At 70.9% G+C, this 115,343-nt stretch carries 81 protein-coding genes and 7 pseudogenes (2 of these 88 cut by a window edge); 51 read left to right on the plus strand and 37 right to left on the minus strand.

Going from position 1 to position 115,343, the window contains the following annotated elements; genetic code table 11:
• Positions 1-355, plus strand: partial view of a TIGR03842 family LLM class F420-dependent oxidoreductase gene (locus V4Y04_RS31370; protein ID WP_332431741.1) — the end only. It extends 668 nt beyond the left edge of the window; only the last 355 of its 1,023 coding nucleotides appear in the window; the start codon falls outside the window, past its left edge; it ends in the stop codon at positions 353-355.
• A 74-nt stretch (positions 356-429) separates the two neighbouring features.
• Here V4Y04_RS31370 and V4Y04_RS31375 read toward each other — a convergent pair whose 3' ends face one another.
• Complete coding sequence (locus tag V4Y04_RS31375; protein WP_332431742.1) at positions 430-1,095, minus strand: hypothetical protein; 666 nt, start codon at positions 1,093-1,095, stop codon at positions 430-432.
• Positions 1,096-1,902: 807 nt separating this feature from the next.
• Positions 1,903-3,372, minus strand: coding sequence for an eCIS core domain-containing protein (locus V4Y04_RS31380; protein ID WP_332431743.1), 1,470 nt, complete (start codon positions 3,370-3,372; stop codon positions 1,903-1,905).
• Positions 3,373-3,585: 213 nt separating this feature from the next.
• Here V4Y04_RS31380 and V4Y04_RS31385 point away from each other — a divergent pair, with 213 nt between their 5' ends.
• Complete coding sequence (locus tag V4Y04_RS31385) at positions 3,586-4,245, plus strand: DUF6431 domain-containing protein (RefSeq protein ID WP_332433053.1); 660 nt, start codon at positions 3,586-3,588, stop codon at positions 4,243-4,245.
• On the opposite strand, the gene V4Y04_RS31390 is transcribed toward V4Y04_RS31385, so the two are convergent.
• Entirely contained in the window at positions 4,240-5,247 is a 1,008-nt protein-coding gene (locus tag V4Y04_RS31390; RefSeq protein WP_332431744.1) for an IS3 family transposase, read from the minus strand. The genes V4Y04_RS31385 and V4Y04_RS31390 overlap by 6 nt on opposite strands.
• Positions 5,248-5,440: 193 nt before the next feature.
• On the opposite strand from V4Y04_RS31390, the gene V4Y04_RS31395 reads away from it, so the two are divergent.
• Positions 5,441-7,102, plus strand: coding sequence for an IS1182 family transposase (locus V4Y04_RS31395; RefSeq protein WP_332431124.1), 1,662 nt, complete (start codon positions 5,441-5,443; stop codon positions 7,100-7,102).
• Between the two features lie 29 nt (positions 7,103-7,131).
• Here the strand turns inward: V4Y04_RS31395 and V4Y04_RS31400 are convergent, their stop codons facing one another.
• The 3 genes and pseudogenes from V4Y04_RS31400 to V4Y04_RS31410 all read right to left on the minus strand — a co-directional run bounded on the left by V4Y04_RS31400 (position 7,132) and on the right by V4Y04_RS31410 (position 8,726).
• The gene (locus tag V4Y04_RS31400) at positions 7,132-7,494 is read right to left on the minus strand and encodes a hypothetical protein (protein WP_332431745.1); all 363 of its coding nucleotides are present in this window, start codon (positions 7,492-7,494) and stop codon (positions 7,132-7,134) included.
• 63 nt (positions 7,495-7,557) lie between these two features.
• Positions 7,558-7,764 (minus strand): annotated as a pseudogene (locus V4Y04_RS31405) (lipoate--protein ligase family protein); the annotation flags it as partial.
• 146 nt (positions 7,765-7,910) lie between these two features.
• Positions 7,911-8,726 carry an SAM-dependent methyltransferase gene (locus V4Y04_RS31410; protein WP_332431746.1) on the minus strand — a complete coding sequence of 272 codons (816 nt, stop codon included), beginning with the start codon at positions 8,724-8,726 and terminating at the stop codon, positions 7,911-7,913.
• Between the two features lie 445 nt (positions 8,727-9,171).
• On the opposite strand from V4Y04_RS31410, the gene V4Y04_RS31420 reads away from it, so the two are divergent.
• The 3 genes from V4Y04_RS31420 to V4Y04_RS31430 all read left to right on the plus strand — a co-directional run bounded on the left by V4Y04_RS31420 (position 9,172) and on the right by V4Y04_RS31430 (position 12,231).
• Positions 9,172-10,128 carry a GlxA family transcriptional regulator gene (locus tag V4Y04_RS31420; RefSeq protein WP_332431747.1) on the plus strand — a complete coding sequence of 319 codons (957 nt, stop codon included), beginning with the start codon at positions 9,172-9,174 and terminating at the stop codon, positions 10,126-10,128.
• A gap of 96 nt (positions 10,129-10,224) precedes the next feature.
• Positions 10,225-11,223, plus strand: a complete 999-nt coding sequence (gene gap, locus V4Y04_RS31425) for a type I glyceraldehyde-3-phosphate dehydrogenase (RefSeq protein WP_332431748.1) — start codon at positions 10,225-10,227, stop codon at positions 11,221-11,223.
• 525 nt (positions 11,224-11,748) lie between these two features.
• Positions 11,749-12,231, plus strand: coding sequence for a PaaI family thioesterase (locus V4Y04_RS31430; RefSeq protein WP_443080110.1), 483 nt, complete (start codon positions 11,749-11,751; stop codon positions 12,229-12,231).
• A gap of 35 nt (positions 12,232-12,266) precedes the next feature.
• Here the strand turns inward: V4Y04_RS31430 and aztA are convergent, their stop codons facing one another.
• Complete coding sequence (gene aztA / locus V4Y04_RS31435; RefSeq protein WP_332431750.1) at positions 12,267-13,007, minus strand: zinc ABC transporter ATP-binding protein AztA; 741 nt, start codon at positions 13,005-13,007, stop codon at positions 12,267-12,269.
• Positions 13,008-13,021: 14 nt separating this feature from the next.
• Between aztA and aztB the strand changes: the two genes are divergently transcribed.
• From aztB to aztD, 4 genes are all read left to right on the plus strand, one after another.
• Complete coding sequence (aztB, locus tag V4Y04_RS31440) at positions 13,022-13,879, plus strand: zinc ABC transporter permease AztB (protein WP_332431751.1); 858 nt, start codon at positions 13,022-13,024, stop codon at positions 13,877-13,879.
• Positions 13,880-13,961: 82 nt separating this feature from the next.
• Entirely contained in the window at positions 13,962-15,233 is a 1,272-nt protein-coding gene (locus V4Y04_RS31445; protein ID WP_443080111.1) for a hypothetical protein, read from the plus strand.
• Entirely contained in the window at positions 15,230-16,201 is a 972-nt protein-coding gene (aztC, locus tag V4Y04_RS31450; protein WP_332431753.1) for a zinc ABC transporter substrate-binding protein AztC, read from the plus strand. Before V4Y04_RS31445 ends, aztC begins: the two co-directional genes overlap by 4 nt.
• A gap of 75 nt (positions 16,202-16,276) precedes the next feature.
• A complete protein-coding gene (aztD, locus tag V4Y04_RS31455; RefSeq protein WP_332431754.1) occupies positions 16,277-17,497 on the plus strand; it encodes a zinc metallochaperone AztD in 1,221 nt (406 codons plus the stop codon).
• An 87-nt stretch (positions 17,498-17,584) separates the two neighbouring features.
• On the opposite strand, the gene V4Y04_RS31460 is transcribed toward aztD, so the two are convergent.
• The gene (locus V4Y04_RS31460) at positions 17,585-17,827 is read right to left on the minus strand and encodes a DUF6411 family protein (protein WP_332431755.1); all 243 of its coding nucleotides are present in this window, start codon (positions 17,825-17,827) and stop codon (positions 17,585-17,587) included.
• A gap of 301 nt (positions 17,828-18,128) precedes the next feature.
• Between V4Y04_RS31460 and V4Y04_RS31465 the strand changes: the two genes are divergently transcribed.
• The 4 genes from V4Y04_RS31465 (at position 18,129) to V4Y04_RS31480 (ending at position 29,515) form a co-directional block, all read left to right on the plus strand.
• A complete protein-coding gene (locus V4Y04_RS31465; protein ID WP_332433054.1) occupies positions 18,129-19,265 on the plus strand; it encodes a phospholipase D-like domain-containing protein in 1,137 nt (378 codons plus the stop codon).
• A gap of 196 nt (positions 19,266-19,461) precedes the next feature.
• Positions 19,462-20,760 (plus strand): serine/threonine-protein kinase, encoded by a 1,299-nt coding sequence (locus tag V4Y04_RS31470; RefSeq protein WP_332431756.1) that lies wholly within the window; start codon positions 19,462-19,464, stop codon positions 20,758-20,760.
• Between the two features lie 207 nt (positions 20,761-20,967).
• The gene (locus tag V4Y04_RS31475) at positions 20,968-23,937 is read left to right on the plus strand and encodes an SNF2-related protein (RefSeq protein ID WP_332431757.1); all 2,970 of its coding nucleotides are present in this window, start codon (positions 20,968-20,970) and stop codon (positions 23,935-23,937) included.
• Position 23,938: 1 nt separating this feature from the next.
• Complete coding sequence (locus V4Y04_RS31480; protein WP_332431758.1) at positions 23,939-29,515, plus strand: class I SAM-dependent DNA methyltransferase; 5,577 nt, start codon at positions 23,939-23,941, stop codon at positions 29,513-29,515.
• 71 nt (positions 29,516-29,586) lie between these two features.
• Here V4Y04_RS31480 and V4Y04_RS31485 read toward each other — a convergent pair whose 3' ends face one another.
• Positions 29,587-29,832 (minus strand): DUF397 domain-containing protein, encoded by a 246-nt coding sequence (locus tag V4Y04_RS31485; RefSeq protein ID WP_332431759.1) that lies wholly within the window; start codon positions 29,830-29,832, stop codon positions 29,587-29,589.
• Complete coding sequence (locus V4Y04_RS31490) at positions 29,829-30,692, minus strand: helix-turn-helix domain-containing protein (protein WP_332431760.1); 864 nt, start codon at positions 30,690-30,692, stop codon at positions 29,829-29,831. The genes V4Y04_RS31485 and V4Y04_RS31490 overlap by 4 nt, the downstream gene beginning before the upstream one ends.
• 157 nt (positions 30,693-30,849) lie before the next feature.
• On the opposite strand from V4Y04_RS31490, the gene V4Y04_RS31495 reads away from it, so the two are divergent.
• Positions 30,850-31,341, plus strand: coding sequence for an ATP-binding protein (locus tag V4Y04_RS31495; protein ID WP_443080112.1), 492 nt, complete (start codon positions 30,850-30,852; stop codon positions 31,339-31,341).
• 625 nt (positions 31,342-31,966) lie between these two features.
• Complete coding sequence (locus V4Y04_RS31500) at positions 31,967-32,575, plus strand: hypothetical protein (protein WP_332431762.1); 609 nt, start codon at positions 31,967-31,969, stop codon at positions 32,573-32,575.
• 13 nt (positions 32,576-32,588) lie between these two features.
• On the opposite strand, the gene V4Y04_RS31505 is transcribed toward V4Y04_RS31500, so the two are convergent.
• From V4Y04_RS31505 to V4Y04_RS31515, 3 genes are all read right to left on the minus strand, one after another.
• Positions 32,589-34,031: an NF041680 family putative transposase gene (locus V4Y04_RS31505; protein WP_332433055.1), complete on the minus strand. Its 1,443-nt coding sequence runs from the start codon at positions 34,029-34,031 to the stop codon at positions 32,589-32,591.
• Between the two features lie 630 nt (positions 34,032-34,661).
• Positions 34,662-35,159, minus strand: a complete 498-nt coding sequence (locus V4Y04_RS31510; RefSeq protein WP_332431763.1) for a hypothetical protein — start codon at positions 35,157-35,159, stop codon at positions 34,662-34,664.
• Between the two features lie 133 nt (positions 35,160-35,292).
• Positions 35,293-36,144, minus strand: coding sequence for an IS5 family transposase (locus V4Y04_RS31515; protein WP_332431764.1), 852 nt, complete (start codon positions 36,142-36,144; stop codon positions 35,293-35,295).
• A 707-nt stretch (positions 36,145-36,851) separates the two neighbouring features.
• Here V4Y04_RS31515 and V4Y04_RS31520 point away from each other — a divergent pair.
• From V4Y04_RS31520 to V4Y04_RS31600, 17 genes and pseudogenes are all read left to right on the plus strand, one after another.
• A complete protein-coding gene (locus V4Y04_RS31520) occupies positions 36,852-38,135 on the plus strand; it encodes a DUF262 domain-containing protein (RefSeq protein WP_332431765.1) in 1,284 nt (427 codons plus the stop codon).
• Positions 38,132-39,322, plus strand: coding sequence for an AAA family ATPase (locus tag V4Y04_RS31525; protein ID WP_332431766.1), 1,191 nt, complete (start codon positions 38,132-38,134; stop codon positions 39,320-39,322). The genes V4Y04_RS31520 and V4Y04_RS31525 overlap by 4 nt, the downstream gene beginning before the upstream one ends.
• A 94-nt stretch (positions 39,323-39,416) precedes the next feature.
• Complete coding sequence (locus V4Y04_RS31530) at positions 39,417-40,361, plus strand: hypothetical protein (protein ID WP_332431767.1); 945 nt, start codon at positions 39,417-39,419, stop codon at positions 40,359-40,361.
• A gap of 218 nt (positions 40,362-40,579) precedes the next feature.
• Positions 40,580-47,440, plus strand: a complete 6,861-nt coding sequence (locus tag V4Y04_RS31535; protein WP_332431768.1) for a DEAD/DEAH box helicase — start codon at positions 40,580-40,582, stop codon at positions 47,438-47,440.
• Positions 47,437-49,824 (plus strand): UvrD-helicase domain-containing protein, encoded by a 2,388-nt coding sequence (locus V4Y04_RS31540; RefSeq protein WP_332431769.1) that lies wholly within the window; start codon positions 47,437-47,439, stop codon positions 49,822-49,824. Before V4Y04_RS31535 ends, V4Y04_RS31540 begins: the two co-directional genes overlap by 4 nt.
• A 184-nt stretch (positions 49,825-50,008) precedes the next feature.
• Positions 50,009-51,868, plus strand: coding sequence for a gamma-glutamyltransferase family protein (locus V4Y04_RS31545; protein WP_332431770.1), 1,860 nt, complete (start codon positions 50,009-50,011; stop codon positions 51,866-51,868).
• A gap of 101 nt (positions 51,869-51,969) precedes the next feature.
• Positions 51,970-52,815, plus strand: a complete 846-nt coding sequence (locus V4Y04_RS31550) for an inositol monophosphatase family protein (RefSeq protein ID WP_332431771.1) — start codon at positions 51,970-51,972, stop codon at positions 52,813-52,815.
• A 522-nt stretch (positions 52,816-53,337) separates the two neighbouring features.
• A complete protein-coding gene (locus V4Y04_RS31555) occupies positions 53,338-54,747 on the plus strand; it encodes a phytoene desaturase family protein (protein ID WP_332433056.1) in 1,410 nt (469 codons plus the stop codon).
• Between the two features lie 91 nt (positions 54,748-54,838).
• Positions 54,839-55,207 carry a VOC family protein gene (locus V4Y04_RS31560; RefSeq protein ID WP_332431772.1) on the plus strand — a complete coding sequence of 123 codons (369 nt, stop codon included), beginning with the start codon at positions 54,839-54,841 and terminating at the stop codon, positions 55,205-55,207.
• 267 nt (positions 55,208-55,474) lie between these two features.
• Positions 55,475-56,542 (plus strand): GMC family oxidoreductase N-terminal domain-containing protein, encoded by a 1,068-nt coding sequence (locus V4Y04_RS31565; protein WP_332431773.1) that lies wholly within the window; start codon positions 55,475-55,477, stop codon positions 56,540-56,542.
• Positions 56,543-56,590: 48 nt separating this feature from the next.
• Positions 56,591-56,839: a GMC oxidoreductase gene (locus V4Y04_RS31570; RefSeq protein ID WP_332431774.1), complete on the plus strand. Its 249-nt coding sequence runs from the start codon at positions 56,591-56,593 to the stop codon at positions 56,837-56,839.
• Positions 56,840-56,895: 56 nt separating this feature from the next.
• Positions 56,896-57,231, plus strand: a pseudogene (locus V4Y04_RS31575) (MFS transporter); the annotation flags it as partial.
• Between the two features lie 61 nt (positions 57,232-57,292).
• Positions 57,293-58,555: an IS701 family transposase gene (locus V4Y04_RS31580; RefSeq protein ID WP_332430515.1), complete on the plus strand. Its 1,263-nt coding sequence runs from the start codon at positions 57,293-57,295 to the stop codon at positions 58,553-58,555.
• A gap of 121 nt (positions 58,556-58,676) precedes the next feature.
• Positions 58,677-59,486, plus strand: a pseudogene (locus V4Y04_RS31585) (MFS transporter); the annotation flags it as partial.
• A 48-nt stretch (positions 59,487-59,534) separates the two neighbouring features.
• On the plus strand, positions 59,535-61,298 hold the full coding sequence (locus V4Y04_RS31590; protein ID WP_332431775.1) for a beta-galactosidase: 1,764 nt from the start codon (positions 59,535-59,537) through the stop codon (positions 61,296-61,298).
• Position 61,299: 1 nt separating this feature from the next.
• Complete coding sequence (locus tag V4Y04_RS31595; protein WP_332431776.1) at positions 61,300-63,684, plus strand: beta-galactosidase; 2,385 nt, start codon at positions 61,300-61,302, stop codon at positions 63,682-63,684.
• A 122-nt stretch (positions 63,685-63,806) separates the two neighbouring features.
• On the plus strand, positions 63,807-64,871 hold the full coding sequence (locus V4Y04_RS31600; RefSeq protein ID WP_332431777.1) for a LacI family DNA-binding transcriptional regulator: 1,065 nt from the start codon (positions 63,807-63,809) through the stop codon (positions 64,869-64,871).
• A gap of 242 nt (positions 64,872-65,113) precedes the next feature.
• On the opposite strand, the gene V4Y04_RS31605 is transcribed toward V4Y04_RS31600, so the two are convergent.
• On the minus strand, positions 65,114-65,779 hold the full coding sequence (locus V4Y04_RS31605; RefSeq protein WP_332431778.1) for a ScbR family autoregulator-binding transcription factor: 666 nt from the start codon (positions 65,777-65,779) through the stop codon (positions 65,114-65,116).
• 530 nt (positions 65,780-66,309) lie between these two features.
• Between V4Y04_RS31605 and V4Y04_RS31610 the strand changes: the two genes are divergently transcribed.
• On the plus strand, positions 66,310-67,083 hold the full coding sequence (locus tag V4Y04_RS31610) for an HAD family hydrolase (protein WP_332431779.1): 774 nt from the start codon (positions 66,310-66,312) through the stop codon (positions 67,081-67,083).
• Positions 67,084-67,222: 139 nt separating this feature from the next.
• On the opposite strand, the gene V4Y04_RS31615 is transcribed toward V4Y04_RS31610, so the two are convergent.
• Positions 67,223-68,674 (minus strand): PucR family transcriptional regulator, encoded by a 1,452-nt coding sequence (locus V4Y04_RS31615; RefSeq protein WP_332431780.1) that lies wholly within the window; start codon positions 68,672-68,674, stop codon positions 67,223-67,225.
• Between the two features lie 101 nt (positions 68,675-68,775).
• On the opposite strand from V4Y04_RS31615, the gene V4Y04_RS31620 reads away from it, so the two are divergent.
• The 4 genes and pseudogenes from V4Y04_RS31620 to V4Y04_RS31635 all read left to right on the plus strand — a co-directional run.
• Positions 68,776-70,314 (plus strand): purine-cytosine permease family protein, encoded by a 1,539-nt coding sequence (locus V4Y04_RS31620; protein ID WP_332431781.1) that lies wholly within the window; start codon positions 68,776-68,778, stop codon positions 70,312-70,314.
• A gap of 495 nt (positions 70,315-70,809) precedes the next feature.
• Entirely contained in the window at positions 70,810-74,790 is a 3,981-nt protein-coding gene (locus V4Y04_RS31625) for a glycoside hydrolase family 2 TIM barrel-domain containing protein (RefSeq protein WP_332431782.1), read from the plus strand.
• Between the two features lie 226 nt (positions 74,791-75,016).
• The gene (locus V4Y04_RS31630) at positions 75,017-76,573 is read left to right on the plus strand and encodes an AlkA N-terminal domain-containing protein (RefSeq protein ID WP_332431783.1); all 1,557 of its coding nucleotides are present in this window, start codon (positions 75,017-75,019) and stop codon (positions 76,571-76,573) included.
• A gap of 70 nt (positions 76,574-76,643) precedes the next feature.
• Positions 76,644-77,153 (plus strand): annotated as a pseudogene (locus V4Y04_RS31635) (methylated-DNA--[protein]-cysteine S-methyltransferase); the annotation flags it as partial.
• Positions 77,154-77,184: 31 nt separating this feature from the next.
• Here the strand turns inward: V4Y04_RS31635 and V4Y04_RS31640 are convergent.
• The 3 genes and pseudogenes from V4Y04_RS31640 to V4Y04_RS31650 all read right to left on the minus strand — a co-directional run bounded on the left by V4Y04_RS31640 (position 77,185) and on the right by V4Y04_RS31650 (position 79,631).
• The gene (locus V4Y04_RS31640) at positions 77,185-78,033 is read right to left on the minus strand and encodes an MHYT domain-containing protein (protein ID WP_332431784.1); all 849 of its coding nucleotides are present in this window, start codon (positions 78,031-78,033) and stop codon (positions 77,185-77,187) included.
• Between the two features lie 219 nt (positions 78,034-78,252).
• Positions 78,253-78,609, minus strand: a pseudogene (locus tag V4Y04_RS31645) (NUDIX domain-containing protein); the annotation flags it as partial.
• Positions 78,610-78,905: 296 nt separating this feature from the next.
• The gene (locus V4Y04_RS31650) at positions 78,906-79,631 is read right to left on the minus strand and encodes a YqeB family protein (protein WP_332431785.1); all 726 of its coding nucleotides are present in this window, start codon (positions 79,629-79,631) and stop codon (positions 78,906-78,908) included.
• A 105-nt stretch (positions 79,632-79,736) separates the two neighbouring features.
• Here V4Y04_RS31650 and V4Y04_RS31655 point away from each other — a divergent pair, with 105 nt between their 5' ends.
• On the plus strand, positions 79,737-80,363 hold the full coding sequence (locus V4Y04_RS31655) for a TetR/AcrR family transcriptional regulator (protein WP_332431786.1): 627 nt from the start codon (positions 79,737-79,739) through the stop codon (positions 80,361-80,363).
• A 174-nt stretch (positions 80,364-80,537) separates the two neighbouring features.
• Here the strand turns inward: V4Y04_RS31655 and V4Y04_RS31660 are convergent, their stop codons facing one another.
• The 5 genes and pseudogenes from V4Y04_RS31660 to V4Y04_RS31680 form a co-directional block, all read right to left on the minus strand.
• Positions 80,538-80,954 (minus strand): hypothetical protein, encoded by a 417-nt coding sequence (locus tag V4Y04_RS31660; RefSeq protein ID WP_332431787.1) that lies wholly within the window; start codon positions 80,952-80,954, stop codon positions 80,538-80,540.
• Positions 80,954-83,311 (minus strand): hypothetical protein, encoded by a 2,358-nt coding sequence (locus V4Y04_RS31665; protein WP_332431788.1) that lies wholly within the window; start codon positions 83,309-83,311, stop codon positions 80,954-80,956. Before V4Y04_RS31665 ends, V4Y04_RS31660 begins: the two co-directional genes overlap by 1 nt.
• Entirely contained in the window at positions 83,308-85,080 is a 1,773-nt protein-coding gene (locus V4Y04_RS31670; protein ID WP_332431789.1) for a hypothetical protein, read from the minus strand. The genes V4Y04_RS31665 and V4Y04_RS31670 overlap by 4 nt, the downstream gene beginning before the upstream one ends.
• Before the next feature lie 182 nt (positions 85,081-85,262).
• On the minus strand, positions 85,263-86,723 hold the full coding sequence (locus V4Y04_RS31675) for a site-specific integrase (protein WP_332431790.1): 1,461 nt from the start codon (positions 86,721-86,723) through the stop codon (positions 85,263-85,265).
• A gap of 102 nt (positions 86,724-86,825) precedes the next feature.
• Positions 86,826-86,978: pseudogene (locus V4Y04_RS31680) on the minus strand (NUDIX hydrolase); the annotation flags it as partial.
• A 344-nt stretch (positions 86,979-87,322) separates the two neighbouring features.
• Here V4Y04_RS31680 and V4Y04_RS31685 point away from each other — a divergent pair.
• Positions 87,323-88,510, plus strand: coding sequence for a glycerate kinase (locus tag V4Y04_RS31685; RefSeq protein WP_443080113.1), 1,188 nt, complete (start codon positions 87,323-87,325; stop codon positions 88,508-88,510).
• A 778-nt stretch (positions 88,511-89,288) separates the two neighbouring features.
• On the opposite strand, the gene pssA is transcribed toward V4Y04_RS31685, so the two are convergent.
• From pssA to V4Y04_RS31730, 9 genes are all read right to left on the minus strand, one after another.
• Positions 89,289-90,104, minus strand: coding sequence for a CDP-diacylglycerol--serine O-phosphatidyltransferase (gene pssA, locus V4Y04_RS31690; protein WP_332433058.1), 816 nt, complete (start codon positions 90,102-90,104; stop codon positions 89,289-89,291).
• 25 nt (positions 90,105-90,129) lie between these two features.
• Positions 90,130-90,786 carry a phosphatidylserine decarboxylase gene (locus tag V4Y04_RS31695; RefSeq protein WP_055607660.1) on the minus strand — a complete coding sequence of 219 codons (657 nt, stop codon included), beginning with the start codon at positions 90,784-90,786 and terminating at the stop codon, positions 90,130-90,132.
• A 170-nt stretch (positions 90,787-90,956) separates the two neighbouring features.
• Positions 90,957-92,162 (minus strand): acyl-CoA dehydrogenase family protein, encoded by a 1,206-nt coding sequence (locus tag V4Y04_RS31700; RefSeq protein WP_332431792.1) that lies wholly within the window; start codon positions 92,160-92,162, stop codon positions 90,957-90,959.
• Between the two features lie 3 nt (positions 92,163-92,165).
• Entirely contained in the window at positions 92,166-92,687 is a 522-nt protein-coding gene (locus tag V4Y04_RS31705) for a MaoC family dehydratase (protein ID WP_332433059.1), read from the minus strand.
• 5 nt (positions 92,688-92,692) lie between these two features.
• Positions 92,693-93,667: an HpcH/HpaI aldolase/citrate lyase family protein gene (locus tag V4Y04_RS31710; protein ID WP_332431793.1), complete on the minus strand. Its 975-nt coding sequence runs from the start codon at positions 93,665-93,667 to the stop codon at positions 92,693-92,695.
• The gene (locus tag V4Y04_RS31715) at positions 93,664-95,715 is read right to left on the minus strand and encodes a protein meaA (protein ID WP_332431794.1); all 2,052 of its coding nucleotides are present in this window, start codon (positions 95,713-95,715) and stop codon (positions 93,664-93,666) included. The genes V4Y04_RS31710 and V4Y04_RS31715 overlap by 4 nt, the downstream gene beginning before the upstream one ends.
• A 10-nt stretch (positions 95,716-95,725) precedes the next feature.
• Positions 95,726-97,063: a crotonyl-CoA carboxylase/reductase gene (gene ccrA / locus V4Y04_RS31720; RefSeq protein WP_332433060.1), complete on the minus strand. Its 1,338-nt coding sequence runs from the start codon at positions 97,061-97,063 to the stop codon at positions 95,726-95,728.
• Between the two features lie 475 nt (positions 97,064-97,538).
• Entirely contained in the window at positions 97,539-98,351 is an 813-nt protein-coding gene (locus V4Y04_RS31725) for a TetR family transcriptional regulator (RefSeq protein WP_332431795.1), read from the minus strand.
• Between the two features lie 169 nt (positions 98,352-98,520).
• Positions 98,521-100,335 (minus strand): 3-hydroxyacyl-CoA dehydrogenase family protein, encoded by a 1,815-nt coding sequence (locus V4Y04_RS31730; protein WP_332431796.1) that lies wholly within the window; start codon positions 100,333-100,335, stop codon positions 98,521-98,523.
• 387 nt (positions 100,336-100,722) lie between these two features.
• On the opposite strand from V4Y04_RS31730, the gene V4Y04_RS31735 reads away from it, so the two are divergent.
• Positions 100,723-101,331 (plus strand): adenylosuccinate lyase, encoded by a 609-nt coding sequence (locus tag V4Y04_RS31735; RefSeq protein WP_332431797.1) that lies wholly within the window; start codon positions 100,723-100,725, stop codon positions 101,329-101,331.
• Positions 101,332-101,363: 32 nt separating this feature from the next.
• Here the strand turns inward: V4Y04_RS31735 and V4Y04_RS31740 are convergent, their stop codons facing one another.
• Together V4Y04_RS31740 and V4Y04_RS31745 are read right to left on the minus strand one after the other, a co-directional pair.
• Positions 101,364-101,876 carry a GNAT family N-acetyltransferase gene (locus tag V4Y04_RS31740; protein WP_332433061.1) on the minus strand — a complete coding sequence of 171 codons (513 nt, stop codon included), beginning with the start codon at positions 101,874-101,876 and terminating at the stop codon, positions 101,364-101,366.
• Between the two features lie 174 nt (positions 101,877-102,050).
• A complete protein-coding gene (locus V4Y04_RS31745) occupies positions 102,051-103,628 on the minus strand; it encodes an alpha/beta hydrolase (RefSeq protein ID WP_332431798.1) in 1,578 nt (525 codons plus the stop codon).
• Between the two features lie 722 nt (positions 103,629-104,350).
• On the opposite strand from V4Y04_RS31745, the gene V4Y04_RS31750 reads away from it, so the two are divergent.
• Positions 104,351-104,794 carry an SRPBCC family protein gene (locus tag V4Y04_RS31750; protein WP_332431799.1) on the plus strand — a complete coding sequence of 148 codons (444 nt, stop codon included), beginning with the start codon at positions 104,351-104,353 and terminating at the stop codon, positions 104,792-104,794.
• 19 nt (positions 104,795-104,813) lie between these two features.
• Here V4Y04_RS31750 and V4Y04_RS31755 read toward each other — a convergent pair.
• Positions 104,814-105,083: pseudogene (locus V4Y04_RS31755) on the minus strand (IS200/IS605 family accessory protein TnpB-related protein); the annotation flags it as partial.
• Between the two features lie 178 nt (positions 105,084-105,261).
• On the opposite strand from V4Y04_RS31755, the gene V4Y04_RS31760 reads away from it, so the two are divergent.
• The 5 genes from V4Y04_RS31760 to V4Y04_RS31780 are packed head-to-tail and all read left to right on the plus strand — an operon-like array spanning position 105,262 to position 110,967.
• A complete protein-coding gene (locus V4Y04_RS31760) occupies positions 105,262-106,095 on the plus strand; it encodes a M55 family metallopeptidase (RefSeq protein WP_332431800.1) in 834 nt (277 codons plus the stop codon).
• On the plus strand, positions 106,088-107,392 hold the full coding sequence (locus tag V4Y04_RS31765; protein WP_332431801.1) for a M20/M25/M40 family metallo-hydrolase: 1,305 nt from the start codon (positions 106,088-106,090) through the stop codon (positions 107,390-107,392). The genes V4Y04_RS31760 and V4Y04_RS31765 overlap by 8 nt, the downstream gene beginning before the upstream one ends.
• A gap of 4 nt (positions 107,393-107,396) precedes the next feature.
• Positions 107,397-109,379 (plus strand): dipeptidyl-peptidase 5, encoded by a 1,983-nt coding sequence (locus V4Y04_RS31770; RefSeq protein ID WP_332431802.1) that lies wholly within the window; start codon positions 107,397-107,399, stop codon positions 109,377-109,379.
• Positions 109,376-110,344 (plus strand): S66 peptidase family protein, encoded by a 969-nt coding sequence (locus V4Y04_RS31775; protein WP_332431803.1) that lies wholly within the window; start codon positions 109,376-109,378, stop codon positions 110,342-110,344. The genes V4Y04_RS31770 and V4Y04_RS31775 overlap by 4 nt, the downstream gene beginning before the upstream one ends.
• A gap of 38 nt (positions 110,345-110,382) precedes the next feature.
• Complete coding sequence (locus V4Y04_RS31780) at positions 110,383-110,967, plus strand: GNAT family N-acetyltransferase (protein ID WP_332431804.1); 585 nt, start codon at positions 110,383-110,385, stop codon at positions 110,965-110,967.
• A gap of 132 nt (positions 110,968-111,099) precedes the next feature.
• Here the strand turns inward: V4Y04_RS31780 and V4Y04_RS31785 are convergent, their stop codons facing one another.
• On the minus strand, positions 111,100-111,450 hold the full coding sequence (locus tag V4Y04_RS31785) for a VOC family protein (protein ID WP_332431805.1): 351 nt from the start codon (positions 111,448-111,450) through the stop codon (positions 111,100-111,102).
• A gap of 60 nt (positions 111,451-111,510) precedes the next feature.
• Here V4Y04_RS31785 and V4Y04_RS31790 point away from each other — a divergent pair, with 60 nt between their 5' ends.
• Positions 111,511-111,975, plus strand: a complete 465-nt coding sequence (locus V4Y04_RS31790; RefSeq protein WP_332431806.1) for a phage holin family protein — start codon at positions 111,511-111,513, stop codon at positions 111,973-111,975.
• A 102-nt stretch (positions 111,976-112,077) separates the two neighbouring features.
• On the opposite strand, the gene V4Y04_RS37890 is transcribed toward V4Y04_RS31790, so the two are convergent.
• Positions 112,078-112,236, minus strand: coding sequence for a hypothetical protein (locus V4Y04_RS37890; RefSeq protein ID WP_443080114.1), 159 nt, complete (start codon positions 112,234-112,236; stop codon positions 112,078-112,080).
• Positions 112,237-112,582: 346 nt separating this feature from the next.
• Between V4Y04_RS37890 and V4Y04_RS31800 the strand changes: the two genes are divergently transcribed.
• The 3 genes in view from V4Y04_RS31800 to ligD are tightly spaced (each overlapping or abutting the next) and all read left to right on the plus strand, a layout consistent with a single transcriptional unit that may run on beyond the window.
• Positions 112,583-112,723: a hypothetical protein gene (locus V4Y04_RS31800; RefSeq protein ID WP_332433163.1), complete on the plus strand. Its 141-nt coding sequence runs from the start codon at positions 112,583-112,585 to the stop codon at positions 112,721-112,723.
• On the plus strand, positions 112,710-114,557 hold the full coding sequence (locus V4Y04_RS31805) for a transketolase (RefSeq protein ID WP_332431807.1): 1,848 nt from the start codon (positions 112,710-112,712) through the stop codon (positions 114,555-114,557). Before V4Y04_RS31800 ends, V4Y04_RS31805 begins: the two co-directional genes overlap by 14 nt.
• On the plus strand, positions 114,554-115,343 hold the 5' portion of the coding sequence (gene ligD, locus V4Y04_RS31810) for a non-homologous end-joining DNA ligase (RefSeq protein WP_332431808.1). It continues 200 nt past the right edge of the window; only the first 790 of its 990 coding nucleotides appear in the window; its start codon is at positions 114,554-114,556; its stop codon lies off the right edge, out of view. Before V4Y04_RS31805 ends, ligD begins: the two co-directional genes overlap by 4 nt.

A 115,343-nucleotide genomic window follows, 5' to 3' on the forward strand; every position in this document is an offset into this window, starting at 1 on the left:
GCGTGAGCAGTGCCGCTGGTTCGGCGGGATGGTCGGCAACCACGTCGCCGACCTGGTGGCCCGGTACGGCGCCGACAGCAGCGTCGTACCGCACGAACTGACCGACTACATCGCCTCCCGCCAGGACTACGACTACGCCCACCACGGCCGCAGCGGCAACCCCGACACCGCGTTCGTGCCCGACCGGATCGTCGACCGGTTCTGCCTGATCGGCACGGCGGAACAGCACGTCGGGAAACTGAAGGCGCTCCGCGCGCTGGGCGTCGACCAGTTCGCCGTCTACGACATGCACGACGCCCCGGAGACCGTGATCGACGTGTACGGGACGCACGTGATCCCGGCGCTCAACGGCTGACCCCCGCGCCCCGGAGGCCGGTGGCCCGGCCGCCGAGATGCACCCCCTGCCCCGGTCCGTCGTCCCCGCCGGACTCAGCCCTTGCCCGCCAGCAGGGCCGCCACCGCTTCCTTGGCGGCCTTGATGGCGCCCTTGTTGATCTCGTCCGTGGAGGGGGCCTTCTTCGACTCGAAGTCGCTGCCGTTGTACGTCACGACCACCAGCGCGTTGGAGGCGCGGACCACCACCACGCCCTCCCGGGTCTGCTGCTTGTCCTCGGTGCTGAGGTCCACGACCGAGTACGCGGCGTCACCGAGCCCGGGGACCGGGCCCCCGCCGCTCCTGTCCTTCAGCCGCCCCTGGTACGACTTCTCGGCCGCGTCGTCCGACTGCAGGACCTCGAAGGACACGTCGAGCCAGCGGTACTCGTAGCCGTCGAGCGCGTTCCACGAACAGGTCCGGCGCAGCTCGGAGTCGGTGGACTTGATCTCCTTGCCGGCCGCCTTCGCCCCCGGCACAAGGGACTTGACGGTCTTCTCGGCGACGCTGCCGCAGGGTACGGGAGCGGCGGTGTACGTCTTCGGCGCGGCCGTCGTCGACGGGGCGGAGGCGGACTGCGACGCCGTCGTCTCCGGCGGCTTCTTCTCGGCGGCCTGCGGCTCGGAGGAGGACCCGGACGACAGCGCCCAGCCCGCCGCGGCGAGGACGACCACCGGCGACAGACGCGCGGTCAGGGCTATCGGCAGAGGAAAGGAACGCACGGCGCACTTCTCGTGGGGGTCGGTGCGGAAGGGTGCCCGCACTGCGGACGGGACGCCAGTCTCACACGCTTCCCGGTGGGGCGGAAGTGCGAACTCGCTCCGTAGGCGCGGGGTGACAGGGGAGTGTCACGAGGGGGTGGTGCTTTGTCGTACTTCCCCTGGGTTCAGGTGATTTGAGGCGTCGTGGTGGCGTCACGGCGCCGGCCGACGGGTGGGAGTGGGGCGGGCCGCCGGCCGGGTCACCCGACGGGTCAGGGCATGCGGGCGGTCCACTGAGGGGTCGTGAACTTGTTCCGCGCGTCCGCCAGCGGAGCCGAGGTGGGGGTCCGGGCCAGTTGGTCCAGTGCGGTGGGCATGAGGGAAGATGCAGGGGCAGGCACGGACTCACCAAGTGTTCATGGGACTTCGACACTCACATGATCACCGAGACCGTGCCTGCGCTGCGTTCACCCCTGCCCGAACCGGGACGTCCACCCCACCACCGGACCAACCCGACGTTCCGGACGGAGCGCGATCATGCAGCGGACCCTGGCCGAGCTGGGGCTTTGGCGAAACGATCGGGAGAGGTACGGCTGCTCGCCGGTCGAATGCCGCAGGTGGCTCCACCCGCCGTATCCAAGATCGGCTGGGTGGTCGCCACCGGAGGGTGCAGAACGAGCGGAAGGATCACGTACCACTTGCGATCCGCAGGTCTGCGCTGGTGAGGCAGCCCCTCCAAAGGAGCTGCACCCCTCCCACTTCCTCGGCCTTGCAGCCGCCCTGGCCCACTACAAGAAACTCACCAAAATCGCTACATGAGACATCCTCTTACGCTCGCGTTTTCGGCGCGTGCGGCAGCAAGTCCGCCTTGTAGGTGGCCGTCACATCCTTCACGTCCTTCAGGAACATCTGGAAGAGAAGGTGACCTGGGCCCCCGGCCCAGCTTCCGTCCTTCTGCTCCGTCGCTTTACCCGGATTGACGCTGAAATAACCGTGCTGCTCTGCTTTTATTCCTATGTAGCCGCCGAGGTTCCCTTCATTGCCGCTGCCAGTCGAATGGAGGGTATCAGTCTTATTCGGTGAATAAGCCTTGTGCATGGCGGTCGTTGCGTCTCCCTGGGGTGCCAGCGCAGCGTATTCCGGGGAGAAAAGAAACTTATGAGCTCCGGGCTTGAGTTCGAACTCAAGCATCCGGCCGGCCTTTATGTACTCATGAGCTTGTCTCAGGTCACCCAGGTGACTTCCGGTCGGAATGATCCCCGTCCCTTCTGCCGCACGCCACCCCTTGGCGTCTCCCTTGGGATTCTCTCTGATCCAGGCTTCACTGGCAGCGCGGCTGTCGACGCCCCCGGTCTTCCCGGCCCATGCCAGAACCGCATCCGCCTCTTTGTCGTCCATCGCTCGGTAGAGTTTCAGTACCCTGGAACCGGATTCGCTTTTCAATTGCTCCAGAAGTCCATTGGCGACACCGCCGACTATGTGGTCCAGCCTTCGTGCCGTCCCCTTCGGTAGCGTCTTCTTCAGCGTCTTCTGGGCGTTCTTCACCGCGAGCTTTCCTCCGGCTTGCTCCTCCCAATACCCCTGACCCAGCATTTTGCTGGGATCATCCATTTTGCTGGGATCATCAGGATATTCGATGCGCTGCAGGAAAGGCGTATTCGGCGGCATGGGAGAAGTCGCCCCGCGACGCTGCACGCCGAGCGTGGCCTCGGGCCGGCCCGACATGACACGGTGCGCGTTGGCTTCGGCTTCCCGCTCGAAGCGGTCGGACGGGTCGCTCACGCGTAGGCCCGAGCCGTTGTCCGTGCCCGCGACCGGCCCCTGACGCTGCTGGATCACGTGGGTCAGCTCGTGGGCGAGGGTGTGCTTGTCGCCTTCGCCGTCGCCGATGACGACATGGCTGCCCGAGGTGTAGGCGCGGGCCCCGACTTCGGCGGCAGAGGCTTTGGCGGCACTGTCGTTGTGGATACGGACGTCGGAGAAGTCCGCATCGAACCGGGATTCCATGTCGGTGCGGGTAGCGTCGTCCAAAGGGCGCCCGGGGGCGCGAAGCACATCGTGGACTGCGGAGCGCTGCTCGGCTTGCTGATGACCGCAGCCAGCACCATGCTGGTGCTGCTCCGGCTGAGCCCAGGCGTGGCCGGCCTGGCGGAGCATCTGAACAACGGCCGCATTGCCCGCGGAGCTCTGGAGAGCCAGGGGACCGGCAGGAATGCCGCCACCCGGCGCAGAGGTTCTGGCGGCAGCGCGAGCAGGCTTCTTGCCGTCGGGGGTCTGGGCCTGTTCGTTGACGTGCATCGGGTCCTCTCGTGGTCGCCACGCTGGCGCCAAGATCGTCCTGGGGCAGTGTGTCGGCTGGTCAACTCCGCTGGGGTGAAGGCCCCTTGGAGTGTGGGGATGACACAGGGGCTCATGCGCATTGAGAGCTTATCCTCGATCTTCCGTACGCCCAGTGGTGGGCGACTCTTTGCGCGAGCACGAGGACGGGGGTTGGCGACACTCGCGGTGTGCATGAGTGTTGATCTTGTTGGGGAGTGTGATCTCTGTTGGTGTGCGACGACACCGTGTGCACGGGCGGAGAGGGCGTACGTGCTCATTGGCGATACCGATGTCGTTCGGGTTGAACAGCAGCTGCGTCGGGGCGGGTTGGCCTGCCCGTCGTGCGGGGCCGGTCTGACGCCGTGGGGTCATGGGCGGCCGCGGGAAGTACGCGGTGATCTCGGTGCTCGGCTGTTTCTGCGGCCTCGCCGGACGCGCTGCTCGGGCTGCAGGGTCACGCATGTGCTGCTGGCGGAGCTGGTGGTGCCGCAGCGGATGGACGCGACCGAGGTGATCGGCGCCGGGCTGGAGATAGCGGCCCTGGGCATGGGCCACCGCGCGATCGCCGCCCCTCTGGGCCGGGTGGACGGGACGGTCTGCGGCTGGCTGCGCCGTTTCCGGCTGCGGGCGGAGGAGGTGCGTCGGCACTTCACGGTGGTCCTGGTGGCCGTGGCCGACGATCCGGTAATGCCGGATGCGGCGGGCTCGCCTCTGTCGGATGCCGTCTCGACGGTTGCGGCCGCCCATCGGGCGGCCTCGACGAGGTGGCCGGACATGCACACGGTGTCGCGCTGGGAGTTCGCCGGCCGGGCGGAAGATTTCAAGTCCAGTGAGACGGTCGTGATGCTATGAGGTTTGTGGTGCGGGTTCGCGGCGCTTGGACGGGTCGTTGATCCAGGCGGTCTGGGGTATCTCGGGTGGTCGGGGGCGGCGGCCGAAGCGTTCGGGGTGGCGGGCGTATGCCTCGGCGAGGGTGACCGCGCGCTGGTCGCGGACCTCCTCGGCGGTCCCGAAGTGGACGGAGGCGGGTGTGTGCCAGCCGATGCCCGAGTGCCGGTGCTCGTGGTTGTAGTACGCGATGAAGGCGTCGAACCATTCGCGGGCGTGGGCCAGCGAGTCGAACCGTTCGGGATAGTCCGACATGTACTTCGTGGTCTTGAACTGGGCCTCGCTGTAGGGGTTGTCGTTGGAGACCTTCGGCCGCGAGTGCGACCTTGTCACCCCGAGGTCGATCAGCAGCTGGGAGACCTTCTTGCTCGTCATCGAGGTGCCGCGGTCGGCGTGCACGGTCTCGGGCACGATCCCGTTGCGGACGATGGTCTCGCGGATCAACTCCTCGGCCCGTTCGGCCGATTCAGCGGCCTCGACGGTGTGGCCGACGATGTAGCGGCTGAAGATGTCGATGATGACGTAGGCGTGATACCAGATGCCCTTTGCCGGTCCGGCCGCCTTGGTGATGTCCCAGGTGAACACCTGCGACGGGGCGGTGGCCACCAGTTCGGGCACCGCCTGGGCGGGGTGGGTGGCCTGTCTTCGGCGCTCGCCGGACTGGCTCTTCTCGCGCAGGATCCGGTACATCGTGGAGACCGAGCAGTGGTAGCGCCCGGCATCCAGCTCGCGGGCCCAGATCTGCGCGGGCGCCAGTTCGGCGTACTCGTCGCTGTTCATCAACTCCATTACCGCAGACCGTTCTTCGGCCGTCAGGGCCGAGGGCTGGACCTGCGGCTTGCGGGGTCGGCGTGGTGGCGCCGGACGCAGCCGGCGGTAGTGGGTGGCCCGCGAGCGGCCGGTCAGCCGGCACGCCGCAGTCACACCCAGCACGCCCTCGACGCCGGTGAACGCGTCATCGGCCACCGGGGTGACGGCAGCGTTCAGTCCGCGCCCTCGGAGATCATTTCCAAGCTTGACTCTGTCGGGGATCTTGGAGTTTCGCGGTGCGGCAGCGTGGTCAACGGGCATGCTCGGGTAGTTCCGGTTACCGATGCAGCTGTCGAGGTGCCCGTTGTCCCTCCGTCCCCGTTCCGGTGAGCAAGTCCCGCCTCTGACCGTGCAGATCGCGCGGGCGAGCAACCCGGACGGCACGACGGCAATATGGGTGCGGGACCGCCTCGACGGGCTGTGGCGCGACGAGGACTTCGCCGACTGGTACCCGCGTGACGGGCGTCCGGGCCTCTCGCCCGCTCAACTGGCCACTGTCTGCGTGCTGCAGTTCCTGCTCGGCCTGTCGGACCGGCAGGCTGCCGAGGCGGTGCGCTGCCGCATCGACTTCAAGTACGCGATGGCCATGGAGCTGGACGACTCCGGCTTCCACCACAGCGTGCTGGCCGACTTCCGCGACCGCCTCACCGAAGGCGACCGAGCTGACCACCTCCTCGACCTCGTACTTGCCCGTCTCAAGGAGTCCGGCCTGGTGCGCGAGCGCACCACACAGCGCACCGACTCCACCCACGTCCTGGCCGCGGTGCGCGACCTGACCCGCCTGGAACTGATCACCGAGGCGGTACGCGCCGCACTGGAAGAAGTCGCCGGCACCTCTCCTCACCTGCTGGACGAACTGGTCGACGAGGACTGGGCACGCCGCTACGGCCGACCGGTCCGCCTGGGCAAGAACCCCACCAAGCCCCAGACCAGGATCCTCGCCACCGGAAACGACGCCGTCCGGCTCCTGGAACACCTCTACCAGCACGGTTCAGACCGCACATCCGGCCCCCGTGTCCAGGCCCTGCGCCAGATCATGGTGCAGAACTACCACCGCGACACCGCAGGCCGCCTGCGCTGGCGCACCGCCGAGACGGAAGGCGGGCCCGGACTGCCGCCCTCATCCCAGGCGATCGTCTCTCCCTACGACACCTCGGCCCGCTACGCACGCCACGGACACATCATCAGCTGGAAGGGGTTCTCCGCTCACCTGACCGAGACCTGCGCCCCCGACGGCCCCAACGTGATCACGGACGTGGCCACCACTGCGGCCACCACGCACGACAGTAAAGTCTTGCCCGGCATCCACACCCGCCTGCACCGCCGCGGCCTGCTGCCCGCCGAGCACTTGGTCGACAGCGGCTACACCTCCCTGGTCCACCTGGACCAGGCCACCCGACAACATCAGGTCACCGTCACCGGACCGCTGCCCGGCAACCCCACCCGCCAGCACCGCCGAGGCGAGGGCTTCGGCCGGGACGACTTCCACATCGACTACGACCGCCGGCAAGTCACCTGCCCCCAGGGCCAGGTCAGCCAGGGCTGGCACGGCCCCTACCCGACCTCCTCACCCACCGCGGCCCCGCTGATCGTGGCGAAGTTCGCCAAGAGCCAGTGCCACCCTTGCCCCGTCCGCGCCCGGTGCACCAGCTCGCGCGACGGCTCACGGAACGTCGGCTTTCCGCCGCGCAAGCTCCGTGACCTCCAAGTCCGCGTCCGGGACGAGCAGCAGACGCCTGAATGGAAGACCCGCTACGCGGTCCGCTCCGGAGTAGAGGGCACGGTCAACGAGTTCGCCCACGGTCACGGCATGCGCCGCTGCCGCTACCGCGGCCAAGAGAAAGCCCACGTCCAGCACGTCCTGACTGCCATCGCCGTCAACATCGAGCGCCTCAGCAGACTGCCACCGACCACGCAAGCGCCCCCGTCCCGCCAGCCGACCGCCTTCCAAAACTACCTCGACCAGCACAAAATCCCCCGGCCGAAGTCCTGGCGAAAACTCGGCAGTTAACCCCGGAAGTTCCAAGATCCCCGACAGAGTCAAGCCAAGAGCGCGGAAGCTTTTCCCATAACCTCCAGCGCGGCCTTGTTCCGCGCCAGTTCCTTCTCCAGACGCTCCACCTGGCGGCGCAGTTTCTCGTTCTCCGCCTCGGCGGCGGACTTCTTCGGCCTCGCCGGGCCGGTACGCTGGTCGACCAGCTTCTCCAGAGCCCCGGCATCCCGCGCTGCCCGCCACTCCTTCACATGCGAGTGGTACAGCCGCTCGCGGCGCAGGACCGCGCCCTTCTCGTTCTGCGGGGCGGCGTCGTACTCGGCCACGATCCGCAGCTTGTACTCCGGGCTGAAAGTGCGGCGCTTCGGCCGGGGAGCCGGGTCGGATCCGGCGGACTTGCTGCTGGTCATGAGGGGGTGGTTCTCCTGTCGTGCCCTCTCAGGCTAACCCGCCGAAGCGGGACGTCTCACCCAAGGCTGACAGAGAGGGATCCGGGCGGCGAGCCCGGCCGCGTCCAGGTCCGCCGGGGCGCCGTTCAGGGCGTGGTTCACGGCGTCCAGCGCCTCGTCCGGTTCGAGGAAGAAATCACCCGCGACCCGCGTGTTCCGCAGTACGCCGTCCGTCACCTCGACGTCCACGACGACCAGCTTGCCGCCGGGGACCTTGTACTCACCGTGCACCGTCTCCGCCTTTCGTCCCGTCGCACGGGATCAACACCGGAGGCGGTCGCGGTGTTCCCGCCGGCTCGCACGCGGGCGAGCCGGCGGGAACACGCGGAGTCGGGTCCGGGCCACGGGGCAGGGGGCGCCCGTGCCCCGTCAGGACGTCACGGCTTGCGGGCGAGGCCGCCGTGCTCGGCGATGATCCGCGCGTCGGGTGCGTCGGCGTCCGGACGCCACTGGGTGACCGAGACGACGCCGGGCTCCAGCAGTTCCAGGCCGTCGAAGAACGAGGTGATCTCCTCGACGCTGCGCAGGTTGTACGGGACGGCACCGCTCTTGTTGTAGCCGTCCTGGGCCTGCTCGAACCCCGGGTCGAAGCCCCGGGAACCGTCGTTGATGGACAGGTAGCTGCCGGACGGCAGCGCGTCCATCAGCCGTTTCACGATGGAGCGCGCCTCGTCGTGGTCGGCGATGTGGCCCAGGATGTTGCTGAGGATGAGGGCGGTGGGGCGGGAGAAGTCCAGTGTCGCGGTGGCGGCGGCCAGGACGCGCTCCGGGTCCAGCACGTTGGAGTCGACGTAGGCGGTCGCCCCCTCGGGGGTGGAGTAGAGCAGGGCGCGGGCGTGCGCCAGGATCATCGGGTCGTTGTCGACGTAGACGATCCTGCTCTCCGGGGCGATGCGCTGGGCGACCTCGTGGGTGTTGTCGGCGGTCGGCAGGCCCGTCCCGATGTCCAGGAACTGCCGGATGCCGGCCTCGGCGGCCAGATAGGTGATGTTGCGCTGCAGGAAGGCCCGGCTGCTGCGGGCGATGGTCACGATGCCGGGGAAGACATCGGTGTACGCGTCGCCGGCCTCCTCGTCGACCGGGTAGTTGTCCTTGCCGCCCAGCCAGTAGTTCCAGATCCGGGCCGAATGCGGCACCGAGGTGTCGATCTTCTGGTGTGCGGCGGTTCCGGGCGTCGTCGCGGGGTCGCTCATGGGTACGGTCCGTCTCTCAGCCGAGGCAGGCGTGTTCAGCCAGCGGGGGTGTTGCCCCACAACTTACGTCCCAACAGTGTTGTTCCGCACTTCAGTTCGTCACTCTTTCGGGGCGTGGATGGATCTCGGTTGACGCCGTCGGTGGCCACCGGACGGTGCGTGGCCGACCGCGCACCGTCCAGCGGTCGTCACGTGGTGCTTGCCGCGCTTTCCGGCAGGGATGCCGCGGCGTCCTCACCGGGCTTCTGCGGGTGTACGCAGTGCCACCGGTGCCCGTCAGGCGTGTCGGTCACCGTGGGGAAGGCGGTGGCGCACACGTCGTCCGCCTTCCAGCAGCGGGGGCGGAACGGGCGGTTCAGGATCGGAGACGCGCTCACACGTCGGCCCCAGTGGGGCAGTGTCTGCAGCCATAAATCGACATCGCGCCCCACGTAGTCTCTTTCCCATGCCAGCCTCCCGCCCGCATCGCGTCGCCGTCCTCGTACTCGAGGGTGCGAAGCCGCTCGATGTCGGAATTCCCGCCCAGGTCTTCACGACCCGCGCGAGCATGCCGTACGAGGTACGGGTGTGCGGGGCGACACCCGGTCTCGTGACCGGCGGCGACGGCCTGTCGTACTACGTCGCCCACGGCCTCGACGCGCTTGCGTGGGCCGACATCGTCTTCGTCCCCGGCTACCGGTTCCCGGACCGCGACGACCCGCCGCAGGCCGTCGTCGACGCACTGATCGCCGCCCACGCCCGGGGCGCGCGGCTCGCCGCCATCTCGACGGGCGCCTTCGCGCTCGCCGCCACGGGCCTGCTCGACAACAGGCGCGCCACGACGCACTGGCACTACACGCGGGCACTCGTGGTCAGGCATCCGCTCGTCCAGGTCGACGAGAACGTGCTGTTCGTCGACGAGGGCAGCGTGCTCACCTCGGCCGGCGCGGCCTCCGGCATCGACCTGTGCCTGCACATCCTGCGCGGCGACCTCGGAGTGGCCGCGTCCAACCACGCGGCCCGCCGCCTGGTCGCGGCCCCCTACCGCAGCGGCGGCCAGGCCCAGTACGTGCCGCGCAGCGTCCCCGAGCCGCTCGGCGAGCGCTTCGGCGCCACCCGCGAGTGGGCGCTGCACCGGCTCGGCGAGCCCCTCACCCTCGACATACTGGCGCGGCAGGCCGGGGTCTCGCCGCGCACGTTCTCCCGGCGCTTCGTCGAGGAGACCGGCTACACGCCGATGCAGTGGGTGATGCGCGCCCGCGTCGACCTGGCCCGCGAACTGCTCGAGCGGTCGCAGCGCAGCGTCGAACAGATCGCCGCCGACGTCGGCCTCGGCACCGGCGCGAACCTGCGCCTGCACTTCCAGCGCGTCCTCGGCACCACACCGAGCGAGTACCGGCGCACCTTCACCCGGGGCGCATAACACCGTGGCGGGATCCTTTCGAACGATGGCGATCTCGCCACTGTCGGCGGCGCGAGCCGCGGGCGAGCCTGGTGGTGAAGGGAAGGGACACCACTCATGACTCGCATCGCCATCAACGGATTCGGCCGCATCGGACGCAATGTGCTGCGCGCACTGCTCGAACGCGACAGCACCCTCGAGGTCGTCGCCGTCAACGACCTGACGGAGCCCGCCACGCTCGCCCGGCTGCTCGCCTACGACAGCACGGCCGGCCGGCTCGGGCGTCCGGTGACCGTCGACGGGGACGCCCTCGTCGTCGACGGCCGTCGGATCACGGTGCTGGCCGAGCGCGAACCCGCGCAGCTGCCGTGGGCCGAACTCGGCGTCGACATCGTCCTGGAAGCCACCGGCCGCTTCACCTCGGCCAAGGCCGCCCGCGCCCACCTCGACGCGGGCGCGAAGAAGGTGCTCGTCGGTGCGCCGTCGGACGGTGCCGACGTCACGCTCGCGTTCGGGGTCAACACCGACGCCTACGACCCGGCCGTGCACACGATCGTCTCGAACGCCTCCTGCACCACCAACGCGCTCGCGCCGCTGGCAGCGGTCCTCGACGAACTCGCCGGCATCGAGCACGGGTTCATGACGACGGTGCACGCCTACACGCAGGAGCAGAACCTGCAGGACGGTCCGCACCGCGACGCCCGTCGCGCCCGGGCCGCCGGTGTCAACATCGTGCCGACCACGACCGGTGCCGCCAAGGCGATCGGCCTGGTGCTGCCGAACCTCGACGGCAAGCTGTCGGGCGACTCGATCCGCGTACCGGTGCCAGTGGGTTCGATCGTCGAACTCAACACGACCGTCGCCCGCGACGTGACGCGCGACGACGTGCTGGCGGCATACCGCGCCGCGGCGGAGGGGCCGCTCGCCGGTATCCTCGAGTACTCGGACGACCCGCTCGTATCGTCCGACATCACGGGCAATCCCGCCTCGTCGATCTTCGACTCGGCCCTCACCCGCGTCAGCGGCCGCCACATCAAGGTGGTCGCGTGGTACGACAACGAGTGGGGCTTCTCGAACCGCGTGATCGACACGCTCGAGCTCCTCGCCACCCGCTGACCGGACGCCGAAGCGGTACCCCACACCTCCAGCGACCGCTCCGACACTTCCCTTGAGCGCTCCGGTCGGCGAGTCGGGCCGACCGGAGCGCTCAAGGCGCAGAAGTGGGTCCGCCCGACCTTTGGAGGGTGCTGGAGTGCCACGGCCGCCGGCTTCTCCTCCGCGCGGAACTCCACGCGACGAAGCCCCCACTCCTGCTGGTGACGGCCGAGTGAGGATCGCGCGGACGCAGCGGCCCCCCACGGGGGTGAGGGCCGCCTGCGCGGGGGGAGAGGGGGACACCCACCCCGCTGATGTGGATCACCGTGCCCCCGCCCCCCCGCCCCCCTGCCCCGTGCCGGCCCGTGCCTCGGGGCCGCTCTCGCGCGTCCGCCGACGTTGTCGCTCCCGTGCCCCGGGCGGGTGCCGTCGGACGAGTCGCACCGTCCCCCCGCGGGCGGGTGCGACGATCGTCGTCGGAGAGGTTCCCGCTGGGGGGAAGTCGTGCCTGCCGACGGCCCGACCCCATCCCGTACGCCGGTCGTGATGTCCGTCGAAGGAGAGCATGTGGAAGACCCGACGCAGCAGGAGGAACAGGCGAGCGCCGAGGTGCGGGAACGTGTCCGGGACAGCTTCGACCGCCAGGGGCTGATGGCCCACCTCGGCGCGCGGATCACCCGCATCGGACCCGGCCGCGTGCACATCGAGCTCCCGCGCCGGCCCGAAGTGACCCAACAGCACGGCTACTTCCACGCCGGCGCCACCAGTGCCGTCGCGGACAGCGCAGGCGGCTATGCCGCCTTGACGCTGTTTCCCGAGCACACCGAAGTGCTCACCGTCGAGTACAAGATCAACCTCCTCGCACCCGCCGTCGGCAGCCGCATCGAGGCGATCGGGACGGTCCTGAATTCCGGCCGCACCCTGACCGTGTGCCGGCTGGAGGTGTTCGGCGTCCAGGACGACGGTGAAAGGAAACTCGTCGCCAACGGGCAGCAGACACTGATCCGCGTGGACCGACCCGAGGCGTGAGCCCGCAGGAGTAGTCCGCGCGGCTGTCGCAGGTCTCACACCGGTTGCCACAGGTGGGCGAGTGCCGTCGGGGTGAGGAGCCGGTCCGGTGGCCCCTGGCCGGCCAGGCGGCCGTCGCGGAGCAGCAGGCAGGTGTCCGCCGCGCGGGCCGCGTCCAGGTCGTGTGTGGCGTGGACGAGGGTCACCCCGTCGGCGACCAGTTCCGTCAGCAGCGCCGCCGTGCGTTCCCTGCCCTCGGGGTCGAGGCCGGTGGCCGGCTCGTCCAGCAGGAGCAGGTCCGACTCCTGGGCGAGGCCCTGTGCCATGAGCGTGCGTTGCCTCTGTCCGCCGGAGAGCTCGCCGAGTTGACGTGCGGCGAGCGCCGTGATGCCGAGGCGCTCCATGGCCTCGTCCACCACCGTCCGGTCGCGCCGCGTGAGCCGGCGCCATGGTCCCCGCTCGCCCCAGCGCCCCATCTCCACGGTCTGGCGGACCGTCAGGGGAAGCGTGTCACCGACGGTCCCGCGCTGCGGGACGAACGCAGGCGGCCGGGCTCCCTCGTGCCGGACCTCGCCCGCGGTGGGGCGGATCACGCCGGCCAGGACCCCGAGCAGCGTGGACTTCCCGCTGCCGTTCGGGCCGATCAGCGCTGTCACGGCCAACGCCGGTATCTCGCCGTTGAGTTGTTCGAGTACGGGGCGGCCGGGATGGCCCGCGGAGAGTCCGGTGAAGCGGACGCGGGGCGGCATCGGGTCCCCGGTGTCAGAGGCAGGGGTTTTATTGAACATGATTGTCATTGTAATGTGCTCGCATGGACTGGTTGACGGGCCCTTTCGAGGTGACCTTTGTGCAAAGGGCCCTGTGGGGCGGGATGTTGGTGTCGGCGATCTGCGCCCTGGCGGGCACCTGGGTGGTGCTGAGGGGTATGGCCTTCCTCGGTGACGCCATGTCGCACGGACTGCTGCCCGGCGTCGCGCTCGCCGCGCTTCTGGGCGGCAACCTGCTGGTGGGAGCGCTGCTGAGCGCGGCCGTGATGACGGCCGGGGTCACCGCCCTCGGGCGTACCCCGCGGCTGTCCCAGGACACCGGGATCGGCCTGCTCTTCGTCGGGATGCTCTCGCTCGGCGTCATCGTCGTCTCGCGCTCGCAGTCCTTCGCGGTCGACCTGACCGGGTTCCTCTTCGGTGACGTCCTCGCCGTCCGGGAACAGGACCTGGTGCTGCTGGGCGCGGCCCTGCTGCTGGCGCTGACCGTCTCGGTCCTCGGCCACCGGGCCTTCCTCGCCCTGGCGTTCGACCCGCGCAAGGCCCGCACCCTCGGTCTGCGTCCGCGCCTCGCCCACGCCGTCCTGCTGGGCCTGCTGGCACTGGCCATCGTCGCCTCCTTCCACATCGTGGGGACACTGCTGGTCCTGGGCCTGCTCATCGCCCCGCCGGCGGCCGCGCTGCCGTGGGCGCGCAGCGTGCGGGCGGTGATGGCGATCGCGGCGCTGCTCGGCGCGGCCGCCACCTTCCTCGGTCTGCTGCTCTCCTGGCACCTGAGCACCGCCGCCGGCGCGACCGTCTCGGCCCTCGCGGTGGCCCTGTTCTTCCTCTCCCACCTGGCATCGGGCGTCCGCCACCGCCGCCGCGAGCGCCGGAAGGCCGGCCGCGCCGTGGCGACGGCCTGACGGGATCCGACCGAAGAGGCCCGGCCCGAGAACCCGACCTCGATCCACGACCTGATCCAGAAACCTGATGGAGGCGATCCCCTTGCCCGTCCGAGGAAACGTCACTGCCGGGGCGTGCGCGCTCCTGGCCCTCGCGCTGCTCGCCACGGGCTGCGCGGGCGGCCGGGACGACGCCGGCTCCGCCCCGCCGGCGAGCCCGTCGACCGCCGCCACCCCGCACGGATACGTCGAAGGGGCGCTGGAGGAGGCCGAGGAGCAGTCCAGGCTGCTCCTCAACGACCCGAGGACCGGAGACACCCGCGTCCTCGACCTGATCACCGGAGAGTCGCAGGAGGTCCCCCGGGCGCCGGACACCTCGGCCCTCACCACGGACGGCCGGTTCGGCTACCTCCACGGCGCGGACGGCACGCGCGTCCTCGACACCGGTGCCTGGACGGTGGACCACGGCGACCACGCGCACTACTACCGCGCGGCGATACGCGAGGTGGGCCGCCTCCCCGACGGCTCCGGCACCGAGGCTCCTGGCACCTCCGGCACGCGCGTCCGCGGCGACGCCGCGGTGACCGTCGTGACCCACGGCGACGGACGGGCCGAGATCCACCGCCGGGCCGACCTGGAGGCAGGGGACCTCGGCACTCCCCGCCCCCTGCCCGGGACGCACACGGGTGCCGTCGTGCCGTACGCGGAGCACCTGCTGACCCTCATCGACGACGCGAAGGGCACTCCGAGGACCGCGGTGTACGACCGCGAGGGCGAGCGCGTCCCGGCACCGGACGCCGTGTGCGAGGAACCGCGGGGCGACGCCGTCACCCGGCGGGGAGTCGTCCTCGGCTGCGCCGACGGTGCCCTGCTGATCCGCGCGGACGACGGCACGTTCACCGCCGAGAGGATCCCGTACGGCACGCAGGTCCCGGCGGGGGAACGGGCCACGCACTTCCGCCACCGGGCCGGCGGCGACACGCTCACGGCGCCGGCCGGAGACCGGGCGGTATGGGTCCTGGACGTCACCGAACGCACCTGGACACGGGTGGAGACCGGCCCCACAGTCACCGCAAACACCGCGGGCGAGGGCTCGCCCCTGCTCGTCCTTCGCACCGACGGGACCCTGCACGGCTACGACATCGACACCGGGGAGCAGGTGTCCCGGACGAAGACGCTGCTGAAGGACATCCCCGGCACCGGACCGGACGCGACGGCGCCCCGGCCCGTCATCGAGGTCGACCGCAGCCGCGCCTACCTCAACGACCCGGCGGGCAGGCGCGTGTACGAGATCGACCACAACGACGGCCTGCGCGTCGCGCGCACCTTCGACCTCGGCATCGAGCCGGCCCTGATGGTGGAGACCGGCCGATGACGACGACGCCACCGAAGCGCGCCGTGCTGCGGCCGCGACTGCGCCGCCTGCTCCTCACCCTGGTCGCCTTCACCCTCGCCGGCACCGGCACCGCCTGCGCGCCCGGCGACGACCGGCCGCGGGTCGTGGTGACAACGAACATCCTCGGAGACATCACCCGGGAGATCGTCGGTGGCGAGGCCGACGTCACGGTGCTGATGAAACCGAACGCGGACCCGCACTCCTTCGGCCTGTCGGCCGTGCAGGCCGCCGAGTTGGAGCGGGCCGACCTGGTGATCGCCAACGGGCTGGGTCTGGAGGAGAACGTACTGCGGCACGTGGAGGCCGCCCGGGAGTCCGGGACCGCCACGCTCGAGGTCGGCAGGGCGGTGGACCCGCTCGTCTTCCGGGCGCCCGCCGACGGAGGCCCCGAGGCGGAGGCCGGACAGCCCGACCCGCACTTCTGGACCGACCCCGACCGGGTCCGCACGGCCGCCCGCCTCATCGCCGACCGGGTCGTCGAGCACGTGGACGGTGTGGACGAGAAGGCGGTCCGCGCCCACGCCGACCGCTACGACGGACGACTCGCCGACCTGACCACCTGGATGGAACGCTCCTTCGACCGCATACCCGAGCAGCGGCGCGCCCTGGTGACCAACCACCACGTCTTCGGCTATCTCGCCGAACGCTTCGGCTTCCGGACGGTCGGCGCGGTCGTCCCGAGCGGGACGACGCTGGCCTCACCCAGTTCCTCGGACCTGCGCTCGCTCACCGGCGCCATGCGCGAGGCCGGGGTACGGACCGTCTTCGCGGACTCCTCCCGGCCCACCCGGCTGGCCGAGGTCCTGCGCACGGAACTGGGCGGCCGGGTACGGGTCGTCGCGCTGTACTCCGAGTCCCTGACCGAGCGGGGCGGGGGCGCCGGCACCTATCTGCAGATGATGCGCGCCAACACCACCGCCATGACGGACGGCCTGACCGGCGACTGAACCCCGGGCGCCGGCCCTCATTTTCGAACACCCCTCCCGAAGCCGCACCCGCGCGGCAGAAAAGGAACACGCACAGTGAACAAGTCGATACGCGACAGAGCCTTCACCGGCACGGCCCTCGCCCTGGCGGTCTCCGCCGTCCTGACCGCCTGCGGAGGAGGCGACACCTCCTCGTCCGACGCGAAGACGCAGAGGGCGGCGAAGGCGGCGAAGGGTTCTCCGGGCGCCGAGGCCGCCGCGGTCGAGGAGCCGCTGGTCGCCACCTTCGACGGCGGCCTGTACATCCTGGACGGCAAGACCCTGAAGCTCGCCGAAACGATCGAGCTGCCCGGCTTCAACCGCGTCAACCCCGCCGGCGACGACGCCCACGTCTTCGTCTCCACCGACTCCGGCTTCCGGGTCCTCGACGCCGCGCGGCGGAATTTCACCGACATCACGTACGAGGGAGCCAAGCCGGGACACGTCGTACGGCACGCCGGCAGGACCGTCCTGTTCACCGACGGCACCGGCGAGGTCAACGTCCTCGACGCCGCCGACCTCGCCGGCGGCGAGAAGCCCGAGGGCCGCACCCACACCTCCGCCGAACCCCACCACGGCGTCGCCATCGAACTGAGCAACGGCGAACTCCTCACCACCGTGGGCACCGAGGAGAAGCGCACCGGTGCCCTCGTCCTCGACGGGAACGACAAGGAGATCGCGCGCAACGAGAACTGCCCCGGAGTCCACGGCGAGGCCGCCGCCCGGGGCGAGGCCGTCGCCGTCGGCTGCGAGGACGGCATCCTGATCTACCAGGACGGCGAGTTCACCAAGATCGACGCCCCCGACGACTACGGCCGCATCGGCAACCAGGCCGGCAGCGACGCCTCCCCGGTCCTCCTGGGCGACTACAAGACGGACCCGGACGCCGAGTTGGAGCGCCCGACGCGCGTGTCCCTGATCGATACCGAAACGGCGAAGCTGCGCCTGGTCGACCTCGGCACCAGCTACTCCTTCCGCTCACTGGGCCGCGGACCCCACGGCGAGGCCCTCGTCCTCGGCACGGACGGCGCTCTGCGCGTCATCGACCCGGAGACGGGCGAGATCGAGAAGGAGATTCCCGTGGTGGGTAAGTGGCAGGAGCCGCTCGACTGGCAGCAGCCCAGGCCCACCCTCTTCGTCCGCGACCACACCGCGTACGTCTCCGAGCCGGGCACGCGTGAACTGCACGCCGTGGACATCGAATCGGGGGAGAAGGTCACGTCCGTGACCCTGCCGAAGAGCACCAACGAACTCTCCGGCGTCGTCGCGGGCCACTGACGCCCGCGGGCGCCCGCCCCGGCCGCGAAGGCCGGGGCGGGCGCCCGTACACGTCGACGCCGACCCGGGGCGAGAGGACCGCCGGGTTCAGAAGGGCAGGCGGCCGCGCGTGCGGCGACCGGCGGAACCACTGCGCCCCACGGCCTTCGAGCTGCTGCGGAACGGCTTGCTGAACAGGCGTCCCAGGGGCCCGGGGGCCTTTCCTCCCGCGCGGGAGCCGAAGCCCAGGGCGCGCTGGGTGCCGCGTTCGGGCCCGCGGGACAGGCGGGGCAGGAGGAACGCCAGGACGGCGAGAACGACACAGAGTGCGACAATTCCGACGATGACCACGATTACCTCCAAGGACTGTGACGTAGCTGTCGTTTGCCCTCACCGGCGGGGGACATACGTGCTCCCGGGGCCCGCTCGGCGAGTGGAAGGCCGACCCGGTGACCGCCTCCCGGAGGCGTGCCGCCCGCCGCCGTCGCCCTGCTGCACCGACCTCCGCCGGACGAGGACGGGCAGTACGGAGCTTCCTCGTGTGCCGGCCGGAGAACGGATGAGCCCCGAAGACGTGTCACAGCACACCCTGCCCGCCCCGATTCCAGCCTCGGCCTCCGTCGACAGGCCCGCAGGTGAACGCGCGCTGCGGATGCGCCGCAGGCTGGAGCGGCTGATCGGAATCGCCGCGACGGAAGGAAACGCCCTGGTCGCCCTGCGCAACGGCGACGAGATCTTCCCCAGGATGCTGGAGAGCGTGCGGTCCGCCGAGCACACGGTGGACATGATGACGTTCGTGTACTGGAAGGGCGACATCGCCTGCCAGTTCGCCCGGGCCCTGGCGGAGCGGGCCCGCGCCGGCGTGCGGGTCCGGCTGCTCCTGGACGGGTTCGGCAGCCGCACGATCGAGAAGGACCTGCTGGAGCACATGCGCGAAGCCGGTGTGCGCGTGGCCTGGTTCCGGCAGCCGGTGGCGCTCTCGCCGCTCAAGCAGAACCATCGCTGCCACCGCAAGGCGCTGCTCGTGGACGAGCGCGTGGCGTTCACCGGCGGGGTGGGCATCGCCGAGGAATGGTGCGGCGACGCACGCGACGAGCACGAGTGGCGCGACACGCACGTCGAGGTGCGGGGTCCGGCGGTGGACGGGATCGCCGCGGCGTTCGCACAGAACTGGGCCGAGTGCTGCGGCGAACTCTTCGACGCCCGTGACCGGTTCACCGAACACCGGCCTCAGGGCGACGCGGTGGTGCAGGTGGTGCGCGGTTCGGCCGGCTTCGGCTGGCAGGACATGCAGACCCTGATCCAGGTGATGATCGAGTCGGCCGAGGAGCGGTTCCGGCTCACGACCGCCTACTTCGCGCCGGACGCCTACTTCATCGGGCTTCTGTGCGACGCGTCGCGGCGCGGTGTGGAGGTGGAGATCCTGTTGCCCGGCCCGTACACCGACAAACGGGTCTGCCAACTGGCCGGACAGCATTTCTACGAGGACCTGCTGGCCTGCGGCGTGAAGATCCACCAGTACCAGCCGACGATGATGCACGCGAAGATCATCACCGTGGACGCGACGGCCGCGCTCATCGGGTCGACCAACTTCAACCGCCGTTCCCTCGAGCACGACGAGGAGATCATGCTGGCCGTCCTCGACGAGGAGTTCACCGCCACCCTCGACGCCCATTTCGACGAGGACGTGGCGGTCAGCGAGCCGATCCGGGAAGGACGGTGGAGGAGGCGATCGCTGCTGCAGCGGGCGCGCGAGAAGGCCGTCCTGCCCGTACGACGGTTCCTGTGACGTCGGCGGGAGGAACCGATGAACAGCGCGAGGACTTCGGGCTTCGGCATGCCGCATAAGCGGCCTGGCGGACCCTGTGGACTCCAGCGCCGGCGGCCGGCCGGTCGCTTAGACTTCCGCTGCGCGTCCGGTGCGTTCCCGACCGAAGCGGGAGCAGTCGGCCGGCCGAGCGGGAACAAGGGGGAAGAGCGCGGCCATGGAGCCACTGAAGGACGACGACCCGGTGAGCATCGGCGGCTACCGGTTGCTGTGCCGGCTCGGTTCGGGCGGCATGGGGCAGGTGTATCTCGGTGAGTCGCCCGCCGGGCTCCAGGTCGCGGTCAAGGTCATCAAGCCGTCGGTGCTCGACGAGGACGGCCGGGCCCGGTTCCTGCTCGAAGTGGACAGTCTCAAGACGGTGTACGGGCCCTTCGTCGCCCCCTTCGTCTCGGCCGATGCCCAGGCCGAACGGCCTTGGCTCGCCGTCGAGTTCGTGCCGGGGCCGGATCTGCTGACCTTCGTCGCGGAGCACGGCGTGCTGCCGCTCGTCGAGACGGCCAGCCTGGGGGCCCTGCTGGCCGAGGGGCTCGGCACGGTGCACGAGGCCGGACTGCTGCACCGGGACCTCAAGCCGCAGAACATCCTGCTCTCCGCGTACGGACCCAAGGTGATCGACTTCGGTCTGGCCGTGCTCGCGGAACGACGCTCCACCCTGACCGCCACCGGCGTCGTGGTCGGCTCGGTGCTGTGCATGCCGCCCGAGCAGGCGCGGGGCGAACACCGACTGGACCGGTCCGCCGACGTGTACGCGCTGGGGGCCGTCCTGCTGTACGCCGCGACCGGTCACTTCCCCTACGGCGGGAACAGCTGGCAGGCCGTGGCCCTGAACATCGAGGATCCGCAGGTGGCGCCGGACCTCTCCGGGCTCCCGGCGGAGCTGGCGTCGCTGATCAACGGGATGCTGGCGCTCGATCCCGCCGAGCGGCCGACCCTGGACCAGGTCACGGGCCGGCTCGTGGAGGTTCTCGCAGGTCAGGGTGTGAGCGCGGGGCAGGCCAAGCGCCGGCTCACGGAGCGGACCCCCGTCATCGAGGTGCCCGAGGCGTCGTTCCCGCCCGTGGCGGAGGAGCGTGCGGAGGGTCGGCCCGGTTACACACCGACCGTCGTCGATGTGGCGGCGCGCGAGGACGACACGGGCGAGGAGGTGTCGGGGTACGAGCGTGACCTCCCCGGCGGCACCGGTCCGGGCGACGAGGAGGAAGCCCTCGAAGGCGGGGCGGGGGAGCGGGGTTCCGGTGGTCCGCACGGCTTCGGTCCCGGCGACGCCGACCGCTTCGAACCCGCTCCCGGGGGCGGTCCCGGGTCCGGCGGGGCGGCCGGGCGCGGTCGGCCGTCCGAGCCGCCGCCCGCCGCGGAGCCCCGTACGGGCGGTGCGCGTCCCGGTGTCCGTCTCTCCGCGCCGTTGCGGATCGCCGAGCGGCTGCGGGCCGCGTACGCGAGCGACGCCCGTTTCTGACGACCGGCACCGACCGGGGAGGAGCGGCGAACTCCTCTCCACGGACAGTGACCGCCCCGTGTGAGGCGGGTGCGTCGCGTGAAACACTTGCGGCGCCGGGCCGGCGACGCGTGCGGTGCGCCGCGGCCGGCCGACGGCAGGACCCGGCGGCGGCAGAACCCGGGCGACGACAGAATCCGGGACGGCAGGACCCAGGAAGGACAACCGGTGGCACAGCAGGGGGAGACCCGGTATCCGCCAGGCGCCCAGATTCTCGTACGGGACGAGGAGTGGCTGGTCAGGACCGCGGTCAGGGCGGGGCATCCCGACGACGGCGAGCGGATCGAGGCGATAGGCGTCTCGGAGTTCGTCCGCGACGAGGAGGCCGTCTTCTTCAGCGGCATCGACCGGGTCGATCTCCTCGATCCGGAGAAGACGCGTCTGGTGAGTGACACGTCGTCCTACTTCCGCCGTGCCCGTCTCTTCCTCGAAGCGGTGCTGCGCAGGACTCCGCTGCCGCAGTCGGAGCGCGGTCTCGCCCTGGCGGACCGCTTCCTGCTGGACCCGCTGCCCTACCAGCAGCGCCCGGCGGAGCTGGCGCTCTCGCTGCGCAATCTGCGTCCGCGCATCCTGATCGCCGATGTCGTCGGCCTCGGCAAGACGCTGGAGATCGGGCTCACCCTGGCCGAGCTGATCCGGCGCGGCAGGGGCGAGCGCATCCTCGTCGTCACCCCGCAGAGCGTGCTCGAACAGTTCCAGCACGAGCTGTGGACCCGTTTCGCGATCCCCCTGGTACGGCTCGACTCGCTGGGCATCCAGCGCATCCAGCGGGAGATCCCGGCCGGACGCAACCCGTTCACGCACTACAAGCGCGTGATCATCTCCGTCGACACCCTCAAGAACATCGGCCAGTACCGGCACCACCTGGAGCGTATCCAGTGGGACGCCGTGGTCATCGACGAGAGTCACAACCTCATCAACCAGGGCAGCCAGCGCCGCGCCCTCGCCGAGACCCTGGCCCCGCGCACGGACGCGCTGCTGCTGGCGAGCGCCACCCCGCACAACGGCGACAAGCGCTCCTTCGCCGACCTGATCAGCCTGCTCGACCCGGCCGCCATCGCCGACGCGGACCACTACGACCCGGCCGAGGATCTCGGCCACCTGTTCATCAGACGGACGAAGATCAGTCCCGAGGTCCGCAACGGCATCGGCGCCGAGTGGGCGGACCGCGGGCCCACCCGTTCGCTGCACTGCGCCGCGAACGAGGCAGAGGAACGGATCTTCGCGGAGCTCACCGAGCACTGGCTGCCCGCCCCGCCCGCCTCCGCCGAGTTCGGGACGGCGGACCGGGACCGTACGTCGGTGGCCACGGACCCCCTCTTCGCGTACAACCTGCTGAAGACCTTCCTGTCCTCGCACAAGGCGCTCGCCGAGACCGTCGCCCGGCGCATCACCGCCCTGGACAAGAAGGTGCGGGACGCCGAGAAGGAGGGCAGGCGCCCCGACCCGGCGATCGGCCCCGAGCAGCGGGCCCTGGTCCGGCTCCGTGAGCTGACCGCCTCCATGGGCGACGGCACCGGGCCGGGCGACTCGACCAAGCTGGACGCGCTCGTCGAGCAGTTGAAGGAGATCGGTGTCGGCCCGCGCAGCGGCACCCGTGTGGTCGTCTTCTCCGAGCGGGTCGACACCTTGAAGTGGCTGGCCCGCGTCGTGCCCGCCCGGCTGGGCTTCCGGGCCGACCGGGACGGCGCCGTCAAGGCCGTACGCGTCATGCACGGCGGGCTCAGCGAGGAGGAGCAGCGGCTGTGCCGGGAGGCGTTCGGCCTGGCCGGTGACCCGGTGCGGCTGCTGTTCACCGGTGACGTCGCCTCCGAGGGCGTCAACCTGCACCGCCAGTGCCACCACCTCATCCACTACGACATCCCCTGGTCGCTGATCCGCATCGAGCAGCGCAACGGCCGCATCGACCGGTACGGGCAGCGGTACGAGCCGCAGTTCCGGGCGCTGATCCTCACCTCCGCCGTGCCCGGCGCGAAGGACGACCGGACCGTCGCCGAGAAGCTGCTGACCCGTGAGGAGGAGGCCCACAAGCTGAACGGCACCGCCGAGGCGGAGACCGGCTACTACCGGGCCGACGAGGAGGAGCGGCGGCTCATCAAGGAGCTGGTCGAGGGCGGCACGGTCGAGGACTTCCTCGACGCGGCGCCCGCCGCCGGGGACACCGACCTCGCCGACCTCTTCGGCCAGGTCGACACGATCACCGAGGAGGAGCCGCCGCGGCGCGCGGAGGTCCCCTCCCTGTTCGGCGGGGACCTGCCGGCGTTCGTCGACACCGCGCTCGCCGAGCTGTTCGAGGACCGGGCCGAGGACGTCCTCGGCCTGTCCCGCGCCGAGGACGCCCAGCGCCGCCGCTCCCTGTCGCTCTCCCCGGAGAAGGCACCCGACCTGCTGCGCCGCCTCAAGGCCCTGCCCCCCTCCTACCTGAAGGAGCAGGGGGTGGCCGAGCGCATGATCCTCACCTTCGACCGCGACCTGGCGCAGGACAAGCTGACCGAGGCCCGGGAGGCCACGGACACCATGTGGCCGACCGTGTCGTTCCTCAGCGACATCCACCCGGTGGTGGAGTGGCTCACCGACAAGGTGCTCGTGCAGTTCGGCCGGCAGGAAGCCCCCGTCATCACCTCCCCGTACGTCACCGAGCCCACCTTCCTCATCCAGGGCATCTGCTCCAACGCCCTCGGCCGGCCCACCGTCGTACGGTGGATGGCCGTCCCGGCGGAGCCCGGCGGACCGGTCCGGCCCATGACCGAGGCCCTCGCCGAAGCGCGGGTGGGCCCCGACCTCGCCCGTACCGGCGAGCCCCGCGACCTCGCCCGCCTCCAGGAGCTGGTCCCGGCGGCGGTGGCGACCGCCCGCGAGTACCTGGAGAAGTACAAGGACGAGTGGGCCGAGCAGATCAGCGGCCCGCTGGCCGAGTACCGCGAGCGCCTCACGCACTGGCGGGCGGACTCCCTGCCCGGCGCGACCGCCCGCAAGGAGAAGCAGATCGAGGCCACCGCCGACGAACAGGCCCACCTTCTCGACCAGTTGAGCACCTCCGGCCGGCCCCTGCTGAGGGTGCTGGCCGTCCTGGACAAGCCCGCGCCCGAAGACGGCTTCGGCGGCGCCACCGAACCGGCCGACCCGGCGGAGGACTGACGTGACCTACGACTCCCTCGTCAACCACGGCGACTACCTCTCGGCGCACTACCTAGCCGAGGTGCTGCCCAAGGACCTGAAGGCCAAGGACGGCCTCCTCGCCCGCTGGGCCGCCGCCGAGGAGACCGCCCGCCGCGCCCACGCCGAAGCGGTGGCACGGGCGGAGGCCGCCGGCGACGACCCTGCCCCCGTCCCGCCCCGTGCCCGCACCCCCCGCGAGGGCCTGCGCGCCCTGCACGGCCCCTACTTCGCGGGCCGCGCGGACTTCGCGCACGACGCCGAGGCGCTCAGCGTGCCGGACGCGCCCGTCCCCGCCGACTGGGGTAAACGCCTGACCGAACTCCACCTCGACACCCTGCGCGCGCTCGGCTACACGGACGCCCACGAGCAGACCGTCACCGTGCACCGCTCCGGGCACGACTACGCCGTGCGGGCCGTGCACGCCGAGCCCGGCGTGATCGCGCTCTCCTGCGGCTGGACCGCCGAACCGGACGCCGCCCTCGACCCGGACGGCGCCGGACGCCTGCTGCACCCGGTGGCCCTGGAGGCCTCCGGCCGGCTCCGGGACGCCAAGGCCGTCACCGACTTCCTCTTCCAGTGCGAGGAACCCCCGCGCCACGTCCTCCTGATGGCGGGCGGCGTGGTCGTCCTGGCCGACCGGATGGCCTGGCACGAGGGCCGCTACCTCGCCGTCGACCTGGACGCCGTCCTCAACCGCCGCGACGACCGCAACGGCGGCGAACTCGACACGATCGCCGCCCTGTTCGGCGCGGACTCGCTGCGCGTGCCCGAGGAGGGCGGCACCGCGCCGCTCGCCGGGTTCGTCGACAAGTCCGGCAAGCACGCCGTCGGCGTCTCCACCGAACTGCGCGAGGGCCTGCGGCTGTCCGTCGAGTGGATCGCCGACGAGGTCCTGACCCGCCTGCGCGAGCAGGGCGTCCCCGTCTCCCGGCTCGACGACCCCAAGCGGCTGGCCAAGGAACTCACCCGCGAGTCCCTGCGCTACCTCTACCGCATCCTGTTCCTGCTCTACGCCGAGGCCCAGCCCGCGCTCGGCATCCTGCCCTCCGACTATCCCGAGTACGGGCGCGGCTACGGCCTCCAGCGCCTCGGCGACCTCGTCGTACGCGACCTGGTCGGGGAGCGCTCCCGGCAGGGCTTCCACCTCTACGAGTCCCTCGACCTGCTCTTCCGCAACGTCGAGAAGGGCCACCGCCCGTACGGCTCCGAGGAGGAGGACGTCCTCGCCCAGGAGGCCGACCGCGCCGCCACGGAGGCCGAACGCGAAGCCGCCCGCCGCCTCGCCGCCGGTGAGATCACCCGGGCCGAGCACGACGACCTGGTCCGCGAGGCCGACCGCTCCCGCCGCGCCGCCGCCCACAGCGCCGACGTCGGCCTGCGCTTCGAGCCCCTGCGCTCCGAGCTGTTCAAGGAGGACGCGATACGGCTCATCTCGGCCGGCCGCCTGGAGAACCCGCTGTACGAGGGCGACGGCGACGGCGACGGCGACCCGGACGTCCCCGAGTTCCTCGACACCCGGCTGCGCAACGAGACCCTGCACAAGGTGCTGCGCCGCCTCATGCTGACCAAGGGCAAGGGCCGCGAGCGCGGCGGCTTCATCTCCTACGCCCAGCTCGGCATCAACCAACTCGGCGCCGTCTACGAAGGGCTGATGTCCTACTCCGGGTTCATCGCGGAGGAGGACCTGTACGAGGTCGCCAAGAACGGCGACGCGTCCGGCGGCAGCTGGATGATCCCCGCCTCCCGTGTCCACGACTATCCCGACGACGTGTTCGTCGAGCGGCCCCACGAGGAGACCGGCCGGCCGGTCCGGGTGACCCACCCGAAGGGCACGTTCGTCTACCGTCTGGCGGGGCGCGACCGGCAGACCTCCGCGTCGTACTACACGCCGAAGTCGCTGACGGAGGTGACGGTCGAGCTGGCGCTCAAGCACCGCCTCGACCAGGACGGTACGACCACCGAGGCGCGGGAGCTCCTGGAGTGGCGGATCTGCGAACCCGCGCTCGGCTCCGGCGCGTTCCTCAACGAGGCGATCGACCAGGTGGCGGCGGAGTACCTGCGGCGCCGGGAGAGGGAGCTGGGCCGACGCGTCGACCCGGAGCAGCGCCAGATCGAACTCCAGAAGGTCAAGGCCTACGTCGCCCTGCACAACGCGTACGGCGTCGACCTCAACGCCACAGCCGTGGAACTCGCCGAGGTGTCCCTGTGGCTCAACTCCATGCACCCCGGCATGCGGGCGCCCTGGTTCGGGCTGCACCTGCGGCGGGGTAACTCGCTGATCGGGGCGGGGCGGAAGATGTACGGCGCCGACGTCCTGGCGGACGGGCCCTGGCTGTCGAAGACGACCCCGCTCCCGCCCACCGACCTCCCCTTCCGCGACGGCGGCCTGCCCGACGGCGCCGTCCACCACTTCCTCCTCCCGGCGGTGGGCTGGGGCGCGGTCGCGGGGGAGTCCGAGGCGAAGAAACTGGCCGAGGAGCAGGCGAAGGCGCTGGGTGCGTGGCGCCGGGGCATCCTGAAGGCCCCGAAGGCCCCCAACCCGTTCAAGGAACGGGAGAACGAGCCCGAGGACAAGCGGCAGAAGCGCTACAACACCTGGCTCGCGGCCGGATCCAAGACCGAGCTGCGGCGGCTCCAACGCGTCGCCCACCGCGTCGAGTTCCTGTGGAGCCTGGTCGCCAAGAGGCTGGAACTGTCCGAGCGCAAGGTCTCCCGACGCATCGACGTGTGGGAGGCCGACTGGCTCGAACCGTCCGACGAGGCGGCGGACAAGCAGCGCGTCCTCGACGACCTGACGGTGGCCGGCACGCCGTACTGGCGGCTGAAGACCGTCATGGACGCGTGGTGCGCGCTGTGGTTCTGGCCGCTGGACAAGGCGTCTGCGCTGGACGGTACGGCGCCGGAGTACGGGCCGGGCGGCGGGGTCGTACGGACGGGGGACGTGGCTGCGCTGATGTCGGGGGCGGCCGGGTCCATGTCGGCGGTTCCGGCCGTCGAGCCCGAGCCCGAGCCGGGCGAGCCCGCGCCCGGGGACCTGGCCTGGCAGGCCACCGGGCTCTTCGACAGCTCGACCGGTGAGCAGGGCGACTTCGCGGAGTTGACCGACAGTGAGGACAACGAGGCGGGCCTCCGGTCGAAGGGGCGCAGCACTGGCGGCGGGCGCAAGACGCAGATCGCGGAGGATCCTTGGCGTCCGGTCATTCCTCTGAAGACGTTCGCCGACTGGTTGGACTTCCTGGAGGCCGTCCTCGGCCGCAACGACCCCGGCGACGGCTCCTTCCTCGACGGCCTGGACGACCTCCCCGTCGATGAGGCGCTGCCCCTGCTGGAGGCGTACGAGCGCACGCTGGACGGCACGCTGGGCATGGACCGCGTCCTCAACCTGCCGACACGGTTCCCGTGGCTGCCGGTGGTCGAGGACATCGCCGGTTCGACGGAGAAGGACATCAAGACGGAGGACGGACACGGGTTCTTCCACTGGGAGCTGCACTTCGCGCATGTCTTCCGGGGGAGCAGCGGGGGGTTCGACCTTCAGGTGGGGAATCCGCCGTGGGTGAGGCCGAGGTGGGAGGAAGACACGGTTCTCGCGGAGCGAGAGCCTTGGTTCAAGCTGGCAGAGAAGCCGAGCGTGGCGCTTTGGCGTGCGCGGAAGGAAGAGGTGCTGAGTCAAGAGGGCGCAACTCAGTACTTCTTGAATGAGCTGGCATCGAATGCTGCAATGGCGCTGTGGCTCGCGTCGCCGATTACCTATCCGGTACTCGCAGGTACGCAACCAGATTTGTACCGGGCCTTCATGAGCCAAGCGTGGCGGAATGTCGGCACCGGCGGGATGGCCGGTTTGGTGCATCCCGACACACACTTGGGTGGCACCAAGGACGGGAGGATCCGTGCCGCAGTCTACCCGAGGCTCCGTCTGCACGCCGGCTTCGTGAACGTGGGTAACTGGGCCTTTGAAGCGAGCCGGAACACCGAATTTGGCGTGCATATCTACGGTGCCGCTCAAAATGCCATCCACTTCGATAATTTGAGTCGACTTTACGGTGTGGAGCCCCTCATCCCTTCCCTGGATCATGATGGGGGAGGCGAGGTTCCGGGCATGAAGCGTGATGGTCATTGGGATCTCCGACCTCATCGTGCTCGTGTCGTGAGGGTCGATGAGACGGTGTTGGCTGAGTGGCAGCGACTGGCTGGTGATACGGCTGCACCTGTGAGGGAGGCCGCCCTACTTCAGCCGGGTTCCAGTGAGGAACAAGGGGCGATGGCTGCGCTATCGTCAGTGAAGGCTCGTTTGGGGTCTTATGAACCACGGATCAGCAGCGGATATCACGAGAAGATGGGTAAGGAAGCAGGCTTGATTGCCTGGCGTACTTCGCTTCCCGGTTCTCTCAGTGAACTCGTTCTTCAAGGGCCACATTTCGGCATTGCCGCACCGGTGAGTAAGCAGCCGAAGAATCCATGCCGTGGCAACCACGACTGGACCAGCTTCAATCTCACTGGGCTGCCTGAGGATGCTGTGCCCCGGACGAACTACGTGCGTCCGGCCTCCTGTTCGCTGAAGCGCTACGAGGGTGAGCAGGCTCACTGGATGGATCACTCGCGCTTGGACCAGGAGTGGGAGCCCAGCGTGCAGGAGTGGGCGAGCCGTGGCGATGTCCTGAGTGAGGAAGAGCTGGAACTTCCGGAGGGTGAGCAACGGGAGGTACTACGACTGCGGCTGTGGTGGTTCCGTCCGTACACGCGGTTTTATCGGCTGGCGTGGCGTCGCATGATCCCCTTCAACACTGAGCGGAGCTTGTTCGCCTCGCTGATTGCGCCGGGACCCGCGCACGTCAACACAGTGCAGTCCCTAGCCTTGAGCGACAATCGAGCGACCGCTCTCAACGCTGGATTCTGGGCTGCTCTACCCGTCGACTACCTGTTGCGGATCACGGGGCGGTCAGATCTCCAGGTCGCCGAGGCGAACAAGATGCCTTATGCGGACCCCACGCATCCCTTGGCTACTCCTCTCCTTCTCCGCACCCTCCGCCTCAACTGCCTCACCGACGCCTATGCACCTCTCTGGGCGGAGCTATACGACATGACGTGGCCCGGCTATGAGGACTGGGTTGTCAAGTGGCCCAGGGTGAAGCCGTTGACAGGGCACCTCAAGTCGGCCTGGGAGTACATCACTCCGCTGCGCACCGAGTACGAGCGGCGGGCCGCACTCGTCGAGATCGATGCGTTGGTGGCGGCATGGCTCGGCATGAGCGCCGACGAACTCGTGGCCATCCACAAGGCGCGATACGCGATCCTTGCCGACCGTGAGTCGCAGATGTGGTTCGACGCGGAGGGGCTTCAGCTCGCCCAGGACCCGTACGCCCATGGCCATGGCCAGACCAAGAAGGACTACGAGGAGTTCATTGCCTACGACAAGGGCGAGCGTACTGAACCCCCCGTCGGCTACACCGCCCCCTTCTACAAGGCCGAACGCGAGGCGGAGATGCGAGCCGCGCACGCCGTGTTTGTGAAGCGGTTGCAGGATGCGATCGACCAGGGGAAGTGGGAACCCAGCGCCTGACGCGTGCGTCGCAGGCAGAGCGCCCCACCCCGAAGACGGTTTCGGGCAGGGCGCTCTGCTGTGCGACAGATTCAGGCGTTGGTCGCGTACGTGAGGAAGTGGGTCCAGGCTCCCGCAGAGACGGCGAGCTGCGCTCCCTGCCGTACCTTCGAGTCGCGGACGTGGACCGTTTCAGGGTGCGATGCCACCTCGACGCAGTCTCCGTCGCCACCGCTGCTGTAGCTGGACTTGTGCCAGGACAGGGCGACCTCGACGCAGTCACCAGAACCGCTGCTGCTGTAGCTGCTCTTGAACCAGTTCAGCTCTGTGGCGCTCATGCCGCTCCTCGCATCCGCTGCAACAAGGCCCGAGAGTCACTCAAGCAGAGGGCCTGTGAGCGCATCCTGGCATATCGCATTTGGAGCGTGCTGACCACCTTCGGGTTCGGGATGAACTGCCCGTACTCCTGCCCCTCGCAGTAGCCGAGCCACTTGTTCTCGGGGGTCTCCAACAGTTGCATGGGGCCGTGCAAACCCGCATGGCTCTCTTGCACCTGTGGAATCACCTGCATCTCGACATTCCGCAGCTCCGCCAGCTCCAGCACATGGTCGATCAGCTCCCGCGTCACCTCCGCCCCGCCCGTCCGCCGCAAGAACAAGTGCTCCTCCAGGATGAAGCTGAACGCCGTGTTCGGGCGATCCCGCAGCAACCGCTGCCGCTCCGCCCTCGCCACCCACTGGGCCTCGATCTGATCGTCGCCCAGCGGTGGCAGTTGGTTCACGAACAGCGTGCGCGCATACGCCTCCGTCTGCAACAGGCCCGGCACCAAGCGGCACTCGTACGTGTAGAGGCTCACCGCCTCCTCCTCCAGCCGGGCCCACTGCCGGAACCAACTCGCCAGCCCAGGTTGCCGCGACAGATGCCGAGCCGCCCCCCGCAGCGCCCCGAACGCGTCCAGGACCTCCTCCGCCCGTTTCACGAAGCCCGACGGCGGGAAGCGCCGGCCCTGTTCGATGGAGGCCACCGTCGGCACCGAGTACTGCACCCTCGGGGCGAACTGTTCCTGTGTCAGGCCCGCCCGTTTCCGGAAGGCCTTGACGACCTCGCCGAACGTCTTCAGGCTGTCCGACACCTCCGGCTCACCGCCACCGCACCCAGGGGCACCCGCCCCACCCATACCGTTGCCGTCCGTCGTCATGTCAGGCCCTCCGTCCACCCGTGCCCTTCCAACCCCGCCAACCACTCCATGGTCACGCACGGTTACTCATACTGTCCATCCCGTGAACCCGTACGCTGATCCCGCGTAGGAGCCGCTGACCTGGTGAACGGCGCCCGGAGCCCGCCACATTGGGGCCATGACGCCAACCGTCCCCCACAGCACGCCGGTTACCGTACGTATGTTCTCCCAGCGGTTCAGCTCCACCCCGCTGGGCGCCCGACTCGCGCGACAGCTCGCGCTGTACCGGCTGGACAGCTGGGGCTACCCCTACGGATCCGCCGTGTCCGACGCCGCCGCCCTGATCGTCGCCGAGCTGGGCGCGAACGCCGTCACGCACGGCCGCGTACCGGGCCGCGACTTCGAGCTCCGGCTCACGCTGTGCGGAGCAGCGGCCTTATGCGACGCCCCCGGGGCAGGCGCCGACCTTGCCCGCGTCCTCCGTATCGACGTCTCCGACACCCGCGGCGAACGCCGCCCGCCCCGCCCCGGCGAGATCGCCGCCCCGGACGCCTCCGCCGTCGGAGGCCGGGGCCTGCTCCTCGTCGAGGCGCTCGCCGACCGGTGGGAGGTTCTGGACCGGCTGCCGGTAGGCAAGACTGTCCGCGCCGAACTGGATCTGCCGCGCTGACGCCCGCGCGATCGGCCGACGGCCCTCCTGCCGGTCCGGACCCCAGGGCTTCGGTGTAGTCGTTTTGATCGTGTGAGGGGATCGCGCTCCGGCGAGGAACGCGCAGGCCGACGTCCGTGCCTGCTGTGTACCGAACCTCGCCCGACATGACGAGACATCAGCGACCGGGCGTCAGCCGACTACGCCGAAGTCCTGACCGAAGAGGGCCCGGCAGTACGCGACTTCCGGTTCGCGCTCCATTCGGAAGCCGCCGGTGGGGGTCTCCGTTGTTGCGTTGCCGGACCATCCGGTTGCTTTCTGCTTCGCTCTTCGAGATGCACGACGAATGGTTCGCCTTACCTCGCAGCCACCTCCGCGGAGGCGATATGGGTGATATCTACCGTAAGCTTTCTTCTGGTTCCTCCGCGCTACTCGACGCACCGAAATGCAACCGCCAGTTGATCTCCAACATCATGACGAGGGATACTGGTTGGCGGATGCGTGTCCCGGCCGAGCGGTACTCGCTTCGGTATCCTCCCGTGCGGGTCCTCGGAGGCCATTTACCCTGAGATTGCTGGGCAGTTGACCTCAAGGTTTCGTGGTAGCGTCCTTGTTCGGAGGGACAGTGCAACCTGAAAGGGAAATCGTGAACACGGAGAAGATCGCCGCTCGCCGCCTCTCGCTGGAAGAGGTGATGAAGCTCGGTGTGAAGGACAGGGTCTTCGTTTCCGCCGACACGGCAGAACTCAAGCTTCCCGACTGCTATGTCCCTGCTTTCCTGACCGAGTCCGGTGAGGATTTCAAGGGCGGCTCGATCACGGCGAGAACCATATTCAAGGAAGAGGTCTCCTGCCTTCCCGACAGCGAGGACGAAGCCGGGATCTACTTGGCCGACGAGGGCGGCTCGGTGACCATCGAGGTCCTCCAGTCCGCCGGTGTCGTGCTGGACCTGACGCTTTTCGTCCCTGGTGCGGACAAGGGGGCCCTCACGGCCCTTTACGCTGCGGCCCGGCAGGCGTTCGGCGCCGACATCGTGCAGATATGGCGCCAGGGCCTCAAAGAGGTTCCCGACGTGAAGGTCGACATCTTCGAGGAGCAGATTCCCCGGGGGCGCAAGGGAGGCGACAGCCCCATGCGTGACCGTCGCGCGATCGACACCTACCCCACCCGTGCGGAATTCGTCGAGTTCTCCGCGGGGCGGAAACTGGTTGTCGAGGTTCACAAGCCGGCTGTTGACGACACCCCGACCATCTGAGCTTGTTCTTTATCTACCAAGATCTTCCGGGCTTGCCGATGGCCTTGAGGGTCTCGGGGCGTTTGACGGTTTTCCCGACGTCGTAGCGGGGTGCCCGGTGTTTGTTCTTGGCGCCGGGTGGCCGTCCGGGACCGGTGCCACGAGGTTTGGGAACACGGCTCGGACAGGCGAGGTGGGCACGGATGTTCCTGAACCCCCGGCGGACCCGGGCCGGGGTGAGCCGACCGAGGGTGGTCGGTTTCTCCCACGGTCGGCGGAGGTCCTCCGCGAGGGGCCGGGCGAGCCGGAGCTGGGTGTGAGCGACGATCAGGAGCCAGGTCCAGCGGTCCGCGGCCTCAGGAGTGCGGAGTTTCGGGGTGGTCCAGCCCAGGGTCTGCTTCGCGAAGCGGAAGGTGTGCTCCAGGTCGAAGCGGCGCAGGAACGCTTGCCAGAAGCGGTCCACGTCGTCCGGGGTGGCGCCAGTCTTCGAGGACCACAACCACACCGGCGGAGCATCCCGGTCTTTGGACAGGTGCTCAACCTTCAGCCGGATCAACGTCACTTCCACCAGGGGAAGTTCGCCCTCATGGTCCAGCCAGGAGGAACGGTGAGTGAGCCGGGGGTGGACCCGGTCCCATGCCTGGGTTTCGGCCTTGCCGTAGTTGCTGGTGTCCGTGATCGTGGTGATTGCGGGCTCCGGCCAGGTCTCCGGCTTGGTGAAGCGGAATTCCGGGCCGTGCTTGGGTGGCCGGCCGTTGACGCCGGGCATTCTCGGTGGCTTTGGTAGACGCATCACGCGGTCGGAGCGGACCCTGCCGACCATCTCAACCGGCAGGTCGCGCAGCACCCAGGCCAGACGGGTCACGTCGTAGCCCGCGTCACTGACGATCACAATGGCAGGATCCCCGGCCTGCCACTGACCAGCGGTGATGAGCCGCTCGACGACACCTCTCAGCTGGTCGGCGGTGACGGCGGTCGCGTCGTCCACCGGACCCAGCCGCACGGCGTCGAGGATCGCGGTCCAGGACGTGGCGCCAGGCTCCAGCACTGCCACGAAGGAGTAGGGCCAGCCCGGAATGAACTGCGACGCTGCCTTTGCGTGACCGTAGACGTGGCAGAACAGGCGCTCTGCCGAGCAGGGCGCGTCCGAGCGAAGCCACGGCGACACATCGACCGCCAGGACCAGACGCCCGCCGTCGAAACGCGGCAGCGACAGCCCGGCCAGCACCGTCTGCAACCGATCGATGTTGATCCTGCCGTGGTTCAGGCCGCCGTACATCGCACCGTGCCCACGCCGATGCTCAGGCAACAGCGTCAAATCCACCGGTGACTTCACCGCACCGTCAGCGCACAGCATCGCGTCCACCAGCTCGAACAACTCGTCGCGCCGAGCGGTCAGACACTCATAGAACTCACCCCGGAAGCGTGACGCATCTGCGAACGCTTCCCTCCGGACAGCATCAGGCAGCAGACTCACCCTCACGGCCTTCGTCGTGGTCACGTGCACCTTGGTCGGAGCACAGGATCAGACGAAGGCCGCCCCCACGTCCGGCGAATCCCCGTGCGAGCGAATCCGTTCGAGACGCCATTCGAGACCGTGGCACCATGTACCGCATGACGACGAACCGAAAGGTCCATGCCGCGTAGACGGCCAGGACAGATCCGTGCCGGCGCCCCTACCGGCCACCGGACAACGGGCGCAAGGCCAGTCATCGACGGCCTGTCTTCGCGTGCACTGTCCGAGATCATCCGTCTCGAGCGCACCCGCAACTATCTGCAGCCAGGCGACGTCAGCGCGGCTGTGGGCCTGTGGAAGGACTACGTCCACCAGCCCGAGCGTGCTCTGTGGCACGACTACGAGTGGGGCAACGTGCACTGGTACTGCTGCGGCAACCCCCTCGAAGCCCGAGCCCTCCTCGACACCGTGATGCAGGCCATATCACCACGAAGCGCCCGCGAACTTAAGAAGGTTGTCAGCCGGTCAGACGCCGTCTGGAACCTTCCGTCCCCGCCCTATGACGCGGACGGTAGATAAAGAACAAGCTGAGAGTGCGTTTGAGATCTCGGGCATGCTCGGGTTCGCCTGGTGACGGCACCCGGGCAGGACTCAGGTGAGGAGCCGGATGGCGGGAGCGTCTTTGCTGGTGGCGAGCGGGTGGTCGCAATGGCCGCACGTGTTGCGTACCGGCCGGATCACGTTGGTCTGGACGCTGAACGTTCCGGACTGTCGGGCCTGAGGGCAGTAGTACCCGAGATGCAGGCGGACCCATGGCGTGAGCGACAGCGCGGTGGCCGCTTGGTTGCGCTTCGTGTCGTGGAATGGCGCCCACCAGTAGTCGACGACGGCCCGCAGTACCGCCCGCTCCCGCTCGTCGGTGATGTCGAAGGCGGCGATCCGGGCCGCGGTGGGGTGTTCGGGGTGCTCCTCATCAGCCGAACACAGGGCGTACTCCTGCCCGTGCTGGAAAGAGGTCGTGCGCCGGGTGCGTTGGCAGATGAAGCAGTCCAGACTCAGCTCCAGCCTTTTTTGCCAATGCAGGTTGTGAAAGCCCTCGCCCTGCAGAGGGCCGGTCAGTTCAGCAGTGATCTCAACGCTTCGCAGCACCGCGCGATCATCCCAGACCGCGGCCGAGACCTCACCTGCGCCGCCGATCCTGTGCGCACCGGCTCTTGCCCGCGTGGATCCGCTGATCCCGCGGACGCTTGACATTGCCCCGCCCCGGCAAATGCCCGCTTCCTCACAAAGCCGCCCGGAAGAGAGGGCGGGGACCTGGTCGAGTGGCTGGTCGGCTGCGGGTGAGCCGACGGACCATGACACCGATCATGGCCCAGCGGATCATAGTCTCGGCATGGGCGGGGCTGGTCTCGTAGTCGCGGGCCAGGCGGCGGTGGGCGGTCAGCCAGGCGAAGGTCCGCTCGATCGCCCACCGCTTGGGTTGGACCCGGAAGCCGCGTTGGCCTGGGTCCTTTCGGACGATCTCCAATTCGCGGCCGAGGATCTGGGCGGTCCAGTCGGCCAGGCGGCCGGCGAAGCCCTGATCGGCCCAAATCTTCCGCACGGGCGGGTGGTCCAGACGTGCCCACAGCAGCGGGCGCTTCGCTCCGTCACGGTCCTGGATGCTCGCGGCTACGACACGGATGGCCAGCAGCAGGCCGAGGGTGTCGGTGACCAGGAACCGCTTGCGCCCCTTGACCTTCTTGCCCGCGTCGAAACCGCGTGTGGCGGCGGGAACGGTGTCAGCACTGCGGACCGACTGCGAGTCGATCAGCCCGGCACTCGGTTCTGCTTCCCTCTCTTCAGCCTGGCGGACCTGGGCGCGCAGAGTGTCGTGGACGCGGACGACGGTGCCCTCGTCGTGCCAGCGCACGAAGTACCAGTACACGGTCTGCCAGGGCGGAAAGTCGTGCGGCAGTTGCCGCCAGGCGCAGCCGGTCCGCACCACATAGAAGATCGCATCCACGATCCGGCGGCGCGGGTGCTTCTCGCGCCGTCCGCCCTTCGGTCCCGTCCGTGGTGGCGGGAGCAGCGGCTCCACCAGCGCCCACTGCGCATCGGTCAGGTCCGACGGATATCCCCCAGTACCGATCACGGCAGGCTCAACGGCCGCTACCGCTATAGGACACGGCAGATCTCAAACACGCTCTGAGGCGGCGTCACCTCGCTGAATCGTCCGGTAATGCGTGGGCGCGTCCTCGCTCCCGGGATGTCCCAAGGGCCCGGCCGGTACCAACGGCGCCACGTCGGTGACGCGGCACGGGGCGACGCACAGGTGAACACATAGCGGGTGAACACATAGCCCGGGTGGGTGGGCCTCGCCTCCGCATACCGGACGCGGCTCAAAGTGTGAGCACCTGGCGGGCAAGTGTCACGTGAGTGCTCAAACGAGCGGCGTGAGGGCAGTTGTGGCCAAAGTGCTCATGCTTTTGGACGGTGTGTCCCGCTCGGGGCGCGGGTGTCCGTCCCGCGGTATCGCGCACGTCGGTGAACCGGTGGGCGACGGCCATCGAGCCGTTGGCGTTGTCGACGTCCGTGACCACTGGCCCCGGTCGCGGACCCGCCGTACTCATGGCGGCGGCTCCATCGAAGCGAGACGGCCCGGGCGATCACCGGGCTGCGGCCGTTTCGGCAACCGGTTCCGAGTGCGCGGCGACTTCTCGACGGGCATCGGTCGACGAGACCGTCCGCGCCGAACCGGACCTGCCGCACTGACGCCACAGCCCGCCGTCTATAGGGTTGGCTGATCGCGGACGCACCGTGTGTGGGCGCGGTCACGGACGAGGGCGGCGACGGGGAGTCATGGCGGGCCTGGAGGACAGCGGCAGCAGGCGGACCGGCGGGGGCGAGCGGGCCAGGGGGTACCAGCGGTATCTGCCGGTCGACGAGGACGACGACCTCGAATTGGCCGGGCTCTTCTCCGAGTACGCGCCGGTCGAGGTCGGTGACGACGGCCGGCCGACGGGCGTCGAACTGGAGGAACCCGCCGACGAGGCCGGTACCGAGGAGGCGCCGGACTCGATCTCGGCGCCCTTCCGGCCCGAGAGCATCAAGATCGACACCCAGTCGACCACCGTCGACCTGCTGCTGTCCCGGCTGCGGGAGGGCATGATCGACCTGGCGCCGGACTTCCAGCGCCGGGCCGGCATCTGGAGCGACGTCCAGCAGAGCAGCCTCATCGAGTCACTGCTGCTGCGCATCCCGATCTCGTCGTTCCACATGGCGCAGGACGAGGAGGACAACTGGGCCGTCGTGGACGGCATCCAGCGGCTGACGGCGATCGCCCGGTTCATGGCGCCGGAGACCGTCGGCATGCCTCCGCTGACGCTGCGGGGGCTGGACTACCTCAAGCAGTTCCACGGCCGCGGGTACGCCGACCTGTCCGGGCGGCTCAAGATCCGGCTGCGCGAGACACAGCTCGTGGTGCACATCATCCAGCAGGGAACGCCGGAGACGGTCAAGTTCAACGTGTTCTCCCGGATCAACACCGGCGGCATGCCGCTGAAGCCGCAGGAGATCCGGCACGCCATGATCGGCGGAGCGGCGCGCAACTACCTCGCCGACCTCGCGGAGGACCCGGCCTTCCTGACCGCGACCGGCGAGAGCGTGTCGAACGAGCGGATGGCGGACCGGGAGATGGTCCTGCGGTTCATGGCGTTCCGCATGAGCGACCCGTCCGAGCACACCGAACGGGACTTCGACCAGTTCCTCGTCGACGCCATGCACCGGATCAACCGGCTGACCCCGGAGCAGCGGGAGCTGCTGGCCATCGAGTTCAGGGCCGCGATGCGCTGTGCGTCGGACCTCTTCGGCGACCACGCCTTCCGGAAGTGGCACGGCAACAGGGCCAAGTCTCCTATCAACAAGGCCCTGTTCGAGGCCGTCGCGGTCAATCTGGCCGTACTCGACGATCACAGGCGTGATCTTTTGGTAGCGTCGCGTGACAGTGTGCTCAAGGGGTTCTTCGGGTTGATGAAGGACTGGGACTTCGACCGCTCCATCTCGGTCGCCACCGGCGACCCGAGGAAGGTGCGGACCCGGTTCGACATGATGAACGAGCTTTTCCAGGGGAGACGGTGGGGATGATCGACCGGCTGGCGCTGACGAACTTCAAGGCCTTCCAGCACGTCGATCTGCCGCTCGGCCCGCTCACCCTGCTGACCGGCCTGAACTCCTCCGGCAAGAGCAGCGTCTTACAGGCCCTCGCGCTGCTGCACCAGTCGTACACCGCCGGCGATCTCGACCGGGCGGACGAAGCGGCCCGGGAGGGGCAGCTGAAGCTCGGCGCGGTGCCCGGTACCGGCTTCCTGCTCAACGGCGAACTGGTCGGCCTCGGCACCGGTCAGGACGTACTGCACGAGGACTTCACCGGTGACGAACCCGAGATCACCCTCGCGGTCAGCGAGGGTGCCTACCGGTACTCCTGGACCGTCGGGTACGAGAAGGAACAGAACCTGCTGCCGTTGGTCAGCGCCGACCTGCCGCTGACCAACGCGGGCACCACACCGCCGCCCGGCGAGGCCGCCGTCATCCCCGGCTACTTCACGGCCGGGTTCCAGTACCTGCACGCCGACCGGATCTCGCCCGCCGAGTTCTACCCGCGCGACCACCACACCGCGATCGGCCGCGGCTTCCTCGGCGTACGCGGCGAGCACACCGTCAACTACCTCCGCCATCACCACGGCAGCAGGGACGGGGTCGTCCCCGAACCGCTGCGGCACCCCGGCAGCAGGGACCGGGGACTGCTCGCCCAGGCCGCCGCCTGGATCGGCGAACTGTGCCCCGGCGTGGACATCCAGGCCGCGGCCATCGAGGGCACCGACGTGGTGCGGCTGTCGTACGGCTTCTCCGGGCCGCGCGGGCCCCGCCGCCGGCCCACCAACGTCGGATTCGGTCTCACCTACGCCCTGCCGATCGTCGTGGCCTGCCTGACGGCCCGGCCCGGGTCCCTGGTCCTGCTGGAGAACCCCGAGGCGCATCTGCACCCGCACGGGCAGACCCGGATGGCGGTCCTCGCCGCGTCCGCCGCCGCGCAGGGCGCACAACTGGTCGTCGAGACGCACAGCGACCACGTCCTCAACGGCGTACGGCTCGCCGTGAAGCAGGGGCTGCTGGCGCCCGAGCGGGCCGTACTCCACTACTTCCGGGGCGACCGCGACGGCTCCGGCGTCGACATCGTCAGCCCCCACATCGACCGGGACGGACGGCTCGACCAGTGGCCCGAGGGCTTCTTCGACGAGCTGGAGAACACGCTGGAGAGGCTGCTCGACTGATGACCCGCCGCCCGGCTGCCGACCGGGCTGCGGCAGCCCGCACACCACGGTGCGGGGAGGGGAACGGCGCGGGGACGACAGCGGAGGGGGAGACGTGCCACAGCTGTTTCTGAACGAGAGATCCTGCGAGTCGGCGTGCGATCCGGGCAGGGCCGACCGGGCCATGACGGACTTCGCCACCGCCGTCCTGAAGGTCTGGCGGAACGACAAACCCGGCACCGTCCTGATCGCGCGGGAACCGGTCACCGGACTCCAGCTCGCGCAGGGCCACCCCATCGGCAAGTGGCACGGCAACCCACGGAACCGGGACGCCTGGAAGCTCATGCTCCAGATGCAGACCAAGTACCCGCACCGGGCGGCCTTCCCCGACGGCGAGGGCTACTACGACATCGAGTACCGCCACGACGGCCGGACGGTGGTGGGGCTGGGGGCGGCCCACCTCATGAAGGGCTTAGGTGTCTCGCTGCCGGTGGAACCCTGCTGGGCCGCCGACCACCTCACCCTGGAGCGGGAACAACTGGTCGAGGAGGAGGGCGACGCGGACGGCTCGGCCGTCAGTGAGGTCCGCGTCCCGCACCTGTCCCTGCCGGACCACTACGAGACGCACCGGGCCTGGATCAAGGAAGGCGCGGACGCGGTCCGCAGAGGCGGACTGGACGCCGTACGCACCGGCGGCGAGCTGTGGCGGGAGCGGGCCCGTCTCTTTCCGCGCCTCCAGTTCCTGCCGCGCGTCGAAGGCGACCTGCTGGGCCTGGCCGAGGTGTGGGTGGGGCCGGTGCGCGAACGCCTCGCCGAACTGGAGGAGGCCGTCTCCACCTGGGACCCGGCCGCCCGGCCCATCGCGCCCGAGTGGAAGTCCGACGTGCGCACCGAGTTCCAGCACCGCCGGAAACTGTGCTGGTTCCCCGACGGCGGACGCGACGAACTCTTCGACTGGCACAGCGAGTTCCTGCCCAAGCCCGGCCGGCTGCACTTCCGGCTGCTGCACGACGAGCGCACCCTGCGCGTCGCGTACGTCGGCCGCAAACTGGGGGTCTGAGCCGCCGCCTCCGGGCACCGCACCGGCCGTCGCACGACCACCGGCCGGATCACCCCCCTGTGCCGTCGCCGCAGGTGGAAGCCGACCGGACGGGACCGCCCGCCGGATCTCCGACTACCTTGGGACCCGCACGGTGCCACGGACGGACCGCGACACCGGCCACCGGCGGACCGCAGCACCGTCGACGAACCACCAGGACCACCGAAGGAGAAGCCGGGGTGCGACCGACCCTCGCCGCCGAACAGGTACGCGACAGCCTGAGCCAGTACCTGTCGACGACGTACGCCCTGGCGGACGAAAGCACCCGGCGCGCCCTGGAACGGTTCCTCGGCGACCCCGACGACGGCATCTTCCGCGGCCCCTACCTGCGCATCCGCACGCCCTTCCGGGCGGCCGAGGACGACAGCTGGCAGCGGCACCTCACCTGGTACCCGCGCGGCTTCCGCCCGCACCGCCACCAGGCCGCCGCCTGGCAGCGCCTGTCGACCCTGAACGGACCGGCCCGGCCCACCCTGGTGACCACCGGCACCGGCTCCGGCAAGACCGAGTCGTTCCTCGTGCCGCTGCTCGACCACTGCCGGCGCGAGCGCGAGGCCGGCCGGGAAGGCGTCAAGGCCGTCCTGCTGTACCCGATGAACGCCCTCGCCACCGACCAGGCCCACCGCATCAACGACCACCTGGACAACCCCCGGGACGCCCGGCTCAGGGACGCCGGAGTCCGCGCCGGCCTGTACATCGGAGACAAGGCGTCCAAGGAGTTCAAGGAAGCCAACCCGCGCATCGCCGTGGACCGGGACGAGATCCGGCACACCCGCCCCGACATCCTGATCACCAACTACAAGATGCTCGACCTGCTCCTCCAGCGGCCCGAGGACCAGCGCCTGTGGCAGTCCGCGGACGGCCCCGCCCTCGCCTACGTCGTCCTCGACGAGTTCCACACCTACGACGGGGCCCAGGGCACCGACGTCGCCATGCTGCTGCGCAGACTCGGCGCCGTCACCGGCCTCGCCGAACCCGGCCGCCCCCTCGGCCCCGTCTGCCCCGTCGCCACCTCGGCCACCCTCGGCGAGGGCACGCCCGGCGCGGGCGGCGGATCCATGCTGGAGGTCGCGGAGCAGGTCTTCGGGACGCCGTTCCCCGAAGACGCCGTGGTGGGCGAAAGCCGCGCCAGTGTCCAGGAGTTCGCGGGAGAGAGCGACTTCAGGCTGCCGTTCCCGTCGCCGCAGGAGGTGGACGGGCTCGGCGACCCCACCCGCGACCGCGAGGCCCTCGACCAGCTCGCCGCCGCGTTCACCGGCAAGAGCGGGCTCGGCCCCGAGCAGCTCGGCCGCGAACTGCGCCGCCACCGGCTCACCGCCGCCGTCCTGGAGATCCTGGACGGCCGCCCCCGCACCATGGCCGAGATCATGGAGGTACTGCCCCGGTACGCCTACCACTGGGGCGTGGCCGTCCAGCAGAACCCGGCCGTCGCCGCCCGCGCCCTCGCCCGCTACGTCGCGCTCCTGTCCACCGCCCGCGAGCCCGGCCGCCCCGACCGGCCGCTGCTGTCCATCGAGATCCACCACTGGGTGCGGTCCGTCTCCCGCGTCCTGCGCGGAATCAGCGCCTCCCGCGCGGAGTTCCGGTGGGACGACGAGCAGGTCGCGGCCGGCGGAGCCCTCGTCCGAAGCGGCGGCGGGACCGCCGTGGGGGCCGCGGGCCAGGGCGCCCCGCCCACCGGGAACGCCGCCGACGGACTGGAGACCGTTCCGGCCGGGGACAGCGCCACGCCGCCCGCCCAGGTCTTCCTGCCCGCCGTCTTCTGCCGCGAGTGCGGACGCTCGGGCTGGGCCGCCCTGTCCCCGGAGGCCGACCCGGCCGAACTGGACATGAACGCCACCAAGATCCGCCGGGCCTCGGTGAGCCGGGACAAGCGCCGCGTGCGCAACCTCATCGCCGCCACCCCGCACCAGGCGTACGAGGCGGCCTTCGCCGTCGAGAAACCCCGCAGCGGTCCCACCGTCATGGTCCTCGACGGCCTCACCGGCCGGCTGCGGCCGCTGTCGCCCGACACGGACTTCGAACCGCCGTCCGACGACGGCGCCCCCCGCGCGCCGAAAACCCTGCACGACAGCGCCTTCGTCGTCACCGACCTCTCCGACGACCGGGCCGCGCTGGGCGACCAGTGCCCGGCCTGCCGCACCTTCAACGCCATCCGCTTCCTCGGCACCGGACTCGCCGCCCTGGCCGCCGCCTCCATCACCCAGCTGTTCACCGGCGGCGAGCTCGACAAGAACCTCAAGGAGAACAAGACCCTCCTGTTCAACGACTCGGTGCAGGACGCCGCCCACCGCGCCGGATACGTCGCCAACCGCTCCTACACCTTCTCCCTGCGCGCCCTGCTCGCCGGCCACATCGACGAGGACGAGCCGATCGCGCTCAGCGACCTGGCGGCCGACCTCATCGCCGACGTCGTCGACAGCAAGGCCGTCCGCGCCGCCGTCATCCCACCCGACCTGCACGTCGTCCGCGGTGTCGACACCCTCCTCGCGGGCCGCGGTCACGGATCGCGGGCCACCTGGGAGCTCATCGCGCAGCGGCTCGCGTTCTCGGCCGTCCTGGAGTTCGGACTCCGTTCCCGGCAGGGCCGGACCCTGGAACTCACCCGCACCGTCGCCGCGGACGTCCCCCTGGCCGACCCCGACGCCGTCGCCGACATCGTCCGCGAACTGCTGCACACCACCCCCGGCGACATCGCCCTGGCCGACGGCTCCCTGCCCGGACCCGACGACTGGACCGGCCACGTCCGCGGCCTCCTGGAACGGCTGCGCACCCGCGGCGCCGTCCGGCACGCCTGGCTGGACCCCTGGATCGACCAGGCCGGAGTGCGCCGATGGGCGGTCTGGGGCGGACGCCCCGCCGGCATGCCCGCCTTCCCGCCCGGCGTGTCCGCGCCCGCCTTCCTGCTCGGCGGCCCCAAACAGGGCAGCGACGACTTCGACGTCGTCACCGGCCGGCTCGGCTGGTACCAGGACTGGGCCCGCCGCAGCCTCGGCCTGCGCCCCGACGCCGCCAACGCCTTCCTCGTACGGCTGCTGCCCGCCCTCGTCGACGCCGGCGTCCTGTCGGCCCGTACCAGCAAGGACGGCACCACCCGCGTGTACGGGCTCCAGCCCGGCCACGTGCACGTGCGCAAGCTCGCCGACGACACGGTCGCGGACGCCTCCGCGCACTGCCCCCGGTGCTCCTGGCAGCAGACCGTCCACCCCGACCTGGCCGGCCAGTGGCACGGCAGGCCCTGCCCGCGCTACCGCTGCGGCGGACACCTGCGCACCGGCCAGGACCTGGAGAGCGGCGTCCGGCGGCGGGACTACACCGAGGACTTCTACCGGCGGATGTACCGGGAGGCCGGAGTCTTCACCATCAACACCGCCGAGCACACCGGCACCCTCAGCCGCCCCAAACGGGAAGCGGTCGAGAAGGCGTTCCGGGCGGGCACCGACGCCCACTACGCCAACCCCCAGGTCCTGTCCTGCACCCCGACCCTGGAACTCGGCATCGACATCGGCGACCTGTCCGCCGTGGTCCTCGCCTCCCTCCCCAAGGGCCCCGCCAACTACGTGCAGCGGGTGGGCCGCGCGGGCCGCGCCACCGGCAACGCCTACCTGCTCACCATGGTCGACCGCGGCCCCCGGGACCGCTACTACCTCGACGACCCCCGGCAGATGATCGCCGGAGACATCCGGCCGCCCGGCTGCTTCCTGTCCGCCGTGGAGATCCTGCGCCGCCAGTACACGGCGCACCTGCTGGACCTGGTGGCCGCGGGACGCCTGCCCTCCGCTCCGGAGGACGGGGACGGGCCGGTCCGCCCGAGGCCGCACCTGGCCGCCGACCTCTTCGGCGCGTCCGCCTGGCAGGCCGAGTTCCAGCGGGCCGCCCGCGCCGCCGGACCCCGCCTGGTGGAGACCTTCCTCGGCTACTTCCCGCCCTGGGACGAGGCCCGCGGCACGGGCGTGAGCCCCCAGGCCGCCGACGAGCTGCGCCACTACGCGGCCACCGGCCTGGCCGACGCCCTGGACCGGGCCCGCCGGCAGTGGGAGGACCGGCGCGGCGAACTGCAACGCCGTATGCAGGACATCGACGCCGCGCACCGCGCGCTGGTGGCGGGCGACCCCGAACACGAACGGCAGGGCAGGGAACTGCGCGCCGAACGGCGCGCGGTCGCCCGCCGCTCCGGCGAACTCGGCCGCGAGACCGCGCACGGCGCGCTCGTCGACCTCGGCCTGCTGCCCAACTACAGCCTCGTCGACTCCGTGACCGAACTGGAGGCCACCCTCACCTGGCGCGAGGAGGCACCCGGCCAGGACGGCGGGGCCCGTGAGGTCCAGCACCGCAGCAAGGTGCTCAAGTACGACCGCTCGGCCCGCCTCGCCCTGGAGGACCTCGCACCCGGCAACCACTACTACGTCCAGGGCTACAAGCACCGCATCACCGGCCTCGACGTCGGAAGCCCCGGCCGCCCCTCCTGGCTGTGGTGGCGGATCTGCCCCGACTGCGGACACGTCCGCACCCACCGGGCGCAGCAGGACTCCACCGCCTGCCCGCGCTGCCGCTCCGCCGCCATCGGCGACATCGGATGCCTGCACAAGGTGCTGGTCCCGCACCGCGTCCTCGCCCGCGACCAGCGCGACGACGTACGGGTCCGCGACGACACCGACGAACGCGAACGGCGCCACTACACCGTGATCCCCGCCGTCGACATCCCGCGCGAGCACATCGACTCCGCCTGGCAGCACCACAAGGCCACCTTCGGCTGGGAGTTCAGCCGACGGGCCGTCATCCGGCACATCAACGTCGGCACCTCCCGCGTGGACACCGGAACCGACGACGCCTTCGCCGGCCGCCGTGTCCGGATCAACCCCTTCTGGGTCTGCGACGCCTGCGGCTTCGCCGACGCCGACGGCGGGCCCGCCGCCCAGCAGCAGGACAGCCTCGTACCGGTCAACGCCACGAAGTACCACCGGCCCTGGTGCCCCCGGCTGCGCGACGGCGTCGACAGCACCCGGCAGACCCAGCAGGGCGTGAGACTGCTGCTCGCCCACGAACTGCGCAGCGAGGCCCTGCGCATCCTGATCCCGGCCGTCACCGCCCACACCGCCGAACGCCTCGCCTCCTTCAAGGCGCTGCTGCTGGCCGGCATCGCCCGCAGCTACGGAGGCGACCCCGACCACCTGGCCGTGGTCACCGACTCGATGCCCGAACCGGGCGGTGACGGCGACGTCCGCAGGCACTTCCTCGTCCTGTACGACACCCTGCCCGGCGGCACCGGCTACCTCCACCGCCTCGCCGGCCCGGACGGCCTGCACGACGTACTGACCCGCGCCCGCCAGGCGATCGAGAGCTGCGTCTGCGTCACGGAGGGCCGGCCCGCCTGCCACCGCTGCCTGCTGCGGCACGTCGCCGACAACGAGTACGAACTGGTCTCCCGCGAACACGCCCTGGACATGCTCGGCGAACTGCTCGGCCGGACCGGCGAGGGCTGGCACGCCGAGGAAGCGGACACCACCCGGGACATCTCCCTGGTCCGGCAGGTCGAGAGCGAACTCGAAGCGCTGTTCCGGCGCGGACTGCTCGACTGGGCGAAGGACGACGACGACGTCAGCGTGCGCACCTCGCAGAGCCCGGACGGGGAACGCGACACCACCCTGCGCTTCACGGCGCCCGACGGCACGGTCAGCGGCTGGCGCATGGAGACCCAGACCGACCTCGGCTTCACCGTGCCCGACGTGGTCTTCCGCAGCCTCGACGACGACCGGCGGCGGGTCGCCGTCTACCTCGACGGCTACCGCTACCACGCGAGCCCCGAACACAACCGCGTCGCCGCCGACGCCGCCAAACGCACCCGGCTGCGCTCCGGGCACGGCTGGCAGGTCTTCCAGCTGACCTGGGACGACGTCAGGGCCTGGACCGGCCGGAGCAAACCACCCCTGGACCCGGTGTGGGAGCCCTACCGGAACACCGCGCAAAAGACAGCGTCCGACCTTCACCGGCGCATGCACGGCGGCGACCCGCGTGACCTGCCGCGCTTCGTGTGGAACAACCCGGTCAACACCCTGATCGGCTACCTCACCACCCCCGACCCAGGAGTCTGGCGGCGGCGCGTGCAGAGCGCCCTCGCCGGATTCGCCGCGGTCTCGGCGACCAGCCGGGCCCTGGCCGACGGACCGCGGACCGCCGAACGCGTCGCCGAGGCGCTGGCCGGCAAACGGCTGGCCGGCGGACGCGGGGGCGTACAGGTCATGGCGACCCGGGACGGCAGCGGCTGCCCCCTCACCATCGCCCTCGACCTGCGCCGCGGGCAGGCCGCGGCGGTGTGGACCGCCCTGACCGTGCTCGACGACGGCGCCGAGACCATCGCCGCCGACGAGAACGCGCACCGCAGGCGCTGGCAGGCCTGGCTGTACTGGTCCAACCTGCTCCAGTTCCTCAACGACGGCGAGGGCGACGGCGTGCAGCTGGTGAGCAGCGCTCTGTCCGGCTTCGACCCCGTGGAACTCGCCGTGACCGGTGGCGCGGGCTGGCTCCAGTCGCGCCGGCAGGCCGCCGGGCAGGAGACGCGCGCCGCGTCGTCCCCGGACGCCAGCACCGCCGAGAAGGAGGCGAGCGCCCCCGCCGGGACGGTGAAGGACCCCGCCGAAGCCGTGGCCGACCAGGGCGGAGCCATACGGGACCCCGCCTGGGACGAAGTGCTCGCCTATCTCGTCGACGAACCCGGTCTCGCCGAGCTGGCCGAGGGACTGGCCGCCGGGGGCGTGCCGGCACCCGTGGCGGGATTCGAACTCGGCCAGGACGCCTGGCCCGCCGAACTGGCGTGGCCCGCGCACCGCGTCGGCGTCGTCCTGGCCCCCCTGTCGGACGCGGAGGGCGAACCCGATCCGGACGACGTGCGCCGCGACGAGGCGTACGCGCGGGCCGACTGGCTGGTCCGCCCCGCGACCGGGTGGACCGTCGAGGAACTGGCGCACGCACTGACCGGCCCGCCTCCCGGCCCCCACGCCGCACCGGATGACCTGAACGACCCTGAGGAGCAAGCACGATGACCGGCACCGGCCCCGGCACGCCGACCAAGAGCGTGACCCTGCGGCTGCTCGACAAGGCGGACAAGGAGATCGTCAAGCTGGACCGGGCGATCGTCGGCGCGGTGTACAAGTTCCAGCACGAGTTCCGCAAGAACCCCGAGGCGGGCGGCTTCGACCTCAAGCAGCTCAAGGGACACGACCGGCTCTGGTCGGCGCGCGTCAACCGCGAGTACCGCGCCCTCCTGCTCCGCCTGGCCGGCGACGACTGGCTCCTCGTCTCCGTCAAGCACCGCGGTCACGTCCACCGCAACCTCGACCGGCTCACGTACGGCATCAACCAGGTGACCGGCGCGATCGAGTACGTGGACCTCCAGGTCGTCGAGGAAGGCGTGCTGCGGCCGACGGCGCCCACGGCCCAGGCGTCCCCCGCCGAGCCGTCCCCGGCGTTGCCCCCGGCACTGTCGCCCCCGCCGGCCGAGCCGCGGCCCGAGAGCGAGCCGCGGCCCGAGAGCGAGCCGCGGCCCGTGGCCGAACCGGGGCCCGTTGCCGACGACGAAGCCCGGCTGTTCTCCGAGTTCACCGCGGAACAACTGGCTGATCTGGGCGTCGCGGAACCCCTCGTCCCCATAGTCCTCAAGCTGACCACGGACGACGAACTCCTGGGCCTGGCCGAGTACGCGCCCCGGCACACGGGGGAGGTGCTCCTGAGGCTCCGTGACGGCGTCCCCTACGACCAGGTCATGCAACAGGTCACCGACCCGCTCACCGGCCGGCGCGACGACGGGGCGAGGGAGCCGGTCGACACCGACGACTGGCAGACCGCCGTCGAACGTTCGCAGACCGTGGTGATCACGGACGACGCCTCCCTCCAGAGCATCATCGAGGAAGGCGACTTCGGCCGGTGGAAGGTGTTCCTGCACCCCACCCAGGAGAAGCTCGTCCACCGCGCCTACTCCGGCCCGGCCCGGGTCAGCGGAGGCCCCGGCACCGGCAAGACGATCGTGGCCCTGCACCGGGTCAAACACCTCGTCGACCGCCTGCCCCCCGGCCACACCAAGCCCGTCCTGCTCACCACGTTCAACCGGAATCTCGCAGCCGACCTGCGCACCCGCCTGATGTCGCTCGGAGGCCCCGAAACGCTCGCCCGGGTCGACATCACCCATGTGGACCAGCTGGCGACGAGGGTGGTCAGCGAGTCCGCCCCCGGCAGCGGCAAGCGCCGCATCGACGACGCGCAGGCGCTGCTCGAATGGCGCCAACTCCTGCTGGAGACGGGCGAGAACCGGTGGGACGCCGAATTCCTGAGCGACGAGTGGAACCAGGTCATCCTCGGACAGGCCGTCGCCTCCCGCTCCGAGTACTTCCGCGCCCGGCGCGCCGGGCGGGGCCGCAGCGTCACCCGCCCCGACCGCGCGGAGATCTGGCAGCTCGCCGAGCGTTTCACGCAACGGCTGGAAGTGAGCGGCCTGGAAACGTACCGCCAAGTCGCCGAACGCGCCGCCCAACTGGAGATCGCCCGTCGGCACAAGATCGAGGAGCGCAGGAAGCGACAGGAGGAGAACGCGGGCCCCGGCAAAATCCACGCCGAGTCGGGGACCGGAGCCTGGCTGCGCCACCGCTACCGGCACATCGTCGTGGACGAGGCCCAGGACCTGAGCCCCGCCCACTGGAAGATGCTCCGCGCGATGGCCCCGCAGGAACCGGACGACCTCTTCCTGGTCGGCGACACCCACCAGCGCATCTACGACAACCAGGTCACCCTCGGCAGCCTGGGCGTCCACATCCGCGGCCGGTCGGCCAGGCTCACGCTCAGCTACCGCACGACCCACGAGATCCTCAAGTCGGCGACCCACCTGCTGGACGGCACGGACTACGACGACCTCGACGGCGGCACGGACGACCTGGGCGGGTACCGGTCGGTGCTGCACGGGATGCGTCCATGGCTGCGCGGTGCCGAGAGCTGGGACGGTGAGCTCGACCTCGTGGCCGAGCAGGTGCGGGCCTGGCACCACGTCGCTCGTGAGTCCGTCGCCGTCTGCGTGCCCACGAACGACATGGCGGACGACGTCGTGGGCCGGCTCGCCCGGCGCGGCATCGTCGCGACGAAGATCACCTCCGATGGCCCCAAGGGCGGCGAGGGCGTCCACGTCGGCACCATGTACCGCTTCAAGGGGCTGGAATACCGGTGCATGATCATCGCCGGTGTCTCCGAGGGCAAGGTCCCCCGCTCGTCCGTGGACGCCTGGGAGAGCACCGACAGAACACGCCATCAGCGTGAACTGCGACGAGCCCGCTCACTGCTCTTCGTCGCCGCCACCCGGGCCCGGGACGCCCTGGTCATCACCTGGAGCGGCGAACCGAGCCGCTTCCTGCGACCACTGAGGGCGCCGGGAGCGAACGGCTGAGCGGGAGGACGGGGCCCGCCCGCCGCGGTGGCCGCAGGTTTTTCCACCGGCGTCGGTGTCAGCCACACATCGTCCGCAGACGCTTCGGCGGACCACACGTCCGCCACCGAAACTCCCCGGACTCTCCCCGGCGCGGGCAGAGAGGACGGGCAAGGTCGTCGGCACGCACACACCGAGGTGAGAGATGCAGTTCACCACCCGCCCCACCCTTCAGGGCACCTTCGGCATGGTGTCGTCCACGCACTGGCTGGCGTCCCAGTCGGCCATGGCCGTCCTGGAGGGCGGAGGCAACGCGTACGACGCGGCCGTGGCGGGCGCCTTCGTGCTGCACGTCGTCGAGCCGCACCTCAACGGACCGGCCGGCGAGGTGCCCATCCTGCTCGCGCCCGCCGGCGGCGAGGTGCGGGTGCTGTGCGGGCAGGGCGTCGCACCGGCCGGGGCGAGCGCCGCCCACTACCGGGCGCTCGGCCTGGACCTCGTCCCGGGCACCGGACCGCTCGCCGCCGCCGTGCCCGGCGCCTTCGACGCCTGGATGCTCCTGCTGCGCGACCACGGCACCCGCTCCCTCGCCGATGTTCTCCGGTACGCCGTCGGATACGCCGAGCATGGACACGCGCCCGTGGAGAACGTCGGCGGGACCGTCGAGACCGTACGGGAGCTGTTCGAGACGGAGTGGACCTCCTCGGCACAGGTGTACCTGCCCGGCGGCAGGGCGCCCCGCCCCGGCGAGCTGCTGCGCAACCCCGCCCTCGCGGCCACCTGGCGGCGGCTGCTGGCCGAGGTCGCCGGGGCGGGCGGCCGGGAGGCGCAGATCGACGCCGCGCGGGAGGTGTGGCGCACCGGCTTCATCGCCGAGGCCCTGGTCCGTCAGGCCGGGCGGCCCACCCTGGACACCAGCGGCGAGCACCGCACCGGCACGCTGACCGCCGCCGACCTCGCCGGCTGGTCGGCGACGTACGAGACCCCGGCGACGTACGACTGGAACGGCTGGACCGTGTGCAAGGCGGGCCCCTGGAGCCAGGGCCCCGTCCTGCTCCAGCAGCTCGCCCTGCTCCCGCCGGAACTGCCCCCGTACGGCTCCGCCGACTACACGCACCTGCTGATCGAGGGCAGCAAGCTGGCCATGGCCGACCGGGAGGCCTGGTACGGGGACGCGGCCGAGGTGCCGCTCGACGACCTGCTGTCGGCGGAGTACAACGCCGAGCGGCGCACCCGGGTGGGACCCCGGGCCTCACAGGTGCTGAGGCCGGGCAGTCCCGGCGGGCGCACCCCGCGACTGAGCGCGCAGGCACGCGCGGCGGCCGCCGGCGCGGGCGGCCCGCGCGAGGCGGGGGGCCGGAGGAGGGACGCCGTCGTGCCGGGTGTCGGCGAACCGACGGTCGCCAAGCACCCCACGTCCCCCGTGCCGGGCGAACCGGAGGTCTCCGGCGACGGGGCCACCCGGGGCGACACCTGCCATCTGGACATCGTCGACCGCTGGGGCAACATGGTCGCGGCCACCCCGAGCGGCGGCTGGCTCCAGTCCAACCCGGTCGTGCCCGAACTCGGCTTCCCCCTCGGCACCCGGCTCCAGATGACCTGGCTGGAGGACGGACTGCCCAACACGCTCACGCCGGGACGCCGTCCCCGCACCACCCTCACCCCGTCCGTCGCCCTGCGCGACGGGGTGCCGGTGATGGCGTTCGGTACGCCCGGCGGGGACCAGCAGGACCAGTGGCAGCTGCACTTCTTCCTCGCCGTCGCGCTGCGCGGCCCGGTCCGCGGCGGGCTCGACCTGCAGGGCGCGATCGACGCCCCGAACTGGCACCACGACAGCTTCCCCGGCTCCTTCTACCCGCGCGGAACGCGCCCCGGCAGCGTCACCGTGGAGTCCCGGACGGACCCGGCGGTGGTGCGGGAGCTGCGGCGCCGGGGCCATGAGGTGACGGTCGGCGAGGCCTGGTCGGAGGGCAGGCTGTGCGCGGTCGCCCGGGATCCGGCCACGGGGGTGCTCTCGGCGGCGGCGAACCCGCGCGGCATGCAGGGCTACGCGGTGGGCCGCTGAGCCCATACCCGGTCGGGCCGAGGACCCATATTCATACGGATACCACCTGGAGTGCACCGAACGGGTGGGGTTTGTCAGTGGGGCATGTTCTCATGGGAGGCATGATCAAGGACAACGAAACCATCGAAGAGTTTCTCGCACAGCACGCCGTCGACGTGGAGGACGCCGTCCGCAAGGCGGCCGCACAGGAGATCATGCCGCGCTGGCGCCGGCTCGCCGACCACGAGGTCGACCGCAAGTCCGGCCCGCACGACCTGGTGACCGACGCCGACCGGCAGGCCGAGCTGTACCTCACCGACGCGCTGCTCGCCCTGCTGCCCGGCTCGGTCGTGGTGGGCGAGGAGGCGGTGCACGCCAACCCGGCGTCGTACGAGGAGATACGCGGCGAGGCGCCGGTGTGGATCGTCGACCCGGTCGACGGCACCCGGCAGTTCGTGCACGGCGACAGCGGATTCTGCACCCTGGTCGCCCTCGCGCTCGGCGGAGTCGTCCACGCCTCGTGGACGTTCGCCCCGGTCCACGAAGAACTCGCCACCGCCGTAAGGGGACAGGGCGCTTTCCTCGACGGCGTGCGGCTGCACGCCGGTTCCCCGGACCCCGACCGCGACCTGCGCGTGGCCACCTCCCACCCGGACTTCACGACGGACGACCAGAAGCGCTCCCTCCTCGGCCTGAGGACGGACGGCGTGGCACCCCGCGCCTGCGGCTCGGCCGGACTGGAGTACCTGGCCGTCGCCCGCGGTGAGTCGGACGCCACCGCCTTCTGCTGGGAAGCCGCCTGGGACCACGCGGCGGGCCTGCTCCTCGTCGAGGAGGCGGGCGGCGCCCACCTGACCCGCGCCGGCGAGCCCTTCCGCATCACGGGCGGCAACGACCTCCCCTTCACCGCGGCCCGCGACGAGGCCACGGCCCGCCGGGTGACGGGACTGCTGTCGGCCGGAGCCTGACCACGAGGTCCGCCGCGCCGGGCGAGGTGGTGAGGCGCGGGGGACGGCCTTTCGACCTGCGGCACCGGCAGCGACCGGCCGGGGACGGGTTGCCACAGGGCGCGCCCTTCGTCGTCGGGTCCGTACCGGCACCGGGCGTCGTCGGCACAGGACGCCCGCACCGGGCAGGGGACACCTCGGCCACCGCGTCACGCGGCGGAGGCCACCCGGGAGCGGGAGGTCACTTACGACCTCACCCGCGATGGCGAGCGGGCTCCCGACGCCCCGCGGCTTCGCCTCCGGCGTTGTCGTCGGTCGCGATGGCTCCGCCATCACTCCCTCCTCCGCCTTGGATACGAAGCCGCATGACGCCGCTCGCCGATCCACTCCCCATCGCGGGTGAGGTCGTTAGGGCCGGGAGATCGCCAGGGGCCGGGAGAGTGTCGGCGCCCCGGCATATCCTGGGTCTCCCGATCGCTCTCGATCGCCCCCGGCCGCCTCCGGGTGCCGTCGGCCGACGAAGGAGTTCCGAAGGTGGTGTCGATGCTCGATGTGGTCGTGGTGGGCGCGGGGCCGAACGGACTGACCGCCGCCGTGGAACTGGCCCGGCGCGGTTTCTCCGTCGCGTTGTTCGAGGCGAGGGGCACCGTCGGGGGCGGCGCCCGCACCGAGGAACTGACCCTGCCCGGCTTCCGGCACGACCCGTGCTCCGCGGCCCATCCGCTGGGCATCAACTCGCCCGCCTTCCGGGCCCTCCCGCTGGAGCGTCACGGCCTGGAGTGGCTGCACGCGGACCTGCCCATGGCCCACCCCTTCCTCGACGGCACGGCGGCCGTGCTGTCCCGGTCGGTCGGCGAGACGGCCGCCTCCTTCGGCCCGCGCGACGCCGGACCCTACCGACGTCTGGTGCAGCCCTTCCTGCCCCGATGGGACACCCTGGCCCGCGACTTCATGTCCCTGCCGCTCACCGCGCTGCCCCGCGACCCGATCGGCCTCGCCCGCTTCGGCCTCGCCGGACTCCAGCCCTCCACCTGGCTGATGCGCCGCTTCCGCGACGAGCGGGCCAAGGCCCTGTTCGCCGGACTCGTCGCCCATGTGATGGCACCCCTCGGCGGCTTCGCCACCGGCGCCGTGGGCCTGGTCTTCGCCCTCGCCGCGCACGCCCGCGGCTGGCCCGTCGCCCGCGGCGGCTCCCAGGCCATCTCGGACGCCCTCGCCGGCTACCTGCACGACCTCGGCGCCGCCGTCCACACCGACTACGAGGTCAAGCGGCTCGACGACCTGCCGCCGGCCCGCGCGTACGTCTTCGACACCTCGCCCACCGCCCTCGCCCGCATCGCCGGCTTCGGCGACCACTACGCGAACTACCGCTACGGCCCCGGCGTCTTCAAGCTCGACTACGCGCTGGACGGCCCCGTGCCGTGGACCGCGCCCGAGGCCCACAGGGCCACCACCGTGCAGATCGGCGCGGACAGTGCCGAGATCGGCGCCGCCCTGCGCGCCGCGTCCCGGGAAGGCCGTGCCCCCGACCGGCCTTTCCTCATCACCGTGCAGCCCAGCGTCGCCGACCCCACCCGGGCACCGGCCGGCAAGCAGGTCTTCTGGGCCTACGGCCATGTCCCGAACGGCTGGACCGGCGACCTGACCGACGCCGTGGAACGCCAACTGGAACGCTTCGCCCCGGGATTCCGCGACCGCGTCCTGGCCCGCGCCACCGCGGGCCCGCCCCAACTCGCCGCCCGCAACGCCAACTACGTCGGCGGCGACATCGGCTCCGGCGCCGCCAGCGGCCTCCAGCTCCTGCTGCGCCCCAAGCTCTCCCTGTTCCCGTACTCCACCCCGCACCCGGCCGTGTTCATCTGCTCGTCGGCCACCCCGCCCGGCCCCGGCGTCCACGGCATGTCCGGGCACAACGCGGCGAAGGCCGTCTGGAGGAGGCTGCGGCAGACATGACCGCCATGGGCCCGCGCACCTGTGACCGCACCTGTGACGGCGCCGTACACGATTCAGGGCATCAGCCCTGACGGGAAGCCAGGAGGCTCCGATGCCAACGTTTCTTCGGATCGAAGTGTTCGTCGGGGATCTCGACGCCTTCGTCGACTTCTACACCGGCGTGCTCGGCTTCGAGGTCGCCGAGGACCGCCGTGCCGACGGCGACCAGTACGTGGCGGTGGTCCGGGACACGGTGCGCATCGGCGCCGTACCTCCCTGGACCGAGGTCGACCGGGCGGCCCGCCAGGTACCCACGGGCGTCGAGCTGGTGCTGGAGGTGGACGACGTGCGTGCCGAGTACAGCCGGGTGGCCGCATCGGGATATCCCGTCGCCGATCCTCTCCAGGACCGCCCCTGGGGCCTGACCGATTTCCGCCTCCACGATCCGGACGGGCACTACCTCCGGATCACCGGATGTTGACAGCGCTTTCCCCCTGGTCAGGATGCTGCGTTCAGGAGTGTGGTTGATCAGGCCGTCCTCCAGGAGGGCCCGGAGCCCGGGGGCCGAAGGACGGCGTGTTCCGGGGAGGTGCGCCATCTGTCCGGGAAGAGGCCCCATGAGCTGCGGTGATCGCGGCCTCGGCCGGAACGTTTCCTTTTCCGGGCTCGTCGTGCCTCCTTCGCGAGGGCGGCGGACGCGGGCGGAAGGCGGTGCGCCGCACTCGAACTCGCCCGCGCGGGAAGGTCCGTGACCATTCTGGAGGAGGGCCCCCGGGTCTCTGTCCGCGACCTGGAGACGGCCGGCCCCGCCGAGTCGATGCGCCGTCTGTACCGCAACGGCGGCGCGACCGCGGTCTTCGGAACCCCCACCATCGCCTACGGGGAGGCCCGCGTGGTCGGCGGCACCACCGTGGTCAACGGCGGCCTGCTGTGGGAACCCCCGGCGGCCCTCCTCGACCGCTGGGCGCTCTGGACGGGATACGGAAGCTACCGTGCGCCGGTCGTGGGCCCCCGCTTCGCGGAGGTGCAACGGCGCCTCGGCATGATCGTGCAGGAGCACGGAGACGGCAACGAGGACTCGCGGCTCCTGGCCCACGCCGCCGACTCGCTCGGCTGGCGATGGCAGCATCCGCAGCGCGTGGTGCGCGGCTGCCGGCACCGTAACCAGTGCGCCACCGGCTGCCCGACCGGCGCCAAACAGAGCATGGCGTCGACGTATCTGCCCGAGGCCGAGGCGCTGGGCGCGCGCATCGCCCCGAACGTGCGCGTGGAGCGGATCGCGCACCACCGGGGTGTGGTGCACGGTGTCGAGGCGACGGACGCCGAAGGCCGGCGCGTGCGGTACCGGCCCCGCACCCTGTTCGTCGCCGCGGGACCCATCGGCACCCCCGTGCTGCTGCGGCGCAGCGGCATCCACCGGCGGGCAGCCGGCCGCAGGCTGGAGCTGCACCTCAACCTGCGCACGATCGCCCGGTTCCCGCAGCCGGTGAACGCCGCGCGCGGCACGATGTTCACCGCCCAGGTGCAGGAGCACTCCGCCCTCGGCATTCTCGTCATGCCGTCCAACCTGACGCCCGGAGGCCTGGGCGCCGCGCTGGCCGCGCGAGACCCCCGGCAGGTCAACGAACTCCTCGTGGACCAGGACCACCTGGGCATGTTCACCACCCAGGTGCGCATGCAGGGAACGGCCAGGATCGCCGGGCTGGTGGGCGGCACCCCGCTGCTGCGCCACGGCATGACCCGGGCCGACCACCACACCCTGCGGCTGGCGTTCGGCAGGACCGCGCGGCTGCTGTTCGCCGCGGGCGCCGTGTAACTGCTGCCGCCCACGTCCTCCGCCGGGCCGCTGCGCACGCAGGCGGACGTGGAGGCGTACTGCGCCCGGGTCCGGCCCGGCGACTGGGAGCTGGTCTCGGTGCACGGCATGGCCGGCTGCCGCATGGCGCTGCCCGAGCGGGGCGGGGTCTGCGACGAGTCCGGCAGGGCGCACGGTTTCACCAACCTGTACCTGTGCGACGCCAGCGTCCTGCCGGGCGCCCCCGGCATCAGTCCGCAGGGAACGATCATGTCCTTCGCCCACGAGATCGTGGGCCGTCATCTGGAGAACGCTTGACCGACCAACCGACCGCGCAGCACGTCACGACGCCGCACTCCGCGCCGGACACCCCTGTGTTCAGTACCGCGGCCGTGGTCGCGTCCTGCGTGGGCTTCGTCCTCATCGGCGCGCTCCAGGCCTTCTACGGACCCGCGATCCCGGCCTTCCGCGAAGAGTTCGGGCTCTCCCCGTCCGCCGCGGGGCTGGGACTGAGCGCCCACTTCATCGGTGGTGTCGCCGGCGTGCTGCTGTTCGACCGGCTGTACGGACGGCTCGGCAACCGGCAGATCCTCGGTGCCTCCTACCTGCTGATGGCTCTCGGCGCGGCGGGCTTCGCGCTGGCACCGAACTGGCCCGTCGGCCTGGCCGCGGCCCTGTTCGCCGGTCTCGGTTTCGGAGGCATCGACTACTAGGGCTTTGTTAGGTTTGCCATAGTGCCTGGTGGGAGCGTTTCGTGGTGTCCTGTCTGGTGTGACACCTGAGGAGATGGAGACGGTCCGCCCGCGCCTGGAGGCGTTCGCGGCCCAGATGCTGGGCCCGCTGACCCGGCGGGACCAGCGGGCGAAGGGCGAGCTGTACCTGCGCGGGCTGATGCTGGACGGCAAGCGCAAGTCGATGCAGCCGATGGCCGAACGCCTGGGCGTGGACCACCAGCAGCTCCAGCAGTTCGTCTCCTCCTCCACCTGGGACTACACCAAGGTCCGTGAACGGCAGGCCCGTTGGGCGGCAGCGCACATCGGCCCGGAGGCGTACGCCATCGACGACGTCGGCTTCCCCAAGGACGGCTACGACTCCCCGGGGGTGGCCCGGATGTACTGCGGCGCGCTGGGCAAGCGCGGCAACTGCCAGATCGGGGTCAGCGTCAATCTGGTGTCCGACCGGGCCTCCTCGGCCGTCGACTGGCGCCTGTTTCTCCCCGAGAGCTGGGACGACACCCGGCAGGGCGAAGACGCGTTGCTGGCCGAGGCGATCCGCAGGCGACGGGTCAGGGCGGGTGTCCCCGAGGCTGAGCGGCACCGGGAGAAGTGGCGCCTGGCACTGGAGATGCTCGACGAAGTGCGCGAGGACTGGGAACTGCCGGACCTGCCGGTCGTCGCCGACGCCGGCTACGGGGATGCCACGGGCTTTCGCGAGGGGCTGACCGAGCGCGACCTGGCCTACGCCGTGGCGGTCAAGGGCACCACTACCGCTTACCCGGGTGACGCGGTCCCCGAGCGGGTGTCGTACTCCGGCCGGGGGCGCCCACCCGTCCCGGCCTACCCCCAGCCGCACACCACCTTGCGCCAACTCGCCCTGGATGCAGGAAGGTCGGTGGTGCGGACGGTGACCTGGCGCCAGGGCAGCAGGACCAGCAAGCACAACCCCCGCGCCGAGATGCGCTCGCGGTTCCTGGCGCTGCGGGTCCGCCCCGCCAACCGCACCATCCGCCGCTTCGCCGACGGCTCCCTGCCCGAGTGCTGGCTCCTGGCCGAGTGGCCACCGGGCTCCGCCGAGCCCACCGACTACTGGCTGTCCACCCTTCCCGCCGACACCCCCTTGCGTGACCTGGTCCGGATCGCCAAGATCCGATGGCGAGTTGAGCACGACTACCGTGAGCTCAAGGACGGTCTGGGGCTGGACCACTTCGAGGGGCGCAGCTTCCACGGCTGGCACCGGCACGTCACCCTGGCCGCCCTTGCCCAGGCCTTCTGCACCCTGCTGCGGCTCGACCCAAAAGTCCCTGCGCCGGCCTGACCCTCTACGCGGTCCTCCGCGAACTCCAGGCCCTCCTGGCCACCTGGACCGGCGCCTGCTCGATATGCGGCCAGCCTGCACCGACCCCAGAACCACACCACAGGACCTAACAAAGCCCTACTACGGCCTCAACCAACTGTTCGCCGTCAGCTTCGGCCGCCGGTCGACCGCCATGCTCAACATCCTCAACGCGCACTTCGGCATCGGTGCGATCCTCGGTCCGGTGCTCATCGGCGTGGTGGGCTCCGAGCACTATCCGGCGGTCTTCCTCGGCTTCGCGGTCGCCAACCTGCCGCTGCTGCTCTGCCTGAGGGGTGTTCGCGACCGGGCACCGCAGCCGGGCGGGGCGGAGACCGGCGGAGGGTCGGTCCTCGGCCGCAGCCTCGGCTCGGTACTCGGAGTCTTCGTCACGCTCTACGTCCTGCACGTGGGCATCGAAGCGGGTGTCGGCGGCTGGGAGCCCACCCACCTGGAGACCGTCGGCTACGGCGCCGGCTTCGCCGCCACCGCCACTTCCGTCTACTGGCTGATGATGACCGTCGGCCGCTTCCTGGTCGCGCCGATCGCGCTGCGCTTCTCCGCCCAGACCATCATCACGGTCTCCTGCGCGGGCATGACGGTGTGTCTGCTGCTGGCCGCCGTACCGGGGCTGGCCCCGTACGCGTACGCCGGCGTCGGCCTGTTCATCGCGCCGATCTTCCCCACCGGGCTGACATGGCTCAACAGGGCCGCCCCCCAGGCCCAGCGGGCCGGCGCCCTGGTCATCGCCGCGTCGATGGTCGGCGGTGTCGTGGCCGGTCCGGCACTGGGCAAGGCCATCGAGTGGTCCGGGATCCGCGCGGTCCCCCTCCTGCTGTGCGGCATCTCGGCGCTGTGTCTGGCCGCCACCCTCTGGCTGACCCGGGCCACACGCACCGCCGCGGTCCGCTGAGGTGTCACCTGCCCATCCCCCTTCACGCCGACGGGAAGCTGCCTCCACATGTCTGCTCTGACCACGTCGTCCGACGGTTTTCTGCTGCACGGCGAGCCGTTCCGCGTCATCTCCGGAGCGATGCACTACTTCCGGATCCACCCCGGTCAGTGGGCCGACCGCCTGCGCAAGGCCCGCCTGATGGGCCTCAACACGGTGGAGACGTACGTACCGTGGAACCTCCACCAACCGGACCCCGACGGCCCGCTCGACCTCGACGGCCTCCTCGACCTGCCCCGCTACCTGGCGCTGGCCCGGGCCGAGGGGCTGTACGTGCTGCTGCGCCCGGGCCCCTACATCTGTGCGGAATGGGACGGCGGAGGCCTGCCGTCCTGGCTCACCTCCGACCCCGGCATCCGGCTGCGTACCGGCGACCCGCGCTTCACGGACGCGGTCGACCGCTTCCTCGACCTGCTGCTGCCTCCGCTCCTGCCGCACACGGCGGCGTCGGGCGGCCCGGTGATCGCCGTACAAGTGGAGAACGAGTACGGGGCGTACGGTGACGACACCGGGTACCTGGAACACCTCGCCCAGGCCCTGCGCTCGCGTGGCGTCGAGGAGTTGCTGTTCACCTGCGACCAGGCCGACCCCGAACACCTGGCGGCCGGCAGCCTGCCCGGCGTGCTCGCCACCGGCACGTTCGGCAGCAAGGTCGAGGCCGGTCTCGCGACACTCCGCGCGCGGCAGCCCGAAGGCCCGCTGATGTGCGCGGAGTTCTGGATCGGCTGGTTCGACCACTGGGGCGAACCGCACCACGTGCGGGACGCGGCCGATGCCGCCGCCGACCTGGACCGGCTGCTCTCCGCGGGCGCGTCGGTCAACATCTACATGTTCCACGGCGGCACCAACTTCGCGTTCACCAACGGCGCCAACCACGATCACGCCTATACGCCGACGGTCACCTCGTACGACTACGACGCCCCGCTCACCGAGTGCGGCGACCCCGGCCCGAAGTACCACGCGTTCCGCGAGGTGATCGCTCGGCACGCGCCGGTCCCGGACGATCCGGCCCCCTCGCCGGGAGAGAAACTCCCCTCCTTCACCGTGGAGCTGAACCGCAGTGCCGCACTGCTCGCGCAGGTGGACGCGCTGTCCGAGCCCGTGCGGGCCGACATCCCCGTGACCGCGGAGGAGCTGGGGCTGAGGGCCGGATACGTGCTCTACCGCACCACCGTTCCCGCCGCGGGTGACGGCCTGCTGCACTTCGCGGGCGGGGTCGGCGACCGTGCCCAGGTGTTCGTGGACGGCGCCCCCGTCGGCCTGCTCGAACGCGAACGTCACGACGAGACCCTGCCCGTGCGCGTACCGCACCCCGGTGCCACGCTGGAGGTGCTCGTCGAGAACATGGGCGGCGTCAACTACGGGCCCCGCATCGGCGCTCCGAAGGGCCTGCTCGGCCCGGTGACCTTCAACGGCGGCGACCTGCGTGGCTGGGACTGTCACCCGCTGCGCCTGGACGACCTGAGCGCGGTGCCCTTCGCGCCGTCCGACGCGACCACGGGTGCCGGACCCGCCTTCCATCACGGCACCTTCGGCATCGCCACCCCCGCCGACACCTTCCTCGCCCTGCCAGGCTGGACCAAGGGCCAGGCCTGGGTCAACGGCTTCCACCTCGGCCGCTACTGGAACCGCGGCCCGCAGCGCACGCTGTACGTCCCCGCGCCGGTCCTGCGCCCGGGCGCCAACGAGCTGGTCCTGCTGGAGCTGCATGCCACCACCCACACCCGCGCCCAGTTCACCGGCACGCCCGACCTCGGACCGGAGAAGCCCTGAAATGCCGCACCACCTGCGCGTCCTCCCGCCCGCCGGGCCTACGCGGTCCGGCCACCTGCCCTTCGCCGACAGCTCCGGGGTCCCTGATCCGATCGAGGTGACGAGCCGCTACCTCACCCGCGGCGGACGCCCCTGGTTCCCCGTCTCCGGCGAGTTCCACTACACCCGCTACCCGGCCCGGGAGTGGGAGGAGGAGCTGCTGAAGATGAAGGCGGGCGGCGTGACGGCCGTCGCCAGCTACCTCATCTGGATCCACCACGAGGAGATCGAAGGCCGTCTCCGCTTCGACGGGGACCGCGACCTGCGCCGCTTCGCCGAACTGTGCGCCCGCCGCGGTCTGGACTTCATTCCCCGCATCGGCCCCTGGAGCCACGCGGAGGTCCGCAACGGCGGACTGCCCGACTGGCTGCTGGCCCGCGCCCGGGAGCCCCGTACCGACGACCCGGCGTACCTGGAACCCGTACGCCGCTGGTACGAGGCTGTCGCCGGGCAGCTGCACGGCCTCGACCGGGCCCACGGAGGGCCGATCGTCGCGATCCAGATCGAGAACGAGCTCTACGACCGGCCCGGTCACCTGCTCACCCTCAAGCGGATGGCGCAGGAAGCCGGACTGAGCGCACCGCTGTGGACCTCGACAGCCTGGGGCGGGGTACAGCTCCCGCCCGACGAACTGCTGCCGCTGTACGGAGGCTACTCGGACGCCTTCTGGACCGAGGCGGACGGCGGCTGGCCCGACACCTGCCGCAAGCACTTCTTCTTCACCCACCAGCGCGACGACGAGGGCATCGGTGCCGACCTGCGCCCGACGACCGTACGCGGCGGCACCCCGGCACCGACGGACCGCTTCCCCTGGGTCACCTGTGAACTGGGCGGCGGAATGGCGGTGGCCTATCACCGCCGCCCGGGCGTCGAGCCCGCCGACGTGGGCGCGCTCGGCCTCACCAAGATCGGCTGCGGTTCGGTCTGGCAGGGCTACTACATGTTCCACGGCGGCACGAACCCCACCGGTGAGCTCACCACCCTCCAGGAGTCCCACGCCACCGACTACCCCAACGACGTCCCCGTCCTCACGTACGACTTCCAGGCACCGCTCGGCGAGTACGGCCAGTACCGGTCCTCGTACGACGAACTCCGCCTCCAGCACCTGCTGCTGGCGGACCTCGGTCACAGCATCGCCCCCATGGAATCCGTTCTCCCGGAGCGTCGGCCCGCCGGGCAGCACGACCGGGACACGCTCAGATGGGCGGTCCGCGGCGACGGCACGTCCGGCTTCCTCTTCGTCAACAACCATCAGCCGCACGAGCCGCTGCCGCCCCACCCGGACACGACCTTCACGCTCGAGTTCCCCGACGCACCCGTCCTGACGCTGCCCAGTACACCGGTCACCGTCCCCGAGGGCGCCTATTTCTGCTGGCCGCTGCGCCTCGACGTGCAGGGCCTGCGGCTGGAGTGGGCCACCGCCCAGCCGGTCTGCCACGTCGACGATCACGGACGCACTGTGCTGCTGCTGGCCGCCACGGACGGCATCGACCCCGAACTCGCCCTGGACGCCGGCACGGTGGCGTCCGTCAGTGTGCCCTTCGGCACCGTCACCCACGTCGACGGCCGCATCCTGATCACCGGCCTGCGCCCCGGCACCGATGCCCTTGTCCGGGTGACGACGGCGGACGGCGGGCATGTCGGGCTGCTGGTCCTGGACGCGGCCACCGCCCGCACCGCCTACCGGGGTGTCGCGTGGGGCGCCGAGCGCCTGGTGCTCTGCGCCGGCGGTGTCGTCTTCGACCACGACGAGGTCCGTGTGCACAGCACCGCCGCCGAGCCGTCCTTCGCTGTCCTGCCCGCTCCGGAACGGCCGCCGGTGACGGCCGGGCGGCCCCTGCGCACGACCACCGACGGTGTGTTCACCCGCTGCACACTGCCGGGCCGGCGCCAGGACGGGGACGCGCGGTCGGCCGCGGTCACCCTGGTCCGGCCCGCGGGCCCCGCGCCCGGGACCGTGACGGGCCCGCTGGGCCGGGCGAGTGCCCCGGCCGACAAGCACTTCGACACGGTCGCGGCCGAGTACCGCGTCGATGTGCCGGAGGAACTTCTGGACGGCGGGACGGGCGTGCTCCTGCGAGTGCGCTGGACCGGTGATGTGGCGCGCGCGTACGTGGGGGACGTACTCGTCGCCGACCAGTTCTTCTCGGGGCGGGTCTGGGACCTCGGACTCGGCCGGCTGCCCGCCGAAGCACTGCGGACCGACGGGCTGCGCCTGAGACTGCTGTCCCTGCCCGTCGGCGCCCCGGTGCACCTGCCGCTGCGGGCGGGCGAAGCCGTACCGGCCGCGGCCGTCACCCACGCCGAGTGGATCGTCACCCGCACCTGGGCGATCGGAGCGGACTGAGCCGGACCGGGACCGGCGTCCCCGGGACGGCGGCCCCCGCCGCGGTCCCGTACACCTCGGCCTATCCTGTGGTGCCGGGCGGAACAGGACGGGCCGAGGCCGTACCGAAGGAAGCACCTGCCATGACTCGAAGGGCCGCCGACGGCTCCGTCGCCGGGGGACGCAGCCGACGCAACTTCGCAGGATCACGCCCGGTGATGGACGACGTGGCACGGCTGGCGGGCGTCTCGAAGCAGACCGTCTCCCGCGTGCTCAACGACAACCCGGCCGTCCGCCCCGAAACCCGCGAGGCGGTGCTGGCGGCCATCCGCTCGCTCGGCTACCGCCCGAGCCGCAGCGCCCGCTCCCTGGCCAGCGGCAGAACCCGCGTGCTCGGTGTGATCTCCTTCGACGCGGCACGCTACGGGCCCGCCTCCATCCTGACCGCGATCAACACCGCGGCCCGGGAATCCGGTTACCTGGTGAGCTCGATCGCCCTGGACAAGGCCGACCGGGACACGGTGGTGCGGGCGGCGGACCGTCTGTCGGCCGAGGCCGTGGACGGTGTGATCGCCATCGCCCCTCAGCGCTGGGTCGCCAGACCCCTCGCGGAGGCCGGCCTGGAGAGCCCCCTGGTAGTGCTGGAGAACGATCTCGAGGACGGTACCCCACAGGTCACCGCGGACTCCTGGACCGGCGCCCGCACCGCCACCGCACACCTCCTGGGCCTCGGCCACTCCACCGTCTGGCACATCGCCGGGCCGGTCGGCTGGACACCCGCCGACCGGCGGACGGCCGGCTGGCGATCCGCTCTGGAGGAAGCCGGTACGGAGGTTCCCGACCCCCTGGCCGGTGACTGGAGTGCCGACTCCGGCTACGAACTGGGGCGCGGGCTGGCGCGGCGCGCGGACGTCACAGCGGTCTTCGTCTCCAACGACCAGATGGCACTGGGCGCGCTGCGCGCCTTCCACGAGGCCGGACGGCGCGTCCCGCAGGACGTCAGTGTGGTCGGCTACGACGACATCCCCGAAGCAGCGCACCTCCTGCCGCCGCTGACCACGGTCCGTACCGACTTCACCGAGATCGGCACCCGCTCCCTGCGGTTGCTCCTGGCCCGGATCGACGGCCGGTCCGAGCCGCCGGTCGACCCCGTCGTCCCCGTCGAACTCATCGTCCGCCGCAGCACGGACCGGGCGCCGAGGTCCTGAAGGAGCCGGCCCGGACCACGGGTGCGTGAGCTCCGTTCGTCCCCCACGGCCACCGCGCGTATGCCGCGTGCGCCGCGGAGCGTCGCAGTCCGGGGCGGGGCGCCGGTGTACCGCCTGCCGTAGCGCCGGCCGACGAGGACATCGGACGTGCCCCGACGCGCGGGCGAACCCGAGTGGTTTCCACCGCGAGTTTCCGGCGCGGACCCGCCCCCGGTCGGGCGGGTCCCGCGCGCCTCGGACCCTCAGGTGCCCCTCGGGGCTTCGCCCGGGGCTGCCGTGGGGGAAGGGGCCGTCCCGTTGGAGGGCCCGGTGCCGCGTTCGGGTGGCGGAGCCGGCTGGAGCGAGGGCAGGGTCAGGTGCCACCAGTCGGTGAGGCGGTCGGGGACGGTGGCCGTGTCTTCGAGCGCCTCGGTCAGGTAACAGAGGCCGAAGAACGCGCGGACCAGAGTGCGGGCGGTGCGGGCGGGGCGGATGTGGGGCGCCAGGTGGCCGGTGCTCCGCGCCTGGGCGAGGAGGCGGGTGGCGGCGGCGGTCCACAGGGAGAAGGGGTCGGGGAGTGCGGTGTTGACGGTGTCGCGTTCGGTCCACAGGCGTGCGCCCGCGCGTGTGACGGGGTCCCCGGCGAGGGCGTGGGCGATGTCGTAGCTCAGGGCGACGAGGCGGTCCAGTGGCGGGACCGTTTCGTCCGTGTACCGTGCGGCGAGGTCCGGCCAGGTGGCGAAACGGTCCTGGACCACGGCGAGGGCGATGCCCTCCTTGCTGGCGTAGTGGAAGTAGACGGAGCCGCTGGTCCGCCCCGACCTGGTGCTTATGTCGTTGACGCTGGTGCCCGCGTATCCGTGTTCGGCGAAGAGGAAGGCGGCCGCTTCCAGGAGTGCTCTGCGGGTTGCTCTGGCCCGTTCCTGCAACGTCCTGTCCGCCTTCGCTCAATTTCCGTGACAGTGACGAATGTAGTGCGCCCGCGTACGCCGGGAGCAAATGAAGGTCACGCCCGCGCGGTAATTACGCATTTCTTTCGAGGATGAACGCGGGGGAGTGGTAATGGGCCGGTCCGCTGTGGTTCCGGGCCTCGCGCGGCGGTCACGGGGCTCGGCGTCACCGGTGCGGGTTGCCCGGTGAATATGCCTCAACTGCCTTGGGATTCACATTGGTTGGCGGCTCGTGCTCCTGGCCGGCCGGATCGGCGCCCATGGGTCCATACACCCCGGCCGTTGTCGCCGTCGATAACTCCTTGCGGTTATTGCGGGACTCTCCGGAGCGGAAATAACGTAACGGATGTGATGTTTCCGTTTGCTGCCGAAAGTCAGGAATGCGCGCGATTTCGCGCTCCCGTTGTGCCCTGACATGTGCCGGTCTGCGGCGCACCCGGCAGGAAACACCGCCAGACCCGGATCACGGTCACGCCGCGCGTGACCGCCCACCCCTTCAGGAGGCCGCTGTGACCACTCCGGTACGTCCATTGCTCGACTGGCCCCCCGAAGCAGTCGTCTTCGACTGCGACGGCACGTTGATGGACAGTGAACGCCACTGGCAGGAAGCCCGCCGACGGGCCTTCCGGAGCTTCGGACTCCAGGCTCCGCAGAGGTTCGCGGAGCAGGCCAAGGGCGTGCACTACGCCGACTGCGGGCGGCTGATGGCGGAGGCGGTGCACAAGCCCGAACTGACGGCCGACCTGACCGCGTCGCTCCTCGACCACTTCCTGTCCCTCGTCGCCGACGACCCGGTGACGATGCCGGGCGCCGTCGAACTGGTGCGGCTGCTCTCCGGCCGGCTGCCCCTGGCGGTGGCCAGCAACTGCCCGCTGGAGGTGGTCGAGGGGAGTCTCGCCCGGGCCGGACTGCGGGAGCACTTCCAGCACGTCGTCGTTCCGTCCGAGGCGCCGCGGGAGGCGGACGGCCCGGACGGAGCGCCCGCGGTGGAGACGGTGCGGCCCAAGCCGTGGCCCGACGTCTACGCCGAGGCGGTCCGGCTGTGCGGCGTCCGCCCCGGGCAGGCGCTGGCGGTCGAGGACTCCCTGACCGGAGTGGAGTCGGCCCGCCGTGCCGGACTACGGGTGCTCGGCGTCGGCCCCCGGCCGGACGACGAGGACGCGGGAGGGGCCGACCTGTGGGTGACCTCTCTGGACGCCCCCGAGCTCCTGACGTGGGCCCGGACCCGGGTACCCGACCCGGACCCGGCGCCGGACGGCGGAAGGGGGCAGGGCCCGTCATGAAGGCCCCGTCATGAAGGCCCGTCCGGCCCGCGACCTCCGGCGCGGCACCTCGCCGCGTTGTCGGGGGATCCTCCCTCCCCGTACGCCTGTGGTACGGGAGGAGGCGTCCGGCGTGTGCCGGAACGCCGGGAGACGGGCGTCAGTCGGTGAGGCCCAGTGCGCCGGCCGCCTGGATCGCCAGCCAGACCTCCGTGAGCGCGCCGGTCGTGGACAGGTCGCGGCCGGAGAGGGTGCCGAAGCGGCGCAGGCGGTAGGCGAGCGTGTTGGGGTGGATGTGCAGCGCCGCGGCGGCGCTCTCGGTGCGGCGGTCGCGCTCCATCCAGGTGCGGGCGGAGACCAGCAGCTGGGAATCGTGCTCCGCGTCGTAGCGCAGCACCTCGCCGAGGACGTGGTCGACCAGCGCGGTCAGGACCGCGGGGTCGTCCGGCAGCCAGCGGCCCGTGGCGTCGGCGCCGTAGCGGACCAGCGGGCGGCCCGACTCGCCCGCGTTGGAGACCGCCCACAGGGCCTCGCGCTGGGCGACCTTCAGGGCCGCGCCCGGCCGGAAGGGACGGCTCATCCCGGCCGTCACGGCCGGCAGCGCGCCGATGGCGTCGGACAGCTCCGGCGCCCCGAGGACGCACCGGTCCTCGCCCCAGGTCAGCAGCAGATGGGGGTGGTCCTCGAGGCAGGCCAGCAGCGCCTCGTCGGGGGTGTGCCGGACCACGAGCAGCACGGTGTCGCCCTCGATGGAGTGCCGGGCCAGCCTGCGGCGGGCGGCCTCCGGGTCGAGCACCTCCTGGAGCAGCTCGGCCAGCGTCTCGGCTCCCTCGCGGCGCAGTGTCTCGCGTTCGCTGCGCACCATCGCCACCCGCAGCGCCGCCACCGTCGCGATGTGCTGGACGACCGCGAGGCCGGCGGGTTGGGCGCCCTGCCGCTCGTACGCCACCAGGAAGCCCGCCGGACCGCCGGGTGCCGGCACCGGCAGGACGAAACCGCCGGGGACGGTCGGCGCGGCGTCCACCGAGGCGGGCAGCACCTCCGGACCGGGCGTCGGCACCCCGGGCAGCAGCGGGCGGCCCTGCGGAGTGCAGAGATACACGTCGTATCCGGACAGACGCTCGAGGCGACGCAGGAGGGTCGGGGTGTCGAGGTCCTCGGCGACCATCCAGCGCAGCGAGCCGAAGACCTGCAACTGCGCGCCCAGCCGGTGCCGGGCGTCCTCCTGCACCGCGGCCGCGACCTCCTGGGAGACCGCGATGAACGGGACGGCGAGCGGGACCTCCAGCACCGGGAAACCCCGCTCCTCCGCCGCCCGGAAGAACGCGTCGTGCAGCGGAGGCATGTGCAGCTGCGCCGACAGGGCCAGGGCGGAGACCCCGGCGTCGTCCAGCCGCTCCAGATAGCGGCGCTGCCCGGCCGCCGTGCGGGGGATCGCGAGCCCCGTGGTCATGAGGATCTCGGCCCCCAGAAGCCACGGGGTCGGGTCGTCCAACTCGCTTACCTGCGCCCAGGATACGGACCGGCCGAGGCCACTGCTGCCCGCCTTCACGGACAGCTGGAGGGCGGGGAAGGAGAGCAGATCCTCGACGGTGAGTTTGTCGGCAGCCACATGAAACATGCTATCTCTTCGTGATATGCACAATTGTCGGTGGTCGGCGAGTGACCCACACTGTGGTCCCGTCCCCGGTATGAACGGCAGGTGAGAGCCCCATGGCGACCTCGGTCACCGAAATCGAGACTCATGGTGTCGAGCAGATCCCGGACGAGGACCGCACGGCCCGTCCGCTCGACCTGTTCCGGCTCGCCTTCGGCGGTGCCAACACATTCGCGACCTGCGTGCTGGGCGCCTTCCCCATCCTGTTCGGCCTCTCCTTCTGGCAGGGGCTCGCGGCGACCGCACTCGGCCTGATCGCGGGCGCCCTGCTGCTCGCGCCGATGGCGCTCTTCGGCCCCGCCAACGGCACCAGCAACTCCGTCTCCTCCTCCGCCCACCTGGGAGTGCACGGCAGGGTCGTCGGCTCGTTCCTCTCGCTGCTCACCGCGATCGCCTTCTTCTCGATCTCGGTGTGGTCCTCGGGCGACGCCCTCGTCGGCGGCGCGCACCGGCTGGTGGGGCTCCCCGAGTCGACCCTGTCGTACATCGTGGCGTACGCGATCTTCGCCGCCCTCGTGCTCGTGGTCTGCATCTACGGCTTCCGCTTCATGCTGCTGGTCAACAAGATCGCCGTGCTGGCGGCATCGGCCCTGTTCGTACTGGGCGCCTTCGCCTTCGCCGGCGACTTCGACCCCGGCTACGCGGGCAGCTTCGCCTCGACCGCCGACCCGTTGTTCTGGCCGTCCTTCATCGGCTCCGCGCTGATCGTGCTCTCCAACCCGGTCTCCTTCGGCGCGTTCCTCGGCGACTGGGCCCGCTACATCCCGGCCGCGACGCCCCGCCGCCGGGTGATGGGCGCGGCGTTCCTGGCTCAGATCGCCACCCTGCTGCCGTTCGTCTTCGGTCTCGCCACCGCGTCGATCATCGCGACCCGGGCCGCGAAGTACGTCGACCCGGCCGCGCCCAACTACGTCGGCGGCCTGCTCGCGATCTCCCCCGGCTGGTACTTCCTGCCGCTCTGCCTCATCGCGCTGATCGGCGGCCTGTCCACCGGCACGACCGCCCTCTACGGCACCGGGCTGGACATCTGCAGCGTTTTCACCCGCTTCAGCCGCGTCCAGGCGACGATCCTCATCGGCGCCCTGTCCATCGTGTTCATCTTCATCGGCCGCTTCGGGCTGAACCTCACCCAGTCGATCTCCACCTTCGCCACCCTGATCATCACCTGCACCGCACCGTGGATGATCGTGATGATCCTCGGCTACGTCACCCGCCGGGGCTGGTACGACGCCCAGGCGCTCCAGGTCTTCAACCAGCGCCGCACCGGCGGCCGCTACTGGTTCGCCCACGGCTGGAACTGGCGCGGCCTCGCCACCTGGCTGGTCTCCGCCTCCGTGGCACTGCTGTTCACCAACCTGCCCGGCCAGTTCGTCGGACCGCTCGGCAACCTGGCCGACGGCATGGACATCTCGCTGCCGGTCGGCCTCGGCCTCGCGGCGGTCCTCTACCTCGGCCTGCTCGCCGTGTTCCCCGAGCCGCGCGGAGTGTACGGACCGGCGGGGCCCCGCTTCGTCCGGGCCTCCGACGCCGAGGTCCTGCCGATCAGCGGCGGCCCGCAGGAGACCGCCCCCGCGGAGCCGGCCCCGGTCGGCTGACCTGCCCGACGGCCTCTCAACGGTCTTCGACGGCCTCTCGACCGCCTCTCGACGACCTGTCCGACCGGCTGAGACCTCGCGCCGTGGATCACGGGGCGGGCCCGCGCAACCGCGGGTCCGCCCCGTCGGCGTTCCTCGTGGCAGGCCCTCCGTGCTCCCGCTGTTCCGCGCCCGCTGTTCACGGACGAGCAACGGGAATCGAGCCATCGAACCATCAGAATCGAACAGACCTCGACAGGATCATTGCTTCGATTGTGTTCGAGTCCTAGGGTGTGCCTGGCTCGGAACTCGCCCGCGTCACCTCCGTCATCACTCGTTGTGATCCGTCCCGACAGCAACGCGTCCTCCGTCACGGTGTGCCGAGAACCCGCCCCGACGTGCCCCCGGTCCGTGCCCCTGTCCGGGCATTCAGGCATTCAGGCATTCAGGCATCCGTGCAGCCATGCATCCGTGCGCGTGCGGCGGTGCGCTGTCGAACCGAGGAAGGCCACGGTCATGCCGCACCCCCACGTGTCTCCCCCCGGCCGGTCCGCCCACCCCGACACACGGCCGCCCGTCAGTCGCCGCCGGCTCCTGGAGGGAGGAGCCGCCCTCCTCGGCGCCTTCGCCCTGTCCGCGGCGCCCGCCGACGCGCACGCCGCCGGACGGAGAGCCGCGACCGGCGACGCGCCGGACAGCGGCCCGACCGCGAACACCGGACCGGAGTGGAACGGCAACATCGCCGTCTTCCGGCTCGGCACCGAGCCCCCGCACACCACGCTCATGCCGTACGCGGACCTGAAGCAGGCCCTCGCCGCCGACCGCACCCGCTCGCCGTACCGGCTGAGCCTCGACGGCACCTGGAAGTTCGCCCACGTCGACCGCCCCGAGGACCGCGACCCCGACTTTCACCGCACCGACCTCGACGACAGCTCCTGGGACGGCATCCCCGTCCCCTCCTGCTGGCAACTGCACGGCTACGACGCGCCGGTCTACGTCAATATCACCTACCCCTGGTGGGGTGCCAACGGCCTCGGCGAGGAGGCGCGGCCACCGGACGCACCGACCCGCTTCAACCCCGTCGGCCAGTACCGGCGCACCTTCACCGTGCCCCGCGACTGGACGGGGACGGGACGGCGCACCTTCCTGCACTTCGAGGGAGTCAAGTCCGCCCACTACGTGTGGATCAACGGCACGCTCGTGGGCTACCACGAGGACTCCTACACCCCCGCCGAGTACGACATCACCGAGCACCTGAAGCCCGGCACCAACAAGATCGCCGTCGAGGTCTACCGCTATTCGGACGGCGACTGGCTGGAGGACCAGGACATGATCCGGCTGAGCGGCATCTTCCGCTCGGTCCACCTCTACTCCACCCCGGCCGTCCACCTGCGCGACTTCCGTCTGGACACCCCGCTCGGCGACGCGTACACGACCGCCGCACTGAAGGTCACCGCCCAGGTGCGGGACTGCTCGGGCGGGAAGAACGCGGGCCGGTACACCGTCGAGACCCAGCTCTACGACGCTCGGGGCCACGCCGTCTGGCCCCGGCCCCTGACGTCGGCCGCCGACACCGGCTCCGTACCCGCAGGGCAGGACGTCACCGTGGAGGCGTCCAAAACCGTTCCCGGCCCGCGGCTCTGGTCGGCCGAACACCCGTACCTCTACACGGCGGTACTCCGGCTGCGGGACCCCTCCGGCAGGGTGACCGAGACGCTCTCGCACCGGGTCGGCCTGCGGGAGTTCGCCCTCACCGGCGGCCTGATGCGGATCAACGGCAAACCGGTCTCGTTCCGCGGCACCAACCGCCACGAGATGCACCCCGACCGCGGCATGTCCCTCACCCGCGCGGACATGGTCGAGGACATCGGGATCGTCAAGCGCCTCAACATGAACACCGTCCGTACCTCCCACTACCCCAACAACCCGCTCTGGCTCGAACTCGCCGACGAGTACGGCCTGTACCTCGTGGGCGAGACCAACCTCGAGACCCACGGCATCCGCGGCGAGTACCCCGGCAGCCACCCCGACTGGACCGAGGCGTGCGTGGCCCGCGCACAGAACATGGTGCACCGCGACAAGAACCACCCCTCGGTCGTCATCTGGTCGCTCGGCAACGAGGCGGGCGGCGGCACCACCTTCAACGCCATGCACGACTGGATCCGCTCCTACGACGCCACCCGCGTCATCCAGTACGAGGGCGACGACCGCCCCGGCATCAGCGACATCCGCTCGAAGATGTACGAGAGCCCCGCCCGGGTCGAGCAGAGAGCCGGGGACACCGGCGACACCCGGCCGTACGTGATGATCGAGTACTCGCACGGCATGGGCAACTCCAACGGCAACTTCAAGAAGTACTGGGACGTCGTCCGCCGGCACGACGTGCTCCAGGGCGGCTGGATCTGGGACTTCGCCGACCAGGCGCTCCGCCACCCCGCCCCGGCGCGCATCCGGCTCACCGAGTCGGGACCCGCCCGCCTGCGCGGCGAGATCGTCAACCCCAGCGGCACGTTCTCCCGCGCCCGCGGCATATCCGGCGGTACGGTCTTCCCCCGCGACGAACGCCTCGACCTCACCGGCTCGTTGACCCTGGAAGCGTGGATCACCCCCAAGGTGACGGGATATCACCAGCCGATCGTCGTCAAGGGGGACACCCAGTACGCGCTCAAACAGAACGGCGGCACCCTGGAGTTCTTCGTCCACGGCGGCGGCCAGTGGATCACGGCCAACTGGGCCGTCCCGGACGGCTGGACCGGACGCGAGCACCACATCGCCGGGGTCTACGACGCGGAAGCGGGCACGCTCACGCTGTACGTCGACGGGGTGGCACGGGCCACCCGGGCCACTTCCCGCGGTCCCGACGTCAACACCGCGCCGCTCTCCATCGCCACCGATGTCGACAACCCCACCCGGGAGTTCAGTGGCACCATCCGGCGGGCCCGGGTGTACGCGCGTGCTCTCGGCGCCTCCGAACTGGCCTTGGAGGACCGGCGTCCAGGTGACGAAGGGGTGCGGTTCTGGTTCGACGCGGCCGACGCCGAGCACACCGAACTGCGGCCCCGGGGCGAGGACTTCCTCGCCTACGGCGGTGACTGGGGCGACAACCCCAACGACGGCGCCTTCTCCGGGGACGGCATCGTCACCGCCGACCGCCGCCACACCGGGAAGGCCGCCGAGGTCAAGCGGATCCACCAGGCCGTCCACGTCATGCCCGCGTCCGGCTCCAGTGGTGTGACCACCTCGGGGCGCGTAACCCTCACCAACGAATACCTGTTCACCAACCTCCGCGAACTCGAAGCAAGTTGGTCCCTCGTGGCCGACGGGAAGGCCGTACAGAGAGGCAGGCTCACCCGCGGCCAGCTGGACGTGCCGCCCTCGTCCGCCAAGGACATCACCCTGCCCGTGCGGCTGCCGCGCAGCCCGGCCCCCGGCACCGAGTACTTCCTGAGGCTGTCCTTCACCACCAGGGAACGCACCGCATGGGCCGACGCCGGCTTCGAGGTGGCCGCGGGACAGCTCCCCGTCGACGCGGGCAGCCCGGCCGTGACCCCCGTACCCCTGGAGCGCGTACCGGCGCTGCGCCACGACGACGGCGACAAGGCCGTCACGGTCGACGGCAGGGGCTTCTCCGTCACCGTCGACAAACACAGCGGCACCATCACCTCGTACGAGGCGGGCGGCACGCGCCTGATCGACTCCGGCCCCGTACCGAACTTCTGGCGGGCGCCCACCGACAACGACCGGGGCAACGGCCAGCACACCCGCAACCAGACCTGGCGCGACGCCGGCACCCGGCGCGAGGTGACGGACGTGCGGGTGCGGGCGCTGCGGGACCGGGCCGTCGAGATCACGGTCACCGGGACCCTGCCCACCACGACCGGGTCCACGTACACGACCACGTACACCGTCTTCGGCAACGGCGAGATCAAGGTCGGCAACACCCTGCACCCGGGCGCCCCGGACCTGCCGTACATCCCGGAGGTCGGCACCCTGCTGTTCCTGCCCCGGACCCTGGACCGCCTGCGCTACTACGGCCGCGGCCCGGAGGAGAACCACTGGGACCGTGCCGACGGCACCGACGTCGGACTGTACTCCGGCACCGTCGCCGCACAGTGGACGCCCTATCTGCGCCCGCAGGAGAACGGCAACCGGACCGAGGTGCGCTGGGTGGCCCTGACCGGCCGTGACGGACGCGGCCTGCTCGCCAGTGGCGAACCGCTGCTCGAGGTCAACGCCTCGCACTTCACCCCGGAGGACCTGTCGGCCGGGGTACGGCACGACTACCAGCTCACCCCGCGCGACACCGTCGTGCTGCGGCTGAACCATCGGCAGATGGGCATCGGCGGCGACAACAGCTGGGGCGCCCACACCCACGACGAGTACAAGCTTCCCGCGAACCGCGACTACGCCTACACCTACCGGCTGCGCCCGCTGACCGACGTGGACGGGGCGACGGCGCTGTCGCGGCGGCCGACGGCGGGGGAGTTCACCGACTGAGCGGGGAGGTTCACCGACTGGAGGGGCGCGGGACCGGCCCCGGCAGCTTCCACGGGACCGGCGCGGTCACTCGGCCGCGCCGGGGTCCCGGGTGGACCCGGCCGTCGTACGCGACGAACCCGCGACCGTGCCCCAGGCCGTCGGGGCGCCGGGGCAGTGCAGGCCGGCCGAGGTCCATGTCGGATTTCCGCGAGACCGGACCCGTTCCGTCCCCGATGCTGGACCCATGCAGAAGGGGATGCACATCGACACCGAACGCTGCGTGCGTGCCGTCCGGTCCAAGGACGCACGGTTCGACGGCTGGTTCTTCACCGCTGTTCTCACCACCGGCATCTACTGTCGGCCCAGCTGCCCGGTGGTACCGCCCAAGCCCGAGAACATGGTCTTCCACCCGAGCGCGGCGGCCTGCCAGCAGGCGGGATTCCGGGCCTGCAAGCGGTGCCGCCCCGACACCAGCCCCGGCTCACCGGAGTGGAACCAGCGGGCCGACGCCGTGGCCCGCGCCATGCGGCTGATCGCCGACGGGACCGTGGACCGGGAGGGCGTGCCCGGCCTCGCCGCCCGGCTCGGCTACAGCACCCGGCAGGTGGAACGCCAACTGCTCGCCGAGCTGGGCGCGGGGCCCCTCGCCCTCGCACGGGCCCAGCGCGCGCAGACCGCGCGGTTGCTCATCGAGACGACGGCCCTGCCGATGACGGAGATCGCCTTCGCCGCCGGCTTCTCCTCCGTCCGCACCTTCAACGACACCGTGCGCGAGGTCTTCGCCCTGGCCCCGAGCGACCTGCGCGCCCGCGCGCCGAAACGGACGGCCGGTCCCGCCGGAGGCCCCGGACCCGGCGGAACCCACGGTCCCGCCAGGACCCCCGGCGCCCTCGCCTCCTCCGGCACCCCCGCCGCGCTGTCGCTGCGCCTGCCGTTCCGGGCCCCGCTCACTCCCGACAACCTCTTCGGCCACCTCGCCGCCACCGCCGTACCCGGCGTGGAGGAGTGGCGGGACGGTTCCTACCGGCGCACCCTGCGGCTGCCGCACGGGCACGGCTTCGTGGCCCTGGCCCCGCGGCCCGACCACATCGCCTGCCGTCTCACCCTCACCGACCCGCGGGACCTCACCGTCGCCATCAGCCGTTGCCGCCGCCTGCTCGACCTGGACGCCGACCCGGTGGCCGTCGACGACCGGCTGCGCACCGACCCGGTCCTCGCGCCCCTGGTGGACAAGGCGCCCGGACGCCGGGTCCCGCGCACGGTCGACGAGGCGGAGTTCGCCGTCCGGGCCGTGCTCGGCCAGCAGGTCTCCACCGCGGCCGCCCGCACCCACGCGGCCCGCCTGGTCACCGCGCACGGCGAACCGGTGACCGACCCGGACCCGGAGGGCGGACTCACCCACCTCTTCCCGTCGCCCGAGGCGCTCGCGGACCTCGACCCCGAGACCCTGGCCCTGCCCCGCGCCCGCCGCGCCACCCTCACCACCCTGGTGCGCGCACTCATGGACGGCGGCCTGCGCCTGGGCGTGGAGAGCGACTGGCCAGAGGCCCGCGCGAAGCTCCTCGCCCTCCCGGGCTTCGGCCCCTGGACCGCCGACGTCATCGCCATGCGCGCCCTCGGCGACCCCGACGCCTTCCTCCCCACCGACCTCGGCATCCGCCGCGCCGCCCGGGAGCTCGGCCTGCCCGCCACCCCCGCCGCGCTCACCGCACACGCGGCGGCCTGGCGGCCCTGGCGGGCGTACGCGGTGCAGTACCTGTGGGCGACGGACAGCCACCCGATCAACGTCCTGCCGGCATGAGGACGTACGAGCACCGACGGAACGGATGAAGCGGATGAAGCAGGTGAACCCGATGAAACCGATGGAACCGGTGAAGCGGCACACCGTGATCGACAGCCCTTACGGCCCGCTGACGCTCGTCGCCGACGCCGACGGCGTCCTGTGCGGCCTCTACATGACCGGCCAGCGTCACCGCCCGCCGGAGGAGACCTTCGGCGACCGGGTCGGCCCCGGCTCCGCCGCCGCTCCCGCCGCGAGGGCCTTCGCCGACGCCGGGGAACAACTGGAGGCCTACTTCGCGGGCGGGCTGAAGGAGTTCACCCTGGAGCTGAGCCCGCACGGCACCCCGTTCCAGCGCCGCGTCTGGGATCTGCTGACGGACATCCCCTACGGCGAGACCCGCACGTACGGCGAACTCGCCGGGGCCCTCGGCAGTCCGAAGGCGTCCAGGGCCGTCGGACTGGCCAACGGCCGCAATCCGATCGGCATCGTCATCCCCTGTCACCGGGTCATCGGCGCGAGCGGCGGCCTCACCGGATACGGGGGAGGCCTGGACCGCAAGCAGCGACTGCTGGACTTCGAGCGGGGCCCGGCCCTGTTCGAAGTCCGGCAGTCGCCGCCCGCCGAATCCGTCAGGGGCCCTCGTACCGGTGCGACACGGGCGACGGAGACTGCTCGGGGGTGTAGCCGCCCGTGGTGAAGTCACTCGTCGCGGGCCGCACCCGGCGGGGCTGCTCGTCGTTCCCGAGGACCATCTCGGGGTCGAACATGACGATCACCGCGGCCAGCACGAGGACCGCCACCGGGCCGGCGACCATGGCCAGGAGGAAGGACATCAGGCCGACCGACGACTGCGAGGACGTGGTGGCGTGCTCGAGGTGCACGCTCACGCCGGCCATACCCATGTAGTGCATGCCGGTCACCGCGACGCCCATCACGAGGCTCGCCCCCAGGCTCGCCCAGAGCCCTCGGACGGAGACCGCCGCCCACAGTGCCGCCGTCGCCGCGACCACGGCGATCAGGACGGACAGCACCACGGCCACCGTGTCGTAGCGGATGGTGCCGCCGGCGTCCATGGCGGCCATGCCGATGTAGTGCATGGCCGCGACGCCCAGGCCGGTGATGAGACCGGCCGTGCCCAGGACGGCCGGGTGGGCACCGCGGTAGCCGACCAGGAACACACCGATGGCGACGACGACGATCGCGACGGCCAGACTCAGCAGGGTCAGCCGGGTGTCGTACTGGACGACCGCGCCGTTGACGCTGAAGCCGATCATCGCGATGAAGTGCATCGTCCAGATGCCGCAGCCGAGGGACACGGCTCCCAGGCTGAGCCAGCCGATCCTCCGGCTCTGCTGCACCCCGCGGCGCATGGACCGCACGGTGCAGCGCAGGCCCAGCGCCGACCCCATGCACGCCATCAGGTAGGAGATGACCGGAGTCACCGCTCCGTAGTGGAAATCGGTCAGTGTGGCAGTCACGACCACATGCCTTTCGTGGACCGTGTTCGCCGCGGAGGGCCGAACACATGCGACAGAAGAGGGAGGCATCGGAATTGAGCCACGTGGCTGAATTATTCACGCATCAACCGGTGGTGCCTGCATTCAGATGCTGTGTGATCCGTCACGGAAGGCAGTGCCGTGCTTTCGCACAGTGTTCATCGGGGCGTCGCGCCGACCTCAAACATCGTTAAATCAAGATCAGTTCGCCCGGTGCCCCTCCTCCAGCTCCGCGGTGCCCGAGCCGTCGGCGAGGACGTCCAGCGCGGCCAGCACGCGGCGGCCGAGGGTACCGGGGAGATGTTCGGCCAGCTCCGCGCGCGGCACGAGCCGCCAGGACAGCAGCTCCTCCTCCTGCAGGCGGATCGCCGCGAGATCCTCCGCGCCGAGCACTCCGCCGTCGTACAGGTACGCCACCACCGGCGGCCGTCCGGCCCCGCGCACCCAGTCCACGACCAGCAGCCGTCCGAGCTCACGGTCCAGCCCGATCTCCTCGGCCGTTTCGCGCCGTGCCCCCTGACGGGGGGTTTCCCCGTCGTCCGACTCGATCGTGCCGCCGTTATGAACAGTTCGCTTGTCTCAGTGCCCCAGATGTCTCATCGCGTTGCCCCAGGGGACGAAGCCGCAGCTATTGCGGGGGAGCCTGGGTGTCTCAGCGCCGCAGAGCGTCAAAATCCACATCGGCCTGCAGGGCGTGGCAGTTTACTCAGTCGATCGCGGCCCCCGTATGGATGGAGAGCTGGGGCGGACCCGCAGCGCTATCTCTGGAGCCGATACGTCCCCGGCGGCCACACACGGTGACACCAGGTTCGGCTTCACCGAGGGATGCACGGTCCAGCCAGTGTCACCACCGTTCATTCCACGGCCGGACCTGCCTCCCGGAACGTCCTCCAGTACTGACGTCGTTTCTCGTCCCTCACTACGACGCCGAGACGGGCCAGTTCCTCACGGAGTTCTCGAACGTCGTCGTCGGAGGGACTCTTCTTTTCCAACGACTCCTGGCGGGCCCTGAGGATGGCGTTCGCACCCTCCGGGAGGCCGGGTGTATCCGGGACCCAGCGGCGGAACTCGTCCTTGTGTGGATCGGCATCCGCCCACACATAGCCGTGCTCGGCGAAGGCGTCGGCAACGCGGCCCATGTCCAGGTCGCACTCTTGCCGAGTGAGCTCGCCACCCTCGTGGCCGAGCAGGACGAGTTGCTTGCCATCCCGGAACACTGCGGCGATGGCGTCGTGCGAGAACTCCTGCGCACGCCCCTTGCGTGTGAGCACAACACGATCACCCGACAGGCGAATCACCAACTGCTCGTGCTGGGCAACAAGTCCGAGGGCCAGCCCTGCCACCGAACCCGCGGCGGGCAGCCCCGGAGCTGGGATTGACGCAACAAGCTCGGCCGGTCCCTGTAGCGGTGCCCAGGGCAGTGTCACGAGCCAGTCCGCCAGGAAGCCGACGAGCCAGCCGACGCCCGCCCCCGCCAGCACGAAGACGATATAGACGCACACGGTTCTCCACGCCGGCTCGCCGAGCATGGTGAGTCGGTCGCCCTGCGGGTCCTGCTCGGGTCTTTTGTGCATGTCCATGTTCCCCCTCACTCCTGCCGTTCCCGTAATAATAGACCGAGTACTCGGTCTATTATTACGGGAACGAAGACCTGAAGAGCCGAGAGCCGACCAGAAGGGGCCACGATGAGGACAGTCGACCCGGCCAGACACCGCGCACGACGCCGGCACATCGTCAACGTCGCAGCTGAACTCTTCGCCGCCAAAGGCTTCGAGCGCGCCACCACGGCAGAAATCTGCAAGGCCGCCGGCATGAGCGCGGGCAACCTGTTCCACTACTTCCCCAACAAACGCGCGATCTTCCACGCCGTCTTCGAGGACGACGAGCACGACGGTGCCACCAAAGCTGAGCGTCTTGCCGCCGCCCGCGCTGCCGACGACCCGTGGACCGCCCTCCTCGACACCGTGGACCTTCTCGCCGCCCCCTCCACGGAGCCGCTGGTCCCCGCCCTCGTCATGGAGGCGATGATCCAGGCCTACCGCGACCCCGATCTCGAAGCGCTGCTCAGCCGCGAGAACGACGAGGAGCGGTCCACAGTCACCACCCTCCTGCGGAACGCGGCCGCAGCAGGCCAAATCGACCCGGCCCTGGACCCGGACGACACCGCAGCGTGGGTCATGGCTCTCATCGCCGCTCTCTACACCAGCGCCGCCACCGATCCATCTTTCAGCCCGGGCGATCAGCTCCCCACCCTGCGCCTGATTCTCCAACGCTTTCTACGGACCAACGCCATCTCGGATCCGGAGCGATGAACAGGCGCCCCCAAAGGACCCGAGGGCGATACAGCGGCAAGCACACAGGGTGATCTTCCGGCCGTGTCGGCGACGAATACGCGACACCTCAACATGCGCGCCTACCAGTCTCAACCCCGTCCTCGTCTTGGGAGCGACCGGTCGGCGCTCCTGGGACTGTCAGGCGCGATCGGGTCAGCGGTGAGAATCGATGTCGCCGGTGAGGGCGGTGAGGCGACCCTGCTGCCGAGTGTTCTGCTTCTTCTTCAGCTCGATGTTCTCGTGGTAGAGGTTGGCTGTCACCGTGGCCAGGGCGTCGAGCTTGCTCTGCAGCTCGGTGACCTTCATGTTGGCTTTCCGGAGCTTTCCCTTGAGTTCAGCGATGGTTTCGTCGCGCTGAACCTCGCCGGGTGTACGGAGGACTGGTTGCGGGATGCGGGCGTTCCACTCGGCGAGGATGTCCTCGGCCCGGTGGACGGTGGCGTGGCTGACCTGGGCTTCGCGGGCCAGATTCTCCTTGGTGAGCGCGCCGTCGCTGTGCAGGGGTTCTCCGGACAGCAGCCGGGCCATGGCTTCCCGGAGCTTGGCGGCGGTGGCTGCGGACACCGGCATCAGATGTTCTCCTTGAGCTTGTCGATCTGCGCGTTGGCAGAGCGGACTTCGGCGAGCCGGGTCTGGGCTTGCTCGCGCAGCGGCTTCGAGAGCTTCTTCTTCAAGAACTCCACCAAGTCCGCTTCCTCCATGCGCCAGATCCGCTCGTGCGACAAGGTGAGGACGGAGTTGCGGCAACGGGACGGTTGGCAGGCGCCCAGCAGTGGGGCCTGGCCGCGCTGAGCAGGCGGGAGTTGGTTCTGGCACTCCGCGGTGGGCGCGTTCCAGAGGCAGTGGTTGACCGTGCCCAGGTGGAGGTTCGCGAACTCGTCGCGAAGGAGGGTGATCTCCAGTCGCTCATCTGCGACTTGGGCCCGCAGCGTCGAGTTCGCCTCGATTGCGGCGTTGACCTTGTCGAGCCCGGCGTGGAAGCGGGTTGCACCTGGGCCGACCGCGATGGTCGCCCCGGTCCGGCGGGCCTGGAGCAGCCCCACCAGCTTTTGAGCTGCTGCGGTCTGTAGATCGGTGTCGAACTCCTTCGCCCACTTGGCATCGGGTCTGCCGTAGGCGCCGGTGAGGCGATTGGCCAGCGCCCTACGCGCGGCGTGCTTGAGCTGGATCCCCAGGGCGACATCGCCGTCCGGCTGCTGGCTGGCGATGATCGACATGGTCCTTCGGAACATGTGCGGACGTACCCGCCCGGGAGGGATCTCCTCCACGCCAGTGAGGTGCCGGGTGGCGTTCACCGTCTCGATGAAGAAGTCGATGTCGTCGGCGGCGGAGATACCGGCTCGTCCTCGTCCGGCAGGTCCGCCCTTGCTCGGCGGCGTCATCGTGGCGAAGACATGGGTGTCGTGCCAGGACAACCGCTCGGCCACCGCCAGGGCCTGTGCGACCGGTTCGATGATCCACCAGTTGGCCTGCGGTTTGGAGGAATCACCCTTCGATTTGCGGGAGCCGATTGCCGGAGCCCCGTAGTGCTGGGTGAGCGCGCCGCGCTGGATCTCCTGGATCTCGCTGTCCCGCATCGCACTCAACGCCGCAACGAAGATGTAGCAGGATGCCCGAAGCATCCGCAGATCCCTGGCCAGTTGCTTGTCCCAGTACACGATCCGGCGCTCGCCGACTGCGGCTTGCAGCACCAGATCGCGTCGGCGCCGACCTTGTTTGCTGCCGATGCCGAAGACATCCACCCGTTCCGAGGTGTCGTATAGCAGGCCCTCCAGTGCTGACCACACCGGCTCCCCGGGAGCGAGCCGACTCGTTTCGGCGTGGACGGGGACGAGGTTCGCCGGGTTGGCGAGCCATTTCTGGAGCATGGCGTCCATAGCCTCGGATGAGCGACGGCGGGTCCCGTAGTCGGCGTAGTCCGACTCGAACTGCTTGGCGTCGGCGGGGCGGACAGGCCGGATCCGGCCCGTCTCTTCGATCATCCGCAGGACCTTCTGCCGACGTTCCATGCCTTGCCTGTTGTTCTTGGTCGCGAAGGCCGTGGAGCTGGCCCCTGTTGTCACCGCTCGGCTCAAGGAGCTCCAGATGGGGGTGCCCTTCGGGTTGAACGTGGTGTCACGGTCGCTGACGGGTACCGGGTTGGCCGGGTTGGTCAGCCACAACTCCAGTTGGTGGTTGATGCCTTCAGCGCTGAGGGTGACTGGAGCCGTCGGCGCTGTTGCGGCCCGCTCTGCTTCGCGATCGCGTTGGTCCAGGATGCTCGCGGAGAATCGGTCGATATAGGACCATGCAGCCCGGAGGAGCGGCCACCAGACTTCCGGCGGGATCGAGGGTGTGGCCAGCCGGTCACAGGTGGCGACCTTGGCCACGTCGCTGTCTGTCTGTCCTGGCCAGGGGTCTTCCAGAGAGTTGGTGCCCGTCAGGATGGGGGAGAAGCGGACCAAGTGGCGGACGGCTCCCACAGCACTCCGTACGGACTCCGGTTTCGTGCTTGATGCGCAGTGGTCGATGTAGCCCTGCCAGTCTTCAACCGACCAGAAGTGCAGGTTGCCCGGCATCCCTTCGCGAAGCGCCCAGGCACCGAGCTGCGACACGCTGAAGCAGACCTTGATGACCGTGGCGGGGGCCCATTTCTTCCGGGGCAGGAAGATGCCCGCGTTCCTCAGGGCTTGGTGGTTGGGATTGAGCATGCTGAACGCGACTTCTCGTGCGCGCAAGTTCCAGACCGGGTCGAGCGGGAACACGCACTTCCACTGTGCCGGACTCTTGTTCGCCGGCCGTCTGAGACAGTCGCAGGGCCACTCGTCGATGCGCCCGAAGGCCGGCCCGCGCACGCCGGAGAGCTGCCCAGGCATACTGCTGTAGACGAGTTCGTCGTCGGCGAAGGCCCGGGATACCGGCCTGTCCGCTGCGGCGAGGACGGTCATCGGTCGTACTCCGTTCGCATGCCCAACGACAGATTCAGGCGGATGTCCTGGTCCTCGATGGCCCGGCGTGCGGCGTGAATGTGGTCAGCGCATTCCTCGAACACCTCGGCCAGCGCCTTGGCCTGGCGTCCCCATACCGCATCCCAGACCATCGGTGGCTGCGTCAGCCGCATCCGCTCGATGTGGTCGGACAGCAGCAACTGCTGCGGCAGTTGTGAGACGAACACCACGGCATTGGTGCAGACCATGCACATGGCCGGAGCGACATGGCAGAGCTTGCCGGGCGTGCTGTGCGGTGAGTCGTGCGGGTTCTTGCAGTTGGTGACGCCCATGTCGAGCTCACCGGCGCTCAGGGCGGCACCCAGTTCAGGGCTCACCCCCAGGGCCTGGGCGACTTCCGGTTCGCCGAGGCGGGACTGTACATCCGGTCCGACCAGAACCGGCTTGTCGGCGAGCCGGTCGAACACGAGCGTCTGGGCGCGGTTCATCGCCGCTCCGGCCAGGACCCGCGCGGTGGTGCCGTGGGCGTAGTGGCCCTGGAACACCTGGATGCTGTGATCATCCCCCGCCATGTCGGACAAGGTGCCCCCCAGGGCAACGACGCGCGTGGTCTTCGCGGTCTTGCGCAGTCGGGGCGCCGCGTGCGGTTCGGAGATCGCCAAGGCGGGCTTGCCGTCCGCATCGAGGTGTGAGGCGATCCAGTGTGTGAAGCGGCGACCGGGGTCGACGAAGCGGGCGAACCGGGCGTCCATGGTGCTGCGGTTCTTGGCATATTCGACCGCGGTGAACAGCCACGGCACGCCGCCGAACACTTCGCGCGTCAGCGCGGTGGCCGTCACGAAGCGTCGCAGCAGACCAGGGACATCCCAATCACCTCGGCCCTCATAGGCGAGTTCTCCAGGCACCTCGCCCCTCTCCAGGGGCTGATCGACCACGTGGTAGTCGGCGCGAACGCGATCCGCGCGGTTCTTGGTCTGGACGATACGAACACCCTGACCGCTGAACTCAAGGTCAGAAACCCGTAGCGCATGAAGTTCCTCGGTGGTGCAGTCGAGCATGGCCAGCAACAGCAGGACTCGAAACGGGTGCAGGTCCAACTCCTGCGGGAAGAGCAAGGCATGGACTCCCCGTAGGAGGCCGTAGAACCCGCCGAGCGCACCACTATCGGCAGGCCGTGCTTCCCGTAGTTCCTGGGGCCAGCGCTTGGCGTGCGCAGGGAGGTGAACACGGAGTTCATCCATGGTCAGCAGACGGTGTCGGGCAGCCCAGACCAGATTCGGCAGTTCCTCCCATCCGAACTCACGCGGATCTTTCCCCGTCTCCAGGAGCTCTTTTCCCCGGGCAAGACGCTTCTCAAGAGCTCTCAGATCGTCCTGGGCAGCGCCTTTGAGCGCGAGACGTTCGGAGTTGGAGAACTCGTCCAGCGGTTCCCCGGTGGCCTTGCGCAGGGTCGGTGGCGCCGCCGCGCGCTTACGCAGTTTCTCCGGCACACGCGCATCGCGCTCAGCCCGGTGGTGAACCAACGCGAGCAGCGAGCGCGATAGTTGCCATGGCTGCGAGGAGTTCTCCGGGAACTGCGCGAGGAGGTCGTTCTCCCACACGTAGACGGCTTCGGCGAGGTCGATCTGGTCGGTGTCCAGGCGGGCGTCTGCGGGGTTCAGACCCAGAGCGGTCAGATACGGGCCGAGGAACTTCGCGAACGAGCGAACCGCTCCCAGGTACCTGTCACTGTTCTTCAACGCTGCTTTGTGGTGGTACTCGACCCACACGTCGGCGAGCTGAGCGACCAGCGCCCGGCACGCGTACTCTCCCGGATCGATCCGGCTGGTCGTGGAGTGGCCGCGCTGTACCTGAGTCAGCTCCCGCGCTCCGACGTGGTCGACAGTGCGTGGAGCGGGCAGGCGCGGCGGTAGCGTCGCGGACCGGGATCGGCGTTCTCCGCGGCGCGGCATCAGACGGCCCACCCTCCGGCCTGGCGAGCGGCCAGGTCTGCGTAGGTGCGGTCCTGATCGTTCCAGTCCTTCACCGCCCGGGCGACGAGCAGGTTCGTCTTTCTCTTGTAGGTCAGGTACCGCATGGTCGATTCGGGACGGCGATGCCCGAGGAGGCGCATGACGGTCAGGAACGGGTTGCGGGACACGTGGTCCGCCGCGTAGGCAGGCACGCGGTCGGTGAGGCGCTGCTGCTCCTCGTCCTGGGCGCGGACCAACTCGGTCAACTGCTCCAGCATGTACACGGCGAACGTATGGCGAAGATCATGGATGCGGACCTGCCCCGGCATCTCCAGCGGCAGGTTGTGCTCGGCCGCGATCCGTACCGCTCTCGCGTGCGCGTCGGCGAAGATCTGCTCCCAGCGCTGACTGCTGATCATCCGTCCATTGCGCCCGACGAAAAGAGCCATCGACTCCAGCCCGTGGTCGCCCTCAATGACCGTGATCCGCCGCAGCGGCGCCTTCATCGCCTTGATCCGGTAGGTGCGTCGCCGACCGTCCTGGATGCCGCTGACCTTCATCGTGCGCATGTCGACGTCGTCGACGACGAACAGCTCATCGCGCTGTCGGTACAGGTTCTTCGCGGCCTTGCGAAGGAAACCGGAGCGCTCGGTCCTTCGATACCAGTCCAGTTCACGCAGCGTGGCGTCCTGGATCTCGGTGGTCCTGGGCAGGCCGAACTTCGCGATCGCCTGCAGTTCGACTTCCTTGGCCGAGCCGTCCCGACGAGGAGCGCCGACTTCGATGTCGAGCAACGCGCTGAACTCCCGCAGCCGCAGGCCCGTCGTGATGGAGAGATTCCCGCCGCAGCTGTCCCGCAGAGCATGGCCGGAGCGGAAGGCGGGATCCGCCTTGCCGTCGGGCAGCAGCCCACGCAGGCCGACCCGGTCCAGAAACCACCACTGCTCGAACGTCAGATGGCGCACGTCGAGCTCGCTGGTAGCTCCCCAGTTGAGGATGTCGCGGCCGTTCTTCTTGCGGTAGTACGGACGTCGGTCCAGAAGCCTCGCCTCATCGACCGCCCAGTCGTAGAACCTGTTGATCGTGGCCCTCCGGCGCTTCCACGTGGCCGGCGCCATCGGCTCGTCGCGGTACTCGATGCAGTGATCGCGGTAGGCGATCAGATCGTCCTCGGTGGCGGACAGCAGGTCGGCCGGGGGATCGAGGCTTGAGAGGAAGTCGTCCAGGTCGAGGAAGTCGTACGTGTAGTCCCGCAGCGACTTGGCCTCAAGGGTCTTGGCGAGCTCGTAGAAGAACGAGCAGTGGGGCTCCAGGGGCCGCATGTCCGCGTCGAGGAAGAAGGGGGTCCCGTCCTTGAGGGCCTTGCTCCGGCTCGTGTACTGCGTCCCGTCCAGCGTGATCCCGGATGGTGCTTCGTAGTGGCGCCGTGCGGTGACGCGTGACGTGAAGAAGTAGTCCATGGCTCCTCTTGAGACAACGAGATGACCATATGGCTAACGACTCTCCAGCCGAAAGGTAGCTGCTGAGCTGATGTCCTGAGACATCTGGGGATGCTTTGACTAACCGCCGGGCAGCGCCCACCCCTCACGGTAGTTCGGCTCGACGAGCAGCACACGGCCCTCGCCGTCCCGGAAGAGGGCGGCGGCGCCGGCGAGGACACGGGGGAGCGAGGCGATATAGGTGGCGTAGTCCTGAACATCCTGGGTGGTGGTCATGCGGGGAAGGGTAGTGGCGGTGTACGGCCGCACCGCGGCCGAGAAGCCCGGCCGGCCAGGGCGCACGGCAGCACACGCCGGTCCCGCGACCGGCACCGGACGGCGCACACGCCGGGGGCACGGCGGCCCCGCCGGAGCCCGGCTCACGCCCGGCGCGCCCGCGACCGGCCCGACCCACCCTCGACGACCTGCCCGCACCCGAGGTCCCTCCCGGTCTCCCGCGCGCCCGACCCCGTTCCACGGGTTGGGCGGGGACATGACGGTCCAGGGAGCAGAGAGCTAGGGTCGGCGGGGCGCGACTGCCCCGGCATACGTACGGGCCCGGAGAGCAAGGGATGGCGGAAGTGGCGGACGCTGCAGTGAGCGGTACTCGATCAGCACGGTCAGCACAGTCGGAGGCGCCGGCGCGGCGGGTGCTCGTCGCCGCGGACAAGTTCAAGGGGTCGCTGACGGCCGTGGAGGTCGCCGAGCGGGTGACCGCCGGGCTGCGGCGGGTGGTGCCCGGCCTCGAGGTCGAGGCGCTTCCCGTGGCCGACGGCGGCGACGGCACGGTGGCCGCGGCGGTCGCGGCCGGGTTCGACCGGCGGGAGGTACGGGTCACCGGTCCCCTCGGTGACGAGGTCACCGCGGCGTTCGCGCTGCGCGGCGACACCGCCGTGGTGGAGATGGCGGAGGCCAGCGGCCTCCAACGGCTGCCGGGCGGCGTCCTCGCGCCGCTGACGGCGTCCACGTACGGATCCGGCGAGCTGCTGACGGCCGCGCTGGACGCCGGCGCGCGGACCCTCGTGTTCGGGGTCGGCGGCAGTGCCACCACGGACGGCGGCGCCGGCATGCTGGCCGCGCTGGGCGCCCGCTTCCTGAGAGCCGACGGTGATCCGGTGACGCCGGGCGGCGCCGGTCTCGCCGAGCTGGCCTCGGCGGATCTGTCGGGCCTGGACCCGCGCCTCGGTGAGGTCGAGGTCGTGCTCGCCAGCGATGTCGACAACCCGCTGACCGGTCCGAAGGGCGCCCCGGCGGTCTACGGCCCGCAGAAGGGCGCCTCCCCCGAGGACGTGAAGCGGCTGGACGCGGCGCTCGCGCACTTCGTGAAGGTGCTGGAAGAACCCGCCGGGGCCAGAGCCACCGAGTTCGCCGCCTCGCCCGGTGCGGGCGCGGCCGGCGGCATCGGATACGGCGCGCTGCTCCTCGGGGCCCGGTTCCGGCCCGGTATCGAGGTCATGCTGGACGTCCTCGGCTTCGCACCCGCGCTGGAGCGGGCCGACCTCGTGATCACCGGTGAGGGCTCGCTGGACGAGCAGACCCTGCACGGCAAAGCCCCGGCGGGGGTGGCCGCCGCGGCCCGTGCCGCAGGCAAGGAGGTCGTCGCGGTGTGCGGGCGGCTCACGCTGCCGCCGGAGGTACTGGGGCGGGCGGGGATCCGGCGCGCGTACGCGCTGACGGATCTCGAGCCGGACGTGGAGAAGTGCATCGCGCAGGCGGGCCCGGTCCTGGAACGGACGGCGGAACGCCTCGCACGCGACTTCCTGAGCTGAGGCCGCCCGGTCGCGCCGCACCAGAGGGCTCCGCCCTGTCCGCACCAGGGGGCTCTGTCTCTCTGGACCCCGGCCCTCGCCCGCCCGTCACCCGACTCGGTGGGGCGAAGGAGCAGCCGGACGGCCTTCCCCGGGCCGGCTGCCCGGAACCGGTGCCCTCGTCCTCGGACTCCCCCGAGCTTTTCGAGCAGGGAGGCACCCCGGACGGGCCGAGTGTCCTGCCCGCGCCCGCCCACCGGGCCCGACGGCGGGCGGGCGCGGGTGCGGGCCTGCCGGGCACCCCGCGCCGGGCGCCCGTCAGGCCCGCGCCCCGCGTTCGGCGTCCGGCGCCCCGCGTTCGGCGTCCGGCGTTCGGCGTCCGGCGTTCGGCGTTCGGCGTCCGGCGTTCGGCGTCCGGCGTCCGGCGTCCGGCGTCCGGCGTCCGGCGCCCCGCGTCCGGCGTCCGGCGTCCGGCGCCCCGCGTCCGGCGTCCGGCGTCCGGCGTCCGGCGCCCCGCGCCCCGCGCCCCGCGTCCGGCGTCCGGCGTCCGGCGCCCCGCGCCCCGCGCCCCGCGTCCGGCGTCCGGCGTCCGGCGCCCCGCGTCCGGCGTCCGACGTCCCGCGTCCGGCGTCCGGCGCCCCGCGTCCGGCGTCCGGCGCCCCGCGTCCGGCGCCCCGCGTCCGGCGTCCGGCGTCCCGCGTCCGGCGCCCCGCGCCCCGCGTCCGGCGCCCCGCGCCCCGCGCCCCGCAAAGCAAAGGGCCCCGGACCCAACAGGGTCCGGGGCCCGAAGCGGCAGGGGTTACGGCTGGGCCGCCCGTGCCTCGCGGCGATTACCGCGGAAGTTGTTCACCCGGCGGGCCGTGGCGAACAGCGGGATCACCGCGCCCATCACCAGCTGCAGCGCGCAGCCGGTCTGCAGGAGCAGCTGACCGCTCGGGGCGTCGAAGGCCCAGGCCGCCAGCAGGCCCACGGCCAGCACGATCCAGGAAAGCATCGCCACCGCGAGGGGACCCCGCGGCTTCGGGTACTCGACCCGGCTCACCATCAGCCAGGCCGTGCCCAGGATCGCCAGAACCGTCGCCACGAACGGCAGCTCCAGCAGCACGATCGAGACGATGGTCAGCGCCCCGAACGGTGACGGCATGCCCTGGAAGGTGCCGTCCTTGACGGTGACGCAGGAGAACCTCGCAAGTCTCAGCACCACCGCCAGCAGCACCACGATCGCCCCGACCGCGGCCACCCTCTGATGCGCGTCGTCCGCGACCATGCCGTACACGAGGACGAAGTACGCCGGGGCCAGACCGAAGCTGACCAGGTCCGAGAGGTTGTCGAGCTCCGCGCCCATGGGGGAGGAGCGCAGCTTGCGGGCCACCAGGCCGTCGAAGAGGTCGAAGACCGCCGCGCACAGCATGAGGATCACGGCGGTGGCCGCGCTGTGGCGGGCCATCCCGCTCTCCTGGCTGCCCGTGAGGTGCGGGATCAGAATGCCGGTGGTGGTGAAGTACACCGCCATGAAGCCACAGGTGGCGTTGCCGAGGGTGAGGGTGTCCGCTATCGACAGGCGGAGTGAGAGGGGCATCTCCTCCTCGTCGTCCGCCCCGTCGGCGTCGGGCACCCAGCCGGTCTGTGTCTTCTCCGGATCAATCACGGTCAATGCGAGTCACCCCAGCCACGGTCTTCTGGCCCACCTCGACGTCGATCTCCACGCCCTCGGGCAGGTAGAGGTCGACACGCGAGCCGAACCGGATGAGACCGATCCGCTCGCCCTGCTCGACCTTGGTGCCCTCGGGCAGGTAGGGCACGATGCGGCGGGCCACCGCACCGGCGATCTGGATCATCTCGATGTCGCCGAGCTCGGTGTCGAAGTGCCAGACGACGCGCTCGTTGTTCTCGCTCTCCTTGTTGAAGGCGGGAACGAAGCCACCGGGGATGTGCTCGACCGACGTCACCGTGCCGGCCAGCGGGGCGCGGTTGACGTGAACGTTGAGCGGGCTCATGAAGATCGCGACGCGGGTCCGGCCGTCCTTCCACGGCATGATGCTCTGCACCACGCCGTCGGCGGGCGAGATGACCCGGCCCCGGGTGATCTCGCGCTCGGGGTCGCGGAAGAACCACAGCATCCCCGCCGCGAGAGCGGTGGCGGGGACGGCTACGGCCTTGGCGGCACCCGAGCGGCGGGCGCGGACCAGGCTGACGGCTGCGGTGGCGACGGTCGGCAGGAGCCACGGCGACGCTCCGCGCGCGAGGCGCACGCCGGCGAGGCTGTCGCGAGATGCAGAGGTTTTGCTGTGGGGCATGGATGACCTTCGTAGCGGATAGTGCCGCGCGGGGACAGGGGACGGCGGCTTTCCGGCGATCGTAGCGGCTCCGGGCGACAACTGGGTAAGCCAGGAAGTTGAGTCGGTGACCGGAGAGTACTGACGGGGTGTGATCCTCTATTCCAAGAAAACACCCCGTATCCGGACATTCAGCCCTGGAATCGATACTCTTCGAGCAGTCTGCGACCGATGATCATTTTCTGGATCTCGGCGGTGCCCTCGCCGATCAGCAGCATCGGAGCCTCGCGGTAGAGGCGCTCGATCTCGTACTCCTTGGAAAAGCCGTAGCCGCCGTGGATCCGGAAGGCGTCCTCGACGACCTCCTTGCAGTACTCGGACGCGAGGTACTTGGCCATCCCCGCCTCCAGGTCGTTTCGTTCCCCGGAGTCCTTTTTACGTGCGGCGTTCACCATCATCGCATGCGCGGCCTCCACCTTGGTAGCCATCTCCGCGAGCTTGAACTGAATGGCCTGGTGCTGGGCGATCTGCTTGCCGAACGTGTGCCGCTGCTGGGCGTACCGGACCCCGAGCTCGAAGGCGCGATGGGCGACACCGCAGCCCCGTGCCGCCACATTGACGCGGCCGACCTCGACGCCGTCCATCATTTGGTAAAAACCGCGCCCGGTGACCCCGCCGAGCACGCGGTCCGCCGGAACGCGCAGTCCGTCCATGATGAGCTCGGTGGTGTCGACGCCCTTGTAGCCCATCTTGTCGATCTTGCCCGGGATGGTCAGTCCGGGCCGCACCTCGCCGAATCCGGGCTCCTTCTCCACCAGGAAGGTCGTCATCGACTTGTGCGGCGCCGTGCCCTCGGGGTGCCCTTCGTCGCTCCGCACCAGAACGGCCACCAGGGACGACGTGCCGCCGTTCGTCAGCCACATCTTCTGGCCGTTCAGGACGTACGCGTCGCCGTCCTTCACCGCCTTCGACGAGATCGCCGACACGTCGGAACCCAGTGCCGGCTCCGACATGGAGAACGCGCCCCGGATGTCGCCGGCCGCCATGCGCGGCAGGAAGTGGTCCTTCTGCTCCTGCGTTCCGTGCTGCTTGAGCATGTACGCGACGATGAAATGCGTGTTGATGATGCCGGACACCGACATCCAGCCGCGCGCGATCTCCTCCACGCACAGGGCGTACGTGAGCAGCGACTCGCCCAGACCCCCGTACTCCTCGGGGATCATCAGACCGAACAGGCCGAGTTCCTTCAGGCCGTCGACGATCTGCTGCGGGTACTCGTCGCGGTGCTCCAGGCCGGTCGCGACCGGGATGATCTCCTTGTCCACGAAGTCGCGGACGGTGGAGAGGATCTCCCGCTGGACGTCCGTGAGGCCGTGGGTCTGGGCGAGACGGCTCATCTTCTACTTCTCCTGCTTCGGAATGTCCAGCGGCTCCGGGCGGCCGGGCTGTTCGCCGCCGCGCTCCTTGATGTACGTCTCGGTCGGCACCAGCACCTTGCGGCGGAACACGCACACCAGGGTGCCGTCCTGCTTGTAGCCCCTGGTCTCGACGTGGACGATGCCGCGGTCGTTCTTCGACTTCGACGGCCGCTTGTCGAGCACGGTCGTCTCGCCGTAGACCGTGTCGCCGTGGAAGGTCGGCGCCACGTGCCGCAGCGACTCGATCTCCAGGTTGGCGATCGCCTTCCCGGAGACGTCCGGCACCGACATGCCGAGCAGCAGCGAGTAGACGTAGTTGCCCACGACGACGTTCTTGCCGAAGTCCGTCGTCCTCTCCGCATAGTTGCTGTCCATGTGGAGGGGGTGGTGGTTCATGGTGAGGAGACAGAAGAGGTGGTCGTCGTACTCCGTGACCGTCTTCCCGGGCCAGTGCTTGTAGACGGCCCCGACCTCGAACTCCTCGTAGGTGCGTCCGAACTGCATCGCGCTCAAGCCTCCGGGATCTCGAACTTCGAGGTGCGCCGCATACCGGCGGCCCGGCCCTTGCCGGAGACGACCAGGGCCATCTTGCGGCTGGCCTCGTCGATCATCTCGTCGCCGAGCATCGCGGAGCCCTTCTTGCCGCCCGCCTCGGACGTGCAGTAGTCGTACGCGTCCAGGATCAGCTCGGCGTGGTCGTAGTCCTCCTGGGAGGGCGAGAAGATCTCGTTGGACGCCTCGACCTGGCCCGGGTGGAGCACCCACTTGCCGTCGAAGCCGAGGGCGGCGGCGCGCCGGGCGACCTCGCGGTAGCCGTCGACGTTGCGGATCTGAAGGTAGGGGCCGTCGATCGCCTGGAGGTTGTTGGCGCGGGCGGCCATCAGGATCTTCATCAGGATGTAGTGGTAGGCGTCCGCCGGGTAGCCGGGCGGCTGCTCGCCCACGACCAGCGACTTCATGTTGATCGACGCCATGAAGTCGGCCGGGCCGAAGATGATCGTCTCGACGCGCGGGGAGGCCTGCGCGATCTCGTTGACGTTGTTCAGCCCCTGGGCGTTCTCGATCTGCGCCTCGATGCCGATGCGGCCGACCTCGAAGCCCATGGTCTTCTCGATCTGGGTGAGCAGCAGGTCGAGCGCGACGACCTGCCGGGCGTCCTGGACCTTCGGCAGCATGATGCAGTCGAGGTTCGGGCCGGCGCCCTCGACGACGGTCACGACGTCGCGGTACGTCCACTCGGTCGTCCAGTCGTTGACCCGGACCACGCGCGTCTTGCCGGTCCAGTCGCCCTCGTTGAGGAACTTGACGATGGTGTGCCGCGCCTCGGGCTTGGCGAGCGGCGCGCAGGCGTCCTCCAGGTCGAGGAAGACCTGGTCCGCGGGGAGGCCCTGGGCCTTCTCCAGGAAGCGCGGGTTCGAGCCCGGTACGGCCAGACAGGAGCGCCGGGGGCGAAGGCGGTTGACCTGGGGAGCGGGGCTGGTCATGCGGGGACCTCCAGGGGGTCGAGCTTGTTCGCGTTGCGGATCTCGTCGACGATACGGCCGATGATCCCGGTGATGTCGAAGTCCTTCGGGGTGAAGACCGCGGCCACTCCGGCGGCCCTGAGCTGTGCGGCGTCGGCGTTCGGGATGATCCCGCCGGCGATCACCGGGATGTCGGCCGCGCCGGCCTCGCGCAGCCGCTCCAGCACGTCCGGCACCAGCTGGGCGTGCGAGCCGGAGAGGATGGACAGACCCACCGCGTGGACGTCCTCCGCGAGGGCGGCGTCCACGATCTGCTCCGGCGTGAGCCGGATGCCCTGGTAGACCACCTCGAACCCGGCGTCGCGGGCCCGCACGGCGATCTGCTCGGCGCCGTTGGAGTGGCCGTCCAGGCCCGGCTTGCCGACCAGGAAGCGCAGCTTGCCGACGCCGAGGTCACGCGCCGTCACGTCCACCTTGCGGCGGACGCCGGCGAGCGCGGAGCCCTCCTCGGCGGGGACGGCGACCGGTGCCGAGGACACCCCGGTCGGGGCGCGGTACTCGCCGAACACCTCGCGCAGGGCGCCGGCCCATTCGCCGGTCGTGGCACCCGCACGGGCGCACTCCAGGGTGGCCTCCATCAGGTTGCCGTCGCCCTTCGCGGCCTCCTTCAGCGCATCCAGCGCCTTGCAGGGACGCGGGTGGTTGAACGGCGGCTGGTAACGCGTGCCGCGCCAGCGGGCCAGCGCCTCCACCACCCGTGCCTCGACGGCCGGGTCGACGGTCTGGATCGCGGTGTCGAGATCGGCGGTCAGCGGGTTCGGCTCGGTGCCCTCGAAGGCGTTGACACCGATGATCTTCTCCTCGCCCGACTCGATCCGGGCCCGGCGCGCGGCGTGCGAGGAGACCAGCTGGGACTTGAGGTAGCCGGACTCGACGGCGGCCATCGCGCCGCCCATCTCCTCGATCCGCCCCATCTCGGCCAGCGACGCCTCGACCAGCTCCTCCACCTTGGCCTCGACCACCTTGGAGCCCTCGAAGAGGTCCCCGTACTCCAGCAGGTCGCTCTCGTAGGCGAGCACCTGCTGGATGCGCAGCGACCACTGCTGGTCCCAGGGGCGGGGCAGGCCCAGGGCCTCGTTCCAGGCCGGCAGCTGGACGGCACGCGCGCGTGCGTCCTTGGAGAGGGTCACGGCCAGCATCTCCAGCACGATCCGCTGGACGTTGTTCTCCGGCTGCGCCTCGGTCAGGCCGAGGGAGTTGACCTGGACGCCGTAGCGGAAGCGGCGGTGCTTGGGGTTCTCGATGCCGTACCGCTCACGCGTGATCCGGTCCCAGATGCGGCCGAAGGCGCGCATCTTGCACATCTCCTCGACGAAGCGGACGCCCGCGTTCACGAAGAACGAGATACGGCCGACGACGTCACCCATGCGCTCCGGCGGCACCTGGCCCGAGTCGCGCACGGCGTCGAGCACCGAGATCGCCGTGGACATCGCGTACGCGATCTCCTGGACCGGGGTGGCACCGGCCTCCTGCAGGTGGTAGCTGCAGATGTTGATCGGGTTCCACTTCGGCAGGTGGGAGACCGTGTACGCGATCATGTCCGTCGTCAGGCGCAGGCTCGGCCCCGGCGGGAACACGTGCGTGCCGCGGGACAGGTACTCCTTGACGATGTCGTTCTGGGTCGTCCCCTGGAGCTCGGTGAGGTTTGCGCCCTGTTCCTCGGCGACCACCTGGTAGAGCGCCAGCAGCCACATGGCGGTGGCGTTGATCGTCATCGAGGTGTTCATCTGCTCCAGGGGGATGTCCTGGAACAGCCGGCGCATGTCGCCGATGTGCGAGACCGGCACCCCGACCCGGCCGACCTCACCGCGGGCGAGGACGTGGTCGGGGTCGTAGCCGGTCTGTGTCGGCAGGTCGAACGCCACCGACAGACCGGTCTGGCCCTTGGCGAGGTTGCGCCGGTACAGCTCGTTCGACGCCTCGGCCGTGGAGTGACCGGCGTAGGTCCGCATGAGCCACGGACGGTCCCGTTCCTTCCGCGCTCCCGGCGCGGTCTGACGCTCTGTCATCCGTCGGCCCTCAGATGTTCCGGAAGCGGTTGATGGCGTCCACGTGCTGCGCGCGCTTGGCGTGGTCGCGCACGCCCAGGCCCTCCTCGGGGGCCAGGCAGAGCACGCCCACCTTGCCCTGGTGGAGGTTGCGGTGCACGTCGTGGGCGGCCTGGCCGGTGTCCTCCAGGGAGTACACCCGCGACAGCGTGGGGTGGATCTTCCCCTTGGCGACCAGGCGGTTGGCCTCCCACGCCTCGCGGTAGTTGGCGAAGTGGGAGCCGACGATCTTCTTCAGGGACATCCACAGGTACCGGTTGTCGTACTCGTGGTGGTAGCCCGAGGTCGAGGCGCAGGTGACGATGGTGCCGCCCTTGCGGGTGACGTACACGGACGCGCCGAAGGTCTCGCGTCCGGGGTGCTCGAAGACGATGTCCACGTCCTCGCCGCCGGTGAGTTCGCGGATGCGCTTGCCGAACCGCTTCCACTCCTTCGGGTCCTGGGTGTGCTCGTCCTTCCAGAACCTGTAGCCCTCGGCGGTGCGGTCGATGATCGCCTCGGCGCCCATCGCCCGGCAGAGGTCCGCCTTCTGCTCGCTGGAGACGACGCAGATCGGGTTGGCGCCGCCGGCCAGCGCGAACTGGGTGGCGTAGGAGCCGAGTCCGCCGCTGGCGCCCCAGATGAGCACGTTGTCGCCCTGCTTCATGCCGGCGCCGTTGCGGGAGACCAGCTGCCGGTAGGCGGTGGAGTTGACCAGGCCGGGGGCGGCGGCCTCCTCCCAGCTCAGGTGGTCCGGCTTGGGCATCAGCTGGTTGGACTTCACCAGGGCGATCTCCGCGAGGCCGCCGAAGTTGGTCTCGAAGCCCCAGATCCGCTGCTCGGGGTCGAGCATCGTGTCGTTGTGGCCGTCGCTGGACTCCAGCTCGACGGAGAGGCAGTGGGCGACGACCTCGTCGCCGGGGTGCCAGGCGTTGACTCCGGGACCGGTGCGCAGCACGACGCCCGCGAGGTCCGAGCCGATGATGTGGTACGGCAGGTCGTGGCGCCTGGTGAGCTCGCTGAGCCTGCCGTAGCGCTCCAGGAAGCCGAAGGTCGCCATCGGCTCGAAGATCGACGTCCACACCGAGTTGTAGTTGACCGAGGAGGCCATCACGGCCACCAGGGCCTCACCCGGGCCGAGCTCGGGCACGGGCACGTCGTCGAGGTGGATCGACTTGCGGGGGTCCTTGTCGCGGGTGGCGAGCCCGGAGAACATCTCCGTCTCGTCCTTGTGCACGGTGATCGCACGGTACGACTCGGGCAGCGGCAGGGCGGCGAAGTCCTCCGACGTGGAGTCGGGCGATTGGATCGCGGCCAGGATGTCCTTCATGGTCACGGTGTTGCCTCCGGCGATGAGCAGCGCCCTGAGGGAGGGGTGCTGAGGGTTACGTCGGTGCTGCTGAGGGTTGGGGGATGCCGTCGGTCCGGCGGGGGTGGTGCTTCGGCGGCGCTTTGTGGCGCGGGAGGGTGCCTGTGACGCAGGCGTCCGGGCGGGCAGGCCTTCCGGCTTGCTGGGACAGCCGGCGCACGAAGGGTCTCTGCGCGCCGGCCGCCCGGACTCCTTCAACGTATGGCACGCCGTGACAGCACGCAAGGCACTGGGTGCCATGAATCGATCTCAGATGAAATCTTTACGTAACAAATGAGCGATGATCGATCGAACGGCTCCCGGAGAGGGCGCGAGAAGGGGCCCTGACATGGCAAAACGGCCACCCCGTGGGGTGGCCGTCGTCACAGCGGTGAGGGCGTGCTCAGTGCTTCCTCGCCGAACCCTCAGTGCTCCTGTGGCGTTCCTGTGGTGCTCCTCAGTGGTCCTTCAGAGCCCGCTCGATGGTCCGCATCACCTCGTCCAGCGGGGCGTCGGTGCGGGCGACCGCCACCAGCACCTCGCCCTGGGTGGACACCGAGGCGGCCGGCGGTCTCTGCGGCACCGTGCGGCGGCCCGCCATGATCCCGTTCCCGAAGGTCTTGCGGACGATCGAGAAGGCGTGGTCGAGCTCCGCCTCCACATCGCCCCGGCCGTCCGCCCTGAGCCAGCGCCGCAGCACATGGTTGTGCGCGGTGACCACGGCGGACGCGGCGACCTCCGCCAGCAGCGGGTCGTCGCCCGCGTCCTCGTCGTGCGCGTGCTCGTCGAAGTGGCCGAGCAGGTAACGGGTGAAGAGACGCTCGTAGCGGGCCACCGACGCGATCTCCGCCTCGCGCAGGGTGGGCACCTCGCGGGTCAGCCGGTAGCGGGCGACCGAGATCTCCGGCCGCGCCGCGTACATCCGCATGACCTCCTTGATGCCGCGGCACACCGTGTCGAGCGGATGCTCGTGCGCCGGCGCCGCGTTGAGCACCGCCTCGGCGCGCACCAGCGTGTCGTCGTGATCGGGGAAGATCGCCTCTTCCTTGGACCGGAAGTGCCGGAAGAAGGTGCGGCGGGCGACCCCGGCCGCGGCCGCGATCTCGTCGACGGTGGTGGCCTCGTACCCCTTGGTCGCGAACAGCTCCATCGCGGCGGCCGCCAGCTCCCGGCGCATCTTCAGCCGCTGGGCGGCGGCGCGAGTGCCTGCGGCGCGTTCCGGCGGCTCGGTCGTGGCAGGTGTACGGGAGGACCTGGCGGGCTGGGACATGCCCCGAACGTACTGCATCCGCGCAGTTCGCCGCGCCGGGCCGGGAACTCCCCCGCCCTCGGGGGGCGGGGGAGCGCCACGGCCCGCGGGCTGCGGGAACCGGCCCGGTTCCAGCAGCCCGCCCCACTGGCCGTCGCCGCGGTACCAGTCGTCCAGGCGGTGCGGCGGCTCAGCGCTTGGCATATTCGCGGAAGCCTCGGCCGGTCTTGCGGCCGAGGCAGCCCGCGGCCACCAGATGCTCCAGCAGCGGCGCCGGAGCGAGCCCCGGGTCGCGGAACTCGCGGTGCAGGACCTTCTCGATCGCGAGCGAGACGTCCAGCCCGACGACGTCCAGCAGCTCGAACGGGCCCATCGGGTAGCCGCCGCCCAGCTTCATCGCGGCGTCGATGTCGTCGAGACTGGCGTAGTGCTCCTGCACCATCTTGACCGCGTTGTTGAGGTACGGGAACAGCAGCGCGTTGACGATGAACCCGGCCCGGTCGCCGCAGTCCACGGGGTGCTTGCGGATCGCCCGGCAGACCTCGCGCACCGTCGCGTGGACGTCGTCCTCGGTCAGCACCGTACGGACCACCTCGACCAGTTTCATGGCCGGTGCCGGGTTGAAGAAGTGCATGCCGATCACGTCCTGCGGACGCGAGGTGGCACGGGCGCAGGCGATCACGGGCAGCGAGGACGTGGTGGTGGCGAGCACCGCGCCCGGCTTGCAGACCTTGTCCAGCGTCCCGAACAGCTGCCGCTTGACCTCCAGGTCCTCGGCGACCGCCTCGACCGCCAGGTCCACGTCGGCGAAGTCGTCGTAGGAGCCCGTCGGCCGGACCCGCTCCAGGGCCTGGACGGCGGCCTCGGCGGTCATCCTCCCCTTGTCGACGGAACGCGTCAGGGACGCGCCGATCCGGGCCTTGGCCTGCTGCGCCTTCTGCTCGGTACGGGCGGCGAGGACCACGTGGTAGCCGGCCTTGGCGAACACCTCGGCGATACCCGAGGCCATGGTGCCCGAGCCCGCCACGCCCACCGAACGGACCGGCCGGCCCTCGGTGGGCCGGCCCCCCTCCGACGGGGTCAGCGCGTCCCGCACGACGGCGGCGCTGCCCGGCTCCTCGTACGTGTAGAAGCCACGCCCCGCCTTGCGGCCCGTCAGACCCGCCTCGCTCAGCTGCTTCAGGATCGGGGCCGGCGCGTGCAGCCGGTCGTGGGACTCCGTGTACATGGCCTCCAGGACCGTCCGCGCGGTGTCGACGCCGATCAGGTCGAGCAGCGCCAGCGGGCCCATCGGCAGACCGCAGCCCAGCCGCATCGCGGCGTCGATGTCCTCGCGGGAGGCGTAGTGCGACTCGTACATCGAGGCGGCCTGGTTGAGGTAGCCGAACAGCAGCCCGTCGGCGACGAATCCGGGCCGGTCGCCGACCGCGACCGGCTCCTTGCCCAGATCCAGGGCCAGATCGGTGACCGCGGTGACGGCCGCCGGCGAGGTCAGCACCGAGGAGACGACCTCCACCAGCTTCATCGCCGGGGCGGGGTTGAAGAAGTGCAGACCCAGCACGCGCTCGGGGCGGGCCGAATCGGCGGCGAGGCGGGTGACCGACAGGGCGTTGGTGCCCGTTGCCAGGATCGTCTCCGGCCGCACCACGGCGTCGAGTTCACGGAAGATCTGCTGCTTGACCTCGTACGACTCCGGCACCACCTCGATCACCAGGTCGGCGCCGGCCGCCGCCGCGAGGTCGGTGGAGGTGGTCACGCGGGCCAGCAGCTCCACGCGCTGCTCCCCGGTGAGCCGGCCGCGCTCCACGGCACGGGCGGTCGAGGACTCCAGAGTGGCGACGCACCGCGTGGCCTGGGCCGCGCTGATGTCGATGCCGACGACCTCGCGGCCGGCCTTGGCCAGGACCTCGGCGATGCCGGTGCCCATGGTGCCGAGGCCGACCACGGCGACGGTTCGGAGCGGGGACACGGGGGTGTCGGGCTGGGGGGACAGGGGAGTGGCCATCGAGGGACTCCAGGAATGAGGGTGACGACGGAGGGCGCGCCCGGATGCGCCGAGGGGCGCACCGGGTGCGTACGTACGGAATGCGGGTGATGCCGGGCTGACTGGCGCACACGCCCGGTGCCGTCACGACGGGCACACGCCCGGGAACGGCGGTTCCGGCAGGCCCTGTCCCGAGGCCGAGCCGTACTTGCGGTACACGCGTACGAGTACCGAACCGACTGCACTCACCGTGGCTGCGTCACCGAACCACCGTGAGGAGAAACGAACAGCGGGAACACGAGTGGGTAACTCGCTCGATTGAGCTTAACTCGCGGGTAACGAGCGCGCCAGCCCCCGGTGTTTGTGATGTGCGTCCCGCAGGCCGGGTGGTCCGTCTAACCTCGGGGCATGGACGAAGAGTTGCGATCGCTCACGGAGCGCTTACGGACCGAGGCGGCCGGGTCGGCAGCCGTCGACCGGCTTCTGGCGACCGAGGACCCCGACGCCCTGGCCACCGTGCTCACCGAACCGGGGCAGCCGCTGTGGGCCAGGGAACTGGCCGCCTTCCGGCTCGGGCTCGCGGGGGACCGGCGGGCCTTCGAGTCCCTCGTGCTTCTCCTCAACCACCGGGACCCCCCGCGCTGCGCCGGCGCCGCCTACGCCCTGGCCCGTCTCGGCGACCCGCGCACCGCCCGCGCCGCCGCCGCCCTCGCCACCAACGAACTCCGCGTCGCCTACGCCCTGCACCCCGTCCGCCTGCTCGTCGCACTGCGCGCCCCGGAGGCCGTGCCCGCCCTGATCACCACACTGCGGCGGCGGCTGCGCCCGCACGACCCGTACCGCAAGGTCGCCCTCGCCTGCGTGGACGGACTGGGCGAACTCGGCGACACCCGCGCCGAACCCGTCCTGAACGAGGCCCTGGCACACCCCGCCCTGGCCGAGGCGGCGGTCCACGCCCTGGCGCGGATCCCCGGGCAGCGGCGGGCGTCCGCGCCGCGGATCCCGGGACAGCGGTAGCCCCGCGGGCCGCGCGGCGGCGGCCGGGCCGCTCAGCCGCGGAGATCCTTCGCGTACCGCACCTCGGGCACCACCGCCCCGCCGACCTCGAAGGTCTCCTCGGCGCCGTCCGCGGTGAAGCCGGCCCGCTCGTAGAAACGGCGGGCGCGGACGTTGCCCTTGAGGACCCACAGGTACATGCGCCGCTGTCCGGCGGTGGCGCAGTGCCGGACCGCCGCCGCGAGGAGGGCCCTGCCCACGCCCCGGCCGATGTGCCGGGGGCAGAGGTACAGGGCGTACAACTCGGCGTCCTCGGTGCGGGTCCCACCGTCCCGGTACGGGCCGAGGGCCACCCAGCCGAGGAGCTTGCCGCCGCCGCCGCCGCCGTCGTCGACGACCAGGTTCACCACGCGCCGGTCGCCGTCCAGCAGGCGGGCACGCCGCCGGCCGGCGTCCGCCGCGATGTCGAGGCCGTCGAGATACGGCTGGGGGACGAGGCCTTCGTAGGCGTGCCGCCAGCCGCGTATACGGATCCCGGCGACCTCGGCGCAGTCGTCCACCGTCATCGGGCGCGGCACGAACTCCGCGGGGGACGCGGGGAGAACGTCGGCGGGGGCGGGGGCGGGGGCGGGGGCCTCGATCGGCTCACTCATGGCTCCATGGTGAACCAGGGGCCCGGCAACGCCGGGCCCCGCTCCCGGACTTCCCCGCCGCACCTGCCCCGACGACGCGCCGCCCGCTCAGCTGCGGAAGCCGAGCAGGCCGTGCAGGGTCGAGCCGCGGGACGTGGGGGACGCGGCCTTCGACGTCCGCGGCTTCGGGTCGGGCAGCGCCTCGCACACCGCGTCGGCCTCGCCGCGGCCGCGCGGCACGGTGCCGTCGGTCAGGTACGCCGTCAGATGCTCGTCCAGGCAGGCGTTGCCGCTCAGCGTGATGCCGTGGTTGCCGCCGTCCCGCTCCACCACCAGGCTGGAACCGGCCAGCAGATGGTGGACCGTCACACCGCCCTGGTAGGGGGTGGCCGCGTCGTCGGTGGCCTGGAAGAGCAGCGCCGGCGGCAGCTTCCCGTTGGCGACGTTCACGGGCCGCAGCGACTCGGTCGGCCAGAACGCGCACACCGCGTTGTACCAGGCGTTGTTCCAGGTCAGGAACGGCGCCCGCTCGTACACCTCCCAGTTGTCCTTGCGCCACTGCCGCCAGTCCCGCGGCCAGGACGCGTCCCGGCACTCGACCGCCGTGTAGACGCTGTAGCCGTTGGCGCCTGCGGCGTCGACCGCGCCGAAGTTCTCGTACGTCTTGACCAGCGGTCCCGAGTCGCCCTCGTTCACGTACGCCGAGAACGCCTCCGCCAGATAAGGCCAGTAGCCGTTGTAGTAGCCGCCCGGCAGGAAGGTGTCCTCCAGTTCGGCCGCGCCCACCTTGTCACCGGCCGGCTTCTTCGCCAGGGCCGCGCGCATCGCGTACCACTCGGCCTCGATCTCCTCCGGATCGGTACCGAGCCGGTACGTGCCGTCGTGCCCGGCGATCCAGGCCATCAGGGCTCGGTGCCGGTCGTTGAAGGCGCGGTCCTGGTTCAGATTGGAGTCGTACCAGACCCCGGTGGGGTCGACGACCGAGTCGAGGACCAGGCGCCGTACCCGTTCCGGGAACAGCTTGGCGTACACGGCGCCCAGATACGTGCCGTAGGAGTAGCCGAAGTAATTGATCCTCTTCGCGCCCAGCGCCTGCCGGACGACGTCCATGTCGCGGACCGCGCTGGTCGTGTTCACGTACGGCAGGAGATCCGCGTGCTTCTTGCCGCAGGCGTCGGCGAACGACTTCACACGCGCGAGGTTGGCTTGCTCCACCGCGCGGGTGCTCGGCACCGGATTCGGCCGCACCGGGTCGAAGAAGTCCGGATCGCAGTTCAGCGCGGGCCTGCTCGCACCCACCCCGCGCGGATCGAAGCCGATCACGTCGTACTGGGCGGCCACCTCCTTCGGCAGCGAGGCCGCGACGAATCCGGCGAGCGCCAGCCCGCTGCCGCCGGGGCCGCCCGGGTTGACCAGGAGGGGACCCTGGTACTTCTTCGCGGTGTGCGGAACGCGGGACAGTGCCAGGGTGATCTTCCGCCCCCCGGGGCGGGCGTGGTCGAGCGGTGTCTCGACGGACGCGCACTGCAGCGTCGGATGGTCCTCGGTGCCGCAGTCCTTCCACGCGGGCTTCGCCGCGCGGAACGTGTCGGCGCCGCTCGGCGCGGCCGCCTCGGCGGGCAGGGCCGTCAGGCTCCCGGCCATGACGGCGGCGGCACTGCACAGCACTGCTGCGCGTTTCCTCATGGGTGGTCCTCCCAGGACGGAGGTCGGTGAACCGCGGGCTCACGGTCCACGCGGCATCGTCCCGGAACGAGCCGTGGGATGAACGCGTTCCGCCGACTCTTGACCCGATCGGGTCGCCGGATGCCCTCGAATGCTTGTCAACTTGACCCGGCCGTAAACGGCCGGGCTTGGAGGTAGCGCCCAACTGGCTGTCGGGTGGGCTCCTCCGTCCGGACACCCCTATGGGGTGGCAGGGGACGCGTGACTCACGCCCCGCGATCCACACGGTCTCGCCACGAGCGGCGATGTTGTGGGAAGCGTTCCGGTCGGGCGTGAACGCCCGAGGTTCCTCGCTGGATACCGCTGAAGAAGCGAGAGTCGGGTCGGGCCTGGTGTGGGGGTTCGGAGTGCCGGGACGCGGAGGCGGAGGGCCTGGAGGCGGAAGGGCCGGAGGCAGGGGACCGGAGGCAGGGGACCCAGGGCCCGGAGAGCCGGTCACCGGATGCCCGACGGGCCGCAGGCGGTGGGGCATCTGTGCGTGACGTTCTCCCCGCGCACGACGCCTCCCCGGTGGCACCGGCCAAGCACAGGACCACGCAAGGGGACGAGCGTTCCCTTGATCGCGCGAACGACTGGTTTGGGCACACTCCCGATCACTTCCGGACTCCCGATTTGGGGGGCCGGGCGAGGGGGTGGTTGGCTTGCCCCGACCCCCCCGAGAACCCATGTCCTGGAGGAAAGCGATGGCGCAGGTCGAGGCCACTACGGAGCGGATCGTCGTGGCGGACGCGGAGACGGTGTTCGATGCCCTCGCCGACTACAGCGGCACGCGCGGGAAGCTGCTGCCCGAGCAGTACAGCGAGTACGAGGTCCGCGAGGGCGGTGACGGCGAGGGCAGCCTCGTCCACTGGAAGCTCCAGGCCACCAGCAAGCGCGTCCGCGACTGCCTCATGGAGGTCACCGAGCCGAGCGACGGCGAACTGGTCGAGAAGGACCGCAACTCGTCCATGGTCACCACCTGGCGCGTCACCCCGGCCGGGGAGGGCAGGTCCCGGGTCGTCGTGACCACCACCTGGACCGGCGCCGGGGGCATCGGCGGCTTCTTCGAGAGGACCTTCGCCCCCAAGGGCCTCGCGCGCATCCACGACGCGCTGCTCGCCAACCTCGCCACCGAGGTCGAGAAGTAGCCGGTGCGGTGATGTGAGGGGATCGTGTCCGTGGTCCGGGTACGCGGGGGCGGTTTTCCTCGCTTCTTCGGGTCCCGGGTCGGGCCTGGGCGGTCCGATGCCCCTGCGCATCACTCTGGTGTGCAGGGGGCGGTGCCGTCCGTCGCCTGATCCGGTGTCCGAGGGAGCGCCTGCCGATTGCCACCGAAGCGGCGGCGTGTCGGCTGGTCCTGCGGTTCTTGCCGGTCAGTGGCTTCTGCCAGTGTTCCGCTCCCCACATCGAGGTGTAGGCCGGGTCCACGGCGATGACGCGACGTGCGCGGTGACCGGGTCTGTCGTGCGGATCGGGCCGGGCTCGCGGGCCGCGGGACGGTACAGGGGCAGGTGGGAGGCGGTCCCGTGGGTCCTGCTACCGTCATTGGTCTGGGCCGGTGGGAGTTTTCCACAGGTCTGGCAGAGCTGTGGCGGCACGACGTAGCGTGAGGCGCATGAAGATCCTCATCAGCGCCGACATGGAGGGCGCCACCGGTGTCACCTGGCCGGCCGACGTGCTGCCGGGCACCCCGCAGTGGGAGCGCTGCCGGTCCATGTTCACCTCCGACGTCGACGCCGCCGTGCGGGGCTTCTTCGACGGCGGCGCCGACGAGGTGCTGATCAACGAGGCGCACTGGACCATGCGCAATCTCCTGCTGGAGCGGCTCGACGAGCGGGCCGAGATGCTCACCGGCCGGCACAAGTCGCTGTCCATGGTCGAAGGTGTGCAGCACGGCGACGTGGACGGCATCGCGTTCATCGGCTATCACGCCGGCGCCGGCATGGAGGGCGTCCTCGCCCACACCTTCCTCGCCAACTCCATCACCGGGGTGTGGCTGAACGGCGAACGGGCGAGCGAGGGTCTGCTCAACGCGGCCGTCGTCGCCGAGTACGGGGTGCCGGTGGTCCTGGTCACCGGCGACGACGTGGCCTGCGAGGACGCGCTCGGCTACGCGCCGGGGGCGTTGAAGGTCGCGGTCAAGGACCACGTGTCGCGGTACGCGGCGGTGTGCCGGACGCCTGCCCGGACGGCCTCCGACATCCGCGCGGCGGCCAAGGACGCCGCCGCGCTCGCGGTGCGCCACGAGCCGGTGGCCGCAGGCCCCTTCACCGTCGCGGTGGAGTTCGACGCCGAGCATCTGGCCATGGCCGCCACCGTCGTGCCGGGCGTGGCCCGGACCGGCGAGCGGAAAGTGACATACACCAGCACAACCATGTACGACGGGATCCGCGCCTTCAAGGCGGTCACCACGATCGCCTCGGCCGCGGTGGAGGAACAGTATGGCTGACGAACACGCCCTGGACGAGGTCGTGACGTTCACGTCCGACCTCATCAGGATCGACACCACGAACCGGGGCGGCGGTGACTGCCAGGAGCGGCCCGCCGCCGAGTACGTGGCGGAGCGGCTGGCCGGAGCGGGCCTGGAACCGGTACTGCTCGAGCGCACCCCCGGGCGGACCAACGTCGTCGCGCGCCTCGCGGGCACCGACCCGACGGCCGACGCGCTCCTCGTCCACGGTCACCTCGACGTCGTACCGGCCGAGGCGGCCGACTGGAGCGTGCACCCGTTCTCCGGCGAGGTGCGCGACGGGGTGGTCTGGGGGCGAGGTGCCGTCGACATGAAGAACATGGACGCGATGATCCTCGCCGTGGTGCGGGCCTGGGCCCGCCAGGGCGTGCGGCCCCGGCGCGACATCGTGATCGCCTTCACCGCCGACGAGGAGGACAGCGCCGAGGACGGTTCCGGCTTCCTCGCCGACCGGCATCCGGAGCTCTTCGAGGGCTGTACCGAGGGCATCAGCGAATCGGGTGCCTACACCGTCCACGACGGCGCCGGCCGGCAGCTCTACCCGATCGGCGCGGGAGAACGCGGCACGGCCTGGCTGAAGCTCACCGCCCGCGGGCGGGCCGGCCACGGCTCCAAGGTCAACCGGGACAACGCGGTGACCCGCCTCGCCGCCGCCGTCGCCCGTATCGGCGAGCACGAGTGGCCGCTGCGGCTCACCCCGACCGTCCGCGCGGCACTCACCGAACTCGCCGCCCTGTACGGCGTCGACCCCGACCTGTCCGACGTGGACACGCTGCTCACCAAGCTGGGCCCGGCCGCGAAGCTCGTCGAGCACACCCTCCGCAACAGCAGCAACCCGACGATGCTGGACGCCGGCTACAAGGTCAACGTGATCCCCGGCCAGGCCGAGGCCTACATCGACGGACGGATCCTGCCCGGTGGCGAGGACGACTTCCGCTCCACCCTGGACCGGCTCACCGGGCCCGACGTGGACTGGGAGTTCCAGCACCGGGAGCCGGCCCTCCAGTCGCCGGTGGACTCGACGACGTTCGCCCGGATGCGGGCCGCGGTGCAGGAGTTCGCACCTGAGGGGCACCCCGTGCCGTACTGCATGTCCGGCGGCACGGACGCGAAGCAGTTCTCCCGCCTCGGCATCACCGGTTATGGCTTCGCCCCGCTGAAGCTGCCGGAGGGCTTCGACTACCAGGCCCTCTTCCACGGAGTCGACGAGCGCGTCCCCATCGAGGCGCTCCACTTCGGCGTCCGTGTCCTCGACCGGTTCCTGCGGACGGCCTGAGCCCATGGGGGAGACAGTGCGGATCCTGCCGTACGGCGAGTGGCCCTCGCCCATCGACGCGGCCACGGCCGCGGCGCACGACGGAAGCCCCGAGTACGTGGGGTTCGTCGGGGAGGAGGTGTGGTGGACCGAGCCCCGGCCCGCCGAGGACGGCCGCCGCACCCTGGTGCGCCGGCACTCCGACGGCACCGAGGAGTCCGTCCTGCCCGCGCCCTGGAACGTGCGCAGCCGGCTCCACGAGTACGGCGGACGGCCCTGGGCCGGCTTTGTACGGGACGACGACCCGCTCGTGGTGTTCGTCGACTTCGCCGACCAGCGCCTTTACCGGTACGAACCGGGCGGCGAGCCGCGACCGCTGACCCCCGTCTCCCCGGTGGGACAGGGGCTGCGCTGGGCCGAGCCGACCCTGCTGCCGGACCGCGGCGAGGTGTGGTGCGTCCTGGAGGAGTTCACCGGCGACGGACCCGGCGACGTGCGCCGTGTCCTGGCCGCCGTACCACTGGACGGCTCGGCCGCCGACGACCGCGGTGCCGTGCGCGAACTGACCGACGGCCGGCACCGGTTCGTCACCGGGCCGCGCCTTGCGCCCGACGGGCGGCGCGCCGCCTGGCTGGCCTGGGACCATCCCCGCATGCCCTGGGACGGTACCGAGCTCCGCGTCGCCGACGTCGCCCCCGACGGCACCCTGCACGACGCCCGCACCGTGGCCGGCGGCCCGGAAGAGTCGGTCGCCCAGGCCGACTGGACACACGACGGCCGACTGCTCCACACGAGCGACCGCACCGGCTGGTGGAACCTCTACCTCGACGGCGAACCCGTCTGCCCGCGCGAGGAGGAGTTCGGCGGGCCGCTGTGGAAGCCGGGGTCGCGCTGGTTCGCCCCGCTGGACAGCGGCCTGATCGCCGTCGTGCACGGCCGGGGCGCCGCCACGCTCGGCATACTCGACCCGGAGAGGGGCGAGGTCGTCGACGCGGCCGGACCCTGGACCGAGTTCACGCCCACGCTCGCGGCCCACGGCGAGCGCGTCGTGGCCGTCGGAGCGAGCCCGCGCAGCTCCCACGAGGTCGTCGAGCTGGACACCCGGACCGGCAGGGCCCGGGTGATCGGCACCCCGCACAAGGACGCCGTGGACCCCGCCCACTACCCAGAACCTGAGGTCCGCACCTTCACCGGGCCGGACGGCCGCGAGATCCACGCCCAGGTGTACCCGCCGCGAAACCCCGGCTGCGCCGGGCCCGAGGGCGAGCCGGCGCCGTACGTGATCTGGGCACACGGCGGGCCCACCGGCCGGGCGCCGCTCGTGCTCGACCTCGAGATCGCCTACTTCACCTCGCGCGGCATCGGCGTCGCCGAGGTGAACTACGGCGGCTCCACCGGCTACGGGCGCGCCTACCGGGACCGGCTGCGCGAGCAGTGGGGCGTGGCCGACGTGGAGGACTGCGCCGCCGTCGCCCTCGCCCTCGCCGACGAGGGCACCGCCGCCCGCGACCGGCTCGCCGTCCGCGGCGGCAGCGCCGGCGGCTGGACCACGGCCGCCTCCCTCACCACGACCGACGTCTACGCCTGCGGCACCATCGTCTACCCGGTGCTCGACCTGACCGGCTGGGGCCCGGAAGAGACCCACGACTTCGAGTCCCGGTACCTCGAGAGCCTCATCGGCCCGCGCGCCGAAGTCCCCGAGCGGTACGCCGAACGCTCGCCCGTCGCGCACGCCGACCGGCTCACCGCGCCGTTCCTGCTCCTCCAGGGCCTGGACGACCGGATCTGCCCTCCCGTGCAGTGCGAGCGGTTCCTCGCCCGGCTGGAGGGCAAGGGTGTGCCGCACGCGTACCTCACCTTCGAGGGAGAGGGACACGGCTTCCGGCGCGCCGAGACCATGGTGCGCGCACTGGAAGCCGAACTGTCCCTGTACGCGCAGGTGTTCGGGCTGTCGGTACCGGACGTGCCGGTCCTGGAACTGACCCGAGGATCCGGGCCGCACCGATGAACCGGACAGCACCGATGAACCGGACCGCGTGGACGAGCCGGGCCGAGCCGTTGCGGCGGCCGCCCCGGCTCGGCCCCGGCGCCCGGGTGGCCGTCGTCGCGCCCAGCGGGCCCGTGCCGGAGGAGCGGCTGCAGGCCGGTCTCGACACGTTGCGCGGCTGGGACCTCGACCCGGTGGCCGCCCCTCATGTCCTTGACCGCCACGGTGAGTTCGACTACCTGGCCGGCAGTGACGCCGACCGGGCCGCCGACCTGCAGGCCGCCTGGTGCGACCCCGCCGTGGACGCGGTGATCTGCGCCCGGGGCGGCTACGGCGTGCAGCGCATGGTCGACCTGCTCGACTGGCCGGCGATGCGGGCCGCCGGACCCAAGGTCTTCGTCGGGTTCAGCGACATCACCGCCCTGCACGAGGCGTTCGCGACCCGGCTCGGCCTGGTCACCCTGCACGGGCCGATGGCGGCGGGTGTCGACTTCCTCAAGAACACCCGTGCGCAGGAGCACCTCAAGGCCACCCTGTTCGCCCCCGAGACCGTCCGCACCCTCGCCTCCGACGGCACCGCGCTGGCCCCCGGCCGGGCGCGCGGCGTCACGCTCGGCGGCTGCCTCGCCCTGCTCGCCGCCGGCCTCGGCACCCCGCACGCCAGACCCTCCGCGCGCGGCGGGCTGGTGTGCCTGGAGGACGTGGGGGAGGAGCCGTACCGGCTCGACCGGTACCTCACCCAGCTGTCGCGGGCCGGCTGGTTCGAGGGGGTGTCGGGGCTGCTGCTCGGCTCCTGGGACCGGTGCGGTCCGTACGAGAAGGTGCGGGCGCTGCTCGCCGACCGGCTCGGCGGTCTCGGCGTGCCCGTGGCCGAGCAGTTCGGGTTCGGGCACTGCGACGGGGCGCTCACCGTGCCGTTCGGCGTCATGGCCGAACTCGACGCGGACGCGGGCACCCTGACGCTCGACGAACCGGCGCTGAGCTGAACCCGTCCCGCGCCCGGAACCCGACGTAGGGTGGCACGGTGCCGCACCACGCTTCCCGCTACCTCGCCGAAGGCCCCCGCGTGGGCATACGCCACTTCACCCACGCGGACAGCGCCGAGTTCACCGCCCGTGCCCGGGAGAGCAAGGACCTGCACCACCCCTGGCTGTTCCCACCGGACAGCGCCTCGACGTACTCCGCGTACGCGCAAGGGCTGATCGAGGACCCGACCAGGGCCGGCTTCCTGGTCTGCGAGAAGGCGGACGCCGGGGTGGGCCCCGACGACGGAGTCCGGGACGGCTCCATCGCCGGGTTCATCAACATCAACAACATCGTGCACGGCGCGTTCCAGTGCGGCGTCCTGGGGTACGGCGCGTTCGCGCACGCGGCGGGACGCGGACTGATGCGCGAAGGACTGGACCTCGTCGTACGGCACGCGTTCGGACCGATGCGGCTGCACCGGCTGGAGATCAACGTGCAGCCCGCCAACGCCGCCTCCGTCGCCCTGGCCCGTGGCGGCGGATTCCGCCTGGAGGGGTTCTCGCCGGACATGCTCTTCATCGACGGCGCCTGGCGCGACCATGAACGCTGGGCCCTCACCCGCGAGATGCGGGGACCGCACTGATCGCTCCGGTGCGTACGGCGCCCGCGCCCGGAAGGCCGTCGACGCCACCTCGCCCGGCCCCGCCTCCCCCGCTCGGGCGGGGGAGGCGCGGATCACGCGGGACGGGCGGGGGCGGATCCGTGGCCGGACGGGTCAGCCAGCGAAGAGGTCCGCGTACTCGTAGACGGCGCCGTCCGGGTGCCGCGCGACGAGGTTGCGGCCCACCGGTGTGGGGAGCGGGCCCGCGATGATGTCCGCACCCATTTCGGCCAGCACCCGACCGGCCTCCTCGACGTCCTTCACCGCGATGGTCGCCGCCACCTTGCGCAGCACGTCCAGTTCGGCCGGGGGGCCGCTCATCAGCAGGAAGCAGCCGACGGCGGCCACGTGGACACCGGCCCGCTCGAAGCGCAGGGCCCTGCCTCCCGCCAGCCGCTCGTAGAAGGGGATCGCGGTCTCGATGTCGTCGACGCAGACGCGCAGTGTGGCACCCAGAATCTCCACGGCGACGAGCCTAGTTGCGGAACGGCGTTACGCGCTCGGGGCGTTGGGTACCCGGGCGGCATGCAGCGTTTGGAGCACATGCAGCATCTGGACAAGCACCTGGTCGACGAGTTGGCGCAGGTGGCCCGCGAGAGCGTACGCGACGAGCTGCGTGCACAGGCACGGGGGCAGCGCCGCAAGGCCGCCCTGTACGGCGCGTCCGGCGCCGTCGCCCTGTACGCGGGCGCGGCCGTCGCGCTGGCCGTGGGGCTCGCCCTCGCCCTCGTCCTGCCGGGCTGGGCCGCCGCGCTGATCACGGCCGTGATCCTGGGCGCCCTGGCCTACGCACTGCGGAACGCGGCCCGCCCCTCGCCCGCCCCCGGGCGCGGGGCCGCCGGGCAGGCGTCCGTCCCCGGGCAGCGGGACGCCGGGCGCGGGTACAGCGGTGGCGTCGCCCCGCCGGTGCCGTCGACGCCGCCCGCCACGGGCCCCGTACCGCCGCGGCCGGACACCCCGGCCCCCGGTGCGCCGGGCCCTCGGGCCTGACCGACCGCGAGGCGGGCCCCGGACGGAGGCGGGCGAAGGCACGGGCCGCGGCCCGTGCCTTCGTCGTACCGCCTCCTCACCAGGTCGCTGGATCACTGGGCGTCACTGGGGCACCGGGCCTGCGACCGCGGCAGCACCTTCGAACGGCAGAAGTCGAAGAAGCCGCGCAGATCCGGGCTGATCCGAGCCGATCCGTTTGATGTGGATGAGGTAGAAGCCTGCGTCCGCGAACCGGATCGGCCCGGCGACGTACTCGTCCACGTCGTCGCCGCCACCCGGTTCTGCCGCACCATTTCCTCGGTTGCCAGGGACTGCGCCTGCGCCTGCCCGAAGTGTTCCGGCGAGGGCAGCACCTGGGCCGGTTCACCGGACAGCTGCTCGTTCGCCCGGAGCCGGTGGACCGCGCGGACGCACTCCTCGCGGTCCGTGCCGTAGCAGACCTCGGTGCCGTCGGCGACCGGCTTCCCTCTGCCCCGCCCGATGGGGCCGGGGGCCGGGGCGGAAATCGGCGGCAGGGCCGGGACGGGGCCGCCGGACGTTTGGTGACCCCGGCCAGGGGGACGCGGAAGTCTCCCGAGGTACGTGCCGACAGCCCCGGAGGCGAACCGTGAGTCGACCCCGCACAGTGATCGTCGCTGCCGGCTTCGCCGCGTACCGCACGGCCCGCACCATGTCCCGGCTGTCCCGGAGCCGGGCCGACATCACCCCGCTGCCGATCCCTTCGAAGGAGACTCATGAACACCGGTGAACTCGTAGAGCTCGGGCAGCAGTTGCGCGTGGACAGTGTCCGCGCCGCGGCCGCCGCAGGCTCCGGGCACCCCACGTCCTCGATGTCCGCGGCCGACCTGATGGCCGTCCTGCTGGCACGCCACTTCCGCTACGACTTCGAGCACCCGGACCACCCGGGCAACGACCGTTTCGTCCTCTCCAAGGGGCACGCCTCGCCCCTGATGTACGCCGCGTTCAAGGCGGCCGGCGCCATCGACGACGAGGAACTCCTCACCTTCCGCAAGCTCGGCAGCCGCCTCGAAGGCCACCCCACCCCCCAGCGGCTGCCCTGGGTCGAGACGGCCACCGGGTCGCTCGGCCAGGGACTGCCGGTCGGCGTCGGCATCGCGTTGGCCGGGAAGCGGCTCGACCGCTCCGGCTACCGGGTGTGGGTGATGTGCGGGGACAGCGAACTGGCCGAGGGCTCGGTGTGGGAGGCCGCCGAGCACGCCGCGTACGAGGACCTCGACAACCTGACCGTCCTCGTGGACGTGAACCGGCTCGGCCAGCGCGGCCCCACCCGGCACGGCCACGACCTCGACGCGTACGCCCGCCGCTTCGAGGCCTTCGGCTGGCACACCGTGGAGGTGGACGGGCACGACGTCGAAGCCGTCGACCGGGCGTACGGGGAGGCGTCCTCCACCAGGGGGCAGCCGACCGTGATCCTCGCCCGCACCCTCAAGGGCAAGGGCGTCAAGGCGGTACAGGACCGCGAGGGGATGCACGGCAAGCCGCTGCCGGATGCCGACGAGGCGATCGCCGAACTCGGCGGCTCCCGCGACCTGCGCGTGAAGGTGCCGCAGCCGCCCGCCGCCCGCGCGCTGCACGCCGTGCACACCGGGCAGGCCGAACCGCCCCGCTGGGACAAGGGTGAGAAGGTGGCGACACGCAACGCCTTCGGTGAGGCGCTGACCGCCCTCGGCACCGTGCGCGGCGACGTCGTGGTCCTGGACGGGGAGGTCGGCGACTCCACCCGCGCGGAGTTCTTCGCCAAGGAGCACCCCGAACGCTACGTCGAGTGCTACATCGCCGAGCAGCAGCTGGTGGCCACCGCGGTCGGGACGGCGACGCGCGGCTGGGTGCCCTACGCCGCCACCTTCGCCGCCTTCCTGACCCGCGCCCACGACTTCATCCGCATGGCGGCGGTCAGCGGTGCCGGCGTCAACCTCGTCGGCTCGCACGCCGGGGTCGCCATCGGCGAGGACGGGCCCAGCCAGATGGGTCTGGAGGACCTGGCGATGATGCGGGCGGTGCACGGCTCGACGGTGCTCTACCCCTGTGACGCCAACCAGACCGCGCGTCTGGTCGCCGCGATGGCGGACCTCGACGGCATCCGCTACCTGCGCACCTCGCGCGGTGAGAGCCCCGTGATCTACGGTCCCGGTGAGGAGTTCCCCGTCGGCGGCAGCAAGGTCCTGCGTTCCTCGGAACGGGACCGGCTGACGCTGCTGGCGGCGGGTGTCACGGTGCCCGAGGCCCTGGCCGCCGCGGACGTGCTGGCGGGGGAGGGCATCGCGGTACGGGTGATCGACCTGTACTCGGTCAAGCCCGTCGACCGGGACACCCTGCGCCGGGCCGCCGAGGAGACCGGCTGCCTGGTGACCGTGGAGGACCACCATCCGGAGGGCGGCCTCGGGGACGCGGTTCTCGACGCGTTCACCGACGGGCGGCCCGTGCCGCGCCTGGTACGGCTCGCCGTGCGCGGCATGCCGGGTTCGGCCTCCCCCGAGGAGCAGTTGCGCGCCGCCGGCATCGACGCGGAGTCGATCACGGCGGCCGGGCGGCTGCTGGTGGAGCAGGCGATCGTGCCGTGAGCGGCGAGGACACCGCGCGGACCGTGCGGGCCGGGCGCCGCACCGTGCGGATCCACCGGCCGGGGAAGGTGCTCTTCCCCGGAGGCGGGAGCGCCGGGGAGTACACCAAGGGCGACCTCGTCGACTACCACCGGGCCGTCGCCCCCTTCATGCTGCCGCATCTGCGGGGCCGCCCGCTGATGCTGGAACGGCACCCGGACGGCATCGGCGGGCCCACGTTCATGCAGAAGAACACCCCCGGGAACTACCCGGAGTGGATCACCCGTGCCGAGGTCGCCAAGGAGGGTGGCACGGTGTGCCACACCGTGTGCGACGACACGGCGACCCTGTTCTACCTCGTCGACCAGGCGAGCGTCACCCTGCACCGCTGGCTGTCCCGCGCCGGCCCGGCCCGCGGGGGCGACCGTCCGGACCGGCTGGTCTTCGACCTCGATCCCTCGCGGGACGACTTCGAGACGGTCCGGGAGGCGGCCCGGCTGCTGGGGGAGCTGCTGGACGAGCTGAACCTGCCCTCGGCACTGATGACCACGGGCTCCCGCGGGCTCCATGTGATCGTGCCGCTCGCCGGTGACCACGACGTCGACGCGGTGCGCGTCTTCGCCCGCGAGGTCGCCGACACCCTCGCCGACGCCCATCCCGACCGGCTCACCACCGCCGCACGCAAGAAGGACCGCGGTGACCGGCTCTACCTGGACGTGCAGCGCAACGCCTACGCGCAGACCGCGGTCGCGCCCTGCAGCGTCCGCGCCCTGCCCGGCGCCCCCGTCGCGACCCCTCTCTCCTGGG

This window comes from Streptomyces sp. P9-A2, from assembly GCF_036634175.1.
Taxonomy (GTDB): Bacteria; Actinomycetota; Actinomycetes; order Streptomycetales; family Streptomycetaceae; genus Streptomyces; species Streptomyces pratens.

Bases quoted from the DNA above. Each gene is read 5' to 3' on its own strand.
- V4Y04_RS31380 (WP_332431743.1), bottom strand. From the start codon at position 3,372: ATGCACGTCAACGAACAGGCCCAGACCCCCGACGGCAAGAAGCCTGCT.
- V4Y04_RS31385 (WP_332433053.1), top strand. From the start codon at position 3,586: ATGAGTGTTGATCTTGTTGGGGAGTGTGATCTCTGTTGGTGTGCGACG.
- V4Y04_RS31400 (WP_332431745.1), bottom strand. From the start codon at position 7,494: ATGACCAGCAGCAAGTCCGCCGGATCCGACCCGGCTCCCCGGCCGAAG.
- V4Y04_RS31410 (WP_332431746.1), bottom strand. From the start codon at position 8,726: ATGAGCGACCCCGCGACGACGCCCGGAACCGCCGCACACCAGAAGATC.
- V4Y04_RS31420 (WP_332431747.1), top strand. From the start codon at position 9,172: ATGCCAGCCTCCCGCCCGCATCGCGTCGCCGTCCTCGTACTCGAGGGT.
- gap (WP_332431748.1), top strand. From the start codon at position 10,225: ATGACTCGCATCGCCATCAACGGATTCGGCCGCATCGGACGCAATGTG.
- V4Y04_RS31430 (WP_443080110.1), top strand. From the start codon at position 11,749: ATGTCCGTCGAAGGAGAGCATGTGGAAGACCCGACGCAGCAGGAGGAA.
- aztA (WP_332431750.1), bottom strand. From the start codon at position 13,007: ATGACAATCATGTTCAATAAAACCCCTGCCTCTGACACCGGGGACCCG.
- aztB (WP_332431751.1), top strand. From the start codon at position 13,022: ATGGACTGGTTGACGGGCCCTTTCGAGGTGACCTTTGTGCAAAGGGCC.
- aztC (WP_332431753.1), top strand. From the start codon at position 15,230: ATGACGACGACGCCACCGAAGCGCGCCGTGCTGCGGCCGCGACTGCGC.
- V4Y04_RS31465 (WP_332433054.1), top strand. From the start codon at position 18,129: ATGCGCCGCAGGCTGGAGCGGCTGATCGGAATCGCCGCGACGGAAGGA.
- V4Y04_RS31470 (WP_332431756.1), top strand. From the start codon at position 19,462: ATGGAGCCACTGAAGGACGACGACCCGGTGAGCATCGGCGGCTACCGG.
- V4Y04_RS31485 (WP_332431759.1), bottom strand. From the start codon at position 29,832: ATGAGCGCCACAGAGCTGAACTGGTTCAAGAGCAGCTACAGCAGCAGC.
- V4Y04_RS31490 (WP_332431760.1), bottom strand. From the start codon at position 30,692: ATGACGACGGACGGCAACGGTATGGGTGGGGCGGGTGCCCCTGGGTGC.
- V4Y04_RS31495 (WP_443080112.1), top strand. From the start codon at position 30,850: ATGACGCCAACCGTCCCCCACAGCACGCCGGTTACCGTACGTATGTTC.
- V4Y04_RS31520 (WP_332431765.1), top strand. From the start codon at position 36,852: ATGGCGGGCCTGGAGGACAGCGGCAGCAGGCGGACCGGCGGGGGCGAG.
- V4Y04_RS31525 (WP_332431766.1), top strand. From the start codon at position 38,132: ATGATCGACCGGCTGGCGCTGACGAACTTCAAGGCCTTCCAGCACGTC.
- V4Y04_RS31540 (WP_332431769.1), top strand. From the start codon at position 47,437: ATGACCGGCACCGGCCCCGGCACGCCGACCAAGAGCGTGACCCTGCGG.
- V4Y04_RS31545 (WP_332431770.1), top strand. From the start codon at position 50,009: ATGCAGTTCACCACCCGCCCCACCCTTCAGGGCACCTTCGGCATGGTG.
- V4Y04_RS31550 (WP_332431771.1), top strand. From the start codon at position 51,970: ATGATCAAGGACAACGAAACCATCGAAGAGTTTCTCGCACAGCACGCC.
- V4Y04_RS31555 (WP_332433056.1), top strand. From the start codon at position 53,338: ATGCTCGATGTGGTCGTGGTGGGCGCGGGGCCGAACGGACTGACCGCC.
- V4Y04_RS31560 (WP_332431772.1), top strand. From the start codon at position 54,839: ATGCCAACGTTTCTTCGGATCGAAGTGTTCGTCGGGGATCTCGACGCC.
- V4Y04_RS31590 (WP_332431775.1), top strand. From the start codon at position 59,535: ATGTCTGCTCTGACCACGTCGTCCGACGGTTTTCTGCTGCACGGCGAG.
- V4Y04_RS31595 (WP_332431776.1), top strand. From the start codon at position 61,300: ATGCCGCACCACCTGCGCGTCCTCCCGCCCGCCGGGCCTACGCGGTCC.
- V4Y04_RS31600 (WP_332431777.1), top strand. From the start codon at position 63,807: ATGACTCGAAGGGCCGCCGACGGCTCCGTCGCCGGGGGACGCAGCCGA.
- V4Y04_RS31620 (WP_332431781.1), top strand. From the start codon at position 68,776: ATGGCGACCTCGGTCACCGAAATCGAGACTCATGGTGTCGAGCAGATC.
- V4Y04_RS31625 (WP_332431782.1), top strand. From the start codon at position 70,810: ATGCCGCACCCCCACGTGTCTCCCCCCGGCCGGTCCGCCCACCCCGAC.
- V4Y04_RS31630 (WP_332431783.1), top strand. From the start codon at position 75,017: ATGCAGAAGGGGATGCACATCGACACCGAACGCTGCGTGCGTGCCGTC.
- V4Y04_RS31650 (WP_332431785.1), bottom strand. From the start codon at position 79,631: ATGGACATGCACAAAAGACCCGAGCAGGACCCGCAGGGCGACCGACTC.
- V4Y04_RS31655 (WP_332431786.1), top strand. From the start codon at position 79,737: ATGAGGACAGTCGACCCGGCCAGACACCGCGCACGACGCCGGCACATC.
- V4Y04_RS31660 (WP_332431787.1), bottom strand. From the start codon at position 80,954: ATGCCGGTGTCCGCAGCCACCGCCGCCAAGCTCCGGGAAGCCATGGCC.
- V4Y04_RS31665 (WP_332431788.1), bottom strand. From the start codon at position 83,311: ATGACCGTCCTCGCCGCAGCGGACAGGCCGGTATCCCGGGCCTTCGCC.
- V4Y04_RS31675 (WP_332431790.1), bottom strand. From the start codon at position 86,723: ATGGACTACTTCTTCACGTCACGCGTCACCGCACGGCGCCACTACGAA.
- V4Y04_RS31695 (WP_055607660.1), bottom strand. From the start codon at position 90,786: ATGCCCCACAGCAAAACCTCTGCATCTCGCGACAGCCTCGCCGGCGTG.
- V4Y04_RS31700 (WP_332431792.1), bottom strand. From the start codon at position 92,162: ATGAGCCGTCTCGCCCAGACCCACGGCCTCACGGACGTCCAGCGGGAG.
- V4Y04_RS31705 (WP_332433059.1), bottom strand. From the start codon at position 92,687: ATGCAGTTCGGACGCACCTACGAGGAGTTCGAGGTCGGGGCCGTCTAC.
- V4Y04_RS31710 (WP_332431793.1), bottom strand. From the start codon at position 93,667: ATGACCAGCCCCGCTCCCCAGGTCAACCGCCTTCGCCCCCGGCGCTCC.
- V4Y04_RS31715 (WP_332431794.1), bottom strand. From the start codon at position 95,715: ATGACAGAGCGTCAGACCGCGCCGGGAGCGCGGAAGGAACGGGACCGT.
- ccrA (WP_332433060.1), bottom strand. From the start codon at position 97,063: ATGAAGGACATCCTGGCCGCGATCCAATCGCCCGACTCCACGTCGGAG.
- V4Y04_RS31725 (WP_332431795.1), bottom strand. From the start codon at position 98,351: ATGTCCCAGCCCGCCAGGTCCTCCCGTACACCTGCCACGACCGAGCCG.
- V4Y04_RS31730 (WP_332431796.1), bottom strand. From the start codon at position 100,335: ATGGCCACTCCCCTGTCCCCCCAGCCCGACACCCCCGTGTCCCCGCTC.
- V4Y04_RS31735 (WP_332431797.1), top strand. From the start codon at position 100,723: ATGGACGAAGAGTTGCGATCGCTCACGGAGCGCTTACGGACCGAGGCG.
- V4Y04_RS31740 (WP_332433061.1), bottom strand. From the start codon at position 101,876: ATGACGGTGGACGACTGCGCCGAGGTCGCCGGGATCCGTATACGCGGC.
- V4Y04_RS31745 (WP_332431798.1), bottom strand. From the start codon at position 103,628: ATGAGGAAACGCGCAGCAGTGCTGTGCAGTGCCGCCGCCGTCATGGCC.
- V4Y04_RS31750 (WP_332431799.1), top strand. From the start codon at position 104,351: ATGGCGCAGGTCGAGGCCACTACGGAGCGGATCGTCGTGGCGGACGCG.
- V4Y04_RS31760 (WP_332431800.1), top strand. From the start codon at position 105,262: ATGAAGATCCTCATCAGCGCCGACATGGAGGGCGCCACCGGTGTCACC.
- V4Y04_RS31765 (WP_332431801.1), top strand. From the start codon at position 106,088: ATGGCTGACGAACACGCCCTGGACGAGGTCGTGACGTTCACGTCCGAC.
- V4Y04_RS31770 (WP_332431802.1), top strand. From the start codon at position 107,397: ATGGGGGAGACAGTGCGGATCCTGCCGTACGGCGAGTGGCCCTCGCCC.
- V4Y04_RS31775 (WP_332431803.1), top strand. From the start codon at position 109,376: ATGAACCGGACAGCACCGATGAACCGGACCGCGTGGACGAGCCGGGCC.
- V4Y04_RS31790 (WP_332431806.1), top strand. From the start codon at position 111,511: ATGCAGCGTTTGGAGCACATGCAGCATCTGGACAAGCACCTGGTCGAC.
- V4Y04_RS31805 (WP_332431807.1), top strand. From the start codon at position 112,710: ATGAACACCGGTGAACTCGTAGAGCTCGGGCAGCAGTTGCGCGTGGAC.